This is a genomic window from uncultured Gimesia sp., assembly GCF_963976445.1.
In the GTDB taxonomy this organism is placed as follows: Bacteria; Planctomycetota; Planctomycetia; order Planctomycetales; family Planctomycetaceae; genus Gimesia.
In genome coordinates this window covers 57,672-173,014 of the sequence record NZ_CAXBKP010000007.1, presented here as the reverse complement: position 1 = coordinate 173,014, position 115,343 = coordinate 57,672, and the positions used below count along the sequence as shown (strand labels likewise).

General features: G+C 48.9%; 91 protein-coding genes (2 of these 91 cut by a window edge). 41 read left to right on the top strand and 50 right to left on the bottom strand.

The genetic code is table 11. The features are described 5' to 3' along the window. The 3 genes from aroF to AAC022_RS10325 all read right to left on the bottom strand — a co-directional run. Positions 1–953, bottom strand: partial view of a 3-deoxy-7-phosphoheptulonate synthase gene (aroF, locus tag AAC022_RS10335; RefSeq protein ID WP_339730679.1) — the 5' portion only. The gene continues 64 nt to the left of window position 1, outside the view; only the first 953 of its 1,017 coding nucleotides appear in the window; its start codon is at positions 951–953; its stop codon lies off the left edge, out of view. Positions 954–1,311: 358 nt separating this feature from the next. Next, positions 1,312–2,256, bottom strand: coding sequence for a hypothetical protein (locus tag AAC022_RS10330; protein WP_339730675.1), 945 nt, complete (start codon positions 2,254–2,256; stop codon positions 1,312–1,314). 231 nt (positions 2,257–2,487) lie between these two features. Next, a complete protein-coding gene (locus AAC022_RS10325; protein ID WP_339730674.1) occupies positions 2,488–3,255 on the bottom strand; it encodes a DUF1080 domain-containing protein in 768 nt (255 codons plus the stop codon). A 349-nt stretch (positions 3,256–3,604) separates the two neighbouring features. On the opposite strand from AAC022_RS10325, the gene AAC022_RS10320 reads away from it, so the two are divergent. Both AAC022_RS10320 and AAC022_RS10315 read left to right on the top strand, forming a co-directional pair. Next, positions 3,605–5,263 (top strand): sensor domain-containing diguanylate cyclase, encoded by a 1,659-nt coding sequence (locus AAC022_RS10320; protein WP_339730673.1) that lies wholly within the window; start codon positions 3,605–3,607, stop codon positions 5,261–5,263. Positions 5,264–5,425: 162 nt separating this feature from the next. Next, entirely contained in the window at positions 5,426–6,223 is a 798-nt protein-coding gene (locus AAC022_RS10315; RefSeq protein ID WP_339730671.1) for a glycosyltransferase family 2 protein, read from the top strand. A gap of 27 nt (positions 6,224–6,250) precedes the next feature. Here AAC022_RS10315 and AAC022_RS10310 read toward each other — a convergent pair whose 3' ends face one another. From AAC022_RS10310 to AAC022_RS10300, 3 genes are all read right to left on the bottom strand, one after another. Further along, positions 6,251–7,117 (bottom strand): hypothetical protein, encoded by an 867-nt coding sequence (locus AAC022_RS10310; protein ID WP_339730668.1) that lies wholly within the window; start codon positions 7,115–7,117, stop codon positions 6,251–6,253. Between the two features lie 97 nt (positions 7,118–7,214). Further along, positions 7,215–8,252 (bottom strand): mandelate racemase/muconate lactonizing enzyme family protein, encoded by a 1,038-nt coding sequence (locus tag AAC022_RS10305; RefSeq protein ID WP_339730666.1) that lies wholly within the window; start codon positions 8,250–8,252, stop codon positions 7,215–7,217. Positions 8,253–8,371: 119 nt separating this feature from the next. After that, positions 8,372–9,754 (bottom strand): hypothetical protein, encoded by a 1,383-nt coding sequence (locus tag AAC022_RS10300; protein ID WP_339730664.1) that lies wholly within the window; start codon positions 9,752–9,754, stop codon positions 8,372–8,374. Positions 9,755–10,396: 642 nt separating this feature from the next. On the opposite strand from AAC022_RS10300, the gene AAC022_RS10295 reads away from it, so the two are divergent. Further along, a complete protein-coding gene (locus tag AAC022_RS10295; protein ID WP_339730662.1) occupies positions 10,397–11,329 on the top strand; it encodes a histone deacetylase in 933 nt (310 codons plus the stop codon). 34 nt (positions 11,330–11,363) lie between these two features. Here the strand turns inward: AAC022_RS10295 and AAC022_RS10290 are convergent, their stop codons facing one another. From AAC022_RS10290 to AAC022_RS10280, 3 genes are all read right to left on the bottom strand, one after another. Continuing rightward, positions 11,364–12,392 (bottom strand): prenyltransferase/squalene oxidase repeat-containing protein, encoded by a 1,029-nt coding sequence (locus AAC022_RS10290; protein ID WP_339730659.1) that lies wholly within the window; start codon positions 12,390–12,392, stop codon positions 11,364–11,366. A 110-nt stretch (positions 12,393–12,502) separates the two neighbouring features. Continuing rightward, positions 12,503–12,862, bottom strand: a complete 360-nt coding sequence (locus tag AAC022_RS10285; protein WP_339730657.1) for a 2Fe-2S iron-sulfur cluster-binding protein — start codon at positions 12,860–12,862, stop codon at positions 12,503–12,505. Between the two features lie 124 nt (positions 12,863–12,986). Beyond that, positions 12,987–13,457 (bottom strand): universal stress protein, encoded by a 471-nt coding sequence (locus tag AAC022_RS10280; RefSeq protein ID WP_339730656.1) that lies wholly within the window; start codon positions 13,455–13,457, stop codon positions 12,987–12,989. Between the two features lie 504 nt (positions 13,458–13,961). On the opposite strand from AAC022_RS10280, the gene AAC022_RS10275 reads away from it, so the two are divergent. After that, entirely contained in the window at positions 13,962–15,074 is a 1,113-nt protein-coding gene (locus AAC022_RS10275) for a hypothetical protein (protein WP_339730655.1), read from the top strand. 12 nt (positions 15,075–15,086) lie between these two features. On the opposite strand, the gene yidD is transcribed toward AAC022_RS10275, so the two are convergent. From yidD to AAC022_RS10255, 4 genes are read right to left on the bottom strand one after another with little or no spacing between them, the layout of a single operon-like run. Next, positions 15,087–15,338, bottom strand: a complete 252-nt coding sequence (gene yidD, locus AAC022_RS10270; protein ID WP_339730654.1) for a membrane protein insertion efficiency factor YidD — start codon at positions 15,336–15,338, stop codon at positions 15,087–15,089. Beyond that, positions 15,338–15,700: a ribonuclease P protein component gene (rnpA, locus tag AAC022_RS10265; RefSeq protein ID WP_339730653.1), complete on the bottom strand. Its 363-nt coding sequence runs from the start codon at positions 15,698–15,700 to the stop codon at positions 15,338–15,340. Before rnpA ends, yidD begins: the two co-directional genes overlap by 1 nt. 37 nt (positions 15,701–15,737) lie before the next feature. Beyond that, entirely contained in the window at positions 15,738–16,178 is a 441-nt protein-coding gene (locus tag AAC022_RS10260) for a hypothetical protein (protein ID WP_339730651.1), read from the bottom strand. Between the two features lie 5 nt (positions 16,179–16,183). After that, positions 16,184–17,092 carry a DnaJ C-terminal domain-containing protein gene (locus AAC022_RS10255; RefSeq protein ID WP_339730649.1) on the bottom strand — a complete coding sequence of 303 codons (909 nt, stop codon included), beginning with the start codon at positions 17,090–17,092 and terminating at the stop codon, positions 16,184–16,186. Positions 17,093–17,455: 363 nt separating this feature from the next. Between AAC022_RS10255 and AAC022_RS10250 the strand changes: the two genes are divergently transcribed. Further along, a complete protein-coding gene (locus AAC022_RS10250; protein ID WP_339730647.1) occupies positions 17,456–18,811 on the top strand; it encodes an FtsX-like permease family protein in 1,356 nt (451 codons plus the stop codon). Between the two features lie 50 nt (positions 18,812–18,861). Continuing rightward, positions 18,862–19,539 carry an ABC transporter ATP-binding protein gene (locus tag AAC022_RS10245; protein WP_339730645.1) on the top strand — a complete coding sequence of 226 codons (678 nt, stop codon included), beginning with the start codon at positions 18,862–18,864 and terminating at the stop codon, positions 19,537–19,539. 100 nt (positions 19,540–19,639) lie between these two features. Here AAC022_RS10245 and AAC022_RS10240 read toward each other — a convergent pair whose 3' ends face one another. Continuing rightward, on the bottom strand, positions 19,640–20,137 hold the full coding sequence (locus AAC022_RS10240; RefSeq protein WP_339730644.1) for a hypothetical protein: 498 nt from the start codon (positions 20,135–20,137) through the stop codon (positions 19,640–19,642). Between the two features lie 569 nt (positions 20,138–20,706). Here AAC022_RS10240 and argB point away from each other — a divergent pair. Beyond that, on the top strand, positions 20,707–21,582 hold the full coding sequence (argB, locus tag AAC022_RS10235) for an acetylglutamate kinase (RefSeq protein ID WP_339730643.1): 876 nt from the start codon (positions 20,707–20,709) through the stop codon (positions 21,580–21,582). Positions 21,583–21,587: 5 nt separating this feature from the next. Here argB and AAC022_RS10230 read toward each other — a convergent pair whose 3' ends face one another. Beyond that, positions 21,588–22,082, bottom strand: coding sequence for a hypothetical protein (locus AAC022_RS10230; protein WP_339730641.1), 495 nt, complete (start codon positions 22,080–22,082; stop codon positions 21,588–21,590). After that, positions 22,079–23,065 (bottom strand): hypothetical protein, encoded by a 987-nt coding sequence (locus AAC022_RS10225; RefSeq protein WP_339730639.1) that lies wholly within the window; start codon positions 23,063–23,065, stop codon positions 22,079–22,081. Before AAC022_RS10225 ends, AAC022_RS10230 begins: the two co-directional genes overlap by 4 nt. A 160-nt stretch (positions 23,066–23,225) precedes the next feature. Here AAC022_RS10225 and AAC022_RS10220 point away from each other — a divergent pair, with 160 nt between their 5' ends. The 7 genes from AAC022_RS10220 to AAC022_RS10190 all read left to right on the top strand — a co-directional run bounded on the left by AAC022_RS10220 (position 23,226) and on the right by AAC022_RS10190 (position 29,916). Next, on the top strand, positions 23,226–25,193 hold the full coding sequence (locus AAC022_RS10220; RefSeq protein ID WP_339730637.1) for a hypothetical protein: 1,968 nt from the start codon (positions 23,226–23,228) through the stop codon (positions 25,191–25,193). Continuing rightward, positions 25,190–25,861, top strand: a complete 672-nt coding sequence (locus AAC022_RS10215; RefSeq protein ID WP_339730636.1) for an ATP-binding cassette domain-containing protein — start codon at positions 25,190–25,192, stop codon at positions 25,859–25,861. Before AAC022_RS10220 ends, AAC022_RS10215 begins: the two co-directional genes overlap by 4 nt. After that, complete coding sequence (locus tag AAC022_RS10210; RefSeq protein WP_339730635.1) at positions 25,858–27,036, top strand: ABC transporter permease; 1,179 nt, start codon at positions 25,858–25,860, stop codon at positions 27,034–27,036. Before AAC022_RS10215 ends, AAC022_RS10210 begins: the two co-directional genes overlap by 4 nt. Before the next feature lie 12 nt (positions 27,037–27,048). Then, positions 27,049–28,002, top strand: a complete 954-nt coding sequence (locus tag AAC022_RS10205; protein ID WP_339730634.1) for a metal ABC transporter substrate-binding protein — start codon at positions 27,049–27,051, stop codon at positions 28,000–28,002. A gap of 3 nt (positions 28,003–28,005) precedes the next feature. Then, positions 28,006–28,518 (top strand): N-acetyltransferase, encoded by a 513-nt coding sequence (locus AAC022_RS10200; RefSeq protein WP_339730632.1) that lies wholly within the window; start codon positions 28,006–28,008, stop codon positions 28,516–28,518. Positions 28,519–28,747: 229 nt separating this feature from the next. Further along, positions 28,748–28,984: a hypothetical protein gene (locus AAC022_RS10195; protein ID WP_339730631.1), complete on the top strand. Its 237-nt coding sequence runs from the start codon at positions 28,748–28,750 to the stop codon at positions 28,982–28,984. Positions 28,985–29,067: 83 nt separating this feature from the next. Continuing rightward, the gene (locus AAC022_RS10190) at positions 29,068–29,916 is read left to right on the top strand and encodes a TatD family hydrolase (protein ID WP_339730629.1); all 849 of its coding nucleotides are present in this window, start codon (positions 29,068–29,070) and stop codon (positions 29,914–29,916) included. A gap of 70 nt (positions 29,917–29,986) precedes the next feature. On the opposite strand, the gene mog is transcribed toward AAC022_RS10190, so the two are convergent. The 5 genes from mog to AAC022_RS10165 all read right to left on the bottom strand — a co-directional run bounded on the left by mog (position 29,987) and on the right by AAC022_RS10165 (position 37,287). Then, positions 29,987–30,529, bottom strand: coding sequence for a molybdopterin adenylyltransferase (gene mog / locus AAC022_RS10185; protein WP_339730627.1), 543 nt, complete (start codon positions 30,527–30,529; stop codon positions 29,987–29,989). A 198-nt stretch (positions 30,530–30,727) separates the two neighbouring features. Further along, positions 30,728–32,212 carry a proton-conducting transporter membrane subunit gene (locus AAC022_RS10180; RefSeq protein WP_339730624.1) on the bottom strand — a complete coding sequence of 495 codons (1,485 nt, stop codon included), beginning with the start codon at positions 32,210–32,212 and terminating at the stop codon, positions 30,728–30,730. Then, a complete protein-coding gene (locus AAC022_RS10175; RefSeq protein ID WP_339730623.1) occupies positions 32,209–33,600 on the bottom strand; it encodes a proton-conducting transporter membrane subunit in 1,392 nt (463 codons plus the stop codon). The genes AAC022_RS10180 and AAC022_RS10175 overlap by 4 nt, the downstream gene beginning before the upstream one ends. Before the next feature lie 48 nt (positions 33,601–33,648). After that, entirely contained in the window at positions 33,649–36,774 is a 3,126-nt protein-coding gene (locus tag AAC022_RS10170) for a DUF2309 domain-containing protein (RefSeq protein WP_339730621.1), read from the bottom strand. A 210-nt stretch (positions 36,775–36,984) separates the two neighbouring features. Then, a complete protein-coding gene (locus AAC022_RS10165; RefSeq protein WP_339730619.1) occupies positions 36,985–37,287 on the bottom strand; it encodes a hypothetical protein in 303 nt (100 codons plus the stop codon). Between the two features lie 426 nt (positions 37,288–37,713). Between AAC022_RS10165 and AAC022_RS10160 the strand changes: the two genes are divergently transcribed. Continuing rightward, a complete protein-coding gene (locus AAC022_RS10160; protein WP_339730618.1) occupies positions 37,714–38,385 on the top strand; it encodes a carbonic anhydrase in 672 nt (223 codons plus the stop codon). A 139-nt stretch (positions 38,386–38,524) separates the two neighbouring features. On the opposite strand, the gene AAC022_RS10155 is transcribed toward AAC022_RS10160, so the two are convergent. The 5 genes from AAC022_RS10155 to AAC022_RS10135 are packed head-to-tail and all read right to left on the bottom strand — an operon-like array spanning position 38,525 to position 44,278. Continuing rightward, entirely contained in the window at positions 38,525–40,195 is a 1,671-nt protein-coding gene (locus AAC022_RS10155; RefSeq protein WP_339730616.1) for a formylmethanofuran dehydrogenase subunit A, read from the bottom strand. A 59-nt stretch (positions 40,196–40,254) separates the two neighbouring features. Next, positions 40,255–40,509 carry a hypothetical protein gene (locus tag AAC022_RS10150; RefSeq protein ID WP_339730614.1) on the bottom strand — a complete coding sequence of 85 codons (255 nt, stop codon included), beginning with the start codon at positions 40,507–40,509 and terminating at the stop codon, positions 40,255–40,257. Between the two features lie 31 nt (positions 40,510–40,540). After that, complete coding sequence (locus AAC022_RS10145) at positions 40,541–41,533, bottom strand: ABC transporter permease (protein WP_339730613.1); 993 nt, start codon at positions 41,531–41,533, stop codon at positions 40,541–40,543. 44 nt (positions 41,534–41,577) lie between these two features. Continuing rightward, a complete protein-coding gene (locus AAC022_RS10140; RefSeq protein ID WP_339730611.1) occupies positions 41,578–43,122 on the bottom strand; it encodes a sugar ABC transporter ATP-binding protein in 1,545 nt (514 codons plus the stop codon). Then, on the bottom strand, positions 43,103–44,278 hold the full coding sequence (locus AAC022_RS10135) for a sugar-binding protein (RefSeq protein WP_339730608.1): 1,176 nt from the start codon (positions 44,276–44,278) through the stop codon (positions 43,103–43,105). The genes AAC022_RS10140 and AAC022_RS10135 overlap by 20 nt, the downstream gene beginning before the upstream one ends. A 349-nt stretch (positions 44,279–44,627) precedes the next feature. Between AAC022_RS10135 and AAC022_RS10130 the strand changes: the two genes are divergently transcribed. Further along, positions 44,628–47,555 (top strand): c-type cytochrome, encoded by a 2,928-nt coding sequence (locus AAC022_RS10130; protein ID WP_339730606.1) that lies wholly within the window; start codon positions 44,628–44,630, stop codon positions 47,553–47,555. A gap of 246 nt (positions 47,556–47,801) precedes the next feature. After that, the gene (locus AAC022_RS10125) at positions 47,802–49,061 is read left to right on the top strand and encodes a hypothetical protein (protein ID WP_339730604.1); all 1,260 of its coding nucleotides are present in this window, start codon (positions 47,802–47,804) and stop codon (positions 49,059–49,061) included. Between the two features lie 43 nt (positions 49,062–49,104). On the opposite strand, the gene AAC022_RS10120 is transcribed toward AAC022_RS10125, so the two are convergent. The 3 genes from AAC022_RS10120 to AAC022_RS10110 form a co-directional block, all read right to left on the bottom strand. Continuing rightward, positions 49,105–51,999, bottom strand: coding sequence for a c-type cytochrome domain-containing protein (locus tag AAC022_RS10120; RefSeq protein WP_339730603.1), 2,895 nt, complete (start codon positions 51,997–51,999; stop codon positions 49,105–49,107). Positions 52,000–52,065: 66 nt separating this feature from the next. Then, positions 52,066–54,582 (bottom strand): DUF1549 domain-containing protein, encoded by a 2,517-nt coding sequence (locus AAC022_RS10115; RefSeq protein WP_339730601.1) that lies wholly within the window; start codon positions 54,580–54,582, stop codon positions 52,066–52,068. Positions 54,583–54,747: 165 nt separating this feature from the next. Then, positions 54,748–56,124, bottom strand: a complete 1,377-nt coding sequence (locus AAC022_RS10110) for a DUF1501 domain-containing protein (RefSeq protein ID WP_339730599.1) — start codon at positions 56,122–56,124, stop codon at positions 54,748–54,750. A gap of 188 nt (positions 56,125–56,312) precedes the next feature. Here AAC022_RS10110 and AAC022_RS10105 point away from each other — a divergent pair, with 188 nt between their 5' ends. Beyond that, positions 56,313–57,074, top strand: coding sequence for an AraC family transcriptional regulator (locus AAC022_RS10105; protein WP_339730597.1), 762 nt, complete (start codon positions 56,313–56,315; stop codon positions 57,072–57,074). Here the strand turns inward: AAC022_RS10105 and AAC022_RS10100 are convergent. The 4 genes from AAC022_RS10100 to AAC022_RS10085 form a co-directional block, all read right to left on the bottom strand. Then, positions 57,071–58,561, bottom strand: coding sequence for a DUF1501 domain-containing protein (locus AAC022_RS10100; protein WP_339730595.1), 1,491 nt, complete (start codon positions 58,559–58,561; stop codon positions 57,071–57,073). The two genes, AAC022_RS10105 and AAC022_RS10100, sit on opposite strands and share 4 nt — an antisense overlap. A 62-nt stretch (positions 58,562–58,623) precedes the next feature. Then, the gene (locus AAC022_RS10095; RefSeq protein WP_339730592.1) at positions 58,624–61,746 is read right to left on the bottom strand and encodes a DUF1549 and DUF1553 domain-containing protein; all 3,123 of its coding nucleotides are present in this window, start codon (positions 61,744–61,746) and stop codon (positions 58,624–58,626) included. A 94-nt stretch (positions 61,747–61,840) separates the two neighbouring features. Further along, positions 61,841–63,487: a LamG-like jellyroll fold domain-containing protein gene (locus AAC022_RS10090; protein ID WP_339730591.1), complete on the bottom strand. Its 1,647-nt coding sequence runs from the start codon at positions 63,485–63,487 to the stop codon at positions 61,841–61,843. Beyond that, on the bottom strand, positions 63,484–64,053 hold the full coding sequence (locus AAC022_RS10085) for a sigma-70 family RNA polymerase sigma factor (RefSeq protein WP_339730590.1): 570 nt from the start codon (positions 64,051–64,053) through the stop codon (positions 63,484–63,486). Before AAC022_RS10085 ends, AAC022_RS10090 begins: the two co-directional genes overlap by 4 nt. Before the next feature lie 489 nt (positions 64,054–64,542). On the opposite strand from AAC022_RS10085, the gene AAC022_RS10080 reads away from it, so the two are divergent. The 5 genes from AAC022_RS10080 (at position 64,543) to AAC022_RS10060 (ending at position 69,930) form a co-directional block, all read left to right on the top strand. Further along, complete coding sequence (locus AAC022_RS10080; RefSeq protein WP_339730588.1) at positions 64,543–65,781, top strand: beta-ketoacyl-[acyl-carrier-protein] synthase family protein; 1,239 nt, start codon at positions 64,543–64,545, stop codon at positions 65,779–65,781. 321 nt (positions 65,782–66,102) lie between these two features. Further along, on the top strand, positions 66,103–66,366 hold the full coding sequence (locus AAC022_RS10075) for an acyl carrier protein (protein WP_339730586.1): 264 nt from the start codon (positions 66,103–66,105) through the stop codon (positions 66,364–66,366). A 21-nt stretch (positions 66,367–66,387) separates the two neighbouring features. Further along, positions 66,388–67,773 (top strand): NAD(P)/FAD-dependent oxidoreductase, encoded by a 1,386-nt coding sequence (locus tag AAC022_RS10070; protein ID WP_339730584.1) that lies wholly within the window; start codon positions 66,388–66,390, stop codon positions 67,771–67,773. Between the two features lie 250 nt (positions 67,774–68,023). Beyond that, positions 68,024–69,451 carry an FAD-dependent oxidoreductase gene (locus AAC022_RS10065; protein ID WP_339730583.1) on the top strand — a complete coding sequence of 476 codons (1,428 nt, stop codon included), beginning with the start codon at positions 68,024–68,026 and terminating at the stop codon, positions 69,449–69,451. 53 nt (positions 69,452–69,504) lie between these two features. Next, positions 69,505–69,930 carry a 3-hydroxyacyl-ACP dehydratase FabZ family protein gene (locus AAC022_RS10060; protein ID WP_339730581.1) on the top strand — a complete coding sequence of 142 codons (426 nt, stop codon included), beginning with the start codon at positions 69,505–69,507 and terminating at the stop codon, positions 69,928–69,930. Between the two features lie 25 nt (positions 69,931–69,955). On the opposite strand, the gene AAC022_RS10055 is transcribed toward AAC022_RS10060, so the two are convergent. From AAC022_RS10055 to AAC022_RS10030, 6 genes are all read right to left on the bottom strand, one after another. Next, the gene (locus tag AAC022_RS10055; protein ID WP_339730580.1) at positions 69,956–71,242 is read right to left on the bottom strand and encodes a PQQ-binding-like beta-propeller repeat protein; all 1,287 of its coding nucleotides are present in this window, start codon (positions 71,240–71,242) and stop codon (positions 69,956–69,958) included. 175 nt (positions 71,243–71,417) lie between these two features. Beyond that, on the bottom strand, positions 71,418–71,945 hold the full coding sequence (locus tag AAC022_RS10050; RefSeq protein ID WP_339730578.1) for an FxsA family protein: 528 nt from the start codon (positions 71,943–71,945) through the stop codon (positions 71,418–71,420). Positions 71,946–73,102: 1,157 nt separating this feature from the next. Beyond that, positions 73,103–76,879 (bottom strand): tetratricopeptide repeat protein, encoded by a 3,777-nt coding sequence (locus AAC022_RS10045; protein ID WP_339730576.1) that lies wholly within the window; start codon positions 76,877–76,879, stop codon positions 73,103–73,105. Between the two features lie 199 nt (positions 76,880–77,078). Then, on the bottom strand, positions 77,079–79,463 hold the full coding sequence (locus tag AAC022_RS10040; RefSeq protein ID WP_339730575.1) for a serine hydrolase: 2,385 nt from the start codon (positions 79,461–79,463) through the stop codon (positions 77,079–77,081). 379 nt (positions 79,464–79,842) lie between these two features. After that, positions 79,843–80,295, bottom strand: a complete 453-nt coding sequence (locus AAC022_RS10035; protein ID WP_339730574.1) for a response regulator — start codon at positions 80,293–80,295, stop codon at positions 79,843–79,845. Between the two features lie 403 nt (positions 80,296–80,698). Next, a complete protein-coding gene (locus AAC022_RS10030) occupies positions 80,699–82,537 on the bottom strand; it encodes a hypothetical protein (RefSeq protein ID WP_339730572.1) in 1,839 nt (612 codons plus the stop codon). Positions 82,538–83,096: 559 nt separating this feature from the next. Between AAC022_RS10030 and AAC022_RS10025 the strand changes: the two genes are divergently transcribed. Continuing rightward, entirely contained in the window at positions 83,097–84,074 is a 978-nt protein-coding gene (locus tag AAC022_RS10025; RefSeq protein ID WP_339730570.1) for a DUF1559 domain-containing protein, read from the top strand. A gap of 92 nt (positions 84,075–84,166) precedes the next feature. Further along, positions 84,167–84,604: a hypothetical protein gene (locus AAC022_RS10020; protein WP_339730568.1), complete on the top strand. Its 438-nt coding sequence runs from the start codon at positions 84,167–84,169 to the stop codon at positions 84,602–84,604. Positions 84,605–84,684: 80 nt separating this feature from the next. Here the strand turns inward: AAC022_RS10020 and AAC022_RS10015 are convergent, their stop codons facing one another. The 3 genes from AAC022_RS10015 to AAC022_RS10005 all read right to left on the bottom strand — a co-directional run bounded on the left by AAC022_RS10015 (position 84,685) and on the right by AAC022_RS10005 (position 87,656). Then, complete coding sequence (locus AAC022_RS10015) at positions 84,685–86,589, bottom strand: M56 family metallopeptidase (RefSeq protein ID WP_339730566.1); 1,905 nt, start codon at positions 86,587–86,589, stop codon at positions 84,685–84,687. A gap of 3 nt (positions 86,590–86,592) precedes the next feature. After that, positions 86,593–86,976 carry a BlaI/MecI/CopY family transcriptional regulator gene (locus AAC022_RS10010; RefSeq protein ID WP_339730565.1) on the bottom strand — a complete coding sequence of 128 codons (384 nt, stop codon included), beginning with the start codon at positions 86,974–86,976 and terminating at the stop codon, positions 86,593–86,595. A 191-nt stretch (positions 86,977–87,167) separates the two neighbouring features. Continuing rightward, on the bottom strand, positions 87,168–87,656 hold the full coding sequence (locus AAC022_RS10005) for a hypothetical protein (RefSeq protein ID WP_339730563.1): 489 nt from the start codon (positions 87,654–87,656) through the stop codon (positions 87,168–87,170). Between the two features lie 284 nt (positions 87,657–87,940). Between AAC022_RS10005 and AAC022_RS10000 the strand changes: the two genes are divergently transcribed. The 3 genes from AAC022_RS10000 to AAC022_RS09990 all read left to right on the top strand — a co-directional run bounded on the left by AAC022_RS10000 (position 87,941) and on the right by AAC022_RS09990 (position 92,051). Further along, complete coding sequence (locus AAC022_RS10000; RefSeq protein ID WP_339730561.1) at positions 87,941–89,884, top strand: PQQ-dependent sugar dehydrogenase; 1,944 nt, start codon at positions 87,941–87,943, stop codon at positions 89,882–89,884. Positions 89,885–90,305: 421 nt separating this feature from the next. Next, positions 90,306–90,602, top strand: coding sequence for a hypothetical protein (locus AAC022_RS09995; protein WP_339730559.1), 297 nt, complete (start codon positions 90,306–90,308; stop codon positions 90,600–90,602). 27 nt (positions 90,603–90,629) lie between these two features. Then, positions 90,630–92,051 (top strand): sulfatase, encoded by a 1,422-nt coding sequence (locus tag AAC022_RS09990; RefSeq protein ID WP_339730557.1) that lies wholly within the window; start codon positions 90,630–90,632, stop codon positions 92,049–92,051. A gap of 69 nt (positions 92,052–92,120) precedes the next feature. On the opposite strand, the gene AAC022_RS09985 is transcribed toward AAC022_RS09990, so the two are convergent. The 3 genes from AAC022_RS09985 to AAC022_RS09975 all read right to left on the bottom strand — a co-directional run bounded on the left by AAC022_RS09985 (position 92,121) and on the right by AAC022_RS09975 (position 96,461). After that, positions 92,121–93,230 carry a hypothetical protein gene (locus AAC022_RS09985; protein ID WP_339730555.1) on the bottom strand — a complete coding sequence of 370 codons (1,110 nt, stop codon included), beginning with the start codon at positions 93,228–93,230 and terminating at the stop codon, positions 92,121–92,123. Positions 93,231–93,733: 503 nt separating this feature from the next. After that, a complete protein-coding gene (locus AAC022_RS09980) occupies positions 93,734–94,459 on the bottom strand; it encodes an NAD(P)-binding oxidoreductase (protein ID WP_339730553.1) in 726 nt (241 codons plus the stop codon). Positions 94,460–94,514: 55 nt separating this feature from the next. Beyond that, positions 94,515–96,461: a GDSL-type esterase/lipase family protein gene (locus AAC022_RS09975; RefSeq protein ID WP_339730551.1), complete on the bottom strand. Its 1,947-nt coding sequence runs from the start codon at positions 96,459–96,461 to the stop codon at positions 94,515–94,517. A 239-nt stretch (positions 96,462–96,700) separates the two neighbouring features. On the opposite strand from AAC022_RS09975, the gene AAC022_RS09970 reads away from it, so the two are divergent. Together AAC022_RS09970 and AAC022_RS09965 are read left to right on the top strand one after the other, a co-directional pair. Next, a complete protein-coding gene (locus AAC022_RS09970) occupies positions 96,701–97,201 on the top strand; it encodes a DUF4184 family protein (RefSeq protein ID WP_339730810.1) in 501 nt (166 codons plus the stop codon). 456 nt (positions 97,202–97,657) lie between these two features. Beyond that, on the top strand, positions 97,658–98,512 hold the full coding sequence (locus AAC022_RS09965) for a hypothetical protein (protein WP_339730550.1): 855 nt from the start codon (positions 97,658–97,660) through the stop codon (positions 98,510–98,512). Positions 98,513–98,815: 303 nt separating this feature from the next. Here the strand turns inward: AAC022_RS09965 and AAC022_RS09960 are convergent, their stop codons facing one another. Then, the gene (locus AAC022_RS09960) at positions 98,816–99,319 is read right to left on the bottom strand and encodes a hypothetical protein (RefSeq protein ID WP_339730548.1); all 504 of its coding nucleotides are present in this window, start codon (positions 99,317–99,319) and stop codon (positions 98,816–98,818) included. A 154-nt stretch (positions 99,320–99,473) separates the two neighbouring features. On the opposite strand from AAC022_RS09960, the gene AAC022_RS09955 reads away from it, so the two are divergent. After that, on the top strand, positions 99,474–100,370 hold the full coding sequence (locus AAC022_RS09955) for a DUF1853 family protein (RefSeq protein WP_339730547.1): 897 nt from the start codon (positions 99,474–99,476) through the stop codon (positions 100,368–100,370). A 166-nt stretch (positions 100,371–100,536) separates the two neighbouring features. Here the strand turns inward: AAC022_RS09955 and AAC022_RS09950 are convergent, their stop codons facing one another. Beyond that, a complete protein-coding gene (locus AAC022_RS09950) occupies positions 100,537–100,965 on the bottom strand; it encodes a hypothetical protein (protein ID WP_339730545.1) in 429 nt (142 codons plus the stop codon). Positions 100,966–101,352: 387 nt separating this feature from the next. On the opposite strand from AAC022_RS09950, the gene AAC022_RS09945 reads away from it, so the two are divergent. Then, positions 101,353–102,090 (top strand): hypothetical protein, encoded by a 738-nt coding sequence (locus AAC022_RS09945; protein ID WP_339730544.1) that lies wholly within the window; start codon positions 101,353–101,355, stop codon positions 102,088–102,090. 47 nt (positions 102,091–102,137) lie between these two features. Here the strand turns inward: AAC022_RS09945 and AAC022_RS09940 are convergent, their stop codons facing one another. Together AAC022_RS09940 and AAC022_RS09935 are read right to left on the bottom strand one after the other, a co-directional pair. Continuing rightward, positions 102,138–105,107, bottom strand: a complete 2,970-nt coding sequence (locus tag AAC022_RS09940) for a M56 family metallopeptidase (protein WP_339730543.1) — start codon at positions 105,105–105,107, stop codon at positions 102,138–102,140. After that, a complete protein-coding gene (locus tag AAC022_RS09935) occupies positions 105,104–105,514 on the bottom strand; it encodes a BlaI/MecI/CopY family transcriptional regulator (protein ID WP_339730541.1) in 411 nt (136 codons plus the stop codon). Before AAC022_RS09935 ends, AAC022_RS09940 begins: the two co-directional genes overlap by 4 nt. Before the next feature lie 440 nt (positions 105,515–105,954). Between AAC022_RS09935 and AAC022_RS09930 the strand changes: the two genes are divergently transcribed. The 4 genes from AAC022_RS09930 (at position 105,955) to AAC022_RS09915 (ending at position 109,086) form a co-directional block, all read left to right on the top strand. Then, positions 105,955–106,968 (top strand): DUF1559 domain-containing protein, encoded by a 1,014-nt coding sequence (locus AAC022_RS09930; protein WP_339730539.1) that lies wholly within the window; start codon positions 105,955–105,957, stop codon positions 106,966–106,968. A 128-nt stretch (positions 106,969–107,096) separates the two neighbouring features. Then, the gene (locus AAC022_RS09925) at positions 107,097–107,525 is read left to right on the top strand and encodes a hypothetical protein (protein ID WP_339730538.1); all 429 of its coding nucleotides are present in this window, start codon (positions 107,097–107,099) and stop codon (positions 107,523–107,525) included. A gap of 264 nt (positions 107,526–107,789) precedes the next feature. Further along, positions 107,790–108,491: a family 16 glycoside hydrolase gene (locus AAC022_RS09920; RefSeq protein WP_339730537.1), complete on the top strand. Its 702-nt coding sequence runs from the start codon at positions 107,790–107,792 to the stop codon at positions 108,489–108,491. Between the two features lie 25 nt (positions 108,492–108,516). Continuing rightward, on the top strand, positions 108,517–109,086 hold the full coding sequence (locus AAC022_RS09915) for a DUF2007 domain-containing protein (protein WP_339730535.1): 570 nt from the start codon (positions 108,517–108,519) through the stop codon (positions 109,084–109,086). 298 nt (positions 109,087–109,384) lie between these two features. Here the strand turns inward: AAC022_RS09915 and AAC022_RS09910 are convergent, their stop codons facing one another. After that, positions 109,385–109,849 (bottom strand): hypothetical protein, encoded by a 465-nt coding sequence (locus AAC022_RS09910; RefSeq protein WP_339730533.1) that lies wholly within the window; start codon positions 109,847–109,849, stop codon positions 109,385–109,387. A gap of 389 nt (positions 109,850–110,238) precedes the next feature. On the opposite strand from AAC022_RS09910, the gene AAC022_RS09905 reads away from it, so the two are divergent. From AAC022_RS09905 to AAC022_RS09885, 5 genes are all read left to right on the top strand, one after another. Next, positions 110,239–110,826 (top strand): DUF1990 domain-containing protein, encoded by a 588-nt coding sequence (locus AAC022_RS09905; protein WP_339730531.1) that lies wholly within the window; start codon positions 110,239–110,241, stop codon positions 110,824–110,826. 188 nt (positions 110,827–111,014) lie between these two features. Beyond that, complete coding sequence (locus AAC022_RS09900) at positions 111,015–111,878, top strand: hypothetical protein (protein ID WP_339730529.1); 864 nt, start codon at positions 111,015–111,017, stop codon at positions 111,876–111,878. 60 nt (positions 111,879–111,938) lie between these two features. Continuing rightward, complete coding sequence (locus AAC022_RS09895) at positions 111,939–113,159, top strand: sialidase family protein (RefSeq protein ID WP_339730527.1); 1,221 nt, start codon at positions 111,939–111,941, stop codon at positions 113,157–113,159. 595 nt (positions 113,160–113,754) lie between these two features. Continuing rightward, entirely contained in the window at positions 113,755–115,107 is a 1,353-nt protein-coding gene (locus AAC022_RS09890) for a hypothetical protein (protein ID WP_339730526.1), read from the top strand. A gap of 91 nt (positions 115,108–115,198) precedes the next feature. Then, positions 115,199–115,343 carry the 5' end (the start) of a PQQ-binding-like beta-propeller repeat protein gene (locus AAC022_RS09885; RefSeq protein WP_339730525.1) on the top strand. 1,964 nt of this gene lie beyond the right edge of the window, so only the first 145 of its 2,109 coding nucleotides appear in the window; its start codon is at positions 115,199–115,201; the stop codon falls past the right edge of the window.

The window sequence follows — 115,343 nt, the reverse complement described above, 5'->3', positions numbered from 1 at the left end:
ACTTCTGGCGTCAGTGACTGAGCGCCATCGCTCATAGCGCGAGAGGGGTCAGGATGAACTTCGAGAATCAGTCCATCACAGCCGGCGGCAATCGCAGCAGCACACATGGGGGGAACCAGGCTGGCGATTCCGGTCCCATGACTGGGGTCAATCACAACAGGTAAGTGGGTCCGCTCATGCAGGTAGGGCACCGTTGCCAAAGGCAGAGTGAAGCGAGTGTGTGTTTCGAACGTCCGGATTCCCCGTTCACAAAGTATGACCTGCTGGTTTCCCTGGTCGAGAATATATTCGGCGGCAAGCAGGAACTCTTCGATAGAGGCGGAGGCCCCTCGTTTGAGCAGGACAGGAGTACGGGTTTCGCCGACCGCTTGTAACAGGTGGTAGTTCTGCATGTTGCGCGCACCAATTTGCAAAACATCCGCATATTGACAGAGCATATCAACATGTTCGGGAGTCATCACTTCGGTGACGATGGCGAGCCCCGTTTGTTCACGCGCCAAGGCCAGCAGCTTTAATCCTTCTTCTTTCATGCCCTGGAATGAGTAAGGGCTGGTTCGTGGTTTGTAGGCGCCACCCCGTAGTCCAGTCGCGCCGGCCGCTTTGACCTGATGGGCGACCTGCAGGATTTGTTCTTCGCTTTCAACAGAACAGGGGCCTGCAATCACTCCGACATGGGAACCACCGATTTTGAGATCTCGTATTTGAACGACAGTTGGTTCCGGTTTGGTTTCTTTGCTGGCGACTTTATAAGAAGCGACAATCGGAACGATTTTTTCCACTTCTTCACAGGACTCCAGTTCTGCCTGATGGCCGTCTCTTTTGATCCCCGCGGCTGCGATGACGGTACGTTCTTCACCAACAATGACATGCGCTTTCAATCCCATTTCTTCCACACGCTTCACCATAGCCTGAACCATTTCCGCGGTGGCATTGGGCTTCATTACTACTATCATGGCTTTGACTCGTTTCTATTTTAGACTCAGGGTACAAAAAAAGCCCTGTAACCAGTCAGGTTACAGGGCCAATCGAATTCGGGGTTTGTTCATCTACTATGAACAGTGTATGCTCGATCGGTCAGGTAACCTGTTTCGGTAAACCAATAGCTAAAAAAGTGCCAGGCTGAGAAAAAGTACAGCCGCACAAAATTAAAGCTAAAAGTACCAAACCGATGTGTCACGGAGAAACTCCAAAACAAATAAAATAGGAATTCAGAGAAATTTCTTTCTGAATATCTTCAAACTTGATCATACCCCTGTGCAGGGAATCAAGTCAACTGCTATTCCCCAAAGTTTCTTCTCACGATTACTAGAGTCAAGATGACGATTCGTTTGGGTTACGTTTTTTGAGCTTAGAAAAGCTGATCGACGTTTTGTGATTGAGGGGGGAAAGATCTGCTTTTAAATTGGCAGGCTGCTTGTGGATTGTCTGTTTTTGAGAATGAGTTCCAAACAGGCTGCGATACATGGGTGAGTTAAATTGTTCTGGTAAACGATCCGGTGTTGTTTCCGGATGCAGTCCACTTCGCTCGATTCGAACTCGTTGGAGGGATTTCATCGTTGCGGAATCGTTAAAGCATTCAGCCGGGTAACAGGCGATGATCGCCCCCAGCATTTTTTCCCAATGATCGTCGGTTTTGCTTGAGAGGCCGGCGGGGAAAGAAATGCGGAGACCGGCTGTGATCAGATCCCAGGTTTGAATCGGATGCGGTACATTCAGATTAGAAACTTGGTCTTCCCCAAAATCTTTGGAGCGGGCTACGTCATGAGCGAATTCTTCCAAGCCAAATCGGAAGACCAGCTGCCCGAGAAATAAATCGGTCCAGCGTTCGATTGAACGTCTGATACGATTGATGCTTTTTAAGGCATCCAGGCTTATGTGTTTTTCTGATACGAGAATTGACAGCGCCAGCCGTTTGACGTCTAAAAATGATAAAAAGAGACTACGGGCAATTGGTTCAGCCTGGCATTGATTACGTCTTTTATCAGCGGCGGTGAACACTGCGGTAACGACACGAACCAGCATTTCTTCAGCAAAGAAGTCTTTGAGGATCACTTCCAGTTCTTTTTCAGAAATCTGGGAATTCTCATCTTCATTGGCAAATGGCTCCAGAACGTTTCGACGTTGTTTCAGGTGTTCCTGACCATGAAACCAGAAATCATAAAGTGCGGTGGGAGAGAAGGGTTTTGTGCCTTCTGCCAGAGAAAGACTTTGCGATGCAATCAGAGCAGCGACTTCTGCAGTTAATTGTGAGTTCAAGATAGTACCGTTTTGCCCAGAGTAAAGAAAAAGAGGGCTTGAAACCACGCACTATTTCAAACCCCTCTGTCTCTATACGAATGCAAAACCGATACCGGTTGTTTACTGAATCGCTGCTTCTTTCCTAAACGCAGTCTATTTATTGCGTTAGGAGTGAAATCGATTCCAAATCGGGTTCGCGGTTGGTGAGTTTCCCCATCAGTGTGTTGATTATAATCAACACGGTGTTCTCTACTTGGGAGCTGTTTTGGCGACTTCCTGCTGAGTCAGTTTGCGTAATCGGATATTTTTTAAGGCGGCCGTCGTGGCGAAAGATGTGATTCCAAAGGGACGGGAAAGCTCTACTTCGTATCGGATCGAGATTTTGCGGTCTTTCAAATTCTGATCGACAATTTGTTTGCCATCCAGCCAAGCCTGGATTTTATGATCCGTCACCTGGAGACGGATTTTATACCATTGATTCTTTTTAAAGGTCTGAAATGTGGTGGTACTGTTTTGAGATGCGTCATCTCCATCGATACTGGAGATTCCACACAGACTTCCGCCCCAGCCACCCAGGATAAAGGAACACGGGTCCTTTTTAACGGGAAATGTGAGACCACAGAAGAAGTCCGTTCCATCGACGCGTTTCGCTTCCAGCTCGATTTCATAGTTGGTTGTGGGCAGATTTTTGACTTTCGTCAGCGTAACGCCGGTCAGATCGACGCCCATTTCCAGCATCAGGTTTCCATCCTTCACATGGACTTCTCCTTCGCCACCAAATTCAGGGGCTTTCCAGCCATCGAGATTTTTTCCGTTAAATAGTGATACCCATGGTGTTGCGCTCTTCTTTTTCTGGGCGTCGGCCTTAGCGGTTTTCTTGTCAGGTGACTGTTCTTTTTTCTTTTCAGCAACAACAGGCGCTGCTGTGGTCAGAAACAAAGCCAGACAGAACAGCAGACAGATAATATTGGAACGATTTCCGGACTGTGAACAGGGATGGGCAGTGCTTTTGTTCATGGAAGGACCTGACACTCTATAAAAATTTATCAGTAAAGGGGTTAGCTACATTATTATTAGAAATGAACTCTGCTGGATCTGAAAGAGAAAAAAGTCTCTTTCTTTGGATTATAACGAATTCAGCGGGGAATCAGAAGGAGTGGGGGATTTCCCTATCGGTGAATGAAAAATGCATGCTCCCCAACCCCGTTTATTAAGCTAAGTTTTAATGAAGACTACAAGATTCACGTAGATTTTCTATTCAACTTAATTTGGCCTGTATGTTAGAAAGCGCAGGAGACGGTTGTCTTATCTTATTGCATCAATCATAGACGTGTTTACGAATAACGTGGCGCATGGTGTATCCAGCATGAGTGTAGTGGCGATCGCTTGCGTATGCCTGCTGCAGTATGCCGTTTACTCCTTGAAAATGTCTGCTTTTCGTAAAGAAAACGAGGAATTCCAACGCAATATCTCTGCCGTTGAAGAAGAACTAAATGATGTGCAGTCAGATCGTGCAATGACGCTGATCGAGAATCATATTCTGCGAGAGTTTGTCACTCAGTCTGAGTTTGACCAGACGATAGAATTATTGTTGAAACGGTATGTACCTTCTCTACGTGAAGGATTTGGGGTTTATCTGAATCTGATTGATGGTGAATTTCGCTTGGGTGAGTCGCGAGGTATTATTAAGAATACCAATGCTGTTTTCGAAATTGATCGGGATTTGCTCCATCAATTACGCAGTGAAAATGTGCTTGTCCTGCGCGGCAAAAGACTGCGCGAATCACAAATCTATGCCAGTTTCCACGAACAGGATCGGACTCGAGTTCAAAAACTCTGCCTGATGGCAGTCTATGATAAAGAGGATGTTTCCGGCATCTTTATCACAACGGACCTGTACCCCAAAGGGGTCGAAGAAAAACAACAGATTAAACTGGCAAAACGATTGCTGATTTGTATCTCGCGGAACATCGTGAAGAATCAAGATTTTGAATCTCACCGCTATGAATTGCGGGTGACACGAGAGCAACTTGAATTACGTTCCTTAGCCGATCAGCAATATAAAACTCCCGTCAAAATGCTGGAAGAGTTTATGGATCGGCTTCGCCAGCTGACTAATTCAAGCAGAGCAGGATTATTCCTGTCGACCCCCGGTGAAGAAACGGGATCTAAAGCGATTGTGCAATGTGGGATTGCACAACAGGCAGGCGTGAAGGCCCGTTGGCGAGAGCATGAAATCAATCTGGTCAAAATTGGTCTAAATTCGGGTGAGAATACTTCACTGACAGGCGATCAATTGGAAAAACATGGGATTCGATCTTTGATCGGGGCTGCTTTAGTTTCTCCACTAGTTACGAATCGAAAACGAATTGGCGCAATCTGCCTGACCAGTCAGGAAGGCCAGCCTTACGATGAAAGATCACTGCGTCTGATCTCCTGGGCTTCTCAATTTCTTTCCAATACACTGCTCAAGGTGCTCAGTCACGCCACGATTGAACGGCAGGCGAAACAGGATGGTTTAACCGGTCTGGTTAATCGTCGTTCGTTTGATGAATTGATTGAGGATGAATTTAACCGCGCTCATAGTATGCAAATGTCTTGTTCGTTGATTCTGATTGACTTGGATCATTTCAAGTTGGTCAATGATAACTATGGTCATCAGGCTGGTGACGAAGTTCTTAGACGGGTCGCTCATATTCTTAGAGAACGCATCAAGGAGATTCGCTCTTCGGACAGTGTCATTGCTGCACGCTATGGTGGGGAAGAGTTAGCGATTTTATTGCCTGATATTGGTCTGGCAGGTACTGAACGGATTGCCGAAGTCATTCGTCATTCGATTGAATCAGCAATGATCGATTTCAATGGTACTGTCATTCCTGTGACAGCCAGCCTTGGGATTTCAACTTACGCACCTCACGTTATGGAGAGTGTGGAAGCGATGGTTGCCGCTGCAGACAGCGCGCTCTATCAAGCTAAGGCAGAAGGAAGAAACCGGGTTTGCAGCCTGACGTCCTCTCCTGTTTGATTGATTCTCTAAAACTCACGCTTTTAGACTTGTTTACGGACAGTTTCTCGTAAACAATGCATCGCAGTCTTTTGCTGAATTCGACTCTGATTGTCGTTCAGGCTTTCGATGTAAATTCTCACAACGTAGCCCTTTGCTACTCCCGTCTTTTCCGATTGTACAATGTCCGATCCAATATCTCATGAGCCTGGTTCCGTTCCTCCGCGAGGGCGCGTTATTGCAGTCATGCCGGCTTACAATGCAGCCAGCACGCTGGAACGAACCGTGTCTGATATTCCTGAAGGATCGGTTGATGAAATTGTACTGGTCGATGACTGCAGTACCGATAATACAGTAGAAGTTGCCAAACGCCTGGGTTTAACCGTGATTCAACATGACCGGAATACCGGTTATGGAGGTAACCAGAAAACGTGTTACCGATATGCGTTAGAGGCTGGCGCTGACTATGTTGTGATGATTCACCCCGATTATCAGTATGACAGCCGCGTCGTACCAGTCGCGATTGAATTAATTCGATTGGGAATTTGTGATGTCATTCTTGGTTCGCGGATCCGAACCAGAGCGGAAGCGCTGGAAGGTGGGATGCCGCTTTATAAGTATGTCGCCAATCGTGGTCTCACCATCATGGAGAACATCGCACTTGGTCAGAATCTCGGAGATTTTCACAGTGGTTTTCGCGCTTACCGGCGTGAAGTTCTGGAAACGATTCCCTTCGAAAAAAACTCGGACGACTTTGTATTCGACAGTCAGTTTCTGGCACAGGCGGTACGATTTGGCTTTAAACTAAGCGATATACCCGTACCAGTTCGTTATTTTGAAGAAGCCTCAAGCATCAATTTCAAACGCAGTGCCCGCTATGGCTTACTGACACTGGGGGTGCTCGTACAATACTGGGGAAATCGGCTTGGGATCTGGAAGTCAGAGATCTTCTCAGAGAACCGACAGCATCTGGTCGATTGAATTCCGCTTGCCTGCGGATGGCAGCAATTATTTTTTCTTCGCGCTTTGACTCAGGTCATATTCTTTCCAGAATTCACCCGCCGCTTTCACATTCTCGAAGTTCGTTCCAATTCCCTGAATAGCCTGGTTTTCTCGAACAATATCCAGGCCTTTCGTGATTTTGGATGGTGTGAAAATCAGCCGTTGTAAAGGCATCCCTTTGAGTGGTGTCAGGTCGGTGACTGCTGAGTTTGCCAGATTCAACCTAAGAAACGGCATGCCTTTCAGCGGCGATAAATCGTCCACTTTCGTGTCTTGAATATCAAGGCTTTCCAGCAGCATGCCTTTCAGCGGAGAAATATCGGTGATCTCGGTTTTTGGAATCCACAGTGTCTTTAAAGGAAGTGTATTGATCAGGCTAAGATCTTTGACTTTCGTGTCAAACAGGTTGAGTTGATTGAGGGGCATTCCTTCCAGGGGTGAAATATCTGCAATTGGTGTGTGTTCCAATCGTAGAATCTGGATCGGCATGCCTTTCAAGGGACGTAGATCGCTGACATAGGTTCCTTCCAGATAAAGTTCTACAAGCTTCATTCCTTGAAGGGGACTTAAATCAGTGATTGGGCAATTGGTCAGGTCAAGATATTGCAGTTTCAATCCTTCGAGCGCAGAAATGTTCTCTACTTTGGTGTTGAACAAATTGACCGAAACGAATTCCCCTTTCATTTTACCGAATTCAGCATTGTTCTGGTAATCTGGATTGTCTTTTTTCAGGCGTTCATGAAGGTCCTCTTCGGACAGAATTGCAGGACCGGCTGGCGCTGTGGGAATGGGGGGGTCTTCTTTGACTGAAGCCGGTTGGGTCGCCGTTTGAGATGATTCCTGATTACATCCTGCCAGAGTCAGTAAAGTCATCAGAAAGCAGGCTACTGATATCGTAGAGCGAAGAGAGAGGTGTTTCATAATCAGCAGGGCTTTCAATGTCCGGAATGATAAGAACTCAATTATTGCGTTAATTTACAAGGGAAAGACTCTGTTCATCGAACAGCAGACCAAAACCGGGACGGTCCGATAATTCGATTGTTCCCTGTTTCACTTCAGGCTGTCCGGAGACCCATGTCATCCAGGGGCGGCCGGTTTCAGCGAGCGGATCTGGATCAAGGGCCGCAATTGCATGCAGGGCCCAGGTTTCACAACCTCGATGAGGACAAACGCGTAATCCTGCTTCATTTGCCATTGTGTAGATTTTAATGAGTTCCGTCAAACCACCACACCAGCAGACATCGGGTTGTAAGACAGAATGCAGCTGCTCCTCAATCAACTGACCGAAGGCGGCTGAGGTAAATTCATGTTCTCCCCCGGCAATCGGAACCGCAGATTGTTCCTTGAGCATTCGATATCCGGCTAAATCGTCTGGAGAGAGCGGTTCTTCAATCCATTCAATTCGAGAGGATGCAATTTGTTGTGAAATTTCGATTGTTGACTCGACGTCCCACTTCATCCAGGCATCAACCATTAAGAGCGGGTCGGGGCCAATAAAATCACGCGCCTGTTCTACGGAAGCGATGATCAATTCCCGTTGATCAGAGGCAGCCACTTTTCCGAGGTGTAACTTATAACCGGCGTGTTCCGTAGTCGTCTGCAAATCCTGTGGGTCCCAGACTGTACGATAGGTGGGGATTTTTTCTCCGGGATTCCCACCCAACAAGGAGACAAGTGGCTGCTGTTCGTATTTTCCCCGCAGGTCCCATAAAGCCAGATCGACTCCGCTGATGGCCATGATCGCAATTCCTTTGCGGCCGAAAGCCAGCGTGGCCTGATACATTTCCTCCCATAGTTGTGAAATCTCTTCCGGATTTCTCCCGAGCAACAGATCGCGGAGAACCGTTTTCACGACATGGCTGCCTGCCAGCCCGCCGCCACCAACTCCATAGCCAGTGATTCCCGAATCGGTATCAATGGCAACCAGGATTTGGCCCAGGCTGGTACGCCAGTCAGCAGGCGAATTTTCACCAACTGGTTGTATTGCGCGAACGTCTGTGATTTTCATGCAGTTAGTTTACATGAACCATAAGAAAAATGCAGTGACCAGTTTTCGATTCAGGCAAGAGAAACTGTGATTTATTCAAAGCATTTGAGAGCGGGAGAACGTCCCGTTTAGCAGAAGGGTTAATTTCCTTCAGCGACTTGCTGATTTTCAGGCTTCGCTTGAACTGGAGCAACGCGGAAGTTTTTAGGGAGATTCTTTTTCAACCAGTCATCCATTGCTTTGGTGACGTCGGGAGCAATTTTGGGTGGCGGTCCCGGTTGAAGGATCGTGGCTACAGATTTGATTATTTGTTTGTAGGCATCATTGACGACAGACTGATTCACGGGTTTTTGAGTTAGGCCGTTATCCATGCCTGCCGCTAGTGGTTTGAAGGCCAGGTACACATTCCAGAAACAACGCTTCCAGAAGCGGGCGTTGTTATTCCCATTATAGGCCGTGACCATTTTGCGGGTCAGATCAACGATCGAATAAGTGATCAGTTTGATATCTGAATTGGCTTTGAGCGGGAGCTTGCCCAGATTGTAAGCTGCCGCTGATCTGACGCGCCAGGTTCGCTTTGGATCACTCATTACCTTGAGTAAGGCATCAACAACGACCGGGCGTCGGGCCAGATTGTCCGTGATCCCCATAGACCCTAGAGTATCGACCAAGCTTCGCTGGTACCAGGAATGTTCATTCAGAGAGAGGTCCAATTCGGGAATCAGTGCTTCGACGATTGAAACACGACGAGAATTTGTGGGATCCCCGATTTCTCCAATACGCGCGAGGCCATTGGCGGCGGTGATTTTTAATTCTATTGGTTGTTTTGGGGAAGCGATGATTTTGAGCAAAGGAGCATAGGCTGGCACATACGCGACTCGTTCGATCTTTTTCCGCCGATCTTCATCTCGCAGATCAAGGCTTGATAATAACACGACCGCGCTGAAACGAACGAGTCGGTGATTATCAAATAAGTCTTCTGCCTGTTTGGTCAATTCTTCGAGATACAGTTCTCTGGCTTGATAATTGCCTGACACTCGACCCGAAAATTGAATGTCGCGTAAAACGTTTGCTCTGAGTTTTTTCAGGTCTGTCTTATTTTCCGGCTTGCGGGGATCCTGCTTCAAAGTCATCAGGTACAGGTTATAGCGAGCACCCGCGGCAATGAGTTTTTTGTCAGCAGCAGCATTGATCTTACCTCCACGCAGCAATTCCTCAAAATTCCTCAGTTTTGTTTTACGAAACTGCTCTGCCTCCTCGGGAGTCATCAATTCCTTGATCTGCTCCAAGGCTGGATCTTGCTTACCAGTTTTATTTGGTGCTGCTGCCGCATTGCCCTTCGCGGCCGGATTTGCATTTGGCTGTACAGGCTTGGGTTGATTTGGGGGGGCAGGCTGTTGGCTAAGAAGCACCGAACTGCTTGAGAGTAACAGACCGGTTGCTATTAGAGGAATCACCGTTATTCTGGCGGTCAGCATTCCAATTCGCGAAAAGGCCTGATACGAGCATGTAGATTGTCGCACGGAAAGTTCCTTCATTCAACGTTCTGCTCGAACCCCAGTGATCTAATAAACTTATGGGGTATTCTAGACTACAATAGGGAGCTTTACATTCAAGGAAAATATTACACAAATAAGGCAAATAACTCTATGGCAGCCGAATAGAATTCCTGTGATTAAATGATGGCTGCTATAATGGTTCCGAACGAAGCGGAATGAAGAGATGATTTACTATAAATAATACGATAAATATGGATCAGATTCCAATTAAATATGCCAATTTATACTGGCAGTTACAAGGAATCGCTGTTTCAAAGATACAATGGAACGTAGAAAAAGACACAGAGATGGTCGTGAATGACACACAGGCTGTCTCTCATTACTCAATTTTATTATCTTAAGGTATCGCTTTACCTTACGAGCTGTCAAGAAATATCTCTACCCTGATAGGGGTTTTCTCTTTAGAAGGGACAGAGAGAAATGAGGTCTGTCATAAGGCTTTCTTTTTTGTCTACAAAATTCAAGTTCTGTTGCTGCTCATTTGATAGAGCACTGTGCCTGTTTTTATGTGCACTTTTTCAGGGGCTGGATTTTCTTTTGGTATTGGTTAGATGACTTACACGGAACTCCAAAAATTTGAGATATCTTGGATGAATGGGAATTATTATGGCTGATTTTTTTCAGAGTCCCACTTTTTTGCTCCATGAAACAGGGCAACATCCAGAGAACACTGCTCGTTTGAAAAAAGTCATGGAACGTGTCGCGGCAGAAAAAATTGCCAATCTGAAGCTCGTCAATCAATGGACCACAGGGACCCGTCAACAGATTCTCAGAGTGCATACCGCTGATTATTTACAGGAATTACAGCAGTATTGCAGTGAAGGGGGAGGCAGAATTGAGACGGATACAGTGGTCTGTTTAGAGTCTTATAATGTCGCGAGTTATGCTGCAGGATGTGCCGTGACAGCTGTGGATGAGGTGCTGGGGAAAAAGACAAAACGGGCATTTTGTGCAGTGCGACCGCCGGGACATCATGCGTTGTCGGATCAGGCGATGGGTTTTTGTCTGTTCAATAACGTGGCGATCGCAGCACGGCATGCCGTTGAGCAGCATAAATTGAATCGGGTTCTGATTGTTGACTGGGATGTTCATCATGGCAATGGAACCCAGGACATCTTTTACAAAGACGGACAGGTGTACTTTTTCTCGGCCCATCGGTTTCCCTTTTATCCGGGAACAGGGACCGCTGAGGAAACGGGTACAGGGGATGGTTTGGGGAGCATCTGGAATCTGCCACTGGCATTTGGAATTTCGCGGAAAGACTATTTCGCAAAATTCGAACGGATGCTGCTCGAAGCTGCGCGTAAATGTCGACCGGAGCTGATCCTGATCAGTGCTGGCTTCGATGCGCACAAGGATGACCCGATTGGCTCATTAGGCTTAGAAACCGAGGATTTTGGAACACTGACACAGTTGGTGCTGAATGTCGCCCATGAATATTGTGACGGACGTATCGTCAGTCTTCTGGAAGGGGGCTACAACCCCGAGAAACTGGCAGAGTCTGTCGTGAGTCATTTAAAAGTGCTGAATCAGGAATAAGTAATCACTGATCCCATGTAAAATGGCAATGGTGCTATTTCTGATAAATTGGCAGATAGCCATTATCCAGTTGCAGGATGGTCGCATTGATTGCCGTTGTATAGACCGGGCCAACGTGACCTTCCATCCAAGCACCGGACGCAGATTGTTTGCGTAAAATCTGTTGGCCGATATCTTTGATATACTTGTCCCAGTTTTTTGATTCGCCGCGGTACATGACCTGTGCATAATAAAAATGAGCGTAGTGCCAGTGTCCGAAGTAACGATTGGCACTTCCGCCAGGCCAGATGTTTTTTCGGCAGTATTCCAGCATGTTTTTCAAATGATCAGAATCAAATTCGCCGGCGTTGAACAAGGCAGCACAGGCGGCTGCTGTAATTGCCGGCCGAGCGCCTCCGCCACGAATACTGTATTGAACTCCGCCATCCTGAGTCGTGCAGTCTGAAATATATTTTTTCGCCCGGTCAATGATCTTTTTGTCAACAGGAATACCGGCATTGCGGCAGGCACGTAGTCCCTGAACCTGGGTAATACAGGTTGAGCCTTCGTCAAAATCATTGCCGTCTTTAGCGGAAACGTATCCCCAGCCACCTCGGGTCGTTTGGGCGCCGGCACAGAATTCGACTGCTTTCATCAGTACTTTTTTCAGTTCATCACGACGTAACGAGTCTTCTTCTTCGCCATAAACCTGCGATAAAAAGACCATTGAATACCCATGGCCATAGGTGTAATGGTAGTCGTTCTTGTAGCCGATCAAGCCATTCGGCTGGCTCATTTCAAGAAGATAATCAACAGCATTCTTGATATTCTTGGCGTATTTCCCACGTGTGGTTGTCGAACCTTCTGCCAGCAGCGCATTCCCGGCAAGAGCCGTCATCGCGACACGATACTGGCCTCCGTTGGCTTCCCAGTATCCCTGACGACGTTGTTCTCTGGACAGATATTCCAGAGCGTTGGTAACCGCCTTTTGTAGCTTGGGGTCACGGGTCTTGGCAAACACCGAGTCTGTGACAGGCAGGATGAACCAGCCAGTTACCAGTAGAAAAGTCAGAACTCGTCGCATGAGGTTCTCCCTCGATTAAGAGGAGCTATTTCCAGTCACATGATCGAAATTAGCTTAAAGAGAAGCCCTGATTTGTGCGCACCAGAGCTTCCCGTTTTTTTGATCATCGTTTATTTATCAACCCACGCAACAGGCTGTGGTTCAATTTCATCTTTCGGAATATGACCAGCATCAGCGCGTCCACTGCCTTCCAGGCGACTGATAACGCGGACCGTCATATCATGATCACAAAGAATTTGACAGCTCAATCGGCACCCGGATAATTCCCGGGCTGCAAGCGTATTCTTTTCTGCGACCGTCATTTGATTCGGTTCACCTTCAACATACTCCACACGACATGTCGTGCAGCGACCTGCGCCACCACAAGCATGTAATTGATCGACGTGGGCATCATCAGTTAAGGCCAGTACCAGCCGTTTACCTGATTCCACTTCGAATTCTCCTACATTTTCAACAGTCAGTTTCGGCATTATTTCCTCTATGTGATGTGGGGGGATGTATTTGGGGTTTCATCTGGAATCAGAGTGTATCAATCGTTCGAAGTCCTTCCAGAAGGAAAGTCTCCAGCTATTATAGGCCTTAGGGGCATCTATTTTAAGTCGGCATTACAAATTCTCTTTCGGGATGAGAAACCGTTAGTACAGGACAGGGGGCTTTGCGGACCACTTTTTCCGCCACACTGCCTAGTAACATGTGTTTAATCCCGGTTCGGCCGTGTGTACCGATCACGATCAGGTCGATCTTTGCTTTATTTGCATAACGGATAATTTCGAGAAATGCAGGGCCGACACGTACTTCCCGCACCACTTTCAGGTCCTTGGTTCCCGGTAGATCAGGCATCTCTTCCAGCTGTTTTTTAGCTAAACTCTGCATATCTGATACGAGATCATTCATCGATGTCCCCATCATATTGGGTTCTGGAAACATCGCGACGGCATCTTGAACGACATTCAGCAGATGTAATTCTGCATTGAACCGTTTAGCCAATTCACAACCATATATTAGAGCCTGCTCGCCAAATTCACTGAAATCGGTCGGTACGAGAATTCTTTTGAGTTCTATCATGGGGTTCCTCCTGGCTTCTGTAATCCTGATTGAGTCGATCTTTTCTCATTGTAGTAAATCACCGGTCCTCTTTCCGAGTGATCTGGGCGCGGTCTTATTCAATATTAATCATTAATCTATCTCGCCCCTCTTTCGGCAGGTGGATGCGGCTATCAGGAATAATCATTATATTTTGACTAATTCCTAAGCTGTGAAATATCTGAAAAACTGGTTTTTCAGTGATTATCCTCATTTTGAATCTAGTTATAAACAGTACGATCGTTAGAGAACGAAAAACAGAATTATCAATCACGACACTGTTATTTATACGAAATCGTCTTAGCAAGAATAAACGGATGCTTGTTGAACCTATTCTAACTGATTCATCACTTTCGTATATTAGAAAGCGGCAGATTTAACCGATTTTTATTCCGTGTGCCATACCACATTTTTAGAGTTTGTCAAATTTGAATCGTGGTATTTTAAAATGGTGCCAGTCGCACGACACGGAAAGAGGAAATCAAGATGACAATGCCGTATAAAAAAACAGTCTCGTTATTCGCCTGCCTGGTTTCATTGACGGGATCCTATGGCTGTCAGTCTGCCCAGCAAAAAGTGCATCAGCAAGCTTCTCAATCCGGTGCGGAATACCAGTCGGCTCCGTATAGCCAAATGGAACCAGGGCAACAGGGCTCTGATCAGTATTTGAATGAACCAGCTCCTGCACCGGCCGAGAATCGTTTTCCGCCGGCGGCGCCACCAAGTTTGAACTTTCCGCAGCCTGACCGGCAGAGCAACAATAGCGGTCCGTTGATTCAGCGGACATCACAGGAAAAGCTTGCTGAAGATCAGGAGTATTTTAAATCTGTATTCAGTGCAGATCCAGTTGAACCTGCCCATGAACCTGCTCAGAAACATCTGGGGCTGGTTCCTCGGTATTCGACAGTTTCCTCATCTGTTTCACAGAAAGTCAAACAGATGAATGGGAAGGTCAAAGGTTTCTATTCCAAAATGAAGTCGCACGTGAAAACGCCTGAGTGGATTCGGAAGGTCTCAGGCAGCCATGTGGTTATCCAGGAAGAAGAAGTATTTTGTACTGATATATCCTGCGTAGAAACAACGCCAGTTTTTGAGGAATTTCCCGCTCAGGCAGAATCCGTTGATTCAGAGCCCCTCGGACCGCAACCTGTGTTTCCACAGCCCCAGAAATTGAAACCGATGCTCCCCCAGCCGGAACCGGAAAAGAAGAATCTTCCGCGACTGCCCCCGCCGGGAGAAACAACACATTGGGACAATAACTGGAGAGTTTCTGCCACACTGGAGCAACTTCCCGTCGACAACTACTCAACGTTAGAAGATCAACTCGAACAGTGGCCCCATTCGAAACAGAGAATGCAGCCGAATGCACAGGCATTTCAATTGAAAAAAGCAGCGCCAGTGTCAACTCCACAGTTCATGCTGATTGAGCCAGAGCAGAAGCATCCGAGTCAATTGTCGGTACCCGCGATGATCTCACAGGAACAGTCTGCCACGATTCAAAAAATCGGTTTGCAGAACGGCCCCAGGATGAACGGGCCTGCAAATGTTTCTCCTTACACGCCACTGCCAGCCAAGGCGACATCGCGAAAAGGATATTAAGTCGGCCGCCGTTTAAGGTGGGTCGTATCCACCAGGGTGAAATGGATGACAGCGGCAGATCCGCAGGATTCCTTTCACCGCCCCTTTTACGGCTCCATACTTCTGGACTGCTTGAATAAAGTATTCGCTGCAGCTCGGGTGAAACCGGCATTGTCCGCCTAGAATATAGCGAAACGTCTTCTGATAGATCCGTACCAGTCCAATCAGGATGTAGGACGGAATCTGATACAGAAATCGGATTATTTGCAAAGCAATCTGTTTCATCAGCTTTGCTTTTGCTCCAGACGGCGGTTGAGTGTCTGAGATAGTCGTTTCAACGAGCTCTGATACTGTTTCAGATCACAATTGACTGTAGGACGCGGTATGGCGACCAGGTCCAACCCTTTGGGAAGTTGATGTTGTACGAGCCGAAAGGCCTCCCGAATCAGTCTTTTTTTACGAGCACGTTTGATGGCGTTTCCGTTTTTTCGGGAAACACTGACTCCCAGGCGGGTTTGGTTCAGTTCATTTCTCACGGCAAACAATAACAGACATTGGTCGCCTACCCGCTGCCTGGCAGAATAGATCGTGGAAAAATCCTGCTGGCTGCGTATTCTGTTCGTGTTTGGAAATCCGAATTGTTTCACAGGGAAACACTGCCTCCCACAGGCGTCGTAGAAACGTTTATTCTTTTGGTGGTTCTGGATTGACCTGCTCTGAATCTTCAGAACTATCTGGTACTGGTTTTGATGGAATCTGCTGGTCAGGATGCGTCTGATTTGGGTAAGGTCTTCTGATCATACTGCGAACGGAGTGACCAAACAGGGAAGTGAAAATCAAAATCCCGATCCCCGTTCCCGCCAGAATCCAGACAATAAGGATCAATACTCCCAGTTCTCGCGGGCGGACTTCTTTCTTTTTGCCATCTGGTTTCCCATTCTCCCCCTGCTCAGAATCAGCAGGTACGTCGACCCCTGTTTGTTCATTGGAATCGACTGTGGTAGAGCCAGATTCTTCGTTCTGTTGTGCAGACAGCTCAGCGACAGGCAGACTCATAACGCACAGTAGCATTATCAATAAACGTAACCCAAGTCGCTTTTTTTCGCGTCGGAGTTGTGCTTGCATTGAGATCACCATGCTTTCGACCGAGGGGCTTCTTGTTGAATTTGCTCATAAAGAGAGCGATCCTGCTCACTGAGATCTTTGGGGGCGACAATTTTGATGGAGCAGATCTGATCCCCCGGTTGTTTGGTTTTCTGGTCGGTAATTCCTTTTCCGCGCAGTCGCAATTTGGTTCCGCTGGACGTTCCCGCGGGAATCGTAACGGTGACTTCGCCTTCCGATAATGTGGGGACGTCGACTTTCGCGCCTAAAGCCGCTTCAGGAAGTGTTATCGGCACTTCCAAGAGAAGATTACTGCCATCCCGTTTGAAATAGGGGTGATTGCCGACTTTGATTGTGATCAGTAAGTCGCCTGCAGGGCCGCCATGAACTCCAGGGCCTCCCTGGCCACTAAGCCTGATGACCGAACCGTTATTGACCCCAGCCGGGATTTTGATTGTCAAACGTTCGGAGGAACTTCCTTTTTGAATCGTGACCTCGTATTCTCCACCTACAGCTGCCAGATGGAAGGGGATCTCGATTTGAAGTCGTTGCGACTCCCCTTTCTGGGGCCGCGGTTGTGCGCGTTGGCCCCCACGGAATGCACCGCCAAATAAATCGCCCAGGTCGATCCCGCCACCGCCGAACAGGTCTTCCATATCAACCGGGCCGGCTCCCCCGCCGGGTTGGTAATGGCCTCCCCCGGGTCCTGCCTGCTGGAATGAGTGACCATATTGATCGTATTGTTTGCGTTTACTCTCGTCGCGCAGAACCTCGTATGCTTCTTGGACTTCTTTAAATTTTTGATCCGCCGATTTATCGTCTGGAGCCATATCAGGATGATATTTTCGCGACAGTTTTCTGTACGCCTTTTTAATCTCATCAGCGCCGGCGCTGCGGGACACCTCCAGAATATCGTAATAGTCTCGTTTGTTCATAGGTTCGAAATTCGTTTTAAGTATCAGGCATCAAAATAGAGTATTGTATAGAGAGTTCGTTTCGGGCTATCTGAAAACCAAGACGTTTTCATGAGTCCTCCGAAAATTCAACTGGCAAAAACCGCCAAGCTTCAAGTTTTGGTTGAATCGATCATTCACTGATTTGAGCTGGGAGCATTCTACGTTTGAATTTGACTGGTTTTCAAGTTAGCTCTGTCTATAACTCCTTATTATCAGTTCTTTTATTATGAGAATACGAATCAAATTGATTCATTGATGGAACTGATCTGCGTAGAATGACGCGTAGAATGACACAGACACTTTGAAGGCCGGAATGAATCGACTTACTGGAAAACAGCCTAAATGCTAAAATTTGCCTTACGAAACCTTCTAAGCCGCTCATTGCGTTCGTTTTTATGTTTGATGGGATTGACCATTGCCATTGCCGGCATGGTTGGCCTGTTTTCCATCGCCGGAGGGCTGGAAGAGACCGTTTCCCAGACATTCGGGAAAATATCAGGCATTGTTGCGATGCAACCCGGCGCGCCAATCCCGCTGTTTTCCCGGATTCCCCGATCATGGGGGGCTGAGATCGAAGAGATCCCCGGCGTATCGATTGTGAATTCCGAAATCTGGTCCCGGGTCAATATCATTGAAGGCAAACCGGTTGTCAGTCCGCCTCGGTTTCTGTTTGGAACGGATCTTCCCACCCGTCTGCAGTTAAAAAAAGGTATCTATCGCGAAACCATTTATGAGGGCCGGTTTTTAAATCTGGAGGACCAGGGCAAACTGAATACGGTGATCAGCCGTCAGATTGCAGAACAGCATCAGAAGCAGGTTGGCGATCAGATTGAGGTCAACGGTCAGCAGATGACGATCGTCGGGCTCTATGAATGTGGCTCGATCCTACTCGATGTGGCAATCATTCTTGATATTGATGTCGTGCGTGATATCACACGATTCGATCCGGAGAGTGTCAGTTGTTTCTACATAGAGCAGTCAGACGATTTCAAAAACGATGTGATTGTGAAAAATATCAAAGACCAGTTTTGTGATCGGGAACTGGCATCCTGGCAACCAGCGTCTCTGGCGTTAGCGAATGCTTCGCAATCCAATATCCTCAAGGATTTCGTCGACGCCATCGATCAAAGTTTGAAGGGGACATCGGACCAAGGGGCAGAGAAAAAACAAAAGTCAGAAAAGCAATCTTCATCCAGGAAAACACCCGTAGTTAATGCCGGGAATGCAAATACAAGCGAACATCCCAGTGCGTTGGAAGTACGGGCGGCATCAGATTGGGGAGAGCGACTGGAAACATTCACTGCCGACCTGGACATCTTTCTGGGGTTGATGACAGGCATCGGAGTTTTAATCGCGATGCTGAGTATCATCAACACCATGTTAATGAGTGTGATGGAACGGATTGTGGATTTCGGAATTCTCAAAGCCAACGGCTGGTCAAACCGGGACGTGATGCTGCTGATCACCGCCGAGAGTTCTCTGCTGGGCGTCACCGGCGGAGTGCTGGGATGTATCTTGGGATTAGGTGCCATCGCGATCGTGAACTGGAAGTTTGCCAGTCAGGTCCATCTTTACGCCAGTCCTGGATTACTTCTGTTCGGCGTTGTCTTTAGTACGTTCCTCGGCATTTTCGGTGGTTTATATCCTGCCTGGTGGACCACACGAATGACTCCCATTGATGCAATCCGACGTGGCTGATAATGAAAATTAGATAACTTTAGAACGTGTTCGCAGAAAGTTGACTTCCTATGATCGAAATTCGTGATGTAACGAAAATTCACCAGTGTGGTGAGACGGAAGTTCGTGCACTGCAGGGAGTGAGCTGCCGTTTCCCCGGTCAAACGTTTTCGTTTATCCTGGGACCATCCGGAAGCGGAAAAAGTACGTTGCTCTACTTGATGGGGGCGCTGGATTCGCCTTCATCAGGCGAGATATTTGTGCAAAATCGGTCACTGTCGACACTGACTCAAACCGAACGTGACACGTATCGGCGTGAAAAAGTCGGCTTTGTCTTTCAAAGTTTTAATCTTTTGAAAAACCTGAATGCGCTGGAAAATGTGCTGGCTCCCTATTTGCCTCAGGGAGTGACTGCCGAACAGAAACAACGTGCAGAAGATCTGCTGAAACAGGTGGGCTTAGGGCAGCGGATTACCCACCGCCCCAATCAATTATCAGGCGGAGAGCAGCAGCGTGTGGCGATCGCCCGTGCACTGTTAAAACGCCCTTTGCTGATTTTGGCCGACGAGCCGACGGGCGAACTGGATACAAAAACCGGCGAAGAAATCTTTCATTGTCTGCGCGATATGAGCGAGCAATATAAAACGACCGTCGTGATTGTAACGCATGACGAACGCTACATCAGAGAGACCGATTATATTCTCCGATTACGCGACGGGAAACTTGCGGAAGCGAATGCAGCAGATTAGTTCGAATACCTCGTCTTCGCTGATCGGTATAGAAAAACCGCTACGATTCGGGATTCTGGAATCGTAGCGGTTTTCTGGTTTGCGATTTTGAGGTCTTGAATCAGACCGTGTCAATTTTTCCATCGTGTGATTTGCGAAAGCCCGGACCTGCCTTTTCAGGGGGAGTGGCGTAGACGTTCAGACGTACAATTTCCAGATCGGCCAGATGACCTTCAATTGTGATATAAGAGGCTGCCGGGGTCCTGGCAACGGCTGGCTCAGTCTCTTCCATGAAATGAAAGTGGAAGCGATTGACTGATTCAAACCGGTCCAGAAGTTGTAACAGGTCGAACTGAAAGCCAGCGGCAATAAATTGACCGTCGCGTTGTCCACCAACGATTTCTGTACTACCCAGGAACAGGCCTACTTCCCAGCACTCTTCAGTGAACTGGCAGTCGAAGCCAACCCGACCGACTTCATCGTAAGGATTGAAGATGTCAGCGACCTCGTCCACAAAACTACTGAGCCAGGAAGGACGACAATTGATATTAGTTTGATCTGAAGCAAAGTTTTCCATTTGTTTCATCAGGTGTTGAATCGGCAAGTGTGAATGGGCCAACGTTGTTTCTCCGTCTCAATCTCTTAAGGTCTCTTAGTGGTTGTAAAGCAATGCAATTTCGTGAGCGATTACGATCTTGTTCTGTAGAGTTAGATATCGGGGGATTTCATAGAATGGCCACACACCAATTCTCCTGTTCTCCTGAGATGACCGGTATCTGTGTCTGTGAGCGCAAAATTGCCGAACCGGCCTGTCGCACCATTCCCTCCATATGCCGGGGCCGTATTGATCAGTCCGATTGTGTTGCCTCTTGGGAGGTTGATTCAAGTTGGGTTATGCCAGTTTGAGACTTGAAAAATTTAACGAATTCCTGTTTTGAGTTATTTGAAATTGAAGTTGAGTGAAAAAATGCGGAAACAGTCTTAAAAACGAAAAAAAACATGTTCTATTGTGGACTGGATGTCGTGCCGTTGAGGATTTGGGGCAGTCGTTTGACAGTTCACAAAGGTCACTTACAATAAGTCTGGGATTGTTGTGTCTTCAGGATAATTTGAAATGTCATTGAAGAGATTCATTTCAGCATACAAAATTGCATTCGTTGATGTATTGAGAAGGAATAAAGGTCTACTGTGGAAGGTGCCGTTCGTAAAGCTGCTGTGTTGATCGAAGCGTTAAGCTGGATTAGAAGATTTCGTGGCCGATACGTTGTGATCAAGCTCGGGGGGAGTGCGCTCGAAGAAGAGTCTGCAGTCAAAGCATTTCTGACGGACGTGATCTTTATGCGAACGGTGGGCATGCATCCCATTCTCGTACACGGCGGCGGAAAAGCCATCAGTAAAGCAATGAGCGAAGCTGGAATCGAACCTCGGTTTGTGCATGGTCGACGTTATACTGATGAAAAAACACTGGAAATCGCCACCGATGTCCTTGCCAATCAGATCAGTGAATCGCTGGCTCAGGAAATCAGATCGCAGGGGGCGAAAGCAGAACCGCTTCACTTTGGGACACGGAATTGTCTCAAGGGAGAGCAACTGACACTCCAGGCGGAAGACGGCTCCGCTGTGGATCTGGGACATGTCGGTTATGTAACAGACGTAGATCAGGAACTTTTAGCAGAAATCTGCGGATCAGATGCCATTCCCGTGATACCGTCCGTTGCTCTGGATCAAACAGGACAGAAATTAAACGTCAATGCAGATACCGCTGCTGCTGCGCTCGCCCGCATTCTGAAAGCGGAGAAGCTTGTCTTTTTGAGCGATGTACCGGGAATATTTCTCGATCGAAATGATCCCGAGACACTGGTTTCCCATCTGGAAACCGAGCGATGCCGGGCCTTAATCGCTGATGGCACTATTGATGCGGGTATGGAGCCCAAGGTTGATGCGGCGCTCGAAGCTCTGGCAAGCGGCGTCGGAAAAGTACACATCGTTGACGCCCGGCTGCCCCATTCGATTCTCTTGGAAATTTATTCGGATAAAGGGATTGGGACTGAGATTGTCAAATAGTCATTTCAATCGCTGGGCTGCTGATTCTCCGGCGTGACGGCTTCAACCGGATGGGAATCGGAAAACCCAATCTCCGGGTGTCTGATCATGCCGCCCCAGTGAGCGGCGATCGTCCAGAAAACTGCTAGTGAGATAGTGCCGACTACAATTAGCGACCGTTGCCATCGCGGGATATTTTCGCCTTGAAATCGTTGCATCAAAGCGTTGCCGACAATCATTGCGAGAACGACCATCGCCAGCAGGCAAGAGCGTGCCAGGATGGCGTGAAATTCGACCGTTTCCTTTTCGACGCTGTAATGTTCTTTCAAGATTTCATAAGCGGGAGGACCAGAAAAGTAGGCCACCGTTGCCAGCAGTAGAATCGTCAGCAGCAGCCAGCAACAGATTTCAAACAGACGGTCATCGCGTAACAGTCGAGCCAGAACGAATAAGATCGACAGCCCCCAGCATCCTACTATGGGGACATGGACGGTGATGAGATGAATCTGGGCCGCGTTCATTGTCGACCTGTCTTGATCGCTTCACTGGGATCAATTCCCTGGTCAACCTGACTGTAATCCAGCTCGCTGCCCCCCATACTGTGTGGAATCAGATAACAGACCGTCATCACGATGGATGCCGTGAAGACGACAATTCGCATGATAGCGGTCACTTTTTTGTATGGATTCAAACCGATCACCGAGCAGGCGAAAACCCACGCCAGAAACATAAACAGCATTTTATTATCAGTCCAGTCGCCCCCCAGCGGAAAGCCGGTCCAGTATTCTCCAAACGCGTACTTCTGAACGCAGGGCCCTAAAATCATCCCACCGACCATCATGCCACATAGGGTGACCCAGGCCAGTTGACGCAGATTGTAGGGAGCAAAAAGTGCAGCCAGACCGGACCGCATACCTAACAGAATCGAAAAAATCATCAAAGTGATATGCGGGATCAATATACCATCAGGAACGGGATCTTTAAAACGAATCAAAACAAATTTATCCGCCTGCTCTGGGAAACGACGTTGTTTGCCGTCGATCTTTGCTTCAATGTAATACTCTAGTTTCCCCGCAGCCGGTTGTTTGGGGAGCGCACCTTCCAATTTGTACTGTTCTTTTTCCTCGACTGTCGTCATAGGGGCAGCCGTGAATTCATCAGTTGTGCGATACCGTTTGTAGAATAAAGTCGCCGCTGGTTTTGGTTCGGATAAGGGAGCCGGTAATTCGACAATCGCGTCATCCGTGGATTCATGTGTACGAATGAGTTTGGCGGTAATTCCGTCAGCCACTCGGATTTTTACAGGATAAGTTGGCCCTGTCGCTCGCTGATAAATCATCGCGGAAGCAGCCAGAAGAAACGCTAGAAACCAGAGTCCACTGCGTTTGAGCAGGCTGGGTTTAGGTGGGAGAGCTGTTTCTGCTGTAACTTCTTGTGTTATTTCAGCTTTGGGTTGGCCTGAATCCTGTGTTTCTTCCATGGGAGAGCCTTTTTTCTCAATCATTGTGAATTCAATAATCGTAGTGTCTTATAAGCAGACCACGATTGCAATTCTATACTCTCTCTCGGTACGATCAAATAGTACAGAAATGTAATAAAACCTGCCTGTTTGATACGCTCCTTTCCATTTTAAGCTCCCTGTTTTTCCAGTTTGAAATTCCGCTATGACCTCACCAGTTGCTGCTTCAATCTGTCGCCGTAAGAAACCGTGTGGCTGTACTTACAAACAGAGAGCAAAAATACGTTTGGTGCTACTGTCTTGTCTGGCGCTATTGTGCAGTTTAGCAGTACCCCAAATCAGCGAGGCACATCCGATTTCCGTCAGTCAGGAAAATGTCTACGTCACCCGGGACAAGGTGATGATCTCGATGCAGATTTACGTCGAAGATCTCTACTTCTTTCAAAAGCTGGAACCGGACAAAGAAAATATCGTCTCTGCTGACAAAATCAAAACAGCAATCGAACAGCACAAGCAGTTCCTGTTGGATCGCCTGATCGTTCGGGACATCAACGGCGAGAAGTTAAAGGGGAAGGTGGTTTCGGTCGATGATTCCTCGATCAAGCCGCAGGGGGTCGCGATGTCAGACCTGATGCTGTTTACGCTGGTATTTCAGATTGAATATCCACTCGCCAAGCCACCCGAATTTCTCACCTTCAGCCAGCAACTAGTCGATTCCAACGCCGGCTTCCCGGCGATGGTCCAGTTTAATCTTAAGCAGGAAGGTTCCGAGACCCCGTATGCGGTTTCGATGAAACCGCGGGAGCCACAAACAATTCGCTTTAGCTGGGATAGTCCCCCGTTAGCCCCAGATGCCTCTGAAGCCGACTGGCAGAAGTGGCTCAAAGAACGCCGCGAAGAGACATTGGGGATTACCAGTTACGGCACCATCTATTCCTTTCTGTATATTGAAGATTTTGAAGTCAGGCACGAAATTCTGATTCCGCTGGCAACACTGGAGTCATTCTTTACGCTTGAACATCAAGATCCAGATTTTTTGTCTGTCACCGAGCAGGAAGCATCGCGGGAAAAGATTGAACAGTATTTCGCGAAAGCGAATCCGATTGAAATTGATGGAATCACTGTCAAACCAGTCATTTCACGGCTCGATTTTTATGGCCTCGATTTCCGAGATTTTGCCAAGTCAGCTGAGAAAAAAAGAGTCAGTACTGCCAACGCCCGGGTAGGTATTATTCTGACTTACAGCACCAAAGGAACTCCCGATGAAGTCAAAGTGACGTGGGACATGTTCAATCGAAATGTCTGGAGTGTGGAGTCGGTCTGCTTTGCCTTCGATCAATCCTATAAACCGGTCTTTTCCAAACTGGAACGGAGCAGTGTATTTGAATGGACGAATCCGGGGCGCAAAGTCAGCCTGGAAGTCAATCCCGTGAAAGTCAGCTTGCAACCACGTTCACTCTGGTCCATTCCCCTGATCAGTGCAATCGGCTTTCTAATGTGTTTTGTTGTAGGTCTGAGCCTGTTTCGGAAAACACAATTGCGCAAAAGTACATTGGTTGTGGTCGTCATATTATTCATCGCCAGCCTGTTGTGTTGGCCGTTTTCGCGAGTCACCTTTGCCAACCCTCTGGAACCGATTCCCCAAGTACCCGCTGAGAAGGCAGAAGCCGTCTTCAAAACGCTGCATAAGAATATTTACCGATCGTTTGATTATCATACCGAAAGTGATGTCTACGATGCGCTGGCGAAAAGTACTGACGGCGCCTTTCTGGAAACACTGTATCGTCAAATTAATCAAAGCCTGAAAATGCAGGAGCAGGGGGGGGCGATTTCGCGAGTCACTGATGTGCAATGGGAGACGGTTCAGCCAGAAAATGAGACTGTGTCAGAAAATCAACCAATGCGAGATGAACGCAGTTTTGCGGTTAAGACAACGTGGACAGTCGCAGGCACGGTAGAGCATTGGGGCCATATTCACACGCGAACCAATCAGTATCAGGCGATTTTTTATCTGGAACCGGTAGAGGATGCCTGGAAACTGACCGGCATGAATTTGCTGGATGAACAGCGAGTGCGGTTTCAGACTAATTTACGCGAAGTAAACACGGAAGAAATGAAGCCCCCTGAAGACAATTCGCCGAAAACAAAGTCAGCTGACTCGAGTTCATCATGATTCAGATGCAACAACTCAAATTCGGTTATCCTCAGTCCCATTTTCGATTGAGTATTCCCGAACTGGAAATTAAAGACACAGAAAAAGTAGCCGTGATCGGCCCCAGTGGGTGTGGTAAGACAACACTATTGAATTTGATTTCCGGTATTCTGATTCCGAATCAAGGCACACTGCTTTCCTGTGGAATTGATTTAAAAACACTTAACGATAGTCAGAGACGCGTCTATCGCATTTCCAGAATTGGCTTTGTCTTTCAGGAATTCGAATTAATCGATTATTTGAATGTCCGTGAAAATATTCTGCTGCCCTATTTTATCAATTCGGCACTGCAACTGGATGAAGGTGTGCTACAGCGGGCACAAGAACTGGCGGCGGCCATGCAGATTGATTCGTATTTCAACTCACGCATCGATCGTATCTCTCAAGGAGAACGGCAGCGGGTGGCGATCTGCCGGGCTCTCTTACCTCAACCGCAGATACTGTTAGCAGATGAGCCGACTGGAAATCTGGATCCGGTCAATAAACAACACATTCGGGATTTATTACTCGAACATACCACCAAAACCAATGCGACCTTAATCATGGTGACTCATGATGACCGCCTGCTGGATCAGTTTGATCGGACCATTGATATCGAACGTTTTCATGAAATGGTGAAAACGGCATGAATGGGATCCTCAGACTGACCTTACGCTATTTAGCGTATAATAAACTCAAAACCATTACACTGATTATGTGTGTCTCGCTGGCGTTGCTCTTGCCCGTGTTGCTGCAATTTGGCGTGGCACAGTTTGAACAGGATCTGATGTCTCGAGCCCGGTCTACTCCTCTGGTTGCGGGGGTTAAAGGGAGCCGCTTTGATCTTGCGTTGCAGAGCATGTATTTCAGTCGTGCCGATCTGGAGCCGACATCAATGCGGGAAGTGGAATCGATACAGGAGACAAACTATGCCCTCCCGATACCACTGACACTCCGTTTTACCGCACAGGGATTTCCTGTTGTCGGGACAACACTTGATTATTTCGAATTTCGTAAGCGGGAGATCGCGGAAGGAACGCAGCTGAAACGGCTGGGAGACTGCGTAATCGGAGCTAATGTGGCGGCAACTCTTCAGTTAAAGCCCGGCGATCGACTGATGTCGGACCCGCTGAATGTGTTTGATCTTTCAGGAAATTATCCGCTGAAGATGCGGGTGGTGGGCGTACTGGGAAAATCGAATTCTCCCGATGATGAGGCTGTTTTTGTTGATTTGAAAACGGAATGGATCATCTCGGGCATCGGCCATGGTCATCAAAGTATCAATGCGGAATCGAATAAAGATCTTGTATTGAAGCAGGAAGGTCAGACGACCGTCGCGAATGCCGCCGTCCCACAGTTTAATGAGGTGACGGACAAAAATCTGGCTTCGTTCCATTTTCATGGAGAGACAGATACATTTCCCATCTCAGCCATCATTGTGGTTCCCTTTGATCAAAAATCGGAAGTCCTGCTATTGGGCCTGTACGATACGAAAGGGGCAGAGCTACAATTGATACGCCCGACCGAAATCGTCAATGAGTTGATGGGCATGGTGTTTCGCGTGAAGCAGTTGTTCGATATGAACGCCTTGCTGGTTTCGATTTCAGTGGGACTATTATTAGCACTCGTGTTTGTGCTTTCGCTCCGCTTACGCAAGCGGGAACGACAGACGATGTTTCAATTGGGCTGCAGCCGATCGATGATTTGGAAGCTGCAACTGACAGAAGTGATTTTTATTTTAGCCGCCAGTCTGCTGATCGTGCTAGGCATCACAGCCATTGTCCGGGTTTATGCGAGTCAGTTGCTACGTCTCTGGTTTAGTTAGTGATATTTTAATATGCGACGGTTTATTTTCTTCTCGGCATTGTTTTCAGTGATGACACTGTGTGCCTGTCAGCCAGACACACAGCCGAAACCTAAACAGGCAGCAGAAAATAAAACACCGGTGGTCGTGGTCGTCAATTATCCTCTGCAGTTTATTGTCGAGTCACTCGTGGGGCCAGAAATTCAGGTTCTCAATCCGGTGCCCCCCGATGCGAACCCGGAAACCTGGCTTCCTGCTGACGCGATGATCCAGACAATTCAACAGGCGGACCTGATCGTCACCAACGGAGCCAACTTCGCCGACTGGGTCAAGAAATTATCGTTACCTCGATCTAAAGTCTTAAGAACGTCACTCTCATTGAAAGACGCGTTGATCAGCGTGCCTGATTTTGAAGTACACAGTCATGGGACAGGCGCCGCTCATTCACACGCCGGGACTGTGGCTTTTTTCTGGTTAGATCCGGCATTAATGGAGAGGCAGGCCGAAGTGATCGCGCAACGATTAATTCAACTTGTGCCTCAGGAGAAGGAAAGTATCACAGCCAATCTGGAGAAACTGAAGGACTCCTTAAAACCGCTCAGTCAAGAATTGGATCAACTGCAGGCTGAATATCCCGGATTGCACTGGTTTTCCGAACGCCCCGTTTATCAATATCTGGCGCGGCGTTGTGGCTGGACGATGCATCATCTGCACTGGAAGCAGGGGACTGTTCCCAACGAGAGTGACTGGGACAAATTAAAGACAATGCAGAGGGAGCAAAAAATCCCTTTTCTCTTATGGGAACATCAACCGGAAGAGAAAAGGGTGGAAGAACTCGCACAACATGGTGTCAATTCCGTGGTCTTGGATCCACTGACGATGAAACCGGCTCAAGGGGATTATGTGACCGAAATGCAACGCCAGTTAGTACAACTGAGACAGTTTCTGAAACAACATCAGTCAGAAACCGCTGAGTCAAAGGAGTAAACGATGATCATTCGCCCGGAAGAACCAGAAGATGCCGCTGCGATCAGGCACGTTGAGGAACAAGCCTTCGGACAGCCTGCCGAAGCAGATCTGGTGGATCGGTTAAGAGCTGCATGTCCGGAACAGATCTCTCTGGTCGCGATCATGGAAGATGAGTTAGTGGGGCATATTTTGTTCACACCAGCGGTCATTGAATATGAGGATGGTTCAAAGCTGAACGGTTTCGGTTTGGCTCCTGTGGCGGTGTTACCCGCGTTCCAGAAGCAGGGCGTGGGAACAGCTTTGATTCAATCAGGTCTGGCAGAGTTGCAGCACCGAAATCAGCCATTTGTGATCGTGCTGGGACATCCTGAGTATTACCCGCGATTTGGCTTCCAGCCCGCTTATCGATATCATCTTACGTGCAAATTTACAGGAGAAAATCGAGACACATTTTTGATTCATCTCCTGAAAAATAAAGGGTTTCAGGCGAAAGCAGGAGACGCTCGGTATCATCCCGTTTTTGACTCACTTTAATTCCTACGACTAGCCAATTTATACTGAATTTCTGTTTCAGATTTGCGGAAAATCAGTTGAACTCAGTTTAGAGAGTAGGAAGAACCGATGTAAGGTGTATAATAAAACGTGACTGATATCACTCAAATTGGATGTGGTAGTAGCGTTTTTCGAGACCCTGCCGGTTTTGTTGAAGACGCTTTCGTATCATGAAAGAGCGACCACAGACGTAATAATCCGAAAGGTTTTAATGATGCAAACAGCTTTACAGGTTTTGGATCGAGAGTATCTCGAAGCCCGTTGTTCCCTGGTGGAGCTTGCCGCGACATTCGATCGCATCGATCGGGCCAGCGATGAAGAGGAATCCAGCGAATTCAATGATTCCCGCTTGGATCTACTGAGTCAGGCAATCGCACTATTGACTGAAAAAAGTCATCTACCGAATCGATCTGAACGAATGCTGCTCCTCTTTTCTGATCTGGATTAGACCCGGTTCCATCAAACGAATTCGGAGCAAGCCGACGCGAAATCCTCCCACCCGCTTACTTTTGAATAAACAGTGAGACGATCATGCAAATTATTCAACCCCATTATCATGCCATTGCACGAACCGCACAAGATTACGAACGCATGGCGATGTCCGGCGTTGTCGCCGTAGCAGAACCTGCCTTCTGGGCCGGTTTTGACCGCCTGTATCCGGAAACCTTCCTCGATTACTTCAGGCAGATCAGCGAGTTCGAACCGACGCGTGCCGCCGAGTATGGCATCAAGCATTATTGCTGGGTCGCCGTGAATCCCAAAGAAGCCGAAAATCCAGAATTGAGCCGCGAAGTGCTCAAACATATGCCCGAGTTTTATAAAAAGCCGACTGTGCTCGGCGTAGGAGAAATCGGCTTCCATAAAACCACGAAAAACGAAGAAGCGATCTTCGAAGAGCAGGTGGAACAGGCCATCAAGTATGATCAGTTAATACTGATTCATACGCCTCACCTGCAGGATAAAGTTCGTGGCACAAAACGCACGCTGGAAGTGTTATCTCATATGAATGTGAATCCGGAGCGCGTCTGGATCGATCACGTCGAAGAACACACCATTCGTGGGCCTTTAGAAGCCGGCTACTGGGTTGGGTTTACTCTGTACCCTGTCACCAAGTGCACTCCCAAACGGGCCGTCGATATGCTCGAAATGTATGGGCATGAGCGAATCCTGGTTAACTCCTCTGCCGACTGGGGGCCCAGTGATCCCTTTACTCTGCAGCAGTGTGTTATCCAATTCCGGGCCAGAGGTTATTCGGTCCAGGATGCGATTGAAGTCTTCCATAATAACCCCGCTCGTTTCCTGGGGCAGAATCCAAAATTCGATATCAAACCCATTCAACTGGAAACGATTGAAGAAGAAATCAGTTCCAATCTGCTTTAAAGCAGTGTGTTGATAAAATGTAATCAGAGCAGGAGCCGTTATCAAAATAGCGGCTCCTGTTTTTATTCGCTTATTTCTTTTTTGGCCGGAATGCAACGAGACGCGTTTCATTGGTTTCCAGGAAGGGGCCTTCAAGCAGATCAATGCAGTAGGGGACAGCTGGAAAAACCGCGTCCAGGCATTCCTGGATCGCCTTCGGCTGACCTGGCAGATTGATAATCAACGAACCGCCCCGAATGACCGCTGTTTGACGCGAAAGAATAGCAGTGGGAACTTTTTCCAGTGAGACTTTCCGCATCAATTCACCAAAGCCCGGCATCTCTTTTTCAGCAACCGCCAATGTGGCTTCCGGTGTGAGATCTCGTTTCGCAGGCCCCGTGCCTCCGGTGGTGACAATCAGACAACACTGTTCCAGATCAGAGAGTTCTTTCAGGGTCTCAGTGATTGTGGAAAGCTCATCGGGGATGACGCGTGCGACCGGGGTCCACTTGCTGCTGAGAACTTCAGACAGATAGCCCAAAATAGCAGGGCCGCCCCGGTCTTCATATTCACCTCGACTGGCGCGGTCGGAAACCGTGACAATTCCTATTTTGGCATGTTCCGTATCTGGCACGAATACCCTTTCTTATCACATGACGTTCGCTTCGATAATAGTAAAATCAATCCACTAACGACTTAATTCATCCACTGTATTCGATTGCCAGAAAGCCTTCCATGTCCGCATCGGGTTTGATGAGATATTTTCTCCCAATAGGCATTCTTGTCTAACGGGCAAAATTTCAAAAAGCGTTTCTTTTCTGGGCAACAGCCATCATTTAACATCATGAAAGCTCATCAAAGGTTTTACTGTTTTCGAAGTGTCAGTGATACCAATCGCTGGATCAACGGCTGGTGTTGATTCATTGAGGACAGCCCCACGCAGGCGAATCAGTTCCATGGCGGCATGATGTCTGGAAGTTACTCCTGGTTGTGGATAAAGTCCCCCACCCAGAATCAGGGCTACCAGGATTAAAATCGCCACATGTTCTGAAGGTCGTGCACGGAGCGAAATCGAAGATATGTGCCGTGCTCCGGTAAAGACGCGAAAATAGGCCTGCAGAATTGCAATACTGTTTAACGCGGCAGCAATCACAACAGCGGTTCCGACGAGAGGATAAACTTCAATAGCCCCCTCAATAAGTAGCTCGGTTCCGATGAATCCGACCGTTCCGGGGAAACCAATCGATGCCAGTCCGGTTACCAGAAACAGTGCTGCCAGTGTGGGAGTGTGGTCATAGAGTCCGTGATATTCTACGAGTGAAATTCGCCCGATTCTTGCTTCGATTGAGCGGAACGTCAAAGCAAATCCGGCTAGCGAAATTCCGACAGAAATCCAGACACAGAGTCCTCCTGTTAATCCCAGGGGAGTCGCCATTTCTAACCCGACCAGCACAAGAGACGAGTGACTCAGAAACAGATAGCAGAAGAATCGACGTGCTTCCCGTTGCACTAGTGTCATACCGGCCGCATAAACGGCGGTTGTCAGTGATACCAGTGCGATGCCTTGTAGCGCCCAATCGGGGGCAATCGGAAAAACCAGTCTCACTATCGCATAGGCTCCAGTCATCGGAGTGACAAACAGCAATGCGGTTCCGAAAGTTGCTTTCTCAAACAGATCCGTCATCCAGCAGTGCAGTGGAATGATGCCGCTACGTAGCAGGGCGGCAGTCGTCAGAAAAGCCCCTGCAATCAGCGAAATCGAATCACCGGCCTCACTGAAGCTGGAAAGCACGCCTCCGATTACCATCAAAGCAACGAATAGTCCCATATGCAGTACATATACGCGAGTTGATTGCTTATTGGCTTTGATTTCAAGGTAGGGGAGGATCGTAGCAACGGAAAGTAACGAGATAATTACCCAGGGGTCTCGGCTGCTCAATGTAGCCAATAGGATAGATTCGGAGAGGAGAGTGTTACTAAATGAAAAACGGTGTCCCTTGGTTTTCAACGTCGAAAGAACTGTAAGCAGATAAAGCAAAGCTGCCAGGGGAAGCAAAGGCGCGCTTAGTTCGTCCACAATCAAGATGTCTTTATTAAAGATCAGTTTAAATACATTGAAATGGTCTCGTGCTTCAAAAGCATGCAGGCTTTCGAAGTCAATCCATTCACAGACTGATGTGAGAAAAACCAGTGCGCAGACAAGGAGGCAACTCCTGTAGGCCTTGTCACGATCTTTTATCGTTCTAACCCAAAGTGCGCCAAGCAGCGTAATCAGGATCGACAATTCCATCCAGGGAAGATGGAGTTCGGGTATCATAAATATTCCTCCAGGGATTCCGTATGTGGCTTAATAAGATCCGACTCTCTGGATGTTTCTCCTGAGAGGAAGTTGGTCCAGCGACGTTCCAGGCGATCACACATACGGAACAGGGCAAGAAAAGGACGCACGATTAACAGATTAATAAGTATATCCAGGTAGCCGCGTTCGAGTTCAAATCGATAAAGTTTGATCCGATAACGTTTTGGCATAAAACGAACCCATAAAGATAGTTTTTGGGAAAGATGAGAGCCAATGGCATTTTCCAATGTGTGATAATCGTGCAATAAAGAAGGCGCTCGCAGAAGTTGCAAGGTTCGCAGACAGGCATGACCTATGATATGAATCAGCGCAATATATCGTAATCCGCACCCGATCTCGACAACGATAATGCCAACCTGGGTGAGAGACGCGAATGCGAGCGCACTTTTGATATCAGTCTGAACGCGGGCAACAAGCGTGCCGAAGAGAGCCGAGATCAGACCGAGAAAAATGACAGCCAGTCGTAATGTCAGCGAAAGTTCAAGGATGGGACTGACACGTAACAGCAGGTAGGCACCAAGATGGACGGAAAGTGATCCGTAAAAAACGGCGCTGGAAGGTGTTGGTCCTTCCATCGCGCGAGGAAGCCAACCGGAAAATGGGACCAGTGCGGATTTTCCGGCTGCGGCAATGAGTAATAGTATCCCGACAAACAAAGCGTGTTGTTCGGAAATGGTGGCTTGTCCATCCGGCCACGATCCGGTTCCCATCAATCCATCAAAATCTCCTGCTCCGGTCAAATGATGCAACATCAAGGCTGCAATTAAAAATGCGGCATCGGCAATTCGATAAATCGACCAGACACGCATACCATTGCGGACAGGATTGAGTCTTTCGTGAAAAAAGGCAACCAGTAATGCCGAAGATAAACCAACAAGTTCCCAACCGAAAAAAAGTGTCTCGATAGTTCCCGCCAGTGATGAAACAATCATGCCCAGCAGGAAGATGGCATAACAGACGAAGAAGCGGTTATAACCGGGTTCTCGATGAAGGTAGCGGCTGGCGAATGCGCCAATTGTTCCACAGAGAACAAATGACAGGATACAAAATGGAATCGACAATCGATCGAAAATGAATTTCAGATGAAAGTGAAAGTGCTGTTCGGGGATGACAACCCAGTTGCCGAGTTCTATGGGGACATACCGGATATCAAGCGAGAGCATCAGTCCAAGAATGGCTATTGATGCAAACAGTCCGATCATAACCATTGTTTGCGTTGCCTGTGCCATCAGGCGTTCCCCGATCGGCCGATTGATCAATGAGGTCACGCCGAACAACGCTAAGAGCAAAGCAGGACTCACCACCACGCACACACCAAGAAAATGAAATACAGCATCAGTGTTCATTGTAATTCAGTCATTTTATTCAGGATAAGGAGAATCAAAATTCACAGATTATGACGAAAATTCATGAGCTCGAATGGATGCGAACCCTAGATGATCGCGCCAGCCTCGGTACCAGTCGATTGATGAATCCACTACAGGGAGTTCATTCGTTTCCGGTTTGTAAATTTCAAAATTACCATTACGGTAAACATGTATTTGAGATGTCTCGGTATCGATGACAGCCAGTTGTACCCAATTGCCGTTTACAAGTCTGGCAATCGAAACGTTGTTTGCGATAATTCGCCTCATAGCCTCTTGCGTGGTTTCAATCACAAAGAGTAAGCGTACCGGTTCATGAATCTCGACCATTTGCAAAGGTAAGCCGGGACGCAGATCGCTGGAAGCGCCATCCATCACTCCCAGTAGTGATGTGATGTTGTGCGCCAGTTTTGTTCCACAACCATATCCTGTCGAATCTACATAAGAGAAATAATATTCAAGGTTGATTCCGGCACATACCGGGATGACGGCCTGAAGTAGCTGTTCGAGAATGGAACTGTCTGCGTCATCCTGTGTCGGATCATAGGATGTCAGAAATGCACGACGATCAAGATAGAGTCCGCGACTCCACTTTCTGCGGCCTACAAAGCATAGTGAATTCGTCGCGTGACCGTACTCGGGGCGCGTCTGTGAGAGGTCCTCTGCACGACCTTCAACATGCCGCAATGCATCGTTCACTGAGAGTAACAGTTCTGCTGATTCAAATCGGCGGCAGCGTTCATGAGCACTATGCGCGCGAGCTTCGTTGAGATCCTTCTCAGCTTTTTCAAACAATTCACGTTGTAAGATGGGAAGTCGATCCAGATCGTACCAGATGATACTGTCATCGCAGGTGTTATGATAACATCCCGCAAAGACGGTCTTGTCTGGGATAACCAGATTGCGTTCCAAGAGAATACGTCGCACGCGAGGGTCATTCGCCATTTGTGCAAAAGCCCGCGCATTCGGGCCACCACGACCTCCACCGCATGCACCACAATCATGAGCGGCTTCATGCGGGTTATTGAGACTGGCCGAGCCATGCCCGCATATAATCACCAGCGGTGAGAATAACTCTGGTTTCGCAAGTCCCAAGGCCCTTAGGCCGCCTTCAACAATATTAGCCATCTCGTCAACCGAATAGCCAAGTTGATCGTTATTCGGTCCTGGCTGGGCATCCACTCGTTCCAGACGTAATTGCGTGATCGGAGGCTCTACGATGCTATCAAACATACGCCGGATTTGTGCTGTTGTACGCGGAAATAGAATTCGGGCGACTAGAGGAAAGGCTGCCAATGAACCGAGCAGTCCTGTCAATAAACCTCCGATGAAAGTTCGAGTTCCAATGTGAGCTTGATGAGTGGCCCTTCCAATTCGTCGTCGGGTCTCGGCTCGTCGTCGGCTGACTTGTGTGAGTGAATAAAGCGTCTCTTCCTGGACGTAGTGAACTGGTTTGATATTTACCGGACAGAGCGGAGTGAAGTGTGCATCAGCGGCACCACGGTAATACATGGCGACGCCGAAGAAACCTGCAATACCAAAGGTTTCACATTCAGGAGCAATTTCTTCCAGATGTCGTCGAAAGGATTCTTCGCGTTCGTCAATACAACAGACAACCTGATATGCGGGATGAGGTGTTTTATGGGACTTCGATTGAGTCAGTTGTGTACGATGTCGGGTGGAGTGCACAGTGACTGCGTCGAGTGTTTCATTTCGATATTTTCGCTCAAATGCCAGATGGTAAACCCGTCGACGCTCGAGGCTGGAAAATAATTCAAATTCTTGAATGAGAGTTGTCCACTGTTCACATGAAAGATGCAGAAGATCCTCAGGGTTCCAGCCTCGCACCTGAGCGAGTTGGAAGATCGTAAACGCGCGCTGACTGGTTTGGCATCTTGTGTCTTTGCCAATTTGCTTGAGAATCTCAGTTCGGAAGGAGGCCAACTCCCCTTCAAAGCCAAACGAATTCTGCATCACATATTCGACTGCCAGTCGATCAAGAATCAGACGTACTGCCAGGAATTCGATGAGACTCCCCGGAGGGGCTGTATGAGGCATCCATTCGGCATTCGTTTCCATTTGCCAGACCATACCGGCCCAGCCACGTAAGACTAGGAGCGTCTGGGAAAGAAATTCATCACGCTCCTCTTCGGTTACTCCCATCAAAGAAAGTGATTCTGCGATCGATTCCAACGGACCGATTTCCGAAGATTCCAGTCGTTGAATTTCTCTTTTCAATCCGGAGAGTTCGATAGCAGGGCTGATCATTGATCCGGAATACAGTTGCAGAAATGAATGATAGAATCCCAGTTCGCGTTCGGGTAATGGCCAGGTGCCGAACCCCTGGTCTAGAAAGGCTGCACAAAAACGGATCAGCAAATCGTGAACAATAAAATCCGTATCCTCGCCTGTGGCTTTCAGTAAAAGATCACGGTGTCTGAGATGCTGCTGTGAAAACTTCGTTTTTAGCTTAGCACTTTTTGCACCATCGTAGCAGACTCGCCACAGGAAATGTAAAACAAATGATTCCCACTTACGGTCGTCCCATTTTCCAATCGATTCTTTTCCAAATTGGGAAAACAGACTGTCTAAAATGTGCTTTGCCCGCTGATCGCCCCTGTTGCTGCCATTCAGGAAGTCGCGCATGATCCAGTGACGTGTCATTGTAATTGTTTGTTCGCGAATCGCGGGTTCGACTTCTTGACGGAAATGCCGCAAGGCATCGGTTTCTGCTATGAACCAGCGTAATTCAGAAACTGGTCCGGAATGCAGAGGGAACTGCAGCATCGCTAATCGGAGCGCATACCGTGTTCCGAATTTTCCAATCAGTATTTCAGCGTTTTCGCCAAGATCGTCCAGTAACGATGCTTCAATGTCTGCGACACGTATCCGGTCTTGATCAAACTTTTTTCGATAACGATCCTCCGACAGAAATGGATGGCATCCAAACGTTCGTCCTCCTTCTACGACTCCTTTTTCAAAGGGCAGATCTTCGAATGCATGCAGAGTATTGTGATGAACGAAGACTGTAATTGGCCCTTGAGCTGGCAAGAGATGAGCAACGTGTTCGATCGTATGACGAAGTTCGGAGAACTTTTCGAGATGAGTCGATTTTGAAGTTTGATGGTCCGTGTGAATATTTGCAGATTCGTTCATGGTTCTTCACAGAAAAACAGATCCAGATGTCCGAAATTATCCGCGTATGAAATCCATTAGATTAGTGCATAACCATAAGCAGGAAAGAAGCGAATACCCAATATCATTTCACCGGATGAAATGATTTAGGAGCTTCAGCTTTGGCAGATGCACGCGATAAATTCGATGCACCAAGCTATTGCAAAATCGAGATGGAAAGCGGCCGTGGGGTTAGCAGAGAGAAATCGGTGGGGCGCGAGAGCCGTCCAGACTATGATTCACCGGCAGGGCAATAATGGATACTTCATGAAGAGAGGAGTCGATCGATTTATCGAGGAAGAAATCGATCGTTACCGATCCAAAAAGAGAAGTGGTCAACTCCCACTTTTTCAGTTCTTCTTTGGATTCATTCTCTTCAAACTTTTCGAACGGCTGGTCGAGTGGATATTCTTGGCCATCTTCCCCTGATATCAGGGGCAGCGCTGTTCCAAACAACACCGCCCAAAAGAGAACGAATAAAACTAAGAATTTCATCAAATGTTCCAGCAGCATTAATTGTTTTAGCAGAATTCGCTTCCTGAAAGGTAGTTCAGGGCCGCTTTGATTAATGCTGATATAGAAGAAGTACACAAGGAGCGAGACCATAATATAATATTATTAAAGGGTCACGGCAAGTTCGCTTTCAGGAATGAGATTACTCTTGGTAGTGTATAAATGATCCAGGGTTGGTGTGTGGTCCTTGTTGCTGTCTAAGGATAATCCTGAAAAGTTTTGAGAGAGATACCGTTGAGCTCCAAAAAAGACTCGTTTTGGGAGAGATACTAACTAGAATGAAATTATTGACGAAGTGCTTGATTGCACGTTGAGACACATTTCATATTTAAAGTGTAACATTCAGCAAGTAGTCTGAGGTCAGCTTTTGCACGCGTTACACGAGTCATACTAAGTAGGAGAAGGCAGATGCAAAAGCTCGTTGATGGGATCCACGAGTTTCAAAGGAACTACTTCAGTCAGGATCAAAAATTATTCGAAACACTGGTTGAAGGCCAAAACCCGCTTGCATTATTCATTACCTGTTCGGATTCACGAATCAATCCGAATCATTTAACTCAGACAAAACCGGGCGAACTATTCATTCAGCGAACCGCGGGAAACATTATTCCACCTTACGGCGCTGTGTTTGGAGGTGAGGCCGCGACAATTGAATATGCGGTCAGTGCTTTAAAAGTGAAGGATATTATTGTTTGTGGGCATTCTCATTGCGGTGCAATGTGTGGTTTACTCGATCCGAAACTGATCGAGAAGATGCCTGCAGTCAGGGCTTATTTACAACACGCGGAAGCAACTCGCAGAATTGTGGATGAGAATTACTTGCACCTTACCGATCCTGAAAAACGTCTGATTCTTACTGTTCAGGAAAATGTACTCGTTCAAATCGAAAATTTGAAAACGCATCCGGCAGTGGCCGCTGCGGTGAGTCGAGGAGAGTTAAAGTTGCATGGCTGGGTCTACAAATTCGAAACAGGTGAGGTTTTTAACTTTCACCCGGACGAGGGGCAGTTTCTTCCAATCGAAGATGAAGAAATTGTCTTGTCAAAACCGGAAATGGATCGGACATTACCTCCCATTTAGAGTCTACGAGTCAGTAAAGGTCTGTTTTAAGCAGGGGCAGTTGAGTGAGTTTCGGCTTGATTGGCTGACTCTGCTTTAACCATGTATCTTGTTGCTGCGCCCTCCGCATCACAGATTGAGGGGCAGCACTTTCTGCGGATTAGCCCAAGTTCATTCCGCAAGTGACTTCTTCTGCATGAGGAATTTCCTGTTTCTCAATTTGGTAGTTCCTGAACCGGATCGAGTAATTTTCGTCAAACCAGTCTTTGATATGCGGCAAAAATTCCTGGTCATAGTCGGGCGCTGTGTAATACGTTCGGCCGAACTGATGTTCCTGAATTTCCCCATCTTCGACGACCAGCTGACCGTCTTTAAAGACCCAACGCGGGCGTTCGAACATTTCCTGACGGTTTTGTTGTGGCGCGTAGATGGTAATGTCAGCATGCGCTCCCACACCGAGATGCCCCTTGTCCTTCATACCCAGGACGCGGGCGGGGGCGGCCCGGGTGATGATGGCGATTTCATATAGCGAGTATTCACGCTCCAGATCAGCCAGCACGCTTCGTTCGTAAATTTCTTCCGGCATCTGAGACAGAAATTCCTGGCGAAAATTCTTATCCATCAGTAAATAAATGATTTCCGGATAATGATAAAAGGCGCCACCATTCGGGTGATCGCTGGTCATGATCACCCGCCAGGGATCTTCCATCAACAGATACCATTCCAGTGCGATGGCCCATTGGACGGCATTGATTAAGCTACGTTGTGGGCGGTATTCAATCGGAATCACGCCACAACTGCTTTCCAGTTCACAGTCGGCGGTATACCATTTGTTGCGGTTGATGTTGTGCAGAAATTGACTGAAGGGCGTGTCCCCAGTCATCGACAGCGTCAAGCCTGGGTTGATATGCCCGACATCGACAGTGATATTTTCATGAGAATTGACATAGTCAACCAGCTTTTGTGTCGCCGAGGAAAAGCTGGTCGGATCATTTGGATCACCGTCATACGAATGAAACTGGACATGTGCCAGATGACCGCGATGACCTTCTAAAGACTCCATGGTATTCAGCGTCGTTTCCCAGTTTCCGGGGATTCCCAGGTTATTACAGTGAATATGTACCGAGTGCGGCAATTGCAGTCGATCTGCTGTTCCCGCTAAACCGCGTACAATCTGTCGAGGTGTGACTCCGAAATTCTGGACGGGAGAGTCCAGTTCCTTGATCGATTTGCGGCTGATTTGTTTCCAGTCTTCAACACCACCTGGATTCACAATTTTGATCGTGTAACCTTTGGCTGATTCCAGCAGCCAGCTGCAATACGCGTCTAATGCATTCTGATCCTGATTTCGCAGATGTTTCATCACGAAATGGTTATTGCCGAACAGTAGATAAAACCCCTTGTCCAGAATCGGCGTATCCTGCAGTTCTTCGTGTGCGTGTCTCGCATGCAGGCCGGGGATCGCGGCATCCATGGCTGTGGTATAGCCGATACTGGCGAATAGGTATCCGGTGGCGAACGTGCTGGGAACCACGCCTCCCGTGCCCGAGCGGGTGTGCTCGCTTCGATAAATGGGGGGCGCGTTCCGTTTCATTTCGGGCGTCATTTTGCGCCCCGCGTTGACTTTCGGACCGGCGATATGACAGTGCATATCAATCCCGCCAGGCATCACAACATAGCCTGTCGCATCCAGCGTCTTCCCTGAAAAAGAGTCTGCATTGGGTGGGGTAGAGATGATTTTACCATCCTGAATCCACAAGTCACGTACTTCGCCGTTCACGCCGTTCGCAGGGTCGTAAATCGTTCCATTTTTAATTCGGGAAACAGACACAATAAACCTTTAACAGCGACAGTAGGATGATTCAGGTGCGCATTCACGGGGCGGGGTAGTTAGTGGCGGCAACAGTTGGAACTACCGCATCCGGGATCGGCCATCGGGAGTTGTGACTTTTTCTTGGAACTCTCCCCTTTAAACAGCAGCCCTCCCGAAATGAGGCGTTCAACGGGAGTTGCTTTGGGAGTCTCATCCAAGGGGATTCCCGCTTTTTGACAAAGCTCTTCCCAAGTTTTGAGAGATTCCGACATGCGATGGCTGACTTCGACGGTTTTGCCGTTGGCTTCGCAATAATATTCATAAGTAATCATGCTGATTGATCCACGAAATAACTGAAAGGAACTATCCAGAGGTCTGTCTTGCCTGCAGAATCGCTCTGCGTTTTTGGGCATAGCGTTTTACAAGCTCATCTGAGATTACCCCGACTAAGATGACTGCTCCAATGATAGCAAATTCCAGTTGAGAGGGAATCCCCAGCATGGTAATTGAATTACGGAGAACCCGCATCAAAGCGGCTCCGATCACAACTCCCAGAATACTGCCTTCGCCCCCGCGAATGCTGCACCCTCCCAGAACGGCGGCTGCAATGGCGTACAGTTCATAAAAATTACCGATGCCTTCCGGCTGGACCGAATTAATATCCAAGGCGAATAAGACACCACCCACACCGGATAAAAAGGAGCAGATCACATAAGACATGATCACCACGCGGTCTGTTCTAATTCCGGAATAGCGTGCGGCTGCTTCATTATTACCAATGGCCTTCAAGTAGCGACCGAAAATGGTTTTATTCAAAAAGAAGGCAGCTACGACGGCCAGGCCGAGCATGATCAGAAAGGGCACGGGGAGTTTGAATCCTTCAATCAAGGGGATTTCGACTTTTCCAGTTGCTAAATAGCGTAATCCGGTATATCCCGTTCCAAAGCCCTGCGTCTGATCTTCGGTAATTCCCCGGGCAATTCCCCGGTAAATCAGCAGCCCACACAGTGTCACAATAAATGGTTGTAATTTGAGCTTGGTAATCAGTAATCCATGAAATAGCCCGATTAAGATTGAAATTGTCCCGACGAATAACAGGGCGCTGGTGATGGAAAAGTTTTGTTCTACAAGAAGATAGGGCAGTAAGCTTCCCACGAGACAAATAACCGAACCGATCGAAAGGTCGATGCCTCCGGAAATAATCACGAAGGCCACACCAATACTGATAATGCCAAACAACGAGGTTAATCGAGTCACATTTTGCATGTTGTAGGCGGAGAAGAAATTTTCATTCGAGATCGCTGTCACCGTACACACGACTATCAACAATATTAAAATGCCCAGGATTTTATTCATGATTCAAACTCTTAAGCGCTATTCAGTTTTGGAAAAATAATAGATCAAGTCGTCACTGCTTTACCTGTTTGCCCGGTTGCCAGTTGCATTATGGCTTCTTCGCTTAGTTCCTCTCGAGACAGTTCTCCTGTAAGCTGGCCTTCATGCATCACGAGCACACGATCTGAGACTCCGCGAATTTCTTCCAAGTCACTGCTGACAAACAAAACAGCCATTCCCGAGGATGCCAGTTCATTCATCAGGTTGTAAATCTCTTCCTTAGCACCCACGTCCACGCCGCGTGTCGGTTCATCCAGTAGTAGGACACTGGGTTTCATGGCCAACCATTTTCCTAATACGACCTTTTGCTGATTCCCCCCCGATAAAAACTGAACAATCTGGCGATCACTGGGGGTCTTGATCTTCATGGCGGCAATCATTTCTTCCGAGATGACTTGCTCCTTCGAAAAATTGATCATTCCCAGTAACTTCTTGTCGCGGGAGAGACTGGCCAGACTCATGTTCTCGCGAACCGCCATTTCCAGAATCAAGCCCTGTAGTTTGCGATCTTCGGGAACCAGTGCCAAACCCGCTGTGATGGCATCTTGGGGTGAATGAATTCGAATTTCGCGACCATTTATGAAAATCGTTCCCCCTTGAGGGGCGTCGATTCCAAACAGGACCTGCATCAGCTCTGTTCGACCAGCGCCGACCAGACCAGAAATTCCAACGATTTCATTTTTTCTCAGTGAAAAGTTGATTGGGTGTGTCGGATTTGCCGGAGTACGCAGATTTCTTACCTGTAGAACGACCTCACCTGGTTGATGAGGAGTGTGAGTAAAGAATTGGGAAACATTGCGTCCCACCATCATCTGCACCATGCGATCATGCGAAATGGAATCCCGATCCAGATCGCCGGCATTTTCACCATCACGCAGCACAACTACCCGGTCAGCCAGATCGTTGACTTCACCCAGACGGTGGGAAATATAAATGATACTGACGCCTTGCGCTTTCAGTTCCCGAATGACGGAAAACAGTGCTTCAGATTCATGCAGCGAGAGGGAAGATGTGGGCTCGTCCATAATCAGAATCCGAGCATTGATCGAGAGCGCTTTCGCGATTTCCACCATTTGCTGCTGTCCAACAGTCAGGTTACCCACCAGTGTCTGCGGTGAAATATTTAACCCGACCCGTTTCAGCAGCTTTTCGGATTCAAGATATGTCTGCTTCTGGCGAATGATGCCCCGTGAATTCGGCTCACGCCCCAGGAAAATATTCGCTGCAATATCCAGATTATCACACAGGTTTAATTCCTGATGAATCAACGCGATTCCGCAGTCAATCGCATCCTCTACATTGGAATTCGAGACGGTCGTTCCGTCGATCAACAAGTTTCCGGAATCCGGGGGCTGGACACCTGCCAAGATTTTCATCAAGGTGCTTTTACCAGCCCCGTTTTCCCCAATCACTGCCAGCACTTCCCCACGATTTAAGGTCAGACTGACCTGGCTTAATGCTTTTACACCGGGGAACTGCTTTGTAATCTTCTGTACTTCCAGAAGCGGTACTGAATGAGCCGAACTGGTACTACTCATCCGACTTCGCATCTTTCTGTTTTTCTGTAGATATATCTGTTGGCTTGAGATCTTGATTCAAAATATCCGTTTTTACTTTCTTTTTTTGATCGGCATCAGTGGTCAGGGATTTCAACTCTGCCCAAAACTCTTTTACATTGTCTTTTGTAATCTTGCGAGCAGGGATGTGTATGATTTTATTTTCTGGCACGACTGATTTGTCGCCGTTGGCCAGTGCATTCAAAACTCGTACTGATTCATAGCCATATTGATAGGGGTTTTGAACTACCGTTCCAACAACAGTTCCGTCGATGATACCTTGTAAGCTTGGTCCCTCTTCGTCAAACGAGACGACTTTTATTTCTTTCAATTTATCGGCATCTCGTATTGCTTCTAAGCATAAGGGCGGATTATAGGCAAACAAGCCAACCATACATTTCAGGTTGGGGTGTTTCGCAATCGCATCCTGTGCATTTGCTTTTGCCTGTGGGAAATCAAAGTCATCCAGGCGTGTATCGAGGATCGTGTATTTATCGTTTTTTATAACTTTTCCCGGTTCATCATAGCGTTTGTTATCATGCGAACGTCCCATTACTTCATCAATTACACCCTGACGTCGAAGCTTGGCATTGGCCTGCCCCAGACGCCCGACAAACAACATGATTTCGCCACCTTCAGGTAACGCATCCTTGACCAGTTCACCACACATTCGGCCTGCTTCGTAGTTGTCCATCCCAATATAACATTGCCGCGGGCTTTTGGGGGCATCGGAATCCTGTGTGACCAGAATGGAATTGTCAGCGATTTCCTGTAAAAGGTCATGTTGATTATCTGGATCAATCGGACTGATGGCAATTCCGTCAGTGCCTTGTGCCAGAAGTTCCTGTACCATTCGTTTTTGATCTGTCACACCTTGGGGAGGCATACGAACTTCTACGTTCACATTCAGGTCTTCTCCCGCTTTTTCTGCGCCTTTCTGTGCAATGACCCAGAACGAAGCGATCCCGTTTGTGACAAAAGCCACATCATTTTTCTCGGGAGACTTTGTATTCGAAGTATCGGAAGGTTTGGGGTCAGATGCGCCCGAATTTTGATTTCCCGTTTGCTGATTACAACCAGCAAAGAAGAGTGAAATACTTAATATTGTTGCTAAAAGAGTGCAGTTCCGAATCATTTCACGACAAGTCATCAAGCGAGGCTCCTTGTTTGTATGTTGTGCAGAAGATCAGATGAGATTGGAATTATTATGATGATTGACTTACTTATATGATGCAATGATTTCGTAGAAATATCGAGCTTACCTGATAGAAATCAAATAAATAAAAATGAATACAGTCCAGTTTTCAATGCGTCAACCAGCTGTTATTATGGAAGATCGCGATATTGGGTGATTCGGGTTCCAGCAATATGAAACCCTTTCTGTTTTCTGGTTGAGACGAATTCAGGCTGTTTTATTTCGAGAATTAGATCAGGCCAACCCAACATCACAAATTGATATTAATTCATTTTCCATTTGACACCGAAGCAGGGGCAGCAACGTGATTCAAACAGTCAAAACTTTATGTATTGCCGTTAGCGCAGTACTGGTCTCACATCCGTTAATGGCAGACGATGCCAGCAAATCGCATTCGACCCAGAAATGGACGTTTGCTGATAGTGACCATGGCTGGGCCGCCTATACGGATTGTTCGTTAGACGTGAAAGATAAAACACTTCAGGTCCATAGCACCGGCAAAGACCCTCACTTCGGTCGAGAGTTAAAATCGCCGGCCGGCTGGAAAAAAATCAAACTCCGTGTACGGTCCACTCAGAAACTAAAGGGCGAAATCTACTGGAAAACCCAGGAACAAAACGGTTACGCCGATTCCCGTTCTGAAAAGTTCCAGACAAGAAACAATAATAATAACAAATGGCAGGATCTGGCGTTTGTTTTTTATGCAGACTCCGAACTGACCGGTTTACGAATTGATCCTGCCAGTCGAAAAGGTCTGGTCGAAATCGAATCGATTTCACTGGAAAATACGGAACCACCCGCTTCTGCAAAAGCGACCCTCGTCGATCAAATTAAATTACTGAAAGATTTCAAAATCGAATTGCTGTATTCCGTTCCCACCGATGAACAGGGTTCCTGGGTCAGCATGACGATTGATCCTAAAGGACGTCTGATTGCTTCAGATCAGTATGGCGATCTCTACCGGATTACGCCTGCTAAAATTGGATCCGAAACAAACGATACTCAAGTGGAAAAACTTCCCGTCGATATGGGAATGGCGCATGGCCTGCTGTATGCGTTTGACAGTCTGTATGCTGTCGTCAATGGCGGCAAGGAACGTCCTTCCGGCTTGTATCGCTTGAAAGATACCAACGGTGACGATCAGTTTGATGAAGTCAAATTTCTGAGAGAAATCAAAGGGGCCGGCGAACACGGACCCCATGCGATTATTCTCTCGCCCGATAAAAAATCACTTTATATCGCAGCCGGTAATCATACCAACCTGCCTGCTCCAGAAAAATCGGTTGTTCCTCGTAATTGGGACGAAGATTTACTCCTACCCCGCCTCTGGGATGCGCGCGGTCATGCCGCCGGTAAATTGGCACCGGGGGGCTGGATCTGTCGTACCGATCCTGAAGGAAAAGAATTTGAGATCGTCAGCATCGGATTCCGTAACGAATATGACATCGCCTTCAATCCTGAAGGAGAGCTGTTTACTTATGATGCCGACATGGAATGGGATGTGGGTTCGCCTTGGTATCGTCCCACCCGTGTGAATCATGTTACCAGTGGTAGTGAATTTGGCTGGCGTTCTGGAACCGGTAAATGGCCCGACTATTATCCCGACAGTCTGCCTGCGATTGTGAATATCGGTCAGGGATCACCAACCGGGATCGTCTTTGGGACTGGTACGAAATTTCCAGCGAAATATCAGGATGCATTGTTCATTTCTGACTGGAGCTACGGAATCATTTACGCCGTACATATGAAGCCACAGGGTTCTTCGTATGTCGCTACTTACGAAAAATTTGCTTCTGCCACACCACTTCCGGTGACGGATCTGGTTGTCAATCCTGTAGATGGCGCGTTCTATTTTACAATTGGTGGTCGTAAGACACAGTCTGGTTTGTACCGTATTACGTATACCGGAAACGAATCCACGGCTCCTGTGGAACCGAAACCAGATCAGTTGGCAGCCCTCCGTGAACTGCGTCGCGATATCGAAGCCTTTCACGGTCAACAGGCGGAAACCATTGTTCATTCTGTATGGCCTTATCTGGGGCACGATGATCGACACATTCGCTATGCCGCACGCATCGCGCTGGAGCACCAGCCTGTGGAACAATGGCAGAATTCTGTGCTGTTAGAAAAAGATCCAGCCACGCTGATTAACGCTGGCATCGCTTTGGCACGAAATGGAAAACCAGCATTTAAGACACCGTTAATTAACCGTTTGAAGAGCCTGGACTGGAATGCGTTAAACAAGACGCAGAAAATGGATTTACTGCGGTTGTATCAGCTCGTGTTTATTCGATTGGGTGAACCAACGGAATCAGAACGAAAGGATGTGCTCGCCCAAATTAACGGCGCTTATCCGGCAAAGAATTCATTTATGAACCGCGAATTAAGTCAAGTTCTGGTTTATTTGAACGCACCCAAAGTCATTGAACGGACACTGGAATTGCAAGGGAAAGCACTGACACAGGAAGAGCAGATTCATTATGCCAAGGTGCTCAGTAGTCTGACGACGGGCTGGAATGATGATTTGCGTAAGAAGTATTTTGAGTGGTACTTGAAATCAACGGCTCACAAAGGGGGGATGTCATTTAATAAGTTCCTCGTGAATATCCGTGCGGAAGCGATTAAAACTCTGTCTGACGCTGAGAAAGAAACGCTCAAGTCCATTCTGGATGTGAATCTGGAAAAGGCAGAACCCATTGCTCAAGGGCCACCACGACCGTTTGTCAAAAAGTGGACCGTCGCGGAACTCTTAAACGCAGCGAATACTGATAAGGTTCAGCGGAACTTTGAGCGGGGGCGGGAAATGTTTGCTGCCGCCACCTGTTTCAAATGCCATCGCTTTGCTGGCGAAGGAGGAACGATTGGACCGGATCTCACTGGAGCAGGTGGTCGCTTTAATGCACAAAATCTGTTGGAGTCGATCATTGAACCTTCCAAAGTGATTTCCGATCAATACGCATCAACCATGTTTGTACTCGACGATGGTCGTGTTGTGAACGGACGCGTTATCAATCTGCATGGTAAGAATCTGATGGTGCTCACCGATATGGCCAACCCCAGTAATTTGACCAGCGTCAACCGGGATACGGTTGAAGAAATGATGCCTTCCAAGTCTTCCATGATGCCTACGGGTCTCGTGGATACGTTGACTAAAGAGGAAGCGTTGGACCTATTGGCCTACTTGAGATCAGTGGGAAATCCTGATCATGAGCTGTTTCAAAAGAAAGACTAATTCCAGACCAATTACAAAACCAGATTTGGTCACGGAGATGTACCTGATTCCTGTGGGAGTTGATTTGAGAGTTCTCAAACACTTCCACAGGAAACATGTCTGTTCGTATGGAATCGATCATGCTGCGGTAAGATGATGAATCTGATTCAAACGTGTCTCGTTTTCTGCGCAAGAATGGGAGTATCCCGGTCTTTGGATCAACAACTTGAATCCTTTGAGGGCTAAAGTGAAACGATGAAGAATTCCATGCTTATTTCTCGCAGAGACTGGCTGGCCAGCGCAGCCGCCGTCGCCTGTGGTGCCGCTACTCAGCGTGCAGGTGCGACCCCGACGAAGCGAGTCAAAGTGAAGTCGGTCGCCGCGATCGTATCAATCTATGAACCCAAAACACACGCCGATGTGCTGATTGGGAAAATTCTGGAGGGGTGGAAACAAGATGGTGGAACCGGGCCGGCATTGAAACTTTCTTCTTTGTATGTTGATCAGGTTTCCGATCGGGATCTGTCTCGTAAGATGGCCGCGAAATATAATGTGCCAATTTACGATTCAATTGAAAAGGCAGTTACTGTTGGAACGGATCAGATTCCCGTTGATGGCGTCATCAGCATCGGAGAGCACGGTGACTATCCTTTCAATGATAAAGGGCAGCAGCTCTATCCACGTCGGCGTTTTTTCAAAGAGATTACCGATGCTTTTCGGAAATATGACCGCGTCGTGCCCGTGTTTAATGACAAACATCCCGGCCCCGTATGGACCGATGCGAAATGGATGTATGATCGTGCTCAGAAGATGAAGATTCCCTTCATGGCCGGGTCGTCACTTCCTCTTACATATCGTAAACCGGATCTCAATGTTCCACTGGGGTCTGAAATAGAGGCCGCGGTGGGAATCGGTTACTCCGGTCTCGACATCTATGGGATTCACGCGCTCGAGTGCTTTCAATGTCTGGTGGAGCGACGTCAGGGAGCTGAAAGCGGCGTGGAATGGGTGCAATACTTAGAGGGTGATGCGATGTGGAATGCCCTCGATGCAGGCATCGTTTCCCAAGACGTGTTTAACGCCGCACTGGCGTCGGTACCGAAAGTGGGGAAAGGTGATATTCGTGCTGATCGCGATGCGGGGCTGTTTCTGTTTAAGTACAACGACGGTTTTCTGGGAGCCTTGTTTATGCTGCAGTCAGTCAACCGAACTTCGGTGGCGCTGAAACTAAAAGGGCAAAAGCAGCCAGTCGCCACTCAGTTCGAAGAGCGAACCGAACCCGCTCATCCGCATTTTGCGTATCTGTTGAAAGCCATCGAGTGCATGGTCCATACCGGACGTCCGAGTTATCCCATCGAGCGAACGTTATTAACAAGTGGCATTCTCGACCGGGCTCTGACTTCACGAAGCCTTGACGGCAAAAAACTGAAAACGCCTGAACTGGCGATTCGTTATCAACCCGTCGCTTATCCCCACGCACCACTGCCGGCATTGACTTCGAATCCGTCGCAGCCGTTAGTAAAATAAAGCGTGTCAAACTCGTTTATACTGCACGCTTCAAACGTACAACTTAGTTCGAAGTTGTGGCCAGTTTATCTTTTCGTTTGACATGTAGTAATACGGGGATCGAAGTCTGTTTTCCATCCTGGGCGGCTTGGATATGGAATAGCCGCGTTGTTTCGGGTACCCACTTGGCCGCTGTCAGATAAAAGGTTCGTTCATTCATGTCGTCTAAAAGTAACAGTCCGTTTAAGCCGATGTTATCCACATAGACTCCGTGGGGCAGATTGCGTCCCGCATACTCGCGACCAAATCCGACTACACCTTTGTAGCCGTTCCGTAATAGCAGAACCTTGGCAGCAATGGTTTCGCCGGGGTGTATAGTCAGCTCCAGCGGTTTGTTTGGGATCAATTCCAGATTGTCACCCGCAACGCTCAATTTATCTGTATTCATTGGCACCATGCGGATAATTAATTTGGGTCTTTCCAGTAGCTGAATCGTTCCCAAAGAATTCACAGCATCGGTTTGTTTCACACCGGCGATAGTCGCGGTTGCGGTAACTTTGATCGGGGTGTAGCGGGCATCGTCTGGTCTGGATGCTATCAGCGGACCTTTAATTAGAGGGGCCGGGTCAGCTGAAATTACTCCGTAAGCCCGGTCATGGCCTGCCTGAATGATGATCGGGCTGGTCACATGAAATCCGGGGGGGACTTCGGAGATATCAATTTGAATCGGTCCATCAAAACCATCCCTGCGCTGGGCAACGACTTCAAATTCTTTACCGCTGCCTGCGTTGACTTTTGGGTTGGCTCCTTTCAGAGTGACTTTGAATCCCGGTTTTCTGGGACGAACCGTCAACTCATAGTGGAACTCTTTTCCCTGGAATCCACGCACATCAGAGACACGCACATAATAGACGCCGTCTTTCGGTGCTTTAAAAAACAGTCGAGAATCATCGCCCAGTTCGCGACGGCCATCATCGTTGTTTTCATAATAGACTGTGAAAACGGGCAGTCCGTTGGGTGGTAATTCGCTTCCGACTGGATGTGGCTCAACAATGTAACACGGTTCGTGCAGCGCGTGTGTGATCGGGCTGGTTCCAAAGTAGGTATATCGTTTACCACCACTGCCGGGATAGACGTTGAATCCTGAATCTGGGCCACGTGGATAGAGCCAGAGCTTGACGACTTCCCCGTTGGCATACAGATATTCGTTTAATTCCATTTCTTGCCAGTTATGAATTCGGTAATCGCTCAGGATATTCGAGTCTTTTCCGCGGAACGTGAAATAGGAATCGCGGACCGCTTGCAGTAAGACGCGCGGAATTTGTTTGCCTTCTGTATCGAGGACTTCAATTTTCGAGTCGAGTTTTGATTTATTACGAGCCGCGTTGGTTTCAATAAGCCACTCTTCACCCGCTTTGGATTCGAATCGATACAGGTCCACGTCGGTTTGATTCTTTTGCGCTGATTCAATGATACCACTGGCGACAACAGCGGGGGACGTCAACCCGGTTGCCTGGCTGGGTTGGTTGTTGGGTTCCGATTCTTTGATTTGAATTGGTTTGGGATTGTCTTTGCGAGTGGACATTGAAGTTGAATCGGTTTTCACGACTTGCTGTTTATTAGCAGGAGCAGCAAGCGTTGTCGGTAGTGGAAAACGTTTTAAGAGTCCGTTACTAAATCCCACAATCGCCGTTCTGGAATCAGGGGAAAAAGTAACCGAGGTCGGGATTGTCGGTAGATTTTCTACGACGTGTAAGAGCTGAAGCTGCCTGGCATCCCAGATTTTGAGAGCAAGATCATCGGAAATAGATCCTAGCAGTTTCCCATCGGGTGAATGCACGATTTGAATGACTGGGTTTTCATGAGCAAATCGGGCATAAATCAGGGGATTGATTTTCGCCGATTTTCGAGAAACAAATCGCCATTTCCGAATGCGGTTGTCTGCCCCTGTCGCCAGGATGAAATTGCCATCGGGACTGAATGTGACAGAGACCTGTTCCTTGAGCGGCTGGCTCAGAGTATCGAGACGATTTCCGGTCGTGACCTGCCAGACTTTAACAGTCGAGTCGGCGGATGCACTGGCTAGTGTCGTACTGTCCGGGCTGAATGCCAGATCAAAGATGGCACCATTATGGCCGGTCAACGAACGGATCTGTTTACCAGTCGCGACATCCCACAGAATGATATTCTGATCGTAACTGCCCGTCGCCAGCCATTTCTTGTTCGGACTGATCTGAGCGGCGTACAAGACATCTTTATGGCCGATAAATTCCTGGAGCTTCTTCCCCGTGGCTACATCCCAGATGGCAGCCTGACCGAATAAACCTGTGGTGCCGGATGATGTAATCAGCCACGTTCCATCCGGACTGAAGCGAACGGAATTCACTTTGCCGGGGAGACCTTTGATAGTGCGGATGATTTTGTTCGAGGCTCCCGATAACAGATTAACTTCTGAATAACGGGCAATCGCAATCAGATCGTTTGTCGGCGACCAGTCCAGCGAAGCAATCGGTTTGGGAACTGTCTTGGATGATGCGATTTCCGGCACCATCAGTTCCCTGCGGGCAGGTGTTTTTCCGGAAGGACCTTTCGCGCCCTGCTTGACCCATTCGACCAGTAGCGTGATTTCCTGGGGAGTGAGTTTCTCGCCACTATCTTCCGGAGGCATCACCGGTTTGGCTTCGCCTGTGATCATACGAATCAGACGGCTGCTCTTACTGTCACCGGGTAGAACCGCAGGTCCATGTTTTCCCCCTTTCAGCAGACTTGCGTAGGAATCGATGGCGAATTTTCCCTCGGCATCATCGACACTATGGCAGCCTTCACAATATTTTCGGAACAGAGGGGCAATCTGCTTTGAATATTCAATCTGCGTTTCGGCGGCCGGGAGAGAGTCCGACCGGCCGATTATTAAAATGAACGTGAGAAGCAAGCTGGTTTTTGACAGGAGTTGTAACATCGATGACCTCAAGTCAGCTGTATATAAAGGTGTGTTTTATGATATTGATAAGTCTGTTCGAGAGTTTTAGTGATTAAACAGAAACTCGCGGCTGCTCAGAATGCCCCAGAACAAGTCTTCGACGGCCTGGCGTTTTTCTGCCTGAGGCGTTTCCGACAGCAGTTTCGCCAGTTGCGTTTCCTCTTTTTCGGTCGGTTTTCGGGACAGACAGAGCATGTAAATAGTGGCAATCAGTTCCTTGTCTGTTTTTTTTGCGTCCAGTAATTTGGTGACGCGGCTCTCCTTGGCTTTGAGTTTATCGTTGATTGTATCACCATTGGAAAGATGCAGGACCTGCACCATCGTCGGCTCTTCTGTCCGTTCGCATTCACAGGTAATCATCCGCTCGTTCCGACCGAAGGTTTTCAGGAAATAGGAGATGACCGAGGAATCATAAAGCTGAATGGCTTTGGTTCCTTTGGGGTAAAAGTCAGTCTTTTTGGGATCTGGCTCAAAAAACATGTTGAACTCATCGGGAACATCGGTGACTTGCGAAATCGAATCGAGCAGAACCTCGGCCATCATACGGCGGGGATAATACCGCGAGTAAAATCGCTTCTCATCCTTATTCTCCGGTAACGGCTGACTGCTGCGTTGATACGCGGCTGACTGCAGGATGACTTTCATCAGTGCTTTCAAATCAAACTGCTGCTGGACCAGATAGTCAGAAGACGCAGCGAGTAATTCTTCATTGCTGGCCGGATTCGATTCCCGCATGTCATCTACCGATTCCACCAGGCCCACGCCAAAGAAGTTGGCCCAGACGCGATTGGTAATCGAACGGCTGAATAATTGATTCTCTTTCGATGTCAACCAGTTTGCCAGATAAACGCGGCGGTCTTCCGGGGCATTGATGTCGATGGCTTCTCCATCCAGGGGAGTCGGCGGTTGCGGTTTACCCGTCAAAGGTTGTACCAGATCTCCTTCTGTCGCCACGAACAGGGTCCGGATGCCATCTCCTGAACTCTTACTGCCGCCCCAGCCTTTGGCGCGAACGCGGGAAAAGAAATTTGCCATCGCGTAATATTGATTGTTCGTCCATTTCTCTAATGGGTGGTTGTGGCATTTCGCACACCCGATCGCCAGACCCAAAAATGCCTGACTGACGTTTTCCGTCATCGATTCCGGATCCTGATGGATCGCGTAAAAGTTGGTGGCACCGTTTTCGATACTGCTACCTTGCGCGGTAATCAATTCACGCACAATTTCATCCCAGGGAGTATTCTGCTGCACATGCGAGTGAATCCATTCATGATACGCCTTCACAGCCTGTGGGCGAATGAGGGCTCCATTGACCAGCAACAGGTCCGACCATTTGTAGGTCCAGTAGTCCACGAATTCCGGCCGATTCAGTAGTTGGTCAATCAACTGATTTCGTTTGTCAGGACTTTTGTCAGCAATAAAGGCTTCGACTTCCTCTGGTTTCGGGAGGGTACCAATCGTGTCGATGAATACCCTGCGGATAAAGTCGGCATCGTTCGATTGAGGAGAAGGGGGGAGATTCAACCGTTTTAATTGTTTCACCACCAGCTCATCGATGAAGTTGTGTTTCGGTGATTGCGCATAAAGGGCGGGGGCAATTTTCTGTTCGTAAGGCGAAGTGATTTTGGAGATGGCAATTTTACTCGAGAAATTACAGACAATAGCACCTTCACCAAAACCGGTGACTTTGACCGTTCCTCGGGCGTCGACCGTTGCCACACTTTCATTGACAGAAGAAAATGCAGTCCACTGTGTCACATCACGAACCGATTGGTCGGAATAATGAGCCTGAACGAGCAAATTCTGCGTTTGACCTTTCGCGAGGATGGATCGGGCCGGCAAGACTTCCAGACGTTCAATGACTGGATCGGTTTCAGCAGGAGCGGGGGCGACTTGTGCAATCCACTCTGACAAAATACGATATTCGGGTGAGTCCGTTTCAAAACGCACGCCTCCTTTATGAGGCACGGCACCCGTTGGTTTGATCAGAAACAGGCTGCGTGCCGGGTCAGATAATTCAATGCGACGGCCGCGTGATTGTTTCACAATCGTGTGAAAATCTCCCTTAACATCATAGGCTTTCAATGACAAACGAAAGCCCCCTTTACCGGCTAATGCACCATGGCAGGGGCCCGAGTTACAACCCGCTTTCGTTAACACGGGTTGCACATCATTCCGGAAATTCCACTGATGTGGTTTGTCGATCCCTGTGACGGATATCTTGCTGCTGGTCTTCATTTTTCCCAGCGTCGCAGTGATTACTGCCGTACCATTGCCAACGGGAACGACTGTCTGACCTTCAATCTTGACGACCGAGGGATTGCTGGATGAGAGTTGAGATTCAGCTGTGACCGGTCCTGCAATTTCGTTGTCATGGTTGATTTTCTGAACGGAAACGCCATGCCGTGCTTCTTTGCCGGAGAGTTGAATCGATTCAGGAAGCAGGACGATTTTATCAACGGCATCCGCAGCACGAAGAGAATCGGAGAGTATACCAGGAGCAAGTAGTCCGGTCAAAATTGATAACAGAATGCAGCGTGTGACTCGTCTGGCAGGAAACATAGAGCACTTCTCTTTATCGTATGGATAGTTTGCTTTGTGTGATGACGTATCAGGAGTGATCTCAGGAGTATGGGGGCAAACTCCCTGCACGATTTGGTGAAATCGTGTTGGTGAAATCGTGATTTATATCAAGATCAACGGTTCAACTTGGTTGATTATGTATTGCTAAAACAGCTCGCGAATTTCATGGTTGCCCACATCAACCAGTGGGAAAGGCCGGCCTGAAGGACCGGGCAGTACTGTATGTAGATCAAAGCCGAGGCTGTGATAGACGGTTGCAGCCAGATCACCGGGAGAAACAGGGCGATCCGCGGGAACACCACCGATCGGGTCACTGCTGCCGACGACACGTCCGCCTTGCACGCCACCACCGGCAAAATAACAGGTGAAACATTGAGGCCAGTGGTCCCGGCCGCCAGCTGGATTCACTTTCGGGGTTCGACCGAATTCGGCAACATTACAGACCAGTGTTTCGTCCAGCATGCCCCGATCATAGAGATCTTCGATCAGCGCACTATAGGCCTGGTCATACATTGGGGCCACAATATTTTTCATGCCTTCAATGGAAGTAAACGGCTTGGAACCATGTATGTCCCAGGTGACTTCATTGAAGACCGTCAGGAACGTATTGATCGTCACAAAACGCACTCCCGCTTCCACCAGGCGACGTGCCAGCAGGCAGCACTGACCGAAACGATTCATGCCGTACCGTTCCCGGACTTTGGTTGGTTCTTTTGCCAGGTCAAAAGCTTCGCGTGCTTCTTTACTGGTCATCAGACGGTAGGCAGAATGGAAATTTCCGTTCAACAGCTTGGCGTCTTCGGTTGATTCAAAATAGTCAATCGTATTATCCACGACGTCGCGGATCTTCTTGCGCCGTTCCAGACGGGCGGTCCCGATCTCTTTCGGAGGCAGCATGTCGGGGACTTTGAAATTCGGTTTGGACGGGTCTGCCATCAATGCAAACGGATCGTGGGCTTTTCCCAGGAATCCGCCAGCCTGACCGTTGGGGAGATTTCCTCCACCCCGGCCCATTGTTTCAGGTAGGACCACGTTTGCAGGCAGATCGGTTTTGCGGCCGCGGAGATAATCAACGACCGAACCGATGTGGGGCGTATTGACCCCGCCGGTAAAGAGGCGACCTGTCTGCATCATCTGCCAGCCGGCATCATGGACGGCGGCGGCATTATGATAACAGGAACGAACCAGCGAAAATTTATCAGCGACTTTCGCATGCAGAGGCAGGATCTCAGAAATATTGATATCGGGTGAAGCCGTGTCGATTGGTTTAAAAGGGCCGCGGATTTCCGCCGGGGCATCCGGTTTCATATCGAAGGTATCCAACTGGCTGGGGGCACCCAGATTGAAGATCATGATTGCCGATCGGTTGTCGTTCTTTTTATCAACGAGTCCCTGTTCTTTGGCTTCCAGGTACTGAGGTAGAGACAGACCCATCGCGCCCAGCGTTCCGACTTGGAGAAAGTCTCGGCGTGTGACGCCACTGCAGGTATGTGCTGTGCCTTGACCAGTAAACTTCAGCATAATACGCCCCAATATGATGAATTAAAAACAGAACAGACCGCTTTAAAGCCGGCTCAGTATTGAGATTTCGCATGTGTCTATTTTTAATGACGCGCAAGAAACCCCTTATTCGTTTATTTTCGCATATAGTAGTCAGTCAGATCAACGTCGTCTTGTAGAAAACACGCATAAATTTGTATTATTTACGCATGACAGATTCTCAGCAATTTCGGAACGATTTCATCAAACGGTTGGATCACAAACTCCATCTGGAAGAGTTGTTCAATTATATTCCAGACGCGTACTTTTTTGCGAAAGACTCTGAAGGGCGGTTTATCAAAATCAGTCGCACCTGGATGGATATTCGCTCCATCCCCCATGAGGAAGATATCATCGGCAAGACCGACTTTGATATTCATCCGAAAGATTTAGCAGAACAATATGTCGCTGAAGATCAACGGGTCATGGAGTCAGCGGCTCCACTCGCCAATCAGGTCTGGCTCATTCCTGACCGGGGCGGAAATTTAAAATGGTATCTGTGCAGCAAGATTCCATTATTCGGTGATGGTGGTAAAGTCATTGGCGTCGCAGGTGTCTTGCGTGATATCAAAGTCGCGGGCGCTGAGTTTCAGTCGTATCAGGTATTAGACAAAGTCATTGCTTACGTGCTCGAACATTATCATGAACGGATTCAGATTTCCGATCTGGCCGATCTGATTTATTTATCTGTCAGTCAGTTTGATCGCAAATTCAAAAAGCTGTATCAGATCACGCCTCAAAAATATATTTTACGCGTCCGAATCAACGCCGCCTGCCAGTCATTAACGCGGACAGAAAAACGGATTTCCGAAATCGCTCTTGAATCTGGTTTTTATGACCAGAGCTATTTTACCAAACAATTTGTGAACCTGATGGGCGTTTCGCCTTCTGCGTATCGTCGCAAGTTTAAACAGTCGGAAACGGATTCCTAAGCGATGATTTTATCGATCACATGTCCGCCGACATCGGTTAACCGGAAGCGTCGTCCGCTGTAAAGGTAGGTCAATTTTTCGTGATCCATGCCCAACAGTCGCAGAATGGTTGCATGAAGATCATTTACATGCACCTTATCCTCGGTGGCTTTGAAACCGATCTCATCAGTGGCACCATACGTGGTGCCCGCTTTCACACCACCTCCCGCCAGCCAGGTGGTAAAGGCATGCGGGTTGTGGTCACGCCCCGGAGTTGCCCCTTTTTGTGCGATGGGCAAGCGACCGAACTCGCCTCCCCAGATCACCAGCGTCTCATCAAGTAACCCGCGCGATTCCAGGTCAGCCAGTAACGCGGCGATGGGTTGATCGGTTTCCGCGGCGAAACCGCTATGATTGCCTTTAATATCCGAGTGACCGTCCCAACTCCGCTGGTTTTCCATTCCACCCGAATAGATTTGCACGAAGCGAGTGCCGCGTTCGACCATCCGTCGGGCGATCAGACACTGTTTTGCGAAGTGCTCACACTTTTTAGTGCCAATGCCGTATTGTTCCTGCAGATGTTTGGGTTCCCGAGAAATATCCAGCGCTTCCGGTGCAGCACTCTGCATGCGATAAGCGAGTTCAAAACTCTCAATCCGCGCTGCCAGTTCCTGATCGCCTTCATTTTGCTGAAGGTGCTGGCGATTCAAAGACTTCAACAGGTCGAGCTGTGAACGCTGCCGCCCTTTTTCAGTCAGGACGGACGGGGGTTGCAGATTGTCAATTGGTTCGCCCGTTGGTCTCAGGTAGGTTCCCTGGAAAACGCTGGGCAGAAAACCAGCGCCCCAGTTTAAGCTGTGTCCTTTGGGGAGACCTCGGCCGAGCGGGTCTGACATCACAACGAATGCCGGCAGACTGTCGCTTTCGGAGCCTAATCCATAGGTCACCCATGAACCAACACAGGGGTATCCCATTTTGGGGATGCCGCAATTCATCATAAATAACGCGGGGCTGTGGTTGTTCGATTCGGTATGTCCGGAATGAATGAACGCCATCTTGTCAACATGTTGAGACAGATGGGGAAAGATCTCAGAAACCCATTTTCCCGATTCGCCATGTTGTTTGAATTTAAACGGGCTTTTCATTAACGGTCCGACTGCATTCTGGAAGAAACCGGTTTTGTTATCGAAGCCTTCCAGAGCAACGCCGTCCCGTTTTTCGAGTTCGGGTTTATAGTCCCAGGTGTCGACGTGGCTTGGCCCGCCGTTTATAAACAGCCAGATCACGGACTTTGCTTTCCCAGGCATGTGAGTCGGTTTCGGCGCCAGGGGATTCGTTGCTTTAATTGACGGAGCGGCATCTGCAGTCTTTAGTACGCCTTCCTGCTGCAATAAGCTGAGCAGACCCAGCGTACCGAGTCCACCGCCGGCCCGTTTGAGTAACTGCCGCCGTGCCATGAGTTGGTTTAAGGAGATTGCTGGAAGTTCTGAATAGGGTTGTGTCATCATGTTTCCCCAATGAAAAATGTTGGGCGATCTATTTTATTATTATATTGAATTTCAAATCGGTATCAGTTCGGGTAAACAAATTCGTTGGTGCTCAATAACGCGTGTGTGAAATCGGTCAGCGCCAGCAGTGCGGGTTCGGGCTTTTTTTCCGATTCGTATGACGTTTGATGTTGTTGAATGAAGGCCAGTGAAATCGTGGCTTCACTGGCAGAGGGGGCACGTCCCAATGCGATATGATACGCCTTTTCGATCGATTTCTCATGTGAATTCGGATGCATCTCTTGAATCCGTTTAGCAAACGATTTGGCACTTTCTCGAATGAATTTGGCATTCATGAACAGCAGTGCCTGTGGTGCAATCGTGGTGCTGGAACGTTGTCCGATGCTGACGAGTGCTTCGGGAGCATCAAATAGCTGCATCATCGGGATTAACTGGCTGCGTTTGATTTTGAAATAGATGCTGCGACGCTGGCTGTCTTGTTGCAGTGTACCGGGGCCGTACATCGTTGTATCAAGTCGATTGCCGATGTAGAGAATCGAATCGCGAATGGCTTCGCCTTCCAGTCTCTGAGGTGAACGACGCCAGTAAAGTTTGTTTTCCGGATCCTGTTTCGATTTCTCCTGATCGAAGTCGGTGGACTGCCGATACGTCGCACTCAGCATGATTTGTTTATGTAATGGTTTCAGATGCCAGCCATGCTGGATGAGTTGATTGGCTAAATAGTCCAGCAGTTCGGGGTGCGTGGGCCGCTCGCCTTGAAGACCAAAGTCGTTGGGGGTCGTTACAATTCCGCTACCAATATGATGCTGCCAGATGCGGTTTGCTATGACGCGGGCCAATAAAGCACCCGCGCCCTGTTTGGTATCAGTCATCCAGTTTGCCAGTGACGTTCGGCGATACGAGGTCGTCGCAGATTTTGGAGGGGCTTCGATCCACACTTTTTCCTGTTGGGGAGACCGCATCAGCACCTGTAGAAAACCTTGTTTGACAATATCTCCTTTTTGCTCCGTGTCTCCGCGTGTGAGAAAATACGTTTCGTCAAAGAAATCTTTGCCTTGCGAGTGATGGCGAACTGGCTTAATCTCGGGGCCTTCGCTGCAGATCATGACTTTCGTCAAAGCCGGCTGAGGCTCCGTTTTGAGATGCTGATTAACTTTTGTTGACAGTGCAACCCATTGGGAATCTTGCTCACGAAAGCGGCGTTCGAGAGTCTGTTTCTGCGCGGCGGTCAGTTGATCTGGGTGTCCCTGTTCCACCAGTTGCAGCGCTTTTGAAAGTTGTTCGGGGCTGCCGGCTCCTGTTTTGACAGCAGGAGTACTGGAATTACTGACAGAAAAACGGGGATGCCCGATGCTGTGATTCACATTGTTTGTGAACGACATTGTGATCGTGAGTTCCGTTTCGCCTTCCACTTCCAGAGGCGTTTCCAGATCGAATACGATCGCCTGATCTTTCCCAATACCTCCAAGATCGACGGCCCAGCCCGATCCATATTGCCCGTCAATGGCACTCTTCGCTGAGAGCGTGGTCTTGTTCTGCTCATGAGTCGCACGGGCATTCGTCAGCTTCACCTCTTTCGCATTTCCTTTTTTGTCGGTGAGCGATTTCGCTTTGACTTTGAATGCGGTCAAAGAGAAGTTGCCGTTTACAGCTCGCCCGGGGCCCTGATGAGGGAAAGAACGATGGCTTAATGTTTCGAGTCGAATCGAACGAATCGGTTTCACATTGGTTCTTAGTTTAAACGTGTATTGATCCTGGTTGATATTCGGTCCGCTGACCAGCACCGAACCATCTTCCAGCTTCTCGAAACGCGCTTTCCCTTTTGAACTGTGGCTGACGACGTCGGGGATAATCCATTCATCGAGTTGTGTCGTATCAATCTTTCTCTGTTTCAGCCAGTTTTCAAATTGTGTTTTGATTTGGGTGGTTTCGTATTCCTGTAGTACTTTAACCAGTGGCGCGTGGGCCAGATCAAATTTGGCTTTCTCTCGTTTGTATTTATCGGGGTCCAGATCGATTTCAATTTCCGTGCGGACAGTGGTCGTGAATGTGGACAGCATGCGATAGTAATCGTTGCTGGCAATCGGATCGAACTTATGATCGTGGCACCGTGCACATCCCACACTCAAGCCCAACATACCCAGGCCTGTGGTATTCAGCATGTCGTCCAGCGCATCATAGCGGGTGCGTTCGACTTCGTTGGCGGTAATCTGTGTGGGGAATACGCCTGCTCCCAGAAACCCGGTCGCCATTAATGCCAGTGGGTTCTCAGGTGCTATCTCATCGCCGGCCAACTGCCATTTGACAAACTGATCATAAGGCATATCCTGATTCAGCGCTTTGATCACAAAGTCTCGATAGTGATACGCAAAGTTGCGATCGTAGTCGTGCTCAAATCCATGACTCTCTGCGAAGCGGGCGATGTCCAGCCAATGCCGGGCCCAGCGTTCGCCGTAATGCGGACTGGATAATAACCGATCAATCAGATGCTCATAAGCGTCAGGTGATTGGTCGGCAAGAAATTCCTGAACTTCAGCCGGAGTAGGGGGGAGACCGATTAAATCAAAATACGCACGGCGAATATACGTCCGCTTGCTGACTTGCTCGTTGGGGGGCAGTCCTTTTTCTTCGAGCTTCTCCAGAACAAAGGGATCGATTTGGTTTTGCCCCCAGGTTTTGTTTTTGACCTTGGGGATAGCAGGCGAACTCAAAGGTTGAAACGACCAGAACTTTCGATCATCGTCTGTAATGACCATTTTTTCGGAGCCTGACTTGCTCGATGTAGCTAACGGCTTGTCATAAGGGGCTCCCAGATCAATCCACTTTGACAGACTGGTGATTTCTTTCTCTGAGAGTTTCTTTTCCTTGAGTGGCATAAAGGGTTCTTCGCGGTGTTCGACCAGCGCCATCAGGTAGCTCTCTTTACCGGTTTTTTCAATCATGCCGCTATCGAGTAGTTGTTTGCGGTTGGAAAGATCGAAGTCCCCTTTGACTGATTTGCCGCCATGGCAGTTCAGACATTTTTCAACTAGCAGCGGACGAACTTCTTTTTTGAAAAGCTCCAATCCCTGCTGCATGCGTTGGGCATGGTCAGCGGGCAGTGCCGTTTTCTTTTCTGCTGCAGAGAGAGAAACCGGTAACACAATTCCGAACAACAATATGAGCGCGCTTGTCGAATTCCGCATCAAAGCCTCGTCGTCTTGAATGTAAAGTCAGGTGAGATTTCAGGGAGTGATCGTGTTTTATCTATATGTCACAACAAATACGTTGAGAAATCAATCAGGAATTGGGTTTTCCGGACTGATACAACTTCAAAACTTCTTCTGCCGATAAGGCCCGCCCGAATAACGCAAATTCATCCAGACGGCCATTTAAACTTCGAATGGAATGTTCGCCCGTGTGTTCCTGCGGCCGCCAGTTGCCGATTTCTGCCGGGCCGATTACCAGGGGAATCGGGTTTTCAATTTTATGCTGGCTGACGGGAACGCCATCCAGATAGTGCACGACTTCTTTTTTCTGATGATCATAAACGGTCGCCAGATGAATCCAGCGGCCTAAATCGGTGGGTTGCAAAACGACGGGGGAGAAAAAATTCTTGCCGGGGCCGGTTTTGACTCCCAGAATGATTTCGCCTTTATCACTGAGTTGCCAGTGTGGGTTCCCGGCGTTGTAACCATCGGTGAGCATTAACGAACTGAGCCAACGGTCGAAGCCTTCAATTCGGACCCAGGCCATCAAGGTCAAAGAATCATATTCGCCGGGAACATGCAGACGCACGCGATCGCTGGTTCGTTTGAATTCCAACGCTTGTTTTTGTGGCCAGCGGCCTGACGTCCATTGGCAGCCCACAATCGCCCCGTCGGCGGAAGTTGCTTTGTGCTGACTTTTATTTTTGAGTGTGCGTAACCAGTTAGAAGATTCTTCAAAATCGTAATAGGCGATCAAGGACGGATCGGCTTTGAGCCGGGCATTCTGTTTCTGCCAGCGGATGAATTGCTGTGCCTGCTGTTGTTCTGCCAGATGAGAGAGTTCTTCCGGATTGATTAACGGCATGATGGCTTCGGTGAGACGATTGATCGAACCCCGTTGATCAAACTGCACGCCTTCCCCGGTTGTTAAACTTTGAATACTGAGACGGGATGCCCGCTCATCGGGCGAATGCAATTCTACTTCGCCATCAATGACCTGCACCTGTCCCCTGCCGGTCGCATCCAGAGACAGCGTAAATTCCGTACCCAGATCGACCACATTCAAACGCTTTGTTTCAATCGTGAATCCCTGTGCCTGTTCGGGAACCGAAGCGCGGACTTTGCCGTACTGACAAAACGCTTTGAGTGGAGAAATTAACTCAAATGCAGCAGGTCCTTCTATGAGGACCGAAGCACCGCTGATCAATTCCACTTGAATCGTCCCGCGTTTCAGCTTCAACCAGCCTGCGGATAAACCGGCGCCCGTTTGCAGATTGCGGGGCGAGTCCCACTCGACACCAACTGCTTGCGTCAGCAGCGCGATGTGATCGGTTTTCGGCGAATTCGTTTCATTCTCCGGTGCGCGTTCAGGAGCATCCACGATTAAAGGCTCATGGCCTGAACCTGTATTCCAGCCGGCATAGTACGCCAGAGAGAGCAACAGTGTTGCTGCTACGAGTGAGGAGACCAGCAAGAGCAGAAAACGGGAAGTTCCTAATTTTGTACGTTGTTCAACCTGAGAGGGATGCGGAATCCAGTTCTCGGACTGATTCGTTTCCGTCGCCCAGGTTGAGAGACCCGAATGCACACGCATGTAATCCACGTAAAGCTGACGCTGCTGCGGATCTTCTTTCAGATGCCGTTCCAGCTCGGCATGGTCCTCTGGGCTGATGTCTCCCTGCAGGAACGCGTCTATCAATTGAATGAGTTGATTATTGTGAGGAGTCATATTCTTCATGAGCCTGCCTCCGCTGAGTGGAGCGACTGATGAACGCAGTCCATTAACCGAAGTCGCAGGCGGGAGAGTTTCTTATAAATCGCATCGCTGGAGCGGCCCAGTTGTGCGGCGACTTCTTTGATCGTGCTTTGACCGTGATAACAATCCAGGATGAGTTGTTTATTCTCACCTTCGAGTTTCTGGATGCAGTCTTCGAGGGCCTGTTTTTGTTGATCTGACTCGGGAAGCGAGTTTGTCTGGTGTTCTGCGATCAATGACAGCACTTCGTCAGAAAAATAAAGCCGATCACGGCTTTGAACCCGCTGGAAGTTTTTGACCTCGTAAAAGGCGATCCCACAGGCCCAGGCTGAAAAACTTTGTTCTGAGTCAAAGGTATTCCATTTTCTCCACAAAACCAGGCACGTTTGCTGAAAGACGTCTTCGGCGTCGGTCTGGTGTGGGAGCAGCGTTCCGATGAAGCCCCGAATCAGACTGTGGTGCCGGGCCAGCAATGAGACAAACTGCTCATTGGGGACCGGGCCCGTTCCTGCTGCTGTGTCTTGTTGTGATTCCAGTGGATGATCCATATTACTAATCGTACGCAGATGCAGAAATTGGACGGAGATAAACAGAGTTTTTTTCTTAAACAGATGGTTTCAATGATCAGGACTCGATGTAAGTCCCGAAATATATAGAATTTATGATCCGGTATTCAGAATCGTGTTTTTTTCTTGAACAGATGTTTTTACTCGAAAATGATGAGTGCTCCCACTGCAATTTCATTGTTCAAATTATCATCTTTTATCTTATCCGGTTTCTGAGTAAATGGGAGATCCATTTCCACGTTTCAAAGAAGCTCAGGTTACCTATACAGAAGGTTTTTCGGCAGTGTCGTCTATTCTACCTTGAATCGCAAATCTCATTTGCCGCGCCACTTGCGAGTTTATTGTAGAACGGGTAATCTCCTTGGGATATTATTGATCATTCCCCCTGCTCGGCTGAACCGGCTGAGTGGCCTATGAATATTCACCGCATTATTAAATCGATCAGAGTGGTATAAATCCATGCAGGAATCAGTGGATCCTCGAAGCCGAGTTGTCATTACAGGAATTGGCTTGACGGCTCCGAATGGAAACAATCTGGAAGAATTTCGGCAAAGCCTGCTGGAAGGTCGCTCTGGCGTCGTTGATTACAACATTCGCTATATGGGCGATGTCCTCGCCGGTGTCTGCGATTTCGATGAATTACGCTATCAGAAACGAAAAGAAGTCCGTCGGGGAACCCGCGCCGGTTCCATCGCCGTTTATTGTGCGAATGAAGCCGTCAACCAATCCAAGCTGGATTGGGAGAATGTCTCACGCGATCGTGTGGGCGTTTATCTCGGAATCACCGAACACGGCAATGTCGAAACTGAGAACGAAGTCTACGAGATTTCCCAGTTCGACTATGACACCAAGGTCTGGTCGCATCATCATAATCCCAGAACCGTTGCGAATAACGCGGCCGGTGAAGTCACGCTGAATATGGGAATCACCGGTCCACATCTGACATTGGGAGCAGCGTGTGCAGCAGGAAACGCTGGTTTTATCCAAGGCGTGCAGATGCTGCGATTGAATGAAGTCGATATCGCATTATGCGGCGGCGTTTCCGAGAGCATCCATACATTCGGCATTTTTGCCAGTTTCCAGAGTCAGGGCGCACTGGCTACGAACTCCGATCCGACCAAAGCCTGCAGGCCCTTTGATGTCAATCGAAATGGGATCGTTGTCGCTGAAGGGGGCGCGGTTTGTACGCTGGAACGTCTGCCCGATGCATTAGCACGTGGTGCTACGATTTATGGGGAAATCGTCGGTTATGCCATGAATTCCGACGCCAGCGATTTTGTGCTTCCGAATTCAGGTCGACAGGCAGAATGCATTCATCTTGCTCTTAAACGCGCTGGCTTAAAACCTGAAGACATTGATATCGTCAGCAGCCATGCCACGGCGACCACGCAAGGCGATATCGAAGAAGCCAAAGCATTGGCGAGCGTCTTTGGAGATTGCCCGAATCTGGCGATTAACAATACCAAAAGCTTTATCGGGCATGCGATGGGAGCCGCCGGTGCACTCGAAATGCTGGGGAATCTTCCCGCGTTTGAAGATGGCATCGCACATGCGACTTTAAATCTGGATGAGCTCGACCCAGAATGCAATTTACCGCAGCTCGTCCATAATCAGCCACGGCAGATGGAGCGAGTCGAATGCATTCTCAACAACTCTTTCGGAATGCTGGGAATTAATTCCGTGCTGATCATCAAAAAGTATTCTGCCTGAACAGATAGCTTAACGGATTCGTTTGAGAACGAAGCATTAAGCTGGTTTTCCCGTCTCAGCATGATTTCCCTCATGAGATATGACGCTTCTGTGTGGATTTTCTGAAAAACTCTGATTTCTCAAGGGTTCAGTTGGTTTAAATCGTTTCGAACGCGCTATAGTATTCCATATAAGGGGCGGGTTTTTATCTCCCGGCTTCTGGCGGGGGTTTTGTTTCTTTGGTATAAGAGGCTTCCCCTCACTAAAATTCGCAGTGAAATCCGTGAGATTCACTGATCGAAATCGACGTTATAGGATTTTTAGAAAGTTTGGAGTTTCTGCATGGCGCCGGAACAAATCAGATTAGTTATCTTGGATATTTTAGCGCGTATTGCTCCCGATGAGGATCTTTCAGAGCTTGACGATAGTGTTCCTTTCCGGGAACAGATGGAATTAGACAGCATGGATTTTCTGGATATCGTCATGGAGTTAAGAAAACTCTATCGCGTGCAAATTCCAGAAGAAGACTATGGTGAACTGGGAACCATGGATAGCACTGTCACTTACCTTACCCCACTCCTGAAGGATGCGGAAAGCACCGTCTGATTCCCGTAAATTCCCTCCGCCATGAGCTACGATTCAATCATCATTGGTGCCGGTCTGTCCGGTCTGGCTGCGGGAATCCGCTTGGCTTATTTCGGGAAGAGTGTGTGCATTCTTGAAAAGCACACAACCATCGGTGGCTTGAATTCCTTCTATCGCCTGCGCGGTCGAAACCATGATGTCGGCCTGCACGCCATTACGAACTATTCACCCCCCGGTGGGAAACGGGGGCCGCTGAATAAAATTCTCAGGCAGCTCCGCTTTCAATGGGAAGACTTTGATTTGAGTCCGCAATGCGGTTCCTCAGTCGTCTTTCCGGGACATACACTCCGTTTCAATAATCAGTTTGATTATTTCGAAGCGCAAATCGCAGAGCAGTTTCCTCAACAGATGGATGGCTTTCGGCGGTTAGTTTCCGAAATCGACACTCATAATATCGGTGATCTGGGGCAGACCTGGATCTCGGCCCGCGAACGGATGGCGGCTCATATTTCTGATCCTTTGCTGATCAATATGCTGCTCTGTCCGCTGATGTTTTACGGCAGTCCTACTGAGCATGACATGGATTTTAATCAGTTCGTAATCATGTTTCGCAGCATCTATCAGGAAGGCTTTGCCCGCCCTTATAAAGGTGTGCGTCTGATCCTCAAGAACCTGGTCCGCAAGTTCAAATCGCTGGGGGGAGAGCTCAAACTTCGTGCCGGCGTTAAAGAGTTGATCACTGACGGCAATCATGTATCAGGCGTGATGCTTGATGATGGTCAGATTCTCGAAGCCAAAAACGTACTTTCCTCGGCCGGTTCCGCGGAAACACTGCAGATGTGCGGCACAGAGGTGCCTCACGATGATCGTTTCACTCCCGGCGAAATTTCATTCGTCGAGACCATTTCTGTCCTCGATCAGCAACCAAAAGAATTCGGACACGACGAAACCATTGTGTTCTATAACGATTCCGAAGACTTTTCCTACGAACAGTCGAAAGAACCGTGTGATATCCGCAGCGGCATTATCTGCTCGCCTAATAATTTTGAGTACGAGCAACCGCTGGAAGATGCTTCGATTCGCATTACCGCACTGGCAAACCCACAATACTGGATGAATCTGTCCGAAGAAAAATACATCGCCGAAAAGAAATACTGGTACGAACAGATCCTGGAATCCTCGATGCGATTCATCCCCGATTTCCGGCCGCATGTCATCGACGTCGATACCTTTACGCCGCGAACCATCAAAAAGTTCACAGGCCACATCAACGGCTGTGTTTATGGCGCACCGCAAAAAATTCTGGATGGAACGACTCCGTTCAACAATTTATTCCTCTGTGGTACTGATCAGGGGTTTCTTGGAATTATCGGCTCAATGCTTTCCGGGATCAGCATCGCGAATTTGCATCTGCTGAACCCCAAATAGCCGCTCGAAGTAGCTGGCATGAGATGCTGTACTCTTGCATCATCGTTTGGGAAAACGTTCATTTTATTCCATTGCTGCGTGTTGAATTGTCACACTTTTGTCATAGAAACCTGAATTACTCCGGTTTAGTAGACAAAGCCTCGAAAATTCGATAAACAGGAGAAGCAATGTAATGTCATTAATACAGGATTTGTGAATTCTCACGGTCCCTTTTTCTACTCTGCTGAACTGTATACGACGCTGAATTATCATGGCAAAAGATTTTCTGAAAGACGCAAAAGACGAATATGATGTCATTGTTATCGGCAGTGGTTTAGCCGGAATGACTTCTGCCAACATCTTGGCTCGTCAAGGATATTCCGTTCTGCTCCTTGAACATCATTACCAACTCGGGGGTATGGCCACCTGGTTCAAACGCCAGAACGGACACATCTTCGATATCTCGCTGCATGGCTTCCCCTATGGAATGCTCAAGAGCTGTCGCAAATACTGGACTCAGGAAATCGCTGATTCCATCGTCCCCCTCCGAGGCGTTCGTTTCGAAAATCCACAGTTCTCGCTCGAAACTTCATTTACGCGTGACGACTTCACTCGTCTGCTGATCGAAAAATTCAAGATCGCACCGGAAACCGTCAAAAACTTTTTTGATACCGCCCGCAAGATGAACTTCTTCGACGATCAGGGTAAAACCACCCGCGAACTGTTCGAAGAATTCTTTCCCGGCCGCGACGATGTTGTGCGTCTGCTGATGGAACCCATCTCCTACGCCAACGGTTCGACACTCGAAGACCCTGCGATTACTTATGGCATCGTCTTCTCCAATTTCATGCAGAAAGGTGTCTACACATTTAGTGGCGGCACCGATCGGCTGGTCAAACTCATTAAAGCCGAACTGGAAAATAACGGCGTTGACGTTCGCATTCGAACTCAGGTCGAGAAGATCGAAGTCACACCTGATCGGCGTGTGACAGGGGTCGTCGTCAACGGCAAACGGATTGGCTGTAAAGCCATCATGTCGAATTCCAACATCAAAGGCACGATTTTAAATCTGGTCGGTGAAGAACATTTCGATCCGGACTTCGTCGAAGAAACCAAAGCAGTCCGGCTCAACAACAGCAGCACTCAGGTGTATATCGGCTTGAAGCCTGATGATGAACTCGAATATTGTGGCGACCTACTGTTCCACTCTGAACATAATGGTTTCGATATCGAAGCCATGCTCAGTAAAAATGTCAGCAGCCGTACCTTCTCGTTCTACTATCCCGAAACGCGGCCCGGCAGTAATCGTTCTTTGATCGTTTCATCCACCAACGCCAACTTCAGTGACTGGGCCGATCTTCCCGAAGAACAGTACGAAGCCGATAAAAAACATCTGATCGAAACGACCCTCGATTGTCTCGAACAATATGTGCCCAACGTTCGGAATCGTGTTGATCATCTCGAAGCATCTACGCCGTGCACCTTCCAGCGTTATACACAGCATCTGCAAGGTGCTTCGTTCGGCACAAAGTTTGAAGGCCTCAAAGTCAGCAAGGAACTGCCCGAACAGATCGCAGGTCTGTACCACGCCGGTTCGGTTGGTATCATCATGTCCGGTTGGCTTGGTGCAGTAAATTATGGTGTGATCGTCAGCAATGATGTCGATAAATATCTGACCCCTGCTGCCGCCAGTATCTGATTTTCCTTCAAATCTGCTCAAGTCCCGAACGATAAAAGAAACGGATCGATCTCGTGAATCTGGATGATATCAAAGCTTGTATTCCGCACCGGGAACCATTTTTGTGGCTCGACGAAATCGTCACGGTCGAAGAAAACAGCATCCACGCCCGCAAATTCGTCTCTCCCGATCTGGATCTCTTCCAGGGACATTACCCCGATCATCCCGTGCTGCCCGGCGTAATTCTTTGTGAAGCCGCCATGCAAGCCGCCGCCGTCTTTATCGCCAAAACCGATGCTCCAGCGGAAGGCAAAGTTCCCGTCGCCACACGATTGAACAACACCAAATTCCGCCGCATGGTCCAGCCAGGCGAAACGCTCGATATCCACGTCACCCTTACCGAAAAGCTGGGAGGCGCTTACTTCTTCACCGGCAAGATCTCCGTCGGTAAAGAAACCGCTGTGCGACTCGAATTTGCGGTCACTGCCGCTGACGGTTAATCAATGTCTCAGACACTCACGCAACTTACTTCTGCTGTGATTTGTCTTCGATCCGATACAGATTGTTTTCCGTCCGCAGAATGATCGAATTCCCCGCGACAGCCAGCGATGCGACGCAGCCTTTATCCAGCTTGTTGGCTGCCAGTTCTTTGTATTCCTTTCCAGGAACAAAGACGCGCGTGACCCCTTCTCGATCATTCGCGTAGATCTTTCCATCAGCAAAAATAGGGGAAGCGGAAAAGGAACTACGTTCCATCCGTTCTTTCCAGACCAGTTTTCCGGTCTCTGTTTCCAGACAGGATGCGATCCCTTTATCGTCCACCAGAAACAGCAGACCATCGATCAACAGCTGCGAAGGCTTCGAGGGAATTCCCTTCTGTTCGATCCATTTCACATGTGATTCCGTCACGTCCCCGTCGCCACCCGGATTGACTGCATATAAGTGCGCTTTACCAAATCCGGTGCCGATATAGAGTTTTTCGCCATCATATAAAGGACGATTCGCAGCTGAATGCTGAGGGTAATTAAACTTCCAGTACTCATCCCCCGTCAGCGGGTTGTACGACAAAGTCGCTTTCGCAGCCGGGCTGATCAACTGAACGCGTCCCTTGTATTCGATAATTCGAGGCGTTGCGAACGCTTTCTTGAAGTCACCGTTCTTGGTTTTGTAATCGATAACTCGATCTTTCTTCCAGACTTCCTTGCCCGTCGTTTTGTCCAGCGCAACCACATATTGATAATCGTGTCCGTCAAACTGCAGATACAACAGATTCTTGTAAATGATGGGTGATGAACCAGCGCCGCGCCAGTGATTACACGGATAATCGCGGCGGGACCAGAGTACCTTTCCCGTTTTCGTGTCCAGACACGCGGTTCCATAAGCCCCGTAATGCAGATAAATTCGACCTTCTTCAATGATCGGCGTGCTTGAGGCGTGTGAGTTGCTCGGATCAATATACTGTGGCTTCTCAACATCAAAGATCTTTTTGTCGATCAGAATCTTTCCCGTATTGAAATCAACACAGACAACGCCCAGCTCTTTGCCGTCTTTCGTCGACGTCGTCACCCACACCTGATCTTTCCAGACCACGGGAGATGACCAGGCCCGACCATGAATCGGCGTCTTCCACACGATGTTCTCTTTCTCGCTCCACTTCACTGGCAGTCCCGTCGCCTTCGATGTCCCATCGGCGTGAGGTCCGCGGAATTGATTCCAGTAGGGTTCTTCAGCCGTCGCGAACGACGCCGTGATAATCATCGCTGCGCACAAGCAGAACGCGGAGAACAGACTTCGTATTTTGATCGCAGCCATTACGGATTCCTGAGTTGAATAAAAACAAGCGGGAAGGCTATCCGGAGTTGATCTGGCAGCATCACGCGCTGCAGAACCAGAGGGTAATAACTAAAGGAAGTTAATTAGCGACGCACGTTTCCGCCGCTATTCTGATTATAAGAGCCGACACACCCGATGCAATTGTAAAGCTGCTTCAATCTGTTTCTGAAGATTCTTTACGAACAAACTCCACATCGATGATATCTTCTTCGGGCGTGGAAGTGGTCGTCTGCTGAAACTCCTGAAATCCTCCCTCGCTGGTGTGAAAGCTGGTCCGAGATTGAAACTGTATCTTCGCCCGCTGTTTCAACCATTCCCCCACACGGAGCTTCAGGATCTCGCGTACCGCAGGGATCAGTAATGCAAAGCCAACCATGTCGGTCATAATCCCAGGCGTAATCAGAAACGCGCCGGCGATCAGGATCATCAAGCCATCCAGGAGCACACCAGTCGGCGGCTGTCCCTGCACCATATGCTGCTGAATTTTTCTCCACGCTTGCGATCCCTGTTTCCGGGCCAGCCAGGCACCCAGGATTCCCGTCACCACCACCAGACCAAACGTAACAGTCGAGTTGGTCAGCGAACTGAACCACAGCAGCAGCCACAGTTCCGCGAGCGGAATGATCGTGAATAATAGAAACAGGCGTAACAGCACAGTCAGCCACCATCGTGAAAATAACAAAAGGAACGCTTGCTGATATTCTATACCAAATCGCCGCCGCTGAACATCCCCACTCTCGAGATCGCAGGGCAGGAATTCGCCAGAATTTCATAGGCTCCCCAAGTTCATATATACAATATTTCCAGATCCTGATGGTGTTCGATGTTGGAAAAGAACTGAAAAAGAGGCTCTTGACAGCAACAAGTCGTTCATGAAAATGCGATACATGCAACGCGCGCGTGAGCAAAAACACTTTATGCACTGGAAACAGATACCCCTGTGAATCTGCTCCCCATAAAACCAACTGGTTTGAGACCGATTTTTCGAACGCCGGGGCTGGTAGTTCGACTTGAGCATCAATCTTCAAACGACATCGCAGCGCTTTCATGGGATATCCCTGTGTGATCATGAAGCATGAGAGGTGTATCATGAGCGGTTCGCAGAACAAAAAAAACATGCCCCTGTTGACACCCCCACGCCACGAGCGATGATGGCGAGCATCGAAACAACACAAGAACAACAGAAACAGACAAATCATACCAGTTACTTTTTCTACGCTATTCGACAATAAAACTTCACAGACTGAGCGGCACGGCGCTAGCCGCTGTTTTCGATACCGTCATCAACAGATCCGCGCAGACAACAAAAGCCCGCGCAAACCAAATCCTACTCGATATCCCCCAACACCCCACAGATGAAAATCCAGCAGGTAACGCAAGAGCTGGGGAACAGAAAAGTAGGGAGCGGACCCATGTGTCCGCCCGCCTGGCGACAGACAGTTTTGCATCATCACGGGCGGAACGGAACCATAATCAACTCCGCAGGTCAGCACACAAACCACTTAGATACCACGGGCCACCACACAGGGCGGTTACTGCATTGGGGACTACGTGAGTGTTTTCTTATTCACAGTTGACTTGCCAACAGGACCACCCGCCGAACGTGAGAGGAGACCAGTTTTCTATCCGTAATCAATGAAAGAAGAAATAAATGAGCGGTACGGCGCGATCCACTGTTTGAGGCGTCAGACAAAAAGAAGTATGAAGCTAATTAGAATTTTCGTGTCTTTTGAGGTAGAAAAAAATAAACCTGAATCAGGGCGCAGAATGTTCTTAGACCAGTTCTTCGTCACTCATTCAGTAACTGGTTAACGCACAAACTACAAAAGCGGTATGGTGCTATTTTTTCTCAGCAGACCGCCGATACGGCTTGCCTGCCTTGAATAGCTTTAATCTTCGCGCTGCTTCGATTCTATCCGATTCAGGCATGATTTGCAGAGCCTGGTTTTGCAGCTCGATGGCTTTTTCGAATTGCCCTGTTTCTGCATGAGCCACCGCCAGCGCATTGTAATTTACCCAGTACTTTGTCGGGAGCAGATCAAAGGATTTTTGCGCGTGCTCGAGTGCCTGGGCACCATCGCGAAATTTGTCCTGCTCGTTGGCCGCATATAAAAAGGCCAGGTTGTTATGAGGCAGCCAGTATTCCGCGTCAATCTCAATCGCTTTTTTGTAATCTGCAATGGCAGCAGGGTAGTTTTTGAGTGCTTCGTGCATCTGTCCGCGATTGATCAAAATGCTGACCAAGTCCGGTTTTAATTTTAGAATCTTGTTGAAAATTTGAATGGCCTCTTCCCGTTTCCCTGCCTGGATCAGATACCCCGCTTTTTTCGCGAGCAACTTTGCTTCGTCATAGCCGGCTTCCAGTTCTCTGGTTCGGCGTGGATTGACCTTTTTGTTTTGGGACCGGAGATGCTGCGCAGCCAGCACGCAATTATATTTATTGGTGGCCGAGGACGAGGCTGCCGACTGCAGATAAACTGTCGCCCATTTGTCCTGACCTTGCTGTTCTAAAAACTTCCCGGCGAAATAATAAAAATTCGTAGGATTTCCTTCCTGTACCTGGGCGAGCAGGGTCTGGAACCAGATCGCATTCCATTCCACGGCTTCCGGTTTGAGTAGCATTCGCTGGAAATAATTCGCGAGTTCCGCGGTACCAAAATAGTTGGACCATAAAGCCGAAACCTGGGCGAGCAGATCATCACGCTGGCTGGTTAATTCCAGTTCATCCGCCAGTAATGCCGCATGCAGGCCGCAGAAGGTGTCCTTGTGCTTTTGGAATGCGGTTGAAAACGTGTCGAATGCCTCCGATTTCAATCCCTGGGTCAATTGGAAGACGCCGAGTTCCATTGTCTGAGGAAGGTTACTAGTCGTTGGATTTGCCAGGAGCCGCTGTTCAGCCAGCCGACGCGCCGATTCGATATCACCAAAGTCGGTTCGCACACACCAGAAGTACCAGTTGGCAGCATTAGGTTCGTAGCGCATGGAACAGGCACGCACAAAAACTTCCGCCTGCTGCAGATCGCCCAGTCCTTCATAACATTTCGCGCCGCAGAGCAGACCCCAGCCGGAATAGGTCATGGCGGCTTTCACCGCATGCGGCTTTGCCAGTTCCCATTCTCCTCGATCCATGTGGTAGTAGGCCAGCTTACTCTCGATATTCGCATTTTGCAGACCGAGCGAAGGAAGTTCGAGCGCTTTTTCCAGTGTCTCTTTCCACTTCTCCGTTTCGCCACGTTTGTAATATAGTTCAGCCAGGCTTGTATAAGACCGATGATCGGGAACAATCGCAATCCTGCGTTGAAGAGTTTCTTCTGCCTTGGCCTCGTCATGTTCTGCCAGATATTTATTTGCCAGGGCTGTTAACACAATGGGGTTCTTGCCATACTTCTCCAACAATTCCGTTTGATGTGTTTCTGCATATTCCTTGTTCGTGTCGATATTCATGGCCACCGTTTGTGGCATATGCGGACTAACTTTCAAAAGGGTTTCGGCGAATGTTCTGTTTTGATCCTCTCTGGTTTCACTCACCAGCTGTTTCAGACAACGTATCCGTTGAAGTTGGTCCTCGTATATGTTGTCCGTATTCGCAGCTGCTGCCAGGTAAAGTCTGCTGTAGGCATCCGCGTTTAGTTTGTAGCTACTGTGTAAGATCATGGGAAATTCGGTGAAATCCAGTTCGTGAGGATTGTGTGATTCGAGCAGTTTCTCATAAGCGGCTTTCGCATCAACCTGGTTCGAGGTAAAACTTTCAATATATTGCTCATACGGATGCCCTTTGACCAGCGGTCGATATTCAGGCAGAACGTCATCGGCCTTCAGACTGAGACTGCCTGTGAGAACTTTCAGTTTCCGATAGACGTGGCTAAAAGAGACTTCCTGAAGTAATTGTCCCAGACCATTCAATGAGGGTTCCAAATCCGTCAATTCGGATTTTTTGAGGAAATCAATCACCTTCACCCGAGTTTGCTGTTCGGTGATCAAGCCGTCCTTCGAACCGAGATACATTTGAATGGTAATCTGTAGTGGTTTGCGAAGATTACTTTCGAGCAGTTTTTGATGCAGAACCGGCCAGAGTTGGTCCAGACGTTGTTCGGTAACTCTTCTCAGAATTCCCAGTGAGTTGACTTCACAAAGACGGTCCATCGCCCGGCAGCAGGCTGGTTCCAGATCGAGTAGTTGCTCGGTTTGAGCCAACATCTGTTTTTCATTACCGACAGGGTCCGCCAGCAGACAGCGTAAATAAATTGCCAGATGCCTGGTATTCTCGTTTTCAACGGCTTTGTCCAGTACATCCGGCTGGTAAGAACAATACGCGTCGATCAGTTCAAGCCAGTCGGGCAGGGGGCGCTTATTTTCGGCGTTCTCACTAGCTGCTGTTCGAATTGTTTCAATATCGGCCAGCGCACTCCGATGAATTCCGGCGAACGCTCTCGCATAAGCGCGATGTGCCAGTGCCCAGGGGGAATCTTCGGTGCGGGCCGTCAGTCGTTCTGCATACAACAGAGCCCGTGCCTTGAATACTTTGTGTGCCGGGCTCCAGAGATATTCGGTTAAGCTACCCAGATTGGCATAAGCGCGCGTCAGCACTGCCAAACGTTCCGGCGATTCTCCTTCGGTTGCAATGGCGGAGTGCATGTCCTGGATCACAGTGTATTGCGAAATAAAATTCCATTCTTTCAATTGCTGCAGCGATTTGTCAGGAATGGTAGACTCTTCAAGCCACTGGGGAGCATCACCCGTGTAACCCGCTGATTTCAATGCGTCGACAAATCCGCTTCGGGACAGTTCTTCACTCTTTTCAATCAACGTTTCGAACGCCGATTCTTTCGGCAGAACGAAGGGCTTGGAATACCAGTGAAAAGGTGCTTTGACTGTGTGCGGACGTTCTAGTTCGATGTTGACCTCACGTCTTGAATCAATGTTAGCCATCATCTTCAGAGGAAATGTCTCCGGATTTTCGATGAGCTGGACCTCGCCCCGCAACGATGCATCGCGCGTTTTCAGACCAAGCCCGTCACGGCCACCGATCAGGAGTGCCTGACGTACAACTTCTCTAAAGAGAATTCCCTTAATACCGTAAGCCTGCGAGTTGAGTTGGTCGCTCGTCAGGACTACCACGTTTTCGTATTCTTTGCTGAGGCCTGTTTCCGGGAGTACCGGTTTTTGGAAGGAGCGCTTGGGAGAATTGGCCTGCGCATTCTCTTTACCGAGAGGTTCAACATCCGTCTCCAGAGAGAGGACTTGATTGTCGACACCGACTGAGAGTTGGATGGCGAATGTACGAAACAGGCTGAACCAGCGGTATTGCAATTGTTTGCCTGAACTCGTCAGCCGCTCATCACCGTAGGGAAATCCTTTGACCATCTGTTTGGCTTCGACAAGTGAAAACTCCTTGCCATTATTTTTCTCTGCCTGACCGATCCGGTCTTGCATCGCAGCGAGCGTATTGCTGTAGCCATAACGAGCGTTCCATTCGAGAAGAATCACGATTAAGAAAACAGAGATCAGTCCCCAGACAATGGCACGTTCTACGGGGGACCGCTTTTTCTTCGTCACTGTCTGATTACTGTCGGGAGCCACTTCGGGAGAGGGAGAATTTTGTTCTGAGTCCGTCATCGTTCATTTTCCGAATTGTTTGTGATGCACAATGAATGAGATGAAATCGAGGCGAGTGCTCGGGTGTCTACTTACCGTCTATCTTATCGATGCAGATCCGTTTAATCCAGAAGTTTCCTAAGAAAATCGAAACTGAGTTCCAGCGTAATGAGCAATTCGGGGATAGCCGCCATTAGAGTTCTCTGACTTCAAACCAGAATCAGCGTGCTTGATCAATTTCTTCGAATGTCTGGTTGCCGATGCGGTATTGTTTCCAGTCTTTGAAATCGAAGTGCCACCATTCAAATTCGTAGACGGTGAAGCCTTCTGACTCCATCGTTTGCCGCAGCAAGTGGCGGTACCAGCGTTGGCGGGAGGTGCCTCCCGGATAGAGTGGGAACGAACGGGGTGAGAATTCGTCGTAGCCGGCGACCATCTGGATCGGTTTCCCGGTTTTCAGATGGTACAGCGTCAGGTCGACGGCACAGCCTCGGTTGTGCCGTGAACCGTTGGCGGGATTGGCGACGAAATCTTTGAGCTCACTCGGAGTCGCGTCCCAGAACATTTTCGTGACGTGCCAGGGACGATAGGCATCGTGGATTAACAGTCCGAGACCACGTTCTTTGAGACGGGCATTCGCACGGACCACCGCTTCGGCAGCGGGGCGCTGCATGAAAGCGCGGGGCTGTTTGTAGAAGACAGCCCCGGTGAAATTATTCTCAGAGGCGTAACGAATATCGAGCTTGATCGTCGGATCAAGGGTTGCCAGGTCGACCAGTTCCGGCTGCCGATATTTGCCCGGTTCGGGCGGGGGTGACGCGGCGAGCGCTGCGGCGCGGAGATCGTCGATCGGTTTGACGGGGGTGATCTGAAACGTCTCGCCATCTTTGGTGCCGACTTCGCGACGATCAAATTTCACCTCGGCAGCAACGACATCAGTGGCGACATCTTCTTTACCGCGGGTGAATTTCAGGCCTTCACCGTGATACAGGCCATAATCGGGAAATTCGAACGTGTTACGGTCGATTTGCTTCAAAGGGTAGTAATAGAACCATTCGATCAACGCGTACAACTGGCCTTCCTCTTCCAGAATATACAGTGTGTTGTGATCCCAACCGTACTCGCCGATCAGGCCTTTCCAGTCTGGCGGAGTCGGCGGCGATGGTGCATCGTCGACAAGCGTGAATTTCGTAGAGCCCACCTTGAGGACATCCTTACCTTCCAGCGCCACTTTGGTGCCAAAGCCGATGGAGTCGTCGGTCAGAATCGTGCCATCATCGGCGGTAGACCGGATGTCGTAGCGAAAGGTGCCGCGATGTAGAAACAGATCGCCGTTGAGCTCGGTGATGCGGGCAAACTTTTGATCCTCTGCGTTGCGGTACAGGCCAACCAGTTCTTTCGCGCGTTCTGCCGGAACTGGGCCGGTCATACGATACACGGGAAGCGGCTTGCCATCCTGTGTCGCCAGCATCACTCGCAACGCGTAGTCAGCGAGCCGACCCGCGACGCCGTTTGTGCCATCCAGCGAAGCGACGGCGGCGACTCCCAGCTTTCGTTCTGGCAGTGCTTCCAGCTGTGTCGAGAAGCCGTAGACGGCGCCACCATGGCCGACTTTGGTAAAGCCATCAAAATCCTGGATACGAAAACCGATCCCAAAACCTTGTGGTTTACCATCCAAGTCTTTTTGTGGTGTGAGGATGGTTTGAAAAGTCTCTCGCTTCAGGATCTGACCGTTCTCAAATTGGCCTTCGTTGAACAGGCAGGTCAGGAACTTCGCCAGATCGACGACATTCGAATATAGATTCCCGGCGGGACCTGTGCCCAAAAGAAATGGGGGTGCTTCGAAGCGTCGGCCGTCGTTGGTTCTCATCCAACCGGTGGCGAGATGATTTTTGATAACGGGAGTCACGGTGAATCCGCTGTGCGCCATTTTTAAAGGATCAAGGATTGTCTTACGCACCTGTGCCGCGTGGGAAATGTCAAGCTGTTTTTCGAGTACCGCGCCCACAACGGCTACCGCGGCGTTCGAGTATTTCGTCTTCGTGCCGGGTTTGTAGACAAGGGCGGTGTCGTTGAGGCTGGCGACGGTATCTGCCAGAGAAGGTTCCGTTGGATCAAAGTAATTGCCGACCGGCGATTCGCGAACCAGTCCCGAACGGTGCGTCATGAGTTGCAGGACCGAAATCTCGCCGCCAAAGGGATTGGCCGGTTTGAATTCCGGAAGATAGGTCTGCACAGTCGCGTCCAGATTGAGGTTCCCGCTTTCGACGAGTTGCATGACGGCAATGTCGGTGAAGAGTTTCGAGACCGAACCGACGCGGTACACCGTTTTCTCGGTCGCGCGAATTTTCCGGTCCTTGTCCTGAAAGCCAAAGCCCTCGGCCCAGACCATCTTTTCGCCGTCAACAAGCGAAATGGAAAACGCGGGTAACTGCTTCTGTTCCACCTCGTGTCGGATCGCCGCTTTCAGGCGAATGATGGCGGGGGAATAGTCAACTTTTTTTTCATTGGAAACCTGTGGTGAGTGTTTCGGTTCCTTTGCACTAATACTGGTAACCAGTCCCAGTAAGACCAAAACGGCAAGCGGTCGGTGGAAGTAGTTCATCTTAACCTCGTTTGGTGATTCTCTGGTGTCGGCACGTCCGGCGCTTCTTGACAGGTTGAGATTTGTAGGACTCGTGCGTCAAATCGCGATTAAACCGCACTCTGATGATTGACGGTGGTGATTGACGGTTGTACTCCCGCCATCGTAGATTCATTCCACATAACAGTCAAACATGAATTACAAAAGAGATGATCGGGCGCTGTTATCGGTGGATGATCGCTGCGCGGTGCGGGAGGGAACTGGCCAGACTCCCATATTCATTGAGAAGAGAAGAAAGGGGAGTGGCATTCAAGGCTTGATCTGCCTTGCAGCGTGAAATGTGGCTGGAGTGGCAAGCGGATATAGTCGGGCTGAAAAGAGCGAGGATATAAAGTCAGTTTCAACTATCCAGATTTAAATAAACTTTGGCAGCGCGATTAAACTTTTGCTTTTGTTTTAACTGTGACAGATACAGCCCCATCAAGCTGATTAGTTGCTTTGGGTCGACGGGCTTGGTCAGGTAATCATCGCAGCCGGCTTCAATGCATTGCTGACGACTGTGAGTTTTTTCGCTGGCTGTAAGAGCAATGATGGGGCCTCTGTAACTTGCTTTACGCAGTTTTTTAGTTACTTCACACCCATCTAAACCGGGTAGCTGTATATCCATGAGGATGATATCGAACGGGAAACCTTGCTCGTGTGCTTCCAAAGCAATCTCAAGTGCGTTCTGCCCATTGTCTGCAATGAAGACTTCAGCGCCTGCTTGTTTTAAGAAGTGTGCGACCAGTATTTGACTTTCGGGGGAATCTTCAACCAAAAGTACTCGGCAGTCGAGTTGTGAATTTTCATTCACATTGATAGCTGTGTTCGTCATGAAGAGTGCCCGCCTTTACCCTGAGTAATAATTCGAAGTGGTTCAATTTGAATGCTGTTGAAAATTCGAATTCTTCAAAAAGTGATCTTACCAAAAAGTGATCTTACAGAGATATAAAATTATAGAACACAAATTCGTAGAATGCGTGGATGAAAATAACTGAATGAAGAAGAATATCCGCTTTGGAACCATGACCAGAACAAGTCAACAGAACTGGTCATGTCTTTCTCTGTTTCGATTCGAGGCGTTTACAGCGGGGACTGCGTTTACCTACAGGAAAAAGAGGTAAATCCCTCCCTGGAAAATAGAATTCTCTGCCACTTATTATTTCATCAATATCAAATACGATTTCTGAAATGACAGGCATTGTCCAGGCAGATCCTTAAGTGCTCTCCGAATAGTAGAACCGAACGACCCAGATGCCTGCTTCCAGTGTCGGTTCTTCACTGAGTTCCCACTTGTCTGCCTGGGGACCTGTTTTGGTGGGGATGATGGTGATGCCATTGGGACCGGTGAGGTCACATTGAAAGCTGAGCTGGGTTTGACCATTGTCTGGTGAATAAGTCCAGATTGCCTGGTACGGCGTTTTCGACGCCGGGGTACTATAACCTCCCGCCGTCGAGCCGCCTGAAAGTTCAGACGGGAGCTCAAACGAAGACTTCGTACTGGCTCCGATTAATTGCTTGTTCGTGAGCGTCAATTCCTGAGTGGTGTTATTGGTCAATAATATCGCCATAGGCACAGTCGTTGGTTGTCCCAGGATCAAATTGACAAAGCCCACGGTTTCATAACTGCCTCCTCCTGGGATCGCAGGAGGATTCGCAGTGTACCAATAAGTATCGGGATTCAAATAGCCTTCCAACCGATCAGTAAAACCACTGCCATAAGCGTCACTGTTCTGAGCAATCGCATACAGGTAGGGATCAAAATCGTCTGAATCGGAATCGAGTTCGGACCCGATCCAGTCGGTTAGCTTTCCTTGCGCGCCGGCGAGGGACAGTAAAAAAAACAGCTCGCCGGTCATTAAGCCTCCCACTGTCGTTGAGCTGAAATTCGTCCCATATAATTGAGTGCTGGTCTCGGCGGCATGCGACTCAATATTCACAGTACTGGCGGACCAGCCGAATACCATGCCCGCCATCAGATCGCCGACAACTCTTCCCCCTAAGTCGTTCTCGATCCCATCTGTGCTATAAGCGTCTTTCATTTCATGATAGGTGACGACATACGGAGGATTATTACCATAGATACCCGTTCCCGCATTTAAATCGGTCTCCTTGATGTAGATACTGAAAGCACCTGTCTGGCTTCCGGTACCACTGATCTTCACTCCAGAGGTCCCATTCGTGATTCCCGCACCAATCAGAACGGGATTACTATCCGGGTTCAGGTTAGTCTTAAATCTGGCCTGGGTGTTGTAGCTTTGCGCTGTGGCAAAATTCGGGGCCTGAGGAGAATATGTCTTCCCGCCGCTGTAACCGAACAAGGCACCACTCAGGGCGTAACTGGCAGGGATTCCCGTTGCTGGGCTGGTGTAGCTGCAGACCTTTAGCGGTTTCGTTTTCGTGCTTTTCTGTAACTTGGTCATCAGACTGGTCCAGTCATGATAGACGGTCGGCGCGGCGGCTGATGACATAACACGCACGTTTTTCGAGCCGTTCGATACCACAGCGCCGCTGGGAACCTGATTTGCGACATTGGACAGAATGTTGCTGCGAGAGGTCACCGGGTTGACGGAGGTCGCCTGAAGCGGTGCACCAGTTGTGGCATTGCTGATCATCGTCGCCGCAGGGGACGAAACACCGTCGACGTAGGACAAATCCATATTACTGGCAGTAGGAGTGGGTGCTGCTAAGGTTTTCCCGTCGACTGTCGGTTCAAAAACAATATAGGGGCTTGTCCCCGGGTTACCAGGGTTAGGAGGTTCTGTCAGTGCCGCGGGGCCATAGTTGATATAGACCCGACCTGAAAATTGATTGAGTGCGAATGTGTATTGTGCTGTCGTTCCAAAATAAGGCAGATTCGGAACGGGCGCTAATAAACTGGCAAGACTGAACGACCGCCAGGCAGATGAAAAGTCTGTAATTATATTGGGGCCAATGGTCTGCGGGGTACTTGTTTTGGTGAAAGTCCCCGAAAACGAAACCCAGATCTGATCCTGATGGTATTCGCTCTGATTATTGGTAATCACAAACGGCGTATTGATGTAGGTTCCAGACACTAGAAAGTCCTTTCTCTGTGTTTATGTTTCAAGAATACGATTTCACGTTCAAGCAAATCGGGACACGGATGTTGATACTCGCATCAAAGACCATCTCACTGGGCAGAGGATCATGATGGAAGGGGATTGTAACAGGTAGTATTCAATTGTAAATATCCTGGATTCCAGAGAAGTGGTTTCTCCCTTTTTGTTCATTGGTATGGATTGTGGCACCGTCTAGTGTCTGAGTTGATTCTCTCAGAACTTGCGTTGGTCAGACTGGATTCTGGCCCGTTTTTATTCTTTGAAGCAGAAGTGCCTAATGCATAGCGACCAGAAAAATATTCACATTGTTCAAAAATTATATAGACAATATTTTATCCATGTGTATATTAATAGACTGATGTATTGTTCAAGGTGTTGTTATTTATCAAAACCTTTCAATATCAGGAAGAGCCGCAAACTCAGGCCGACTGATCATCTGATGAAACTTATTATCTGCCTCACGATCCATTTCTAAAGAGGCAAAAAGTTCGATTCACTTTTATTTCGATTCTATTTAATTAAGGAGTGCCTTGTGGTGAAGCATTTATTTAAAGACCGGCGCAAAGGGTTCACATTGATTGAGTTGCTGGTCGTGATTGCCATTATCGCGATTTTAATTGCCCTGTTACTGCCAGCCGTACAACAGGCACGAGAAGCGGCCCGTCGATCTCAGTGTAAGAACAATTTAAAGCAGTTTGGTCTGGCGTTCCACAACTACCACGAGACTTATATTACGTTTCCTCCTGGAATCATCAGTCGCCCTGGTGGTTCTGGCTGGTCTGACCGGTGTGCGAACATGTCCAATGGGGTCGCTTTACCCGACAATAACTATCGTGCCTGGGGCTGGGGAACTTTCATCCTGCCTTTTCTTGATCAAGCCCCCTTGTATAACACACTTAACCCGGATGGCTGTCGTATGCCGAACGCGGGTGACAGTTATGGAAGTACGACTCCATTGAATGATCCTTACCCGTCGTACCGATGCCCCTCCGATACAGGAAAAGCCATCAATGCCATGCACCAGAGTTATTCGACTTCGAACTATGTTGTGAACGAGCGAATTTCCAATGGGAACACGAAGATCCGCATTCGAGACATCACTGATGGAACAAGTAACACACTTTTACTGGCGGAACGTCGTCTGAAACGAGATCCAGCAGGGAAACGCTATGGCGGCGCGATCATCTGGGGACGCAGCAACAATACCGATGCTGCCAATAAATTCCGCGTCAATTGGCCCATCAACACGCCAACCGCAACGACATCTAGCTCGAATGCGGGTTCCGGTGACAGTGGTTGTACGCGGCACGGTGTCAGCAGTAATCACGAAGGGGGAGCCCACTTCTTAATGGCCGATGGCGCGGTTCGCTTCATCAGCGAAAACATCAGCCACAATCCGGCAGCCGGTTCAACAACGACCTGTCTGGGAATGAATTTGAATATGGCTGGCCCCGGATTTATCTACCAGAATTTGTACTTCATCGACGACGAATACGTTGTGGGAGAGTTCTAATTTGAACTGCTGCTCGATTTCAAATCAACCAGCTCAGGTGGGCTGGTTGATGCTTTATTACATTCTCTCTATTTCTGATAAGGTTCTTACGAATGAATCAAGTGAACGTTGTTGTTCGTGCATTGCTGATCGTTTTACTGGCAGGTGTCTGGGGATGTGGAAGTCAGGCCGAGTATTCGGGCGCGAAGCGATTTCCTGTCTCAGGAACGGTCACTTTTGGAGGCGAATCCATTTCAAGTGGGATGATTTCATTGATTCCAGAAGATGGAAAATCCAATCCCTCGGGTGGGCCCATTGAAGACAGTGCATTTACTATTCCGGCAGCGAAAGGGCCCAACAAGGCAACCTACCGTGTAGCCGTCTATTGGCATAAACCGACAGGTAAGAAAATCAAAGATGCCGATACAGGAGCAGAAATCGACGAAGTCAAGCAAGTCATCCCTGCCAGATTCAACGGCGCCACAGAGCTATCCGTTGTGATAACAGGTGATCCCGAAGAAGATGTGATCGAACTGGATCTCGAAGAGTAAGCGCACGGTCATCATCTCGCTAAACAAGCTGAGCGTCATTTGTGGAACGCATTTCCGACAAGATGAATCCTGTCTCAGGCTTAGCGAGATATTGGGGCAGGTTGCATCGGTAGTTGTGTAGCGAGAGGAGCTTTCGGAACGATTTGAATCGCGTTAAACATTGAGTAATCACTGCCGGCCCGATGGCTGATGAGTCTCAGTTCTTCCCCGGCTGCGATCGTGAAGTCGAAGCTCACATACTGCAGACCTTCGCGGAAAGCCTGGGTACGATAATTCCAAGTACCGTCGTTGGCCGTCGCTTTTCTACCGACAACGCGTTTACCGACTTTCAGTTCGATCTCCGCATTCTGATTTGGAGCATCCCCATGTGCGAAGACGTAGATTTTGTATTTGCCAGCCGGAAGATCTAAGACTTTTGTTTCCAGATCGACACAGCGACAATTGTGATAGATGTAGCCTTGGAAGATTCCCGATTTTCCTTTGATTCCCCACTCGCCGTCGTGGCGTGAAATCCGGAGTCGGGCCGTACTGGAGCTGGCGTCGCTGTATCGCGTATAGTCAACCGCTGTCGTGCCAATGTCTACTGAATTCCAGACGTCGTTAGGGCCTCCCACAATTCCGTTATAATTTCCCAGTCCTGGATCATGTGCGAACACGATGTTCAACGAGCGCGGCGATGGCTGGTTCGTACCTTGAACCGGGACTGCGCGTTTTCTTCCATTGAAAAATTCTTGAGTCTGTGTCTCTGGAACTAACTTCGTGTCTTGCGTCTGTGGCGGTTTGGCTATCGACTGTTGAATGATCGGTTCTGGTTTGGATTGCTGTTTCTTAGACTGTTGTTCTCCAGACTGTTGCGCGTAGGCTGTTTCGGTAAACGCGAACGGGAAGGTTCCCAGCAACCCTGTCAACCCGATGAACGATATTGCAAAGAGAACCATGGTCTGCAGGCGGACGGGGCGTCGATCCTGCGTTTCATGAAGAATCGCCTTCAGTCGTTGAGCAAAACCACTCTGGGCTGCCATGGAGACTGCCGTAGATTTCAATATTCGATGCGACCGAAAACGAGAGACCACCTGCATCAGTTGTGTTGCATAGTCTGATGCACGCGTCCCGTTCTGCAAGACGATATCATCGCAGGCAAGTTCCCGTTCGATATGCAGGAACCGGGCTGCCACCCAAACAAGTGGGTTGAACCAGTACAGCGTGCACGCAATCTGCACAAACAGCTGAGAGAGACAATCAAGACGGGAAACATGCGCCAATTCATGGATGAGTGCACAATGGAGCTCGTGCTCCATCCAATCTTCGGCTTCGAGTGGAAGTAGAATCGACGGATGCATGATCCCCCAGGTCATTGGCATGACCTGCTGCTGCGCGGTGACGAGTAGACTCACCGGTTTGGAGTAACCAAGTGCATTGCGACACGTTTGAAGCGAATCGAACAATCGACCTGTCGTCACCACTTCATATTTCCGGGAAACCGTCCGCAGTCGCATTCGCATAATAAACAGACGAATCAACATCACGACAACTCCCGTCAGCCACAACACATTTAAAAATGTTGCGACGTTCGAAAGGAATGCAGGTATGTTATTTGAGCCGCTGATTTTGTCGCCATACACTGAAGATAGTTCGGCAGCAGCCGCTGATTGCGGGGTACTTTTGAGAATGCCCCTCTGTGAGGACTGTTGAAATTTCAAATCCGATAAGGCGCCAGGTGGTGATTCCAGATGGTGGCTGATTCCCGTGTGATTGACTGTGCTCGCTTCGATCGTCCATTTCGGCAGACACGAGTTGATAACGGGTAAAGCAAGTACAGCAAGGATTGCGACGCTCCAGACGGAAGAGCGTACCGATGCGCTGGCGCGACGCAAGAGTCGTGTCATGACAAACGCAACGACAAGAATAAAGGTCGACTTAATCGCAAGATCCAGCAGGAAAAATGATTGTCCAACATACGGAACGAGGTTGAATTCAGTATTCATTAATTAGTTTCCCTTTTCTCTAGCTGCTTTGATGAGTTCGACTATTTCATGCAATTCGTCATCGGTTAGCGGTTCGTCGCCACTAGCAAGCTGTGCCGCCAGCGCCTGCTTGAATGAGCCTTCAAAGAATGTCTGAACCACATGCTTCAATGCTCTGGTCCCTTCCGGGCGTCGCGGGGAAGTGGGGGAATAGACAAACTCACGCCCTTGTTTGTGTCGCCGCACGAACTCTTTTTCCATCAGAATACGGAGCATGGTCCGAATTGCAGTCGGAGTGGGTGCATTCGGGAGATCGCTTTGGATATCGAGCACCGTGGCTTCACTGCGCGAGTAAATCGAATCCATGATTTGACGTTCCCGCCTGCTGAGATTGGCGTGCTGTGACATGACATCTTTCCCTGATGATCAAGAATATTGAATCGCTAATAAATTAGCGGTTAGAGAGGGTGGTGTCAATGTGAAAAGCCAAAAAATTAGCGAATAGAGGCGTCAGGCAAAAAGCATTCAACAGGAATGTGCGTGTCTTTGGTGAATTTCGTGGTAGAAAAATAAATCTGAATCTGGTCTTCAACAGACGGTTATTTAGCTTTGTCTACGTCTTCAACGATGGCAGTTCCGCTCGCGTCAATGCCGATAATTCGCTTGGTTGGTATTTGATCGGGGCGATAGAGTTGAGGTCGATACTGATAATTGGGATCCTGCAGTTTCTTTACGATGATGTTCCCCAGTTCGTGATGCAGCTTAGCAGCGGTCGCCAGGTCCATCTGTGCCATAAAGGCCGAGAAGTTGTGATTGGGATCATGCAGGCGCAATTGCACGCGTCTGGCGGGGAGGTTTCTGCCGTTGAGATCTATGCCTTGCCAGCTTGTTTCGACACTCCATCGATAGCGCGAGGGGATCGTGACGACGCCAGAATCAGACACACGTAATGCGCTGGTATACATGTTATAGGAATTGCCCTGTGTATTGGGATTCTCAGTTGTGGAAGGAGAGCCGGCAAAGACAACCGTCAACACGCCACATACGGCAAGCGAACTGAATAACGAAGGGCTGAGAAAGCGTTTCATTTTGTGACTCCATTCATTCTGAGCGAACTGATGAGAGAGGAAATCGAAACAGGGGACAGGATACCATTCGTTCCTCGATCTTCCGAATCTTTCCTTGAAGGCATGGGTCTACAGGCTCGTCAATCAGATGTCATTCAAAATTTGGAGACTCCAGATTGCTTTATAGTTGATTCCCGCTGGGAAATGTTGGATAACAGTAGGATAAGAAAATTGTCTCTTTTTCATTTAGCTGAAACTCATTCTTCAATACAAACCGATTGCTGATTCATAAAGGAAGCGCACCTGTGATTCGAAACTCCAAAACCCTGATGACGCTGTTGCTGTCTGCGTGTCTGACTCTGACAGTCACGGCAGCAGAAAAATCCGATACTTCGTTAAACCGCCTGTCGACCGCAGAACAGAAGAGTGGCTGGAAGCTGCTGTTCGACGGCAAGACCACCAACGGCTGGCGGAATTATCAAAAAGAGGGCGTCAATAAAGGCTGGACAATCAAAGACGGCGTGCTCTCCCGTTCCGCCAAAGGGGCCGGCGATATCATTACCGACGATCAGTTCGAGTTCTTCGAAATCTCACTCGAATATCGGATCTCCAAAGCGGGCAACAGCGGCCTGATGTTTCATGTCACCGAAGAAGAACAGACACCTTGGCGCACCGGGCCGGAAATCCAGATTCAGGACAACGTCGATGGGCACGATCCGCAGAAAGCAGGCTGGCTGTATCAGCTTTACAAACCGGCGACTCCCAAATGGATGATTGAAGCCGAAAAAGCGGGCAAAAAAGTCACGCCGGAGGTCGTCGATGCGACGCGGCCCGCAGGCGAGTGGAATCATCTGTTTCTGAGAGTCGGACCCGATCGATCCGAAGTCATCATGAATGGTGTGAAATATTTTCGTTTCAATAAAGGAAGTGCTGACTGGGATAAACAGGTCGCTGCCAGCAAGTTCTCCAAGTTTCCCAAATTCGGAAAACCAACCAAAGGACACATCTGCCTGCAGGACCACAACGATCTGGTCTCCTTCCGCAACATCAAGATCAGAGAAATTCCCGCGGACAACTCCGTTCAGGATCCCAGCGATGGCGAACTGTCTTTAAAAGGCGTACCTGCATTCCCAGATCTGAAATGGGAAGGCTGGGAAGCCGTTGATGAAGAGTCCGGGAAGGTGCTGCCACTGCGACCTATGATCATCACGCACGCCAACGACGGCAGCGGACGCATTTTTGTCGCCACGCAACGCGGCATGATTCACGTCATTGATAAAAATTCACCGAAGCAAACAAAACTGTTTCTCGACATTCGCTCCAAGGTCGCCCCCTGGAAGAAGAACAACGAAGAAGGTCTGTTAGGGTTCGCTTTTCATCCGAACTATAAAGAGAACGGCCAGTTTTTCGTCTACTATTCTGCCGAGGGAAGCCCGCGGAAATCAAAGGTCGCCCGTTTCCAGGTTTCCGCCAACGATCCCAACAAGGCGGATCCCCAAAGTGAAACAATCGTGATGGAGATCGATCAGCCTTACGGCAACCATAACGGCGGCTCGATTGAATTCGGACCCGACGGCTATCTGTATATCGGACTCGGTGACGGCGGTTCCGGCAATGATCCGCTGGGTAACGGTCAGAACCTGGAAACCTTACTCGGTTCTATCTTACGTATTGACGTTGATAAGCAAGCGGATGGCAAGAACTACGCGATTCCCGTGGATAACCCGTTTGTCGATCGGGCCAAGGCGAAACCGGAAATCTATGCCTACGGCGTGCGGAATATCTGGCGATTGAGCTTCGATCCCAAAACCGGAACGCTCTACGCCGGCGATGTCGGCCAGGATCTCTGGGAAGAGGTCAACATTATCAAAAAGGGCGGCAACTACGGCTGGAGTGTTCGTGAAGGCACACGCAACTTTGGCAATCGCCCCGAGACCGCGAAAGATACACCCATCGATCCGATCTGGGAATACGATCATGGCGTGGGCCGTTCCATCACCGGTGGTATCGTTTACCGGGGAAAACGGCTACCCGAACTAGAAGGTCACTATGTCTACGCCGACTTTGTCTCAGGTAAACTCTGGGCTCTTGACTACGACGAGCAGACTGGTGAAGTCAAACGCAATGTGCGTCTGGCAGCCAGTTCCGTCCCCGTCATGTCCTTCGGCACCGACGAAGACGGCGAACTGTATTACACCGTCCAAACCGTCAAAGGCGGCGAAGGCATCTTCCGGTTTGAAAAGAAGTAGTCGTTAAGAAGAGGTTTTCCAGACTGTCCTGACACAGGTATGAGCGGCACGGCGCGAGCCGCCGTTAGCAGCGACAGACAGTAGGAAGTCCGAAACCAATTCGAATTAAACTACCACGAAAAGCACGAAAGTTGAAAACGCGTCGAATTTGACTTTCGTGTCTTTCGCGAATTTCGTGGTAGAAAAACCAATTCAGCTTAAACTGACCTGATCTCTTAAAAGTAGGGCGCGGACCCATGTGTCCGCCCGCCTGGCGAGATCCGTACGGGTCATTCTAACGATGGAACCAGCTACAGCATTGAAGTGGCACCACGCAAGACACGTCGATACCGCGGGGAGACACATGGGTCTACCCCTACATTTTCTGTTGGTCACCCATTAGAATGGATTCGAATAGGATAATGTTTTCAGGAAGCATGCCATGATTCAAAACCATCGCTTTGACAATCGCCTCATTCGAGGCATCTATCTTGTCTTGTTTATTATTGCGATTATCCTGATCTACTTTTCGACGCTGTTCCGAAAAGATGCTTACCTCATTCTGGGGATTACGTTCGCCCTCTATGGCATTTTAAGGTTGGCGAAGAGAATGGTCTCCGGCGTTTCCGTCGATAAGCTGGATCGAATACTCTTTTATGCATTTGTTTTACTGTCGTTGTTCCCCCTCTCCTATGGCGTCTGGTTGATGCTCATTCATACTAAAATGATTGCTAGCTAAAAATAGAACTCAGGAACCCCCCCAAAAATGTGTCGCTCAATTCTCCTTCTAATTACGCTCTGTCTCACCACCCAAACTCACGCCGCCGAACGACCTAATGTGTTGTTCATTGCCGTCGATGACCTTCGACCGGAACTCGCTTGTTACGGCAAGCAGCACATTCATTCGCCGAACATTGACAAGCTGGCGGCAAGCGGCACTCTCTTCGAGCGGGCGTTCTGCATGGTGCCGACCTGTGGGGCTTCGCGTGCCAGTCTGATGACGGGTATCCGTCCTGCTCGCAAACGCTTCGTCAACTTTCTGACCTGGGCCGAGCGGGACGCGCCGGGCATCACAACAATGAACACACAGTTCAAGAAAAACGGCTACTACACGGCTTCACTGGGAAAGATCTTTCATCATCCAAAGGATAGCGCTCAAGGCTGGTCGGAACCGGCGTGGCGTCCGCAGGGCGTTCCCTGGTACCAGCAGCCGAAAAATCAGGAAGTGCACGCACAACGACTAAAAGAGGGGAAAAAGCAGGGAAAAAAATGGAAAGGGCCCGCGTGGGAATCAGCCGACATGCCCGATAATGCATACATGGATGGCGTCCTGGCTGAGAAAGCCATCAGCACCCTGCAGCAGTTGAAGGGACAGGATGAGCCTTTCTTTCTGGCGGTCGGTTTTTTCAAGCCGCATCTGCCTTTTATTGCGCCGCAGAAATACTGGGATCTGTATGACCACGACAAAATCCAACTGCCCGCCACTTACCATGTTCCCAAAGACGCACCGAAAGAATCGATACACAATTCCGGTGAATTACGGTCCTACGCTGATATACCGCGTAAAGGACCTGTCTCTGATGAAGCCGCCCGCAATCTGATTCACGGCTACTACGCCTGTGTCAGTTACACCGACGCCCAGATCGGCAAACTCCTGGCCGAACTCGACCGTTTGAAACTGAGCGACAACACAATCGTCGTCCTCTGGGGCGATCATGGCTGGAACCTGGGGGATCACACGCTCTGGTGTAAACACAGCTGCTACGAGAGCTCCCTGCAGATTCCGTTGATCGTGCGAGCGCCGGGAATCAAAGGAGGCCAGCGCAGGTCAGCCCTGATCGAATCCATCGATGTCTATCCCTCACTCTGCACTTTGACCGGCATTCCACTGCCCGAACACCTCGCAGGCCAGAGCTTCGTTGGCTTGATGCGCGATCCGGATACGAAGTGGAAGCAGGCCGCCGTCAGCCGCTTCCGTAACGGCGACACCATCCGCACCGACACACTCCGCTACACCGAATACACGTACCCCAAAGGCAAGCGGATCTCACGCATGCTCTATGATCACACTACTGATCCGGCCGAAGATACGAATGTGGTAAAAGACCGCATCGACGAGAGCCGCGAGCTGTCGCGTCAGTTAAAACAGCTCAAAGGCCGTGACGGAAAAAAGTCAAAAAGTGATTGAGTAATGGGAGAAACTGCCATTCTTCAGGCTATTTATTTCGCAGTAATCAGAAAGACGTCGGGTAAACGATTATAACTCGTTGGCCTCTACATCGATGGTCTTAATAATCTTTCCGTCTTTCACAAGAGTCACCTTCGTTCCCGGCGGGAACTTGAGAGTGGTAAACACTTCTGGGGAGAATTGTGGCTCGAGTTGGACTCTGTTAACGTCGTATGTGACGTGCCACGACAGTTCTTGCCGGCCCTCCCGTTTGACGGTCATGGAACCAAAACGGTTGTAATGTGCCTGGCGCGGAAACCAGACGCCGGGACTTACTTCCTGCCATTCATCGATGATCGCCTCTGCGATGGGCATCTCTTTCGAGTCTCGGTAGGTATAGCTCAAATTCCGTACAGGAGTTAAGTTCCGGTCTTGAGCCAGCCAGAATTCCCGTCGACTTCGGGGCGTTCCTTTGGGATCAATGTACTCAATGGAGATCTTTGTGCACAGCAGTCCCTGACACGCTTCCGAGCCGAGAATCTGTACTTTAAGCTTAGTACCTTTACGCAACTGGGACGGACCCGGATATGACCGGATGGCTTTGGCTCCTTTGAGGTAAGTTGAGAGCGGGATCTTCAGTCCTACATTCTCCAAAAGGAACATGTGCGGCCGGGCAAGATTCGGAAGAGGCATCGGTTTATCGGAGATCCCACCTTTACTTGACTTCTTTCGCTGTTGTCCTCGCTTTTCAGCGACGACATCGTCTGTCCAGAAATACCGACTGGTCTTTGCGTCACAAACCGTAATCCATGTTTTGGTTCCGATATTCGTATAATTGGCATTGGCAGGATCCTTCTTTTGGTTCAGCCAGCCTAAGCCACCTTGAGTAATCACGATGAAACGCCCTTTTGACTGGTCTTCCTGGCGGAACTTCAACTCCTGAACGTCGAGCATGATCTGCGTCTCGCACACAATCGGTTTTGGAACGTCGATGGCGAACAAGGGGTTTACGTCACTCTTGGTGCTGGTCAAATTGAGTTTGAGATCATCATAGAACGCTTCGTTTTCCTCGACTTTACGAATCAGCGTCTGGAGTTCCTCAGCGTGTGCCGTTTCGTTCTGTTCGCCCCGGGCAGAGAGCGGCATTAAAACGAGCATCAAAATTGTGCCGATACAAATCAAAGTTGTGTGACGAGTCATCCGCGTTTTCTGGAATAGCATCTTTACTCTCCCTTTGAATGGGAACGTCTGGCGAACAGTTTTGAGTATCGAGCATGAGGAAGCCTGTCCCCATAGTGATCGGCTCCGTTTATGCTACCTTCATGAAAGCACTACGAACAGAGACGTTTTCGTGGCTTTCGTGGTAGAAAACAATGATATTTCTTAAACAGGCAATGTCTCTCAAAAGTAGGGTGCGGACCCATGTGTCCGCCCGCCTGGCGAGATTCGATACGGGATTTACTCTTCTAATGGAACCAGCGCCAGCATTGAAGCGGCACCACGCAACGCACGTCGATCCCGCGGGTAGACACATGGATCTACCCCTACTTCTCTTGTGGGTCGGAACATTATTCCTATCACTGTTGGCATGCCAACTGTGCCACCCAATAATCTAAAAAAATGAGCGGAACGGCGCGAGCCGCCATTTTGAACTTACTGTTCCGCGGTATTCCGATGTGTCAAATGGTGGGGCAAAATGCCCTTCATTCAACCTTGTTGTAAATCACCGGCATTTGCCCTTTCCACTGGTTCCAGGTTTCCTCATTCGTCACCAGTTCTGCCATGAAGTGTCCAACGTTGATGCGGCTGGTCTGGCCGGCGTTAAAAATTGCGCTTCTGGTGGGCGAGGGGTGAAGCTCGTATTCACTTACGTCGTCTTCATTGAGTAACGAATCCGGTCGCACTACGGCCCACTCGATTGTCTCACTATTATGACCAATCTTTGTGCGTAAATAATCGGCGGCTTTCTCGTTGTCCGGATGCGGCGGTACGAGTAGACGTAGCAACCCGATCACACACTTTTGCGCCAACGAAATCGGTTCCTTCAGATCGCGGTTGCTGTTTCCCGCCGTATTCATCAGCACAAATCGCACCGGTTTTCCCGCATGCGTGGCTTGAATCGCTTCGCATAAGTGACGGACGGTATCGGTCACCAGCAGACGCGGTTTTCCAAAAATTCCCTTAAGCGACAGTTGATGTCCTAAACAGGAAGCGAACGCATCACAGCCTGTGACATGCTGCTGTATTTCCGCGTCCGTCAGATCATGCACACTCGCCTGGATTTCGGAAAAACCTTCATGACCGGTGATGAAGTCATTAAACGAATCAGGCGTGCGGACAATGGCTTTCACCTGCTCACCACGCTGTAGTAACTGCTCTACGAGCAGCCGACCGGTAGCACCGGTGGCGCCCACGACAAGGGTGGTCATGCTTTGCTTTCTTAGAGGAAATTGGATTGCACTTACTTCATCAGCGCCGCTGGAGTCAGTCTTGATGTACCTGTGCGGGAATGAAATTCAGTTTCGCCAGCCACTCCATCGACTGCTTCTGCCAGGCATCCCACATCGGGCCTTTATAGCCGTTCAAGCCGTGGCCTCCGGATGGTAATTCCAGGAACTTGGAGGGAATGTTTTTCGCCTGCAACGCATCAAATAGTGCCTTACTGTTTTCCACAGGCACGGGTTTATCGTTAACCGCATGTGCCAGGAAGATTGGCGGCGTCTGTGTGGTGACCTGTTTTTCATTGGAGAAGAGCTCAATCAGTTCGGCTGAAGGATCTGCTCCCAGTAGATTCTTTTTCGATCCACCATGAGTTGTTTTTCCCATGCTGACCACGGGATAAATCAGAATCGCAAAGTCGGGGCGACTACTCTGACGTTTAATAGGATCGTCTGCTTTAGGATCGCCGCCGTCAAAATGCGTTGCCGCCGTTGATGCCAGATGACCGCCCGCGGAAAAGCCCATGATGCCGACTTTGGTGGGATCGATGTTCCACTGCTTCGCATTCGCACGGACGGTGCGGATCGCCTGCTGCGCGTCCATTAGTGGCACAAAAGATCGTCCGTCTGGCATCCGATACTCAAGTACGACGCCGGTAATGCCGTGTTGATTCAACCATTTGGCAATGCCGTGACCTTCACCGCCGGTCACTAGTCCCCGGTAACCGCCACCCGGGCAGATGACAATTGCGGCTCCGTTGCCTTTCATTGGTTGATGTACGGTGAGCTTCACATCAGCCTTCTCGAACTGATCTTCGCCTGTCGGCGCTTCACCATTCCAGATTGAGACCACCTCCGGCGGGAGGCTCGTCTCTTGACCAGACTCCGTCTTTTCCTGCGGCGGCATGAGCAGCGTTGACAACACCTGTGCGTGAACACGGTGCCCGAAATCATTCGGATGATTGACGCCGTTGCCGGTCAGGTCCCAATCCTTTTTTTGCTTGAGAAACTCAGTCCAGATCGAAGTCATGTCTGCCAGCGCGACTCCCGGCTCACAGAGCTCCGCCAGTGCATCGCGGTATTGTGGAAACAATTCGTGTTTGAGTCGGATCCAGTCCTTGTTACCTAGCATTGGTGCCACGAGAATGAATTCGGTCTGAGGCCGTTTCTCGCGAATCTTTTTCATAAGCGTTTTCGTGTTGGCCTGATATTCTTTCGCAGAGCGGCCCGCGGAATCGTTCATGCCGAACGCAATGATGACCAGGTCGGGGTTCGACTCCAGGACCTTGTCGACTTGGGTCAGTGCCCAGCGTGTGTCTTTGCCACCGATCGAAGGGTTTTCCAGATGCACTCTGGTCTGATAGCGGTTCTGCAGATGTTCTTGTAACAAATCATGAAACGCAGGTTGGAACGGTGCTCCTCCTGCCCAGCCCGAAGCGTTGCAGCCAGTGGAAATACTGTCTCCCAGTAGCACGATCGAAACGGTATCGTGTTTCCGCAGTTTTTGAATCGTACGCGGCAGGGCTTTCTCATCGAATGTTGGCACGATGGCTTGCCAGTCGGCCGGCTTGTGCTTGTAAGTGATGCAGGTCTGCATGTTGTGATACTCCAGCTTACCGCCGAAGAAGATTTCGCCGTTTCCATCGCGATGCGTCAGTTTGTGCCGTTGTGAATTATCAGGACGACGCAGTTCGGTGGCTGTTCGCGAAACGATGCGAGAATTCTTGGGTAGCGTAATCTCGCGTGTTCCCGGATTCCAGGTATAGTCCCGGCCTTCCTCGTACGTGATGTCGCCCGCGGGATTGCGAACGCTGAGCACGTTTTCGATGGGAAACAGAAGCGATGCTTTCGATTCCCCCGTTTTCGGATCTTTGATAAACAGCACCGATTCCCCCTCGACTGTATCTCCCTGCCAGAACGGCTGCAGGAGTTCCGGTGTGTATTTCCACTCGGGCGCTTCACCCGCCGATGCTGTTCCTGACAGCAAAAGCATCCCGGCACTTAAGAGACAACTCAAGTACCAAGGTGTTTTCATAACTGTTGACGTGAACCGAAACTGATGCTGTTTGCTGAGTTGAGTATGCCCGTTCACAAGAATCTCCGTTTGCGCTGTCTTGAAAAATAATCTCTGTTAGAATACATGGGCTTCATTGTAACTGCTTTTGACTCGTTTGTCTGCTGAATTCGGATTTGGCTCGACCAATCTAATAATATAGTCATGGAGGACATCTCATTCCGCTCCCCCCATTTCACTTCTGCCCAGGGCTGCTTGGCAAAGCCTTCGGTTCACGGTATTTCTGGTTCTCATCGTACGTGGCTGCCAATGTATTGATCGATCTTGAAGTGTTGTATTATCTCAGCAGAAATGAGCCGCCGTTTCATCGTTATCTGCATACCTATCTGGGGGGCATCGCAATGGGAGTCGTTGCGGGACTGTTGATGTTCGTCGTCGTTCAGATGGTTCGTCGCGTGTTACCCGCCGATTCGCGCTGGGGAGAACGGTTGGCACAAACGCCGGGGCGGTTATTACTCTGGCAATCACTGTTGGTCGGCTTGATTGGCGGCGTGTCGCACATTCTACTCGACAGTTTGATGCACGAAGAAATGAATCCGTTCTGGCCGCTGGCTGAAGGTAATGCATTGGCCGGGACAGTCAGCGTTCTCGCTTTACACATTGCTCTGGCTGTGATCGGCTTTTTCGGGTTGATTTTCTGGCTGCTGTTGCGGGAGTAGGGCACGTATTCTGGTTCGTTATTTTCTACCACGAAATTCATATTTGATGATTTTGAACTTTCGAGTCTTTCGTGGTAGTTAAAATCGGCTGTGACGCTGTTGCCATGTGTCCGGTCTAGTTACTTGCCAACAGTGATCGGAGAAACGTCCCGATCACAGGAAAGTAGGGGGAGACCCATGTGTCTCCCCGCGGTATCGACGTGTCTTGCGTAGTGATGCTTCAATGCAGGATTTGGTCCATTCTCTAGAGTGAATCCGGTTTGACCCTCGCCAGGCGGGCGGACACATGGGTCCGCTCCCTACTTGAAAAACATGAGGTCAGATTAAGAAGAATGGTTAAAATTGCGAAACAGGTTCAAGTTGAGTAATCCCTATAATCGATAAATCGACAGGGGTGCAGTTATGTTGTTCTAAGAAACAATACGGGCTGTAGATTTTCGTAAGGGGGGGATAGCTATGAAAATTGATTCGCTTGGCTCTAGTAGTCTGCTGACGCAATCACAGCAAAAACGTGAGCAGGAACATGATGTCCAGAATATCTTCAGTGCGATGCTGGCTCAGGCAGGCCGTCAAGGGTATGCCTCTGCGGAAGCGCCAGACCAGGTTTCTGATGACCAGCAATCCTTAACCGAAGGTTTGCAAAGAACTTGGGACAGTTGGTTCACAGGCGAACTAAACGGCCGGTATTCGCAGGTATCCAATTCTAAGGAATTGAAGCAGTCGTTCGGCGAAATTATTGTTCGGGCACACGAAGAGGGCGGGTACGTCGATCCTCAAAGCTTCCTGCAGAATCTCTCTCAAGACGAATTGGCAGTGATTCAGAAGGTGCAAAGCCTGGCAAGTCCCATTCAGGTCGGGTCGTTGACGGAAGAGGGCGCATTGAATTTGCTCCTGCCACCTGCGGCACAGGTCGACTTGAACCACGATGGAATCACCCGTAGCGGCGTCGCCAAAGGGCTTCGCTTTCCCAGCAGTAACACACCTGCTGCGGTTGTGAAGGCATGGGAAGAAACGACTGAGGGAATGAGCTTCGGCGAAAAAGCCGTCGCAGAATTACAAATGATGCTGCCACTGCTCACGGCCAATCTGGTAGTGGATGACAACGGCAAGTTTGTGCGTCAATATGAGCCCGGCGATCCTGAATTCAGAAACCCGCTGGCAGCCTCTGATTATTCTTACGTCACTGTAACCAAAAATCGACTGGATGCGCTGGAGTTCATGAAAAACGAAATTCCACCCGACAGATACGAGAACCAGAAATCGTTCTGGAATAAATTTCAGCAGTCGCTGATTGATCATGGCGCGGAATAAGCGTCAGAACTGCTTTCTTCAGGTTCACGCTTGTCTTTCTTCGTTTTCACTTTGTTCTGAGCAGTGCTGCGCATCGTAATATTTAAGCAGGAGTCCTTCGGAGCGGTATTTGGTTAAGCAGATTACTAAGTGACTAATGGTGCAACTGCCAAGAAAACCGACGAAAAAGCCGATCATCATGCCGAGAATGCCCGAGTAGAGGGTATAGAGGGTCTTCGATTCTACTACCTATTGATCCAACTCCAAGAACATTTGATCAAACTTTAAGAACAGCTTGATCGCCTTTCTGTTTCGAGTAAAACACTACTCTTCCAGATTCAATGTCAGGCACGGCGTGCCACCGAAGTGGAGAGAGACCTGCTTCTCAGGAACGTTCGGTACGCACCACTCGACAACCATTTCAGTGCCGGGTGGTTGCTCATAATCGTCGAATATAATGTTCCCTTCCGCATCGACCCAGAACATGACGTCGTTAAAAAATCCTTCGATGTAGTCTGACTCTGCTTCTGATGTTTCTTTACCCGGCGGACTGAAACCAAAATCATCAAGGTCAAGTTGCTCGCGTTGCAGGACCAGTATCCGCGAATATTCCTGATCGTCGTCAGGAAAGGTCGTCTTGCGATCGACGACCGCGATCTGCACGTAAGTGCCCGGCTTCGCGAGGGCCGCCTTGATTTGATCCTGGTAAGCGGAAAGCTCCTTTTTGAGAGTCTGCTCTTCTTCTGTCATTTCCTTGGGAGTGTAGGGCTTTGTACAACTGGAGAGCAGCAATGCCCCCAATACGAATAAGACGAGTGTTTGTTTCATGGCGACCGTTCTCCCCAGGATATTCATCGTTAACTTCGAGGTTAGACTGACTGAATAATAGAACAAAGCATCTGACTATGCTAGAGAGTAAAGGAGTTGCAAGAAATACTTGCCCTTTACTATTGCTCCAGATGATAGATAAAATTGCCTTACGATGAATCACCAACGAAAGAACCAACCCAGCCAGAACGTTTTGCAATCACAGCAAGTTCGTGATCTGAAATGGGCCATCACCAGCCCGTCGTTAATCAGACAGTCCAGCGAAGATGAGAATTTTTCCGAGGTTCCCGATTTTCAAGCGATCGACGTTCCACATTTGGAGCGTTACCTCACCCCTTATTCCCATTTTCGGATCGGTCAATATTATGAAGGTCTGATCTTGTATTGGCTGGAACACATTCGTCGGCTGAAGATCATCGCCCGGCATCAGCAGGTCTTTGAAGAGAATCAAACGGTCGGCGAGATCGATGTTCTGTTCGAAGACGAAGCCGGCGTAATGACGCACTGGGAAATCGCGGTCAAATTCTATCTGCACTGTCCCGAGGATAATCCCGTTGGCAGCCAGTTCATCGGACCCAATGTGAAGGATTCGTTCGAAAGGAAAATGCGGCGGCTGTTTGAGCATCAGCTCCCTTTGAGCCAGACACACTTTCCCGATGTGACCCGGCGGCAGGCCTTCGTCAAAGGCATGATCTTTTATCACCCCGATCACAGTTCGCCGACACAACTTCCGGAGAAACTCTCTCCCACGCACGTACGAGGCACCTGGCTGCATCTCTCCGAACTCTCCCGGCTCACCGAGCAGCATGGCGAATTGCTGTTTCTGATCCGCGAAAAACCAGACTGGTTATCCGAGGCTCTCTGCAACAAAGCCGATGAAAGACTGCTTTCCTTTGCAGACTTGCAAAGTCAATTGAAAACGCATTTTCAGGAACAAACCAGACCCATTCTCATCAGTGCGCTCACCTGCCAACAGTCAATCTGCCATGAAGTCAACCGCGTTTTCATCGTCACCAATTCCTGGCCGCATATGGAACTAGAAATAAAATGATCCCGTTCCTTACTGCAGGCGTTACATCAAGCAGTAGGTAATCGAAATACAACGTGCTATTGGTTGGGCATTATCATGACGTTTACTCAGACGCATTACGCATCTCTGCTCTGATCCTGATTTCATCGCGGAGACAGATGCCTTGAAATGTTTCCACTTAGAACCGTCAGTTTTTTTCAACCTGCGGCACGTCAAAATATTTGATACGCATCTTTAACCACAGTGACATGTCCTCTTTTTTATAGTCTTCTTGATAGTCCTCAATCCATTTTGCAATGTCTGCACGTTCGACTGAGTCTGCATAGTTCTTTAAAACGGAGGGTTGATTGAAGAACAGGAACTGCCAGTCAAATCCGATTCCCAGGTCCATGTCTCCTGAGCATTTGGCACGATACATAAGAGGGAGGTCTGAGAGATCACCTATCACATGCAGGAGAAGGGCGCAGTGATAGATGTTTTCGAAGTGATCACACGGCTTCTCACTCAGGCGAGCTTTCAATTCTTCTTGAAAGCACCATCGGAGCCAGTCGTGGTGATCGGCAACATTTGCGATTGAGATTGAACTGAGTATTTCAGTACGTTGTTTCGATGTCATGTAAAAACTTATATTATCTGATTTTAGATTTAAGTAAACGAGATCAGTGTAGCAAAACTAAGTCGTAAGATCATTTGAAGAGACTGTGATTCGATGAAAGATCAACGGGAACGGCAGGCACGCGATTTATATCAGGGTCTGAAAGACATATTGGAGCATAGGCAATCCTCAGTGAAAATCTCCATCGAAGGCGAAGGGATTCATTGGAGCTGCCTCGCTGAACGGGATCATTTATCTTGTTCGATCAGTTGTTATGGTCACTCGGGGCCCGAATATTACATCACGTTTTATCATGATACTGAAGAATCTGGGACTGCTCGAATTCTTTCAATAAGTGATACACTTGCTGCAGTGAAATCCTGGCTGGCAGGACGAACTCTGACAGAGATGTATGACCGATTTCAGTTTGTAGATCGTGACAAGCGCGTGCAGATGTTGTTCAGAGCAAATCTTCTTCTCGCTATTCCAGCTTTGAAAGACATGACGACGATTCAGATTGAGCACATGGGAGCCGATAGTTATCATCTGAAAATCAGAGGACAGGACCGGTCTGGCGAAATACATACCATTGGAAAAGAGAAGCAGCCTGATGCCTTTTTTGCATGGGACGATTGTGTGCTTTTTCGCTTCAAGGTGGCCGATCAGCGAAAACTGGCACAAGTTGTTAAACGGTGGATTTGTGATCGCATAATGCCTTCAACGCTGCAAGCGGAATTTCCATGGATCGAGATGAGTGAAGTGGCCGAATATTATGAGCAAGGGAATCCCATCGAGGGAGAATTTATAGTCAGTTGGGACAGCGTTGAAGATATTTATGATTACATTATCAACTCCCCCGAATATAGAGAACAGATCAGAGCATTTATGGATTCACTGCGTAAAAAGGGGTATGACAGATCCTTGCGAGCAGGCCAATCAATGTCGACGTTTGTGCTTTCCCGTTCAAGGCGACATGGAATGGAACCCGACGATCCCAGCCTGGCTTTCGATTTTAGGGACGATCACATAATTGTGTATAACTACCTGAATAGAGGGAAAGACATAGAGACAAGATATCAAACAACCGAGTTAAACCCGGAAATTGATGGACTGCTCCAGGAACTGATCGCAAAGCCGATTGGTTGAAGTTCAAAATGAGAGATCAGAGTCGCTTGTGTAGAATTAGCGTTTTTTTATTCCCCGTTCGTTTTCGGCAGGATTTCCAGCCACGCGGATACCAGTGATTTGAGAGGTATCTTTCGTCTCGCGTAACCCGCATGGCCCCAGGCACCGCTAGCGAATGTGCTACCTCCACCTGGTGCATTTATCTGATCCTCAAAGAAAAATTCCAGACGATGTTTCAAATCGATAGACGCGTGAAAGGTCCAACTCACTGTCAATTGAGAATCCGGATCATGTTCATCTTGAGGACGCTCTTGCAGTTCGAACCCTGTCTGGTAAAAACGGATATTGGAATAGATATTCCCACGTTGGCTTTCGAAATGCACCCGCAGCGGGCTGAGAACGTCGGAAGTCTGTTTTTGGGCCTGACCGTCTACAGGGAATTCAATGATCGGTAAATCCTGTTCCAGTGGAGATCTGCGGGCGGGCAGTTGGATATGTTCAAAGTAGATCGTCTTCATTTCGGCCTGAGGTCGGAGTTCAAAATAAGCGATTTCATTCAGAGGCATCATAAGTTCAATTGGCACGCTACCATATCTGTGAGAAACCCAGCTTCCGTTTTTAAGATTCTGTCGCTCACCCGATTTTGAAACGACCCACAGAGAGGCGTTTAATGGTTTGCCTCCTGTGTTATTGAAAATGATCTCAGACGTGTTTCTGGTATTCTGTGGTTCGCCGTAAAAACCACTGTAGGAACTCCAGCCGATATGGTTCCCTGCTCGTAAATATTTTATTTCGAATGTCGCATCTTCAAGTTTTAACGTTGCTCCCTCTTTCGCCGGGATCTGATAACGAAATTGATCACTGTTGAAATTGTAAACCTTTAGAATCAGGTCCACTCTGTCAGGTAATTTGTCCCATAATGAAAACAGTTGAAGCTGCTCCTGGTCCGACCATGTGGAGCCTGCCCCGTATTGGAAGGACCGGAGTGGGATCTTTGTCTGAGAATCCAATACGTCCAATTCCGCCAATTCAAATCGCGTGGGATCAGGGGCTGATAAATTGATAATGGCATGATCGACAAACGCCCCGTTTGTGAAGTCTGGAAATTCATTTGAAATTGAAGGCCGCGGAATCCCTTTTCCGTTTTCTGCGATGAACGTATTATCCGCCTGTCCGCGGGCAACCGTTCCGATTCGGAATGTGTTCGTTCCTAACGTCAGTTTCAGAGTATCTGTTCCGGTCGCGTTTTTAAGTCGCTGCGATTCATCGGCGGTACGTGTGAAGTTTCGAGGCTGAGACCAACGTTTCCAGACGAGAACATCGGGTAAGATGCCATTCCGAGAGTGTGACCTGATCCAGCCCCGGTTTTGAAACTCTGTAAAATAACCCTCGGGAGTGGACTGAGAGGTAGTACGATACACTGTGTCATAGACGGGAAGGTAAACCTTGCCTTTCGAATCAGTGATCAACGCTACAAATTGCAATTTCAAACTCGGGTCCAGCGAGTGATCTTCAACGCGATTACACTCTATCTTCATCCCGGGGATTGTCACCCCTTTGAGAGGCTCACCATTGCCAAATTGATAGGTTTGTGTGAGGACAATGGGGGCATTCGCCAGCGATTCTTTCAGTAGTCGCGTTGCTTCTTTATGATTGCCATTCATCTGGTACCAAGTGCCCAGCAGTTGCTGTGCGTAGAACAGTTTTGGGTGTTTTGTCAGAATCGCTTCCAGCTTTTCGCGTGTTTCTGGAAAAGTAAATTTACGGATGCCACTCATGGTAGAGTTGTAGGTCTGCGCCAGCTTTTTACATTCTTGCACTGCTGCTTCTTCATCGGGATCAATACGAAAGGGCAAGTTTTTCCAGCCGAACCACCCTTCCAACGTGGTTTTCGTTACGGGCTGTTGGTCCGGACGCAAGCCGGGCAGCATGATGAGTGCAAACAGCACGGTGAAGATCAAAGCGGGGTAGCGCAAGCGGTTTGCCCGAAATAGCGAGGCATCCATCAGGCGACGAATGCGTCGGGCGGCCGGGTGTTCCTGATGGACGAATCCGAGTACCAGCGGTTCCGTTAATCGGGTCGATTGTCGGCTCGCTGCCTCGATGAGTGTTTCGCAATACCGTTCCGGTTTCGCAAGCTGATGCGCTAGCAAAAGATCGTCACAGCAGTCTTCGCGCGTCTTTCTGAGCGATATTCTCAGCCACCACAGAGCCGGATGAAACCACCAGACGATGCTGACCACGGTTTCGAACCAGCCAATCAGTAAATCGCGGCGGCGGATATGTGCCAGTTCGTGGGCAATTATAATCGTTAATTGATCGTGTTGTAACTGATCGGCAATCGCACGTGGAATCACAATTGTCGGTCGGAATGCACCCATGGCAAAGGGAGCGTCCGTTTCATCTGAAATGCGTAAGGCAGGAACCGATTTGATTCGCAGCAATTTAGAAATTCGTGTGACTTCCGAAAACAAAAACCCATCTTGCTGGAGTCTGCCTGCACGTACAATGCGTCGTACATTTCTATAGCGCTGAAAGAGCAGGGCAGTCAATACAGCCGTGCCGAGCAGGTATAATGGAAGAAGTAGACGCGCCCATGAAAACTCCGATTCTGGGGCTGGTTTTGATATTATGGGAACAGAGGAACGAGGTGATGCTGGTTGAGGCGTTGGTACGGCTGTTGTTTTCGAGGCTGGGGATGCTGGGACGCGGGAACGACTGGCGTCTGATGAAACAGTCTTCTCCAAGGTGGGATCATCGGCAACAAGAGAGATCACGAAGGTGCTATCAGGGGTATTTCGCATACCTCGAAGCTCTGAGTATTTAGTAAACACACCGGTTTGTAGATCCAGATAGGGTGGTGTTGCAAACTTGACGAGTACCACCAGCAGGATAGCATAGCGCAGCGGCGAACTGATGAAACGTTGTGTTACAAATAGAAACATACATGCCAGGATCGCCACAAACGCGGCCTGAACGCCGGCGTGCTGTACCAAGCCGCTCCATTGCTCTGCTGTATGGTTAAAGAAGTGACTCATGATTTGTCTCCCTTCTTCTGTTTCTGAGTGCGCAGATCATCGAGCAGATCTTGAAGCTGGTTAATCTCTTCTTCTGTCGGCTTACGTGTTTCAAAAAACGAGGACATAAACGAGAGCGTATCGCCGCCAAAGACCCCCTGAAACAGGTCGTTCATCAGATGACGGTAGGCCCGCGTTGATTCGCGCGTCACGCGAAACACAAACGCCTTCCCCTGATCCGCCTTGCGTTTCGTAACGAGCTTTCGACTCTCCAGCCGTTTGAGCAGCGTCATGACAGACGACGGTTCCATCTTCCGCACCGGCTGCAGCGCCTCGCAGATCTCTTTAACCGTGGCCTCTTCCAGTTGGTTCAGGCAGACCAGAACATCGCGTTCTGCATCCGGTATTTTTTCTTTTTGATGATTCATTTCTCTATTAAAAACGACAAATGTCTTTATGTCAATCGAAAAACGACAAATGTCGCGATTCATGCAGGATGGCTCAATCAGGTATCTCTGTCCAGATAGCGAAATATCGAACACGGAATAATATGTAAGGTTATTTATATGAATAGGTTACGTATATCAGTCTTGTTTGATTTCATCTTTTATGAATTTTAATCGGTAAATGCGGGGGGAGGCATACGACTGCTTATATTGGGGCTGTGTTCATTTGCTTTGCTGTGACACGTGGTGACTACATGGTTTTGTGTATGTCATTATTGGTTCCCCTGGGGTGATAGGCTGTGAAGATCAATTCCATTTTCTGAGCCGTATCACTCGTGTCTGTCAAAAAAATTTTCTTACCCACATTTCTGATTTCGTATTTTTCTGAATTTATTCCTTGCTGTTTTATGAAAGACTGCATCATGATTTCTAAAAGACGCTCGCTGCCACATCGAGGGTTTACCTTGATCGAACTACTGGTCGTCATCGCGATCATTGCGATTCTTATTGCGCTGCTGCTGCCGGCAGTTCAGCAGGCACGAGAGGCGGCACGCCGCAGTTCCTGCAAAAACAATCTTAAACAGCTTGGGCTGGCGCTGCATAATTATCATTCGACTTTCAAAGTGCTCCCCCCGGCCTATGTACGCGATCCCAATGTCGGAGATGATGAAGGGCACTGGACCTGGTCTGCGTTTCTGTCGCCTCACATTGATCTGGCGACGGTCTACAATGCATTCAATGTCGGGGATACACCTGCGAGTTATGCTTTCGGTGCCAATATTCAGGCCATGCAGCAAACCTATACCGTCTTTCGGTGTCCTTCCGATTCCGGGCCGGAAAAACATACCGATGCCGGTTATACGATTGATTATTTCGACGGAGGTGGCGCCAGGACTTCCAATGTGGGTGTCTCAGTGACGAATTATGTGGTGTCGAATAATAATGCCTATCATCGTGCGAATCAGGCGTCGAATTATCTTGATGGCACAACAGGTGGTACGGGGGCATTCTGGGGTAATAGCAGCTGTCGTTTTCGCGATATTTCTGATGGATTGAGCAATACGATTCTGGCTGGCGAGCGGGCATATCAGATTCCGGGAAATAAGATGAGCGCTGCGATGTTATTTGCGGTTCGTGACAATGTGGGACTGGGGCCAACCTGTGCTAACTGCACCGGCAATACGGCTGCCAATCAGGGGCTGTTAAGTATCACTGGGACCACGCATTTCGGAATCAATCCGGCATCAACGTCAGATCAGGCAAATGGTGCTTATAGCAGTCGGCATACCGGTGGCGCCCAGTTTTTGATGGGCGACGGAGCCGTTCGCTTCATTAGTGAAAATATTGATACGAATGTTACCAACGGAGGGATTGTTGATAGTACCCTCGAACGCCTGTCCTCAATTCAGGATGGTGAAGTGATTGGTGAATTCTAAATCGAATTTCAGCTAACAGATGCGGCCGGGAGCGTTTTGCTGCTCCACGGTCGCTGTCATTTCGGTATTCATATTGAGCCACCGAAATCCACAGGGATCATTCTTAGCTAAAGCAAGGTAAAAACTGGATGAAATCTACTACCGTTTGCAAAGTATTCGTTGTTGGTTTTCTCACTTTAGGGGTCTGGGGATGTGGTGGCGGAAGTGATTTACCACCGCTGGGTCAGGTTTCAGGAATCGTCACGTTAGATGGTCAACCACTGGAACATGCGCAGCTCATTTTTCAACCGGAAAATGGTCGGCCTTCCGTAGGAGAGACTGATAGCGAAGGAAATTATGAATTGGTTTTTACAGGAACAGCCTCGGGGGCACTCTTGGGTCCTCATAAAGTTGTGATCACCTCAGCCGTGGATGCCTTCTCTGATGAAACAGGCGAAGGCAAAGACCGGAAAGCACGTCCTGAAGTGCTGCCTGCCAAATATCATTCCAAGACGACTTTAACAGCAGTAGTCGAACCGGGTAGCAATCAGATCGATTTCCCGCTCACGTCGAAGTAATCAGGCCGGGCAATTAGGCCCGTGAAAATACGGGCCACGCTTTCGAAATGAAAATGGTACCGTGATCAAGGAATAGAGAGGCTCTGTCGCCGAAACAGGTGACAGGGCCTTTTGGCGTTTCAGGATTGTTTGACTCTTCTCTGAAACTCAGATACAGTGTGGTCGCAAAAATGCGGCGATTCTCAATAACCGTTCTCATCTAAAGCGATACGGTATGTCTGCTGCTGAAACGTCCTGTTCTTCTTGTTTCGGAAGGTGTGCTCCATGTCCTGTATCCGTTCTGTATTAATAGTTGCCTGTCTTGCGTTTGCTCTGCCAGTTTTTGCCGGGGCTCCGGAAGCGATTTCCGGGGATGATTTTAAGAAACAGATTTTTGCGGACGATTTTTCGAAACCCAAGCTGGGCAAACAGTGGAACCTCTATAAGAGTTCGTCGGTGATCAAAGACGGTGTATTACAGGGCGTGGAACTCAAAGATGGCGGCCACGCGGCCGTGCATCAATTGCGGACGGAACCTTACAGCGATGTCGAACTGAAGGTTGATCTCAAGTTTGCCGGCTCCCCTTCCACCAACCTGACGTTCAATCAGCATAAATTCAAAGGCTCACATGCGGGACACCTCTGTCGGGTTGTGGTCTCTCCCACCAAGGTCACACTGCGTGACGGCAAGACCGGTGTGTTCAACAATGCGATCTTCAAGAAGCGTCGTGCCAAAGAAAAACTGACGGCGGAAGAACAGGCCACCCTGAAACGGACCCAGGCCGTCTATCCGGTGAAACTCGAAAAAGACAAATGGTACACCGTCACCGTTCGCATCAAAGGGGATCTGATGCAGGCCTTCATCGACGGCAAACTGATCGGCTCGCTCCGCTCTCCCGGCATCGCCCACGCCACCAAAGATAAAATCGGTCTGGTCACGCCGAAGCAGTCGATTCATTATGACAACGTGAGCGTGCGCGTACCTTAATCCATTCCCTATCAGGAACACTGCGATGTCGAATGACTTTGTCACCGTAGCTACATTGAATACGCCGACGGAAGCCAGTCTGGTTCGTAATCAGCTGGAGGCGGAGGAGATTCGCGTCTTTCTTTCGGATGAAGAAGCGGTCGGCATGGCGTGGTATCTGGGAACTGCGATTGGCGGCATCAAGGTCCAGGTCGCAGAGGCAGACGCCGAGCGGGCCTTCGAAATATTAGACGAGCACGATCCGGTCCCCATTACCGAAGAAGACTGGAAAACCGTCGAAGGGTTTGAAAACGGTTGGAACGAGGAAGAAAACGAAGAAGAATCTCTGGCATACGATTCTCTGGAAGAAGAAACAGACGAGGTGCCCGCTACCGACCTGGATCGGGAGCTAGACCGTGCTTATAAAGCCGCCTTCCTGGGTATTCTATTTCTGCCGTTGCAGGTTTACTCGCTGGGAATGCTGCTCACGATTGTCTTAGGGCCGCATAAGCTCACCTCCGCCCAGCAGAAAAAAGTCAATATTGGCTTCCTGGTGGATTCCTTCTTGCTGCTGGTCATGCTTTATTTTTTTATCGATCTGAGCACGGTACGGTAGCGTCTTTCAAAAGGTCATCGACTGGTAAATACTTCTAGATTTAAAAATGGGTTAAGCGGAGTCCGAATCCCACCGTTGCAGGGCTGCTTTTTCTTTTTGCTTTCTGGCTTCTTGATTCTCTTTATCTAGGTGGCCTCCTTTTCTGAAAAGCAGGAAAAACCAAAGCAAAAACAGACAGAATACAATTATGATTTCGATAGACTTTGGAAGGGCTGATATTTTAAGAATCAGAAGAACAGCCAGTCCGGGAGTCCCCCACAATAATAAAAAACAGAGAAACTCCCGAGGTGCAGGCATTTCAAGTCGCTTCACAAGCATGCCTCGTTTGGGTGTAGCGCAGGAGTAACCAGAAGCCGATTGAAAATGCGGGAAGGATGAGCACCGCGAAATGATTCAGCTTCCACGAAATATAAAATCCAATGAGAGAGAGTATGACATTCAATGGAATTCCAATTCGATCATAACGCTGTCGCGTCACAAGAATTTCGTCTGATTCCGGAGGACGCAATTCTGCTTGCAGTCGGTCCTGAAGCGGTATTGCAAAACGTAGACAGAATCGATCCCAGTTGACTTGAGATGATGGGGGAAGCTCATGACGAAAATAGCGAATCAACCACAGTCGGTCTTCCTGATCGTATTGATTCAGGTTGATATCGCCTGCCTTTGTCTTGGGATCAACAATTAAATGATCTACATCCCATTTTGCTTCTTTTACTTCGGATAGAGTAAACACTTTGCGAGTAAATACACCCTGCAGAATCACGTTATCATCTTGGATTGTCAGCGAAGTGGATCAGTAAGCCAGAAATCCCCAGAGCGAAATTCCACTTGGAATGAGCCAGAGCACTGCATTAAACAGGATGGTATATTTTCGGCGGTCAGATGGTGCATCCAAGCCCATCAGAAATCCGCTGCCGAAGAAGATGATAGTGAAGAAAAGTAGCACAAATATCGCTTCATTTCGTGAGGATTTCGAAAATCGAAAAACCCTACTAACTGGTTCCGGCTCTGTCAGCTTTGCGGTCTCAGAAAATCTGTCATCCACAACGGCCCATTCCCTTTTTTATCTGGGGTCTGCTTCGTAGTCTGTCTGTATCGGAAACGGTTTCCGGCGTGTTCTGGATTAAACTATTTTCACTATGATCCAAAAATATGTTACTTTTCAAACAGCCCGATGCCCAGCAGATTGCCGACTTCATCGCAGCACAATCCCGGCTGAAGTTCACTTATCCGCAGGTGGCGGCTACCAGAACGCAAACGCCGCCCGCCGGTTATCAGGTGGATCATAACCGGATCTGCCTGGGGCAGGGGAGAGCACTTTATGAAACTGCGAAGCAGGCCCTCGTTGACTGGCAGCATTATCGTTTTGACTGGTTGACTCTGCATCGTCCCGATGCAGGGCCGGAAGCGGGACAGACGGTGGCGGCTTTGGCGCACGTTCTCGGGATCTGGGTATTGAATGCCTGTCGGGTGGTGTATGTCGTGGAAGAGACCGAGCCGCTGCATCGTTTCGGCTTTGCGTATGGCACTCTACCCGAACATGCCGAGTCGGGAGAAGAACGCTTTCAGGTCGAATGGAACACGGATGACGATTCTGTCTGGTACGATCTCTACGCCTTCTCGCGACCGGGGCAATTGCTCTCAAAAATCGCCTCTCCCTATGTTCGCAGGAAACAGAAACAGTTTGCGCGGGAATCCCTGCTGGCGATGCAGGCAGCCGTTCTCAAGAATTGTCCTTAATCATGCCATTTCATTGGTGAGCTGATGAATTGTTCTCTGTAATACAATATTCTCTGTAATACAATATAAGGGAATATAAACGAGAAAGACGGTGTTTTGTTTTCGTTGCAGAGGTGACTTTACTTCCAGAACCGGGTATTTTAAGACCTGCTTTCTTTTGTTAAATCACCACTGAGGAAATGACACTGATGCGATTCAAGACGTTACCACTGGGACTGCTGCTGCTTTTGATCAGTACGTCTGCAGTCGGTCAATCTTTAAAACCCAAACCCGATGCCCAGACTAAATCTGAGGTCACGTTCTATGTGATGGGAGATGTCCCCTATAAGCCGGCGGAAGATTCGCATCTGCCACAGCAAATGACCGCGATTCCCGGCGATGCCGCATTTGTGGTTCATCTCGGCGATATCAAAGGGGGCGCCTCACTGTGTGACGAAGCCGTCTATAACAAGGTGTTTGGAATGCTCAGCCAGTCGCAGAAGCCCGTGTTTATCATTCCCGGCGACAACGAATGGAACGACTGCACCGATCCTGATCAGGCCTGGAAGTTATGGGAAAAGTACTTTATGCGGTTTGATCGGCGCTGGCAGCATCGTCTGCCAGTCTTTCGGCAGCTGGAACGCGAAGAGAACTTTTCCTTTGTGAAGGGCGGCGTCTTGTTTGTGGGATTGAACATCGTCGGTGGTCGCGTTCACGATGCGGCAGAATGGAAACAACGACACGCAGACGGCCTCGACTGGGTTCGTCGTAACCTGAGTCGCTTCGGCGCGGATGTCAGTAGCCTGGTGGTTTTCGGTCATGCCAAACCAATCAAAGTTCATAACGACTTTTTTGATCCCTTCAATGAAGTTGCTACTGCATTCCAGAAACCCATTCTTTACATTCACGGCGATGGACACGTCTGGATCTATGACCGACCGTTTGCCGCCAAGAATATTTTACGCGTCGAAGTCGATCAGGGGGGCATCGCGCCGCCGTTGAAGGTGACCGTGACTGGAGACAAAACCAATCCCTTTCAGTTTGATCGGCGAAATGGAAAACCGGCAAAATAACAACCGTATCGATGTAGAATGATGAGATCTCAACAACTCTAGAATCAAAGTCAAACCAAAATGAAGTGCACGATCAGTCTGTTTGTCATCAATCTTACTATTGTTTCGGTCCTTTTTGCAGCGGATCCCGTTTCAAAGAATCCGGCCGAGATTAAACGCATGGAACAGATCGCCGATCTGGCTCTGATTCCTCCCACATTGAATACATCGCCTCTTCCCGATTACGATTATGATCGGCTCGATTACGGCATGGCAATCGGCATAGAGCGAACACCGGGCGGGCGTCTCTGGGCCTGTTGGGTTGCCGGCGGTGACAGCCCCAAGGCGTTTTTCGTGTTGGCGTCCAGTGATGATGACGGCGAACACTGGTCACATCCGCGGCTGGTTCTCGATTCACATTCGCCCGCGCATCCCGTGGATCGCAGCATTCTGGTGGGCAATCTTTGGACCGATCCGACGGGCCGTTTGTGGCTGATCTTTGATCAATCGATGCATATGTTCGACGGGCGGGCAGGGGTCTGGGCCACCATTTGTGAAAACCCGGATGCGGAGAATCCCGTCTGGTCCAAGCCACGTCGAATCTGGCATGGCGTGACCTTGAACAAACCGACGGTCCTGTCGAATGGGGAGTGGATGCTCCCGATCTCACTGGATCAACGCACCGGTTTTGGACCGTTCAAAGGCTGCTTTAAAAAACTCGATCCCTTCCGTGGTGCGAATGTTTTTGTTTCGAAAGATCAAGGCACGACTTGGGAACGCCGTGGTGCCGCGCGGTTTCCTAACCCCGACTGGCATGAGCATATGATTGTGGAACGCAAAGAGGGCTCCCTCTGGATGCTGGCCCGCACGGCGAAAGGCATTATGCAGACAACGTCAACGGATGGCGGACGAACTTGGGCTACTCCCACAAAACCTGCCAATATCAAACAGCCCAACGCGCGGTTTCACATCCGACGTCTCGCTTCTGGCCGAATCTTGTTGATCAAACACGGCGATCGGATCGACGCACATCACGGACGCGTACAACTCAGCGCCTGGCTCTCCGAAGATGATGGTCAGACATGGAAAGGGGGATTGATCCTCGATGAGCGAAAAGGAATTTCCTATCCCGACGGATTTCAGGCACCGGACGGCACACTTTATATTTCCTATGACCGCAACCGGGCCACCGATGGCGAGATCCTGCTGGCTCGTTTCACAGAGGAAGATATTCTTGCAAAGAAACTGGTTGGTCCGAAGTCAAAGCTGAAGATGTTGATCAGCCGCCCTTTGGCACCTTAAGTTCCCCAGCTTCTTATGTATAATCTTTGATGTCTTCCGTCTGTGAGCAGATCCAAGAGTGAATCTAACGTGAGATGGGATCATCTATGTTTAAGTTTGCCAAAATCTAAATAGCATTCTCGAAGCGTGTTCCCTCGTGAGATGGTCCCTGGCTGCTCAGGTATTTTTGAATAATCGAGAAATGTGATCAGAAATCTGAATAAAAGAGGCAGTGAGATTTGTCTTAATAATTTAGATAGTATTGGTTCTGGATTCTGCGCTCGTTTGATGAGTCTTTGTTCGGAACATGTTACTGCTCAAAAAAATGATCTGAATTGATTTCGCAAAAATAGACGAAGAATGTTTGACTATCTGAGAAAACGACATATTATACGCCTGTGTAGTTTTTCGCTCGACAGTAGATCCAAAGAAGTTTTTCTCTTTGGTTTTTTCCAATCGGGACAACTTTAAGTCCATCCTTTTCTAAGATTGAGCCGTTGTGTGCGAATGCTTTCGAGATGCAACGATTTGTTTTCAATAATGAACCAGGGTTTCTTCGAGCGGAATTCGAAGCGAATCCCTGACCAAATTCACTTTTCCCCTTTGGAGAACAGCGATGCGCGATTCTCATTTGACTCACTGGATGCGGCAGTCAGTTTTTCTCGGTTGTTGTTTCAGTCTGGCTGTCATCAGCGTGGGTGAAGCCGCGGAACCCAAAATTACATCTCCGCTCAAGGCCAAACCGGTTCAAGTAAAGATTCAAGTGCAGAATGGACAAGTCGTTGTCCCTCTGATTTCTAAGCAGGCGACCCCTAAGAAAGCGGAGTCGGTTAAAGTTCCTGAAGGGACGCACAAGCAGATTGCTGTGATCGAGGTCGGCAGCAAATTGAATCCCGGCATGCGAATCAATACGTTCTGTATGGATAAAGCAGGTAATCTTCTAGCCGCCTGTGGTAGTGGTCCCGGCGAAATTCGGGTATTTAATCCAGACGGTCAGCTACTCGAAACCTGGAACGTTCCCATCTCCCCGGAAGCCATCAATGTAGACCAGGACGGGACCGTCTACGTCGCCGGAAGTGGCAAGCTGCTCAAGCTCGACAGCAAAGGGAAAGTTCTCATGACAAAAGATGCCCCACATGCCAAGGCGGTCAAAGAGGGCAACGCTAAACTGCGCGATCAGGTGGTACAGCAAATGAAAACGAGATCCACCTCCGTTGTCAGTATGATTCCACGACTCGAAAAAATGATTCAGCAGGTCAAGGGTAAAAACAAGACGTTGACTGAGCTGGATAAGAAACGAATTCTGTCTTACGAACGGATTCTGGAACAATACAAGAAGATGGAACTGACGGCAAAGAAGAGTAAGCAGCCGACAGAGCAACAGATCGATGACCAGGTGGCAGCGATGTCAAAACGAAAATTACGAGTCTCATCCCTTTCCGCCAATGAGAAAGAGATTTTCATTGCCTGCTCCGCGATTCAAGGCTACGGCTATGAAGTCTGGCGGACGGATAAAAACTTTGATAACCCGAGTGTGATTGTCAAAGGTCTCCGCGGTTGCTGCGGCCAGATGGATGTGCAATGTAACAACGACGGGATCTTTGTCGCGGAAAACTCACGGCACCGTGTGAATCATTATGATCGCGATGGAAAATTGATCAAACATTGGGGAAACCGGGATCGCAAGGGAGTTGAAGGGTTCGGCAGTTGCTGTAACCCGATGAATGTCGCTGTCGGTAGGGCCGGTGAAGTTTATACGGCGGAATCGAACTTGGGATATATCAAACGTTATTCGGCTGATGGAAAGTATCTCGATTTTGTGGGAAAAGTGAAATTGGTTCCCGGCTGTAAGAACGTTTCGATCATGGTCTCTCCAGACGGGGATCGGGTTTACATGATGGATCTCACCCGCAATCACATCATCGTCATGGCTCGCAAACCAACCGCCACAGTGAGTACAGGAAAGTAAACAGGCTCAGGCTGGCAAGTTCGCGATCACGTTCTGTGTGTAACAGCGAACTTTCAGCCTGTTGTCACTCATCTGAATGAGGAGAGATAAAGTGACGTTCAAACAGATTTCATTTCACCTGATGTCGCTGATGTTGTTTGTGGCTTTCGGGGGACCATCCACTTTTGCGGGCGAAAACAGACCTGCCAAAGAGGTCAGCCCACAACCGTTGATGCTGATTGTGATGGATCCGCTGG

Excerpts from the sequence above, each read along its gene's own strand:
- AAC022_RS10125 (WP_339730604.1), top strand. The coding sequence starts at position 47,802 with ATGCTTATTTCTCGCAGAGACTGGCTGGCCAGCGCAGCCGCCGTCGCC.
- AAC022_RS10120 (WP_339730603.1), bottom strand. The coding sequence starts at position 51,999 with ATGTTACAACTCCTGTCAAAAACCAGCTTGCTTCTCACGTTCATTTTA.
- AAC022_RS09920 (WP_339730537.1), top strand. The coding sequence starts at position 107,790 with ATGTCCTGTATCCGTTCTGTATTAATAGTTGCCTGTCTTGCGTTTGCT.
- AAC022_RS10215 (WP_339730636.1), top strand. The coding sequence starts at position 25,190 with ATGATTCAGATGCAACAACTCAAATTCGGTTATCCTCAGTCCCATTTT.
- AAC022_RS10055 (WP_339730580.1), bottom strand. The coding sequence starts at position 71,242 with ATGGCTGCGATCAAAATACGAAGTCTGTTCTCCGCGTTCTGCTTGTGC.
- AAC022_RS10290 (WP_339730659.1), bottom strand. The coding sequence starts at position 12,392 with ATGCGACGAGTTCTGACTTTTCTACTGGTAACTGGCTGGTTCATCCTG.
- AAC022_RS10225 (WP_339730639.1), bottom strand. The coding sequence starts at position 23,065 with ATGATTGAGAAAAAAGGCTCTCCCATGGAAGAAACACAGGATTCAGGC.
- AAC022_RS10150 (WP_339730614.1), bottom strand. The coding sequence starts at position 40,509 with ATGATTACTTATGAATATTATTGCGAAGCCAACGGCAAAACCGTCGAA.
- AAC022_RS10260 (WP_339730651.1), bottom strand. The coding sequence starts at position 16,178 with ATGCAAGCACAACTCCGACGCGAAAAAAAGCGACTTGGGTTACGTTTA.
- AAC022_RS09960 (WP_339730548.1), bottom strand. The coding sequence starts at position 99,319 with ATGAAACAAACACTCGTCTTATTCGTATTGGGGGCATTGCTGCTCTCC.
- AAC022_RS10315 (WP_339730671.1), top strand. The coding sequence starts at position 5,426 with ATGTCCGATCCAATATCTCATGAGCCTGGTTCCGTTCCTCCGCGAGGG.
- AAC022_RS10010 (WP_339730565.1), bottom strand. The coding sequence starts at position 86,976 with ATGTCACAGCACGCCAATCTCAGCAGGCGGGAACGTCAAATCATGGAT.
- AAC022_RS10275 (WP_339730655.1), top strand. The coding sequence starts at position 13,962 with ATGACAATGCCGTATAAAAAAACAGTCTCGTTATTCGCCTGCCTGGTT.
- AAC022_RS10005 (WP_339730563.1), bottom strand. The coding sequence starts at position 87,656 with ATGAAACGCTTTCTCAGCCCTTCGTTATTCAGTTCGCTTGCCGTATGT.
- AAC022_RS10100 (WP_339730595.1), bottom strand. The coding sequence starts at position 58,561 with ATGATGACACAACCCTATTCAGAACTTCCAGCAATCTCCTTAAACCAA.
- AAC022_RS10065 (WP_339730583.1), top strand. The coding sequence starts at position 68,024 with ATGGCAAAAGATTTTCTGAAAGACGCAAAAGACGAATATGATGTCATT.
- AAC022_RS10075 (WP_339730586.1), top strand. The coding sequence starts at position 66,103 with ATGGCGCCGGAACAAATCAGATTAGTTATCTTGGATATTTTAGCGCGT.
- AAC022_RS10230 (WP_339730641.1), bottom strand. The coding sequence starts at position 22,082 with ATGAACGCGGCCCAGATTCATCTCATCACCGTCCATGTCCCCATAGTA.
- AAC022_RS10070 (WP_339730584.1), top strand. The coding sequence starts at position 66,388 with ATGAGCTACGATTCAATCATCATTGGTGCCGGTCTGTCCGGTCTGGCT.
- AAC022_RS10110 (WP_339730599.1), bottom strand. The coding sequence starts at position 56,124 with ATGCTGAAGTTTACTGGTCAAGGCACAGCACATACCTGCAGTGGCGTC.
- AAC022_RS10250 (WP_339730647.1), top strand. The coding sequence starts at position 17,456 with ATGCTAAAATTTGCCTTACGAAACCTTCTAAGCCGCTCATTGCGTTCG.
- AAC022_RS10180 (WP_339730624.1), bottom strand. The coding sequence starts at position 32,212 with ATGATACCCGAACTCCATCTTCCCTGGATGGAATTGTCGATCCTGATT.
- AAC022_RS10195 (WP_339730631.1), top strand. The coding sequence starts at position 28,748 with ATGATGCAAACAGCTTTACAGGTTTTGGATCGAGAGTATCTCGAAGCC.
- AAC022_RS10085 (WP_339730590.1), bottom strand. The coding sequence starts at position 64,053 with ATGGATCATCCACTGGAATCACAACAAGACACAGCAGCAGGAACGGGC.
- AAC022_RS10200 (WP_339730632.1), top strand. The coding sequence starts at position 28,006 with ATGATCATTCGCCCGGAAGAACCAGAAGATGCCGCTGCGATCAGGCAC.
- AAC022_RS09940 (WP_339730543.1), bottom strand. The coding sequence starts at position 105,107 with ATGAGTCACTTCTTTAACCATACAGCAGAGCAATGGAGCGGCTTGGTA.
- AAC022_RS10135 (WP_339730608.1), bottom strand. The coding sequence starts at position 44,278 with ATGACTTGTCGTGAAATGATTCGGAACTGCACTCTTTTAGCAACAATA.
- AAC022_RS10015 (WP_339730566.1), bottom strand. The coding sequence starts at position 86,589 with ATGAATACTGAATTCAACCTCGTTCCGTATGTTGGACAATCATTTTTC.
- AAC022_RS09990 (WP_339730557.1), top strand. The coding sequence starts at position 90,630 with ATGTGTCGCTCAATTCTCCTTCTAATTACGCTCTGTCTCACCACCCAA.
- AAC022_RS09985 (WP_339730555.1), bottom strand. The coding sequence starts at position 93,230 with ATGACTCGTCACACAACTTTGATTTGTATCGGCACAATTTTGATGCTC.
- AAC022_RS09930 (WP_339730539.1), top strand. The coding sequence starts at position 105,955 with ATGATTTCTAAAAGACGCTCGCTGCCACATCGAGGGTTTACCTTGATC.
- AAC022_RS10140 (WP_339730611.1), bottom strand. The coding sequence starts at position 43,122 with ATGCGAAGTCGGATGAGTAGTACCAGTTCGGCTCATTCAGTACCGCTT.
- AAC022_RS09900 (WP_339730529.1), top strand. The coding sequence starts at position 111,015 with ATGCGATTCAAGACGTTACCACTGGGACTGCTGCTGCTTTTGATCAGT.
- AAC022_RS10170 (WP_339730621.1), bottom strand. The coding sequence starts at position 36,774 with ATGAACGAATCTGCAAATATTCACACGGACCATCAAACTTCAAAATCG.
- AAC022_RS10205 (WP_339730634.1), top strand. The coding sequence starts at position 27,049 with ATGCGACGGTTTATTTTCTTCTCGGCATTGTTTTCAGTGATGACACTG.
- AAC022_RS10210 (WP_339730635.1), top strand. The coding sequence starts at position 25,858 with ATGAATGGGATCCTCAGACTGACCTTACGCTATTTAGCGTATAATAAA.
- AAC022_RS10095 (WP_339730592.1), bottom strand. The coding sequence starts at position 61,746 with ATGCGGAATTCGACAAGCGCGCTCATATTGTTGTTCGGAATTGTGTTA.
- AAC022_RS09975 (WP_339730551.1), bottom strand. The coding sequence starts at position 96,461 with ATGCTTTTGCTGTCAGGAACAGCATCGGCGGGTGAAGCGCCCGAGTGG.
- AAC022_RS10045 (WP_339730576.1), bottom strand. The coding sequence starts at position 76,879 with ATGACGGACTCAGAACAAAATTCTCCCTCTCCCGAAGTGGCTCCCGAC.
- AAC022_RS10145 (WP_339730613.1), bottom strand. The coding sequence starts at position 41,533 with ATGAATAAAATCCTGGGCATTTTAATATTGTTGATAGTCGTGTGTACG.
- AAC022_RS10020 (WP_339730568.1), top strand. The coding sequence starts at position 84,167 with ATGAATCAAGTGAACGTTGTTGTTCGTGCATTGCTGATCGTTTTACTG.
- AAC022_RS09980 (WP_339730553.1), bottom strand. The coding sequence starts at position 94,459 with ATGACCACCCTTGTCGTGGGCGCCACCGGTGCTACCGGTCGGCTGCTC.
- AAC022_RS09895 (WP_339730527.1), top strand. The coding sequence starts at position 111,939 with ATGAAGTGCACGATCAGTCTGTTTGTCATCAATCTTACTATTGTTTCG.
- AAC022_RS10190 (WP_339730629.1), top strand. The coding sequence starts at position 29,068 with ATGCAAATTATTCAACCCCATTATCATGCCATTGCACGAACCGCACAA.
- AAC022_RS09995 (WP_339730559.1), top strand. The coding sequence starts at position 90,306 with ATGATTCAAAACCATCGCTTTGACAATCGCCTCATTCGAGGCATCTAT.
- AAC022_RS10160 (WP_339730618.1), top strand. The coding sequence starts at position 37,714 with ATGCAAAAGCTCGTTGATGGGATCCACGAGTTTCAAAGGAACTACTTC.
- AAC022_RS09915 (WP_339730535.1), top strand. The coding sequence starts at position 108,517 with ATGTCGAATGACTTTGTCACCGTAGCTACATTGAATACGCCGACGGAA.
- yidD (WP_339730654.1), bottom strand. The coding sequence starts at position 15,338 with ATGAAACAGATTGCTTTGCAAATAATCCGATTTCTGTATCAGATTCCG.
- AAC022_RS10255 (WP_339730649.1), bottom strand. The coding sequence starts at position 17,092 with ATGAACAAACGAGACTATTACGATATTCTGGAGGTGTCCCGCAGCGCC.
- AAC022_RS10090 (WP_339730591.1), bottom strand. The coding sequence starts at position 63,487 with ATGAAGAATATGACTCCTCACAATAATCAACTCATTCAATTGATAGAC.
- AAC022_RS09935 (WP_339730541.1), bottom strand. The coding sequence starts at position 105,514 with ATGAATCATCAAAAAGAAAAAATACCGGATGCAGAACGCGATGTTCTG.
- AAC022_RS10245 (WP_339730645.1), top strand. The coding sequence starts at position 18,862 with ATGATCGAAATTCGTGATGTAACGAAAATTCACCAGTGTGGTGAGACG.
- AAC022_RS10325 (WP_339730674.1), bottom strand. The coding sequence starts at position 3,255 with ATGAACAAAAGCACTGCCCATCCCTGTTCACAGTCCGGAAATCGTTCC.
- AAC022_RS10285 (WP_339730657.1), bottom strand. The coding sequence starts at position 12,862 with ATGCCGAAACTGACTGTTGAAAATGTAGGAGAATTCGAAGTGGAATCA.
- AAC022_RS10295 (WP_339730662.1), top strand. The coding sequence starts at position 10,397 with ATGGCTGATTTTTTTCAGAGTCCCACTTTTTTGCTCCATGAAACAGGG.
- AAC022_RS09955 (WP_339730547.1), top strand. The coding sequence starts at position 99,474 with ATGAATCACCAACGAAAGAACCAACCCAGCCAGAACGTTTTGCAATCA.
- AAC022_RS10040 (WP_339730575.1), bottom strand. The coding sequence starts at position 79,463 with ATGAACTACTTCCACCGACCGCTTGCCGTTTTGGTCTTACTGGGACTG.
- AAC022_RS10105 (WP_339730597.1), top strand. The coding sequence starts at position 56,313 with ATGACAGATTCTCAGCAATTTCGGAACGATTTCATCAAACGGTTGGAT.
- AAC022_RS09945 (WP_339730544.1), top strand. The coding sequence starts at position 101,353 with ATGTATGACCGATTTCAGTTTGTAGATCGTGACAAGCGCGTGCAGATG.
- AAC022_RS10175 (WP_339730623.1), bottom strand. The coding sequence starts at position 33,600 with ATGAACACTGATGCTGTATTTCATTTTCTTGGTGTGTGCGTGGTGGTG.
- AAC022_RS09890 (WP_339730526.1), top strand. The coding sequence starts at position 113,755 with ATGCGCGATTCTCATTTGACTCACTGGATGCGGCAGTCAGTTTTTCTC.
- AAC022_RS09965 (WP_339730550.1), top strand. The coding sequence starts at position 97,658 with ATGAAAATTGATTCGCTTGGCTCTAGTAGTCTGCTGACGCAATCACAG.
- AAC022_RS10320 (WP_339730673.1), top strand. The coding sequence starts at position 3,605 with ATGAGTGTAGTGGCGATCGCTTGCGTATGCCTGCTGCAGTATGCCGTT.
- AAC022_RS10165 (WP_339730619.1), bottom strand. The coding sequence starts at position 37,287 with ATGAAATTCTTAGTTTTATTCGTTCTCTTTTGGGCGGTGTTGTTTGGA.
- AAC022_RS10115 (WP_339730601.1), bottom strand. The coding sequence starts at position 54,582 with ATGTTTCCTGCCAGACGAGTCACACGCTGCATTCTGTTATCAATTTTG.
- AAC022_RS09905 (WP_339730531.1), top strand. The coding sequence starts at position 110,239 with ATGTTACTTTTCAAACAGCCCGATGCCCAGCAGATTGCCGACTTCATC.
- AAC022_RS10310 (WP_339730668.1), bottom strand. The coding sequence starts at position 7,117 with ATGACTTTACTGACTCTGGCAGGATGTAATCAGGAATCATCTCAAACG.
- AAC022_RS09950 (WP_339730545.1), bottom strand. The coding sequence starts at position 100,965 with ATGACATCGAAACAACGTACTGAAATACTCAGTTCAATCTCAATCGCA.
- AAC022_RS09925 (WP_339730538.1), top strand. The coding sequence starts at position 107,097 with ATGAAATCTACTACCGTTTGCAAAGTATTCGTTGTTGGTTTTCTCACT.
- AAC022_RS10280 (WP_339730656.1), bottom strand. The coding sequence starts at position 13,457 with ATGATAGAACTCAAAAGAATTCTCGTACCGACCGATTTCAGTGAATTT.
- AAC022_RS10220 (WP_339730637.1), top strand. The coding sequence starts at position 23,226 with ATGACCTCACCAGTTGCTGCTTCAATCTGTCGCCGTAAGAAACCGTGT.
- AAC022_RS10305 (WP_339730666.1), bottom strand. The coding sequence starts at position 8,252 with ATGAAAATCACAGACGTTCGCGCAATACAACCAGTTGGTGAAAATTCG.